The organism is Pseudoalteromonas sp. SR41-4 (assembly GCF_014163985.1).
Taxonomy (GTDB): Bacteria; Pseudomonadota; Gammaproteobacteria; order Enterobacterales; family Alteromonadaceae; genus Pseudoalteromonas; species Pseudoalteromonas rhizosphaerae.
The window spans coordinates 1-115,343 of sequence record NZ_JACJEI010000003.1; the positions used below are offsets into that span (position 1 = coordinate 1).

The window sequence follows — 115,343 nt, forward strand, 5'->3', positions numbered from 1 at the left end:
AGCACTGAGCCTGATGATAATAAAGGCTTCAATTGTGCTTGAATATTTTCTTTTGTATTTCGTTCTAAAACCTTGTGAGATATAGCACCACTACGATCAAGAGCAATGAAAATAGGAACTTTTTCGATTTTTCCACCGCCACGTTTACGTGACTTACGGTTAATAGCCCTCTTACCTTTAAAAGATTCTGGTAAAGATGTTTCATCAGCTTCAATAACACCCGTTAGTACTGAAGGATTAAAGCTGGCAGGGGCTTTAATAAACATATGTCGCCAACGAAATGACGTTCTAAGTGTTATATCCAAAGCTTTAGCTGATTTTCTAAGGGATACGCCTTCCAACATTAATTTGGTATATTCGATCCACTTCTCAGCCTTTTTCATTCGGTAAAGTGGTGAGTCTGCAAGTGCATTAAATGTTTTGTTGCATGATTTGCACTTAAAGCGCTGAATTCCTTGCTTTGTCATTCCCCAACGATTTAGATTATGTGAATCACAATGGGGGCAATGAGATATTGATTCCTCATGGTCGGCAATAGCTTGACCTACTTGGTTAGTGGCAATATTTGATTCAACTTCGTGGCGAAGCTTTTTAAGTTGAGCGTAATTTAAGTTGGTAATGTGATGTAGTATATTTTGAAACTGCTTGGAAGCCATATTGCACCTGCCGTTGTTGGGTTTCAGTACATTAACTATAGTTCACCAACACCGAAAGACAACATAGCCTTTTATATACAGTTTAACAGGAGTTGCTATGTATGACCCGGGCAAGAAAAAAGCTTATTGATTTAGCGTCCACATCTTATTATCACTTAATTTCACGATGCGTTAGGCGAGCGTTTTTGTGTGGTGATGATAAATACACAGGTAAAAACTTTGATCACCGTAGAGTGTGGTTAGTAGAGCGAATTAAGTTACTAAGTAGCGTTTTCGCTATAGAGATAGCTGCCTACGCGATAATGAGCAATCACTACCACCTTGTTGTGAACGTCAATAGACGTCAAGCACTTGATTGGTCTGATGATGAAGTAATTGAACGCTGGTATCAACTTTATAACGGCCATGTTTTAGTTGATCGTTACTTAAATGGTGAGCAGCTAGATAAGGCGAGTGTGCTCTTTTTTGATGAGATCATCGCTAAATGGCGCGCAAGGCTTTATGACATCAGCTGGTATATGAAAAACCTTAATGAGTACATTGCCCGCGAGGCCAATAAGGAAGATAACTGCACGGGCAAGTACTGGGAAGGGCGCTATAAGTCACAGGCATTATTAGATCAAACCGCAGTACTCAGTTGCATGGCCTACGTTGATTTGAATCCTATCAGAGCAAACATAGCCGATACGCTTGAAGACAGTGATTTTACCTCAATTCAAGAGCGTATAGCGCATTTCAAAGCCTTTACCACAGACACGGTCAAAGCAAATAAACCCCTCAAACAAAAAGATACTGTTCAACATGAAAGTCAACCAGCACAGCTAAAGCAATTTGGTGGTAATCATATTAAAGGCACGATCCCCTTTGCCTTACTGGATTACATTGAATTAGTCGACTGGAGTGGCCGCCAGATAGATCCAAAGAAAAAAGGGCATATCAACAAAAGCATACCAAAAGTGCTCCTGACGTTGAATATAGAAGAAGCGCAATGGCTTGAATCAATTCAACGTTTCAGGCAGCAGTACTCAAATTTTGCAGGCAGCAAACAACGGTTAAAGCAGCAAGCCGCCAGCAACGATGTAAAATGGTACAAAGGCGCAGGTTGAACAGTTGCATTTTTATTGGTTTGTTTAAAAAACACGATATTAAATAAAGTGATGACCTAGCTTTGCCTTTATTTGCCTAAAACTCCTTCCAAGCCACTGAATTCTCAGTTTTGTAACTAACAGTGTGCAAAAAAATAATGATACGGTTACCCACAACGGAAGAGGTGCTAAATTTTCTGACACAAAATATGTGTCTGTCCTTTTTATTCTCTTTTTATTCTACTTTTTATTCTAGAAACACTGCAAAACACGATACATTAAGAAAGGGAAGTGCTTATCCACTCAAAGACGTCACTCTAACACCTTGCAAAAAACAATTAAAACATAGCTAAGTCCTCTTTATTTTACGTGAAATAGCAGTAACTGATTGAATCAAAATAGGAACTCAGCTATGGTCGGTACATCAATAAAAATAAATTTAAAACGAGTAATTCTATAGGCTCGTTATATTTTTTATTTAATTTGGTCGTAAACTGAATTTTTTAAATACAAAAAGGGAAGGTAGAATGCATAAAACAATAAAAATAATGATTATAGGGATTACTGCTATATATATTTCAGGTTGTTCTTTCCATGCCTCAAAATATGGCGCATCGTTTGAAAATATAGAGACACTTAAAAATTATAAGGGTGTACAAGTTGCTGTTAAGCCATTTACATCAGTAAAGCCAGGACAAAGTGGCATATCATGTAGAGGAGCTGGCTCAGTTGAGACTCCTAATAAAGAGTCTTTTGAAAGTTACATTCACAGTGCATTTGTTTCAGAGTTGAAAGTTGCAGGTGTATACGAAGAGCAATCGGAGATTATTTTAAATGGACATTTTACTGAAATAGACTTCAACTCCAATATAGGCAATGGGAAATGGATGTTTGAACTTACGGCATCATCAAACAATGATAACGCTGTGAAAATATCGACCAGACATGAGTTTTCAACCAATTGGGTCGCAGATAAAGCCTGTCAACAAGTTGCTCAAGAATTTTCACCTGCTGTTCAGCTTTTGATTCGCGATTTAATTACACACCCTAAATTTAAAGAGTTAATTGCTCCTGTAAAAACAGAGCTAGTCACAAAAATATAGCATATATTGATCTTAACTACTGTCATTAGACATTAGAGTTTTTTTGGCCGTCCTCATACCGTGACGGTCAAATTTAAATCAAGTAATTGGCTTGATATATGCTCTAGCGAATTATGAAACATCTAATCAAACTATATCTTGTTTTGCTCATGATAGGCTGTGCTTCAACCATGAAGCATTAACTACCTGGAGGAAGTTCTCAACTAGAAAGGTTGTGGATTTTAACGAGAAATCTGATGTTCCAAATTGGGCTAGTAAGAATAAGAGTATAATTGAATCACATTTATTTGTTTGCGAAACTTGTTTTGGTCAAAAAGTGCAGGTACATATAAACCTTGAAGATAATGGTTATCTAAATTTTTCTAAGTTGTGTGTTCTACAGGCTAAAAATAGCTAGAAAAAGAAGCGTTAAAAGCTATTTAAGTATAGGAACCGTTTGATATTTCAAATATAAGTAAAGCAGACAAAAAAGTAGTGATAAATATAGTCTTTACCTCCGCTCCAGAAAAGAGCAGATAATCGGTTAGCCTGAGCTTTCTAATCCCTAGCCCAACAACATCTATGATGCGCTTTTAATTAACAGGAAGTGCAGTGGATGGTTCATCTTCCGTAATAAATATTATTCTAAACCTACGGTTAACTTGTTAGATAAAATCATGGTCAAAATAGACTGTCAATGAGGCAATGACAACCTTTTATATTTTACGTAAATCGAAGTAACCGATTGAATCAAAATAGGAACTCGCCTATGGTTAAACTATCAATAAAAATAAATTAAATACGAGTTATTCTACAGATTGATTATGGCTTACTAAAAATAGTTGCAAGGATGGTGAAATGGTTAGGTTTTATCTAGTACTTACTTTATTAGGCATTTTATTGCCCTATGGCGCATTTGTTCCTTGGGTAGTTACAAATGGCTTAGATCTTGGTCTCTTGTTTAATGATGCGGTGACAAATTCTATCAGCGTATTTGCTTGGCTTGATGTTGTAGTGTCTGCCGTTGTTTTGTTGGTTTTTATCATTGTCGATGGTCGCAGAAATAAAGTGACATATCGATATTTTGCTGTGCTGGGCACGTTGTTTGTGGGTGTGTCGTTTGGGCTTCCACTTTATCTTTACCTCAAAGAAAAGCAGTCCCTTGAATCACAGCCCTAACAAATAAGTTATGGCGTTAATAGTTATCTTCAAGTATCTGGCGGTTTTTATATTTTATTACTTATTGGTACTGAATTTAAAATCGCCATAATTTTCCAGATGTAAGCAATGGGACGTAGTTACTGGTGGTAGCCCTATTTTTAGCGCTATTGGTACTTCAATGGTGTTATTTATTTCGATACTAATGCCATTTATAGTGCTTTGTATCATTGATATTAAATGCAAAAAGCGGATAGAACTTTTTTACTTTTATAAATGCCATGCTGCTGGTCGGATCTGTAAAAGGCGTTAATTAAAGTAAAAAGCCTTTTTAAAATCTAAAACATAAGATTACACATTCATGGCTTTTTGTTTCCTAGCGCTATCTATTTTATGCGTTTTTCCATTTTGTAAGATAGTAATTTTACGCCAACCAATTTGGCAATACTTACTGCTGCTAAGTGTTATAACTGCCTATTATCAGGAATATATAAACTTATACGCAGTTATTGTTATTGTGTTTTATTTAGGCTTATTGCACTTTTCGGTATCTGCAACCTCTGCGTTAATACGCAGTATCTTAACGCCTTTATTTGTAATAGCCTCACTTGGTTTAGCCTTACATTGGTTCCCCGGTTTTAATAACCAGCCTATTGTTGTTAATGAACAGCTTACTAGCAATGCGATTACATTTACCCTGTATGCTAATTTCGATAAAGCATTAGCGGGTTTGATGCTGAGCGCTTATTTTTTTACAAAAAATAAAACGCTAAAACCAATAATGGTAGGGCATCCACTTTTGATTATTGCTATCACGATTTTAGCTGCACTCATCACTGCTTTAATATTGGGCCTTATGGAGTTTGCGCCTAAAGTACCCGAATTTTGGTTTTTATTTATAGCAATTAATCTATTTTTTACCTGCGTTGCAGAAGAGGCGTTATTTAGAGGGATAATACAAACTAAGCTTTCGAAAGTGATAATCTCGGCTCGGTTTGCATTACTAGCGCCTGTGGTCACTACTGGTTTATTTTCACTCGCACACTTTTCAGCTGGAGCTAGTTACATGCTAGTGGCAGCTGTTGCAGGTTTTGGCTATGGATACATTTTTTATAAAACTCAGCGTTTAGAGTGGGCTATTTTATGCCATTGGTTCGTTAATGTGTTTCACTTTTTCTTATTTACTTACCCTATGCTTGCAACACCCTCTTATTAAATAACTATATGCTATCAAGTACTGATGGTGTCATTTAGGTTCATGATTTTATGTGAAATAACTAAAGAATTTGTTCTGTGCATCACAGAAAACATTGCTATTTATTACTACGACTACTGCTTATCCGCCTCTGGGCTTACTAAAGGAAATGTCATCTACTTAAAAGCAGATTCACAACATGCCCATGATTTTTAAGGAGAAATTAGTTTCAAAGGCTGTGTTAAATATAGAAGTTAAGTACTGGGTTGAGGTAGAAAACGATCTTAATACAAAATTCGTTAATCTTCCCTGCAGTGAATAATTTACTTGAATTTATTGTGCAAATATTAGTTAGCAATAAGTGATCGAGAGTTAAACTAGCTCCCAATCTTCGCTTACTTGAGGTTATTTGCTCAGCTTTAGAAACTCGATATAGCTCATAAGTAAGAAACGTTTAAATGTCTTTATCATGATAAAAAATAGCCTTATTTGGTAAATATCATTAAAAAAGATCCATCAGCGCGATAATGGACATTAATAAACTGCTTGACATAATATGTCGAGGTGTTTACTTTTAATACATCAAACTGAAAGGGAAGTTTAAATGGAACTTTGGAATTTTTTTACGAACTTTATCGTGCAGTCTATCGCCTTTTTTACTCAAGAAGTCGGGCTAAGCCAAGCTTTAGCTATTATTTTATTTACACTAATTGGTCGCTTAGTTTTAATGCCGATTAACTTGTTAGCGATGGCCAAAACCGTTAGTAACAAAAAGGCGATAGCTGTATTAAAGCCTGAGCTTGATGAAATAAAAAACAAATATAAAGATCAACCCAGTGCAATAGCTAAATCTACAATGGCGCTCTATAAAAAGCACAACATTAAATTTATTGATAAAAAGAGTGTGTTAAATATGGCAGGTCAAGGTTTATTTGGCTTTGGTACGTTTCAAGCTCTTCAACAAATCGTGTTTAATAGTAAGTTTGCGTGGATTGCGAGCATAGCAAAACCCGATATTGCACTTTCATTGTTGGTGGGTGTGATCACTTATTTTTCTATGGCGATGATGCCTGGAACTGCTGAGCAAACCAGTACCTTATTATTTATTATTCCAGCTGTGATTTGTGTTATTACCTTAATAAACTTCCCCTCTGCTATTGGTTTATATTGGGCAACATCAAGTGGTACAAGTTTATTGCAATCTTTATTACTCAATAATTACTTTCAAAATAAAACAGCCGGTAAAACTATTTAGTTTTAACGTATGAAAATAATATTTTTTGGCTGTTTCAATAGCCTAAAAAGTAATTGGACTATTGAAAAGCTTATGAGCAGGGGTTAATAAACGACTGCCTTTACTGTTCATTTTTCAAATTAGCTGGTTCTAATAAACTAAACGTCGGTAAGCGCCATTTGAAGCGTACCGATGCCATGCGTATTAAATACCCTACAACTAGGCTTGTAATAACGCTGATGTTGTCATCAATGTTGTAGTGGTGTAGTGCTAGATATAAACAAGCTACAATCAGTGCTACGCTGGCGTAAAGCTCATGATGTAATACTAGCGGCGCTTGGCGACAAATTAAATCACGTAATAATCCACCAAATACGCCGGTAACAATAGCAGCGACTACACAAATACCATAGTGCAAACCCATATTAAGCCCTACTTGGCAGCCAATAATACTAAATGCGGCAAGCCCAAGGGCATCTAAACGCATAAAAATGCCTTTAAATTTAACCACCCATTTTGCAAGCCAAGTTGTAATAATACCGGCAACGCAGGTGATCAATAAATATTCTGGATGTTTTACCCAAGTTAAAGGGTAATTGCCAAGTAAAATATCGCGTACGCTGCCACCACCAATTGCAGTGGCACTGGCTACTAACATAACCCCAAACCAATCCATGTTTCTGCGCCCAGCACTCAGCGCACCGGTCATGGCTTCGGCTGTAATACCAATAATATAAACAATAGTTAATAGCATAAGATATTCACTTGAATTTTTAAGAGCAAAAATAAAAGTGCGATTGTAGAGAGAAAGTAATAAAAAGACGAGTGAGAAATTACACTAAAAATGCTCAGTTTCAGATAAAAAAAACTAATGTGAAATTAACGTGTGAATTGGCTGTTAATAGCACGTTTACCTAGCGTGTAATTATAAAAAAATAAGGACAAAAGACCGTAAATAATGTAATAAAATATATGTAGTTAGCTGGAACCTCGTGCAATTAATCGTGGCGTTAGTAGGGTGCTTTGCACTTGTTCACCACGAATTAGTTTTAGTAAGTTTTCAACTAACATTTGTCCTGCAATTGTGGTGTTTTGCTCTATGGTTGTGAGTGGCGGGTTTACATAGCTGGCAATCGAAATATTATCAAAACCTATCACGGCTACATCTTTTGGCACGTTAATATTGGCTTCTTTTAAGGCGCGTATTGCACCTATAGCAATCAGATCGCTAGCTGCGAAAAGGGCATTAAAGGTAATATTGTTGGCAATAAGCGAACGTGTGGCATGATAACCAGACTCTTCGGTCGAAATCGCATTCGCTATTTTTCGCTCGCTTAAGGTAATAGCATGTTGTTTTAACTTGTCTTTAAAGCCATTAAAACGGGCAAAAAATTCAGGGCTATGATCAGATGCATCACCAATAAACGCGCAGTCTGTGCGGTTTTGGGAAATTAAATGCGTAGCAGCAAGTTGGCCGCCGCCATAGTTATCACAGCTAATTGTTAAATCGGCACGATTATCTACCGTCGCTCCCCAGCATACAAATTTGGTGTTTTGTTCAAGCAAGGTATTAAACTTAGGCTGAAAATCAATGTAATCGCCATAACCTAATAAAATAATACCATCAGCACGGTGACTGTCTTCGTAGTCCGCTTGCCAATCTGAGCTTGCAGATTGAAACGATACCAATAAGTCATACCCTTCTTTTGCGCAAGCACGCGTTATGCTGCCCAGCATCGCTAAAAAGAACGGATTGATTTGTGATTCATCTGCTGTGGGATCTTCAAACAGTAACAAAGCCAATGTACTACTTTGTTGAGTTCGAAGGTTACTCGCATTTTTATCTACTTTGTAGTTAAGCTGTTTGGCTACCTCAAAAACACGTTTGCGGGTTTCTTCATTAACCAATGGACTGTTGCGCAAGGCGCGCGAGACAGTGGATTGTGATACCCCTGCATAGTGTGCAATGTCAAACGATGTAGCTTTACCTTTCATACACAACCTAACTATTTCAATTAACTAAAGTGCAAATAACTCGTGTCATTCTCGTTTATTTGCTGATTTTTACAAGCTATTTATCAGTAATTTATCAGTAATTTAAAATTTTTATTGATTCAACCCTGACACCGGTGTCATAATGCGGGTGTTTTATCATTTTGTTGTCAAAACGTATTGGCTGCCCATTTAGTTGGGCAGCATTTTTTATACTAGAGTAACTACTTTGAGGTGATAGCTCAAAGTTTATCTCATAGCGATAGCAAGACCATTGAAATTAAAATAATAAGCACGGTTATAGCTAAGTATATAAACCGCTTAGACAAAAGAGAAAACACGATGAACTCCAAGCCAAATTCAGAATTCGATCCTATCTTAGTGGCCGACATCGGCGGCACTAATGCCCGTTTTGCTTTAATTACTGCTTTTAACCTACAAGAAAAACAATTCGTTATTGAGCATAATATCATTTTCCCCAGTGCCAATTTTGGTTCATTGGAAGCGGCAATAACGCATTATTTATCTCAAGTTAGTCATATTCAACCTCGACGCGCGTGTCTAGCCGTGGCTGGACCGATAAAAGCAGGCCAAGTACATTTAACTAATTTAGGTTGGCACTTTAGTGTCGAACAAGTAAAAGCTGAGTTTAATTTAGCTCAACTGGAAGTGATCAACGATTTTGCTGCGTTTGCCTATGCAGCACCTTATTTAGATCCACAACAAAACATTGCAGTTAAAGCAGGACAAGCCGATACTGATGCAAATATTGCAGTCATGGGTCCGGGCACTGGTTTTGGTGCGGCGTGTTTAGTACGTACTAGCCAATCACGTGCTGTTTTGAGTTGTGAAGGTGGGCATATAACGTTGGCGTCAGTGAGTGAATTAGATACTCAGCTGATCATCGAGTTACGTAAGCTATTGCCACATGTATCGGTCGAAACAGTATTTTCAGGGCCGGGTATTGCTCATTTGTATCAAGCCATGGCAGCTGTAAAAGGTGTCGATGCTAAGAATTTAACCGCTGCACAAATTAGCGAATTAGCAAATAGTGGTGAATGTGCAATTTGCGATGCTACGTTAAATCAATTTTGTGATTGGATTGGCAGTGTCGCAGGCGATTTAGCACTGGCATTTGGTGCGTTAGGTGGTGTGTATATTGGTGGCGGTATTTTACCGCGTATGCAAGCTCGTTTACTTGCTAGTCGTTTTGTTGAGCGTTTTGGTGCTAAAGGGATCATGTCGCAGTATGTGAGCCAAATACCAGTGACGTTAGTCACACAAGATAATATTCCACTTATTGGTGCTGCTGCATGTTTGCACGTCAATGAGCAGTCATAATACATCGCTCATAGGGGTGTTATTGGGAAGGTTGGATGAAGAAAGTTACAATAAATAGTGTCGCAAGTTATGCTGGGGTCTCTAAAAAAACCGTGTCTCGGGTTTTAAATAATGAACCTAATGTTAGTGATGCAACCCGTGAAAAAGTTCTTAAGGTTTTTAAAGAGCTAGATTACACTCCTAACCCGATCGCCCGCGGTTTGGCGCAAAATCGTAGTTTTATTATTGGTTGCATTTACGATAACCCGAGTAAAAGTTATATCACCCGAGTGCAAACCGGTGCGCTTGCTGCGTGTCAAGAAAACAACTATAACTTGTTAATCCACCCATGTGATTTACGTGGTGATGCGTTGATCAGTAATATTGAGCATTTACTACAATCTTCTCGTCTTGATGGCTTGGTATTGACGCCGCCATTTTCAGATTTTAAGGTATTAGTCGATTTTCTCAAAAGTAAAAAAATTCCGTATGCACGAGTTGCATCAGCAGTGCTTGAAGACGATTCAATTTCAGTACGCAGTAATGATGAGCAGGGCGCATTTGAGATCACTGAGCACTTAATTAAGCTTGGTCATAAAGCGATCGCGTTTATTAAAGGCCACCCAGATCACAGTGCCACTGAGCAGCGTTTCAAAGGTTATCGCAGAGCACTTAGTACGCACGGCATTGAATTTAATGAACGTTTGGTTGAAGAGGGTAACTTTAGTTATCATTCTGGGGTCGATAGTGCGCGCAGCATTTTAGACTTAACCCCACGTCCAACCGCGGTATTTGCATCAAATGATTACATGGCTGCGGCGGTATTAAAATTGGCAACACAACGTCAATTTAAAGTACCCGATGATATTTCTATCGCGGGGTTTGATAATGCGCCAATCGCTCGTCATATTTGGCCTGGTCTTACTACCATAGCGCAACCGGTTGAAGAAATGACTAAACAAGCGGTTACTAAATTGATTGAGCATATTGGTGATCCGCAAGAGCAACCGTATCAGGTTACGCTTGAAGCGCGATTAATCACACGCGAGTCTACCGCACAAGTTAGATAAAGGCTTTTCACAGTTGCCCGAGTTTGAGTGACGCTTACTCGGGCATTTTTTTGCTTAACAAAGTAGTCTGCATGTTGTTGCTATCTGGGTTTTTTTATCCGCTCATAGGTACTTACGATTGATATCATTTAGATTATAAAAAGATATTATAATCAATAAATTAAAGTAAAAACTCCTCACATTTTCTAGCACTCCAGCAACACAATTTAGCGACCAAGCTAGATCCCCTTATGAAAAATTATTTTCGTTCATTATTTGGTCATTTAAAATATTTAAACTAAATTTATAGGATAGGGTTGACACCGGTGTCACAGTCATGCGTTAATACAGTGACACCGGTGTCAGGTTGATTGTGAGAGACAACCTGCCAACGTATACCTTTGAACGGGTAAATCAAAGATGCTCAGTGCAAGTTCATTCGTGGAGTATGCACTTGCCACTGAGCCTTTATCCTCTAACCTTAGAGATGAGTCGAATTTTATGTTACATCCTCGTATTCAAGAAGTCACCGAACGCGTCATTGAACGCAGTAAAGCTACTCGCCAAGCCTATTTAGAACGCATCAATCATGCAAAAAAACAAACAAGAGTTCGTTCTGGTTTAGGTTGTGGCAATATCGCCCATGTTATGGCTGCGTGTAGCAGTGATGATAAAGCACGTTTAAAAGCTGATGAGCAACCAAACTTAGCGATTATCAATTCATATAACGATATGCTATCTGCGCACGTGCCATACAAAGATTATCCAGATTTAATTAAAGACATTGCTACAAAGTACGATGCCACAGCTCAAGTTGCAGGCGGCGTGCCAGCCATGTGTGATGGCGTAACTCAGGGCCGTGATGGCATGGAGTTATCACTTTTTTCTCGTGATGTAATTGCGATGTCGACAGCTATTTCATTATCACACGATGTGTTTGATGGCGTATTTTGCTTAGGTGTGTGTGACAAAATTGTCCCTGGTCTATTAATTGGTGCTTTATCATTTGGTCATCTACCGGTGTACTTTTTGCCAGCAGGCCCGATGCAGTCAGGCATTCCAAATAAAGAAAAAGCCCGTATTCGTCAAAAGTTTGCTCAAGGCTTAGTAAGCCGTGATGAGCTTTTAGAAGCGGAGAGTGCGTCTTATCACAGCGCGGGTACTTGTACGTTTTACGGTACTGCAAACAGTAACCAAATGTTGATGGAAATTATGGGCTTGCACCTTCCTGGTAGCTCGTTCATCAATCCATATACAGAATTGCGTGATGGTTTAACCGGTAATGCGGTAGAAACCATGCTTAAACAATTGATTCAAAGTAAAGATGCTAATTGCTTAGCGGATGTTGTAACTGAAAAAACCATTATTAATGGTTTAGTTGGTTTGTTAGCAACGGGTGGCTCTACGAATCATGCAATTCACTTAGTGGCAATTGCCAAAGCGGCAGGCGTTGAGCTGACATGGAAAGATATGTCGGATTTATCAGAAGTGGTGCCACTGCTAACACGTATTTATCCAAATGGTTCTGCTGATGTAAATCATTTCCAAGCAGCCGGCGGCATGGGTTTCCTTATGAGAGAACTCGTTGGTGCAGGGTTCTTGCACAATGACGTTAAAACCATTGTTGGCGAAGGTCTCGAGGCGTATACCCAAGAACCACGTTTAGATACTGACAGTAACCTGATCATGACGAGCGCAACAGGCCCAAGCAAAGTTAAATGGGTACCGTGTCCAGAGAATTCATTAGACGAAGATGTGCTTCGTCCAATTGACAACCCATTCAGTAAACAAGGTGGCTTACAGTTACTAACTGGTAACTTAGGTAAAGCCGTGATCAAAGTGTCTGCGGTTGCAGTTGAACATCAAGTTGTTACAGCACCAGCAAAAGTTTTTGCTTCACAAAGTGCATTACAAGAAGCCTATACACGCGGTGAGCTAAACCAAGACTTTATTGCTGTACTGAAAGAGCAAGGTCCAAAAGCCAAAGGCATGCCAGAGCTGCATAAGCTCACGCCAGTAATGGCAACCTTGCAAGATGAAGGTTACAAAGTAGCGATCGTAACTGATGGTCGTATGTCAGGCGCATCAGGTAAAGTGCCAGCGGCAATCCACTTAGCACCAGAGGCTGTTGAAGGCGGCATTATTGCTAAGATTCAGGAAGGTGATTTAATTACTCTTGATGCACCAGCAGGTATCTTAAGAGTACATGTAAGTGATGAAGAATTAGCACAACGTGAATTACAACTTAGCGTACCTAGCTTAACGTTTGGTACGGGCCGAGAGTTGTTCACCGGATTTAGAAATATCGTAAGTAGCGCAGACATGGGCGCTAGCGCCTTTGGAATAGAATAATAATTCGCCAAACTGGGTATGAGGAACACACTATGAGCATAGAAAAAATATTATCATCGGCACCGGTAGTGCCAGTGGTGGTAATTGATAATTTAGAAGATGCAGCGCCACTAGCAAGAGCGCTATATAACGGCGGTCTAAAAGCACTTGAAATTACACTGCGTACACCGATTGCTGCAGAAGCTGTAAAGCTAATGAAAGCCGAAGTACCAGAAGCCTATGTTGGCACCGGGACTGTGGTAGATAAAGCAAGCTTTGATGCATCAGTTGCCGCAGGTGCTGATTTTATGGTGAGCCCAGGCGTAAATGATGAACTTTTAGCACTGGCAAAAGGCACTGATATTCCATTTCTACCGGGCGCCGCAACGCCAAGTGAAGTGATGAAATTAGCCAGTCACGGATTTAAGTTTTTAAAGTTCTTTCCAGCAGAAGCTGCAGGTGGAACAGCAATGCTTAAATCGATTGGTGGGCCATTACCACAAGTAACATTTTGTCCAACCGGTGGCATTAGCCTAGCAACAGCACCAAGTTACTTAGCACTTAGCAATGTTATTTGTGTTGGTGGTACCTGGATGCTAGATAAACAACTAATTGAAAATAAAGACTGGCAAGCCATTGAAGCGCTTGCTCGCCAAGCAAGTGAAGTTAAATAATTTAAGTGGAGTTTTGAAATGATTAATGTAGCAATTAATGGCTATGGCCGTATCGGTCGCAATGTTCTACGCGCGCTTTATGAGTCTGCACAAAATAATGAAATTAAAATTGTCGCAATTAACGACTTAGCACCCGCTAATGTTAATGCACATTTAACACAATATGATTCAGTGCATGGGCAATTTTCTCATAAAGTAACGCTTGCTGATAACACCATGCTGATTGGCGACGACGTTATTACTCTTACCCAAGAACGCGATCCAGCTAACCTACCATGGAAAGCATTAAACGTTGATATCGTTTTAGAATGTACGGGTTTTTTCACTAAGCGTGAAGATGCTGCAAAACATATTACAGCGGGCGCGAAAAAAGTAATCGTTTCAGCCCCTGGTACTGATTTAGATGCAACTGTTGTTCACGGTGTAAACAGTGATGTGATCACTGCAGATAGCAACATTATTTCTAATGCTTCATGTACAACTAACTGTTTAGCACCAATTGCCAAAGCAATTAACGATACAGTCGGTATTGAGCAAGGTAGCATGACGACAATCCATGCTTACACTAATGACCAAAACTTGTCAGACGTTTATCATCCTGATCTGTATCGAGCGCGAAGTGCAACGCAGTCAATGATCCCAACTAAAACTGGTGCTGCTAAAGCGGTTGGTTTAGTGTTACCTGAGCTTGCTGGTAAACTTGATGGTATGTCAGTTCGTGTACCTACAATCAACGTATCATTGGTTGATTTTACGTTTATTACAAAGCGTGAAACAACTGCTACAGAAATCAATGAAATCATGAAAGCAGCATCTGTTGGTTCCATGAAAGATATTTTACAATACAACGATCTACCGCTTGTTTCTATTGACTTTAACCATAACCCAGCGTCGTCAATCTTTGATTCTACGCAAACGAAAGCTGATGGCAAACTAGTTAAAGTGATGGCTTGGTACGATAACGAATGGGGTTTCTCAAACCGTATGTTAGACCAAGTTAAAGCGTTAGGTCAGTACTTGTAATAAGTACTACGTAAAAATTTAGCTTTATCCAACCAAGCCGCGACTATCGCGGCTTTTTTGTGTCTAGCGCTGGGCTGTAGATATGGTATTCTGCGAGCTGTTTTAATACCAATCGACTTAAATATTTAACCATGCTAGCGAGCTAAATAAAGCGCTATCTGCGTTATGATTTTCATGTAGAACAACTACATGTCAAAATTTACGCCTTGTTATCACTGTATTTATCTGTCGCTATAAATGGTTAGTAACTTAACACGATTGGTATAAAAGGAATTACTAATGAAAAATACTCTAAAAACTCACCTGTTCCGTACTAACCACCTACAAATAGGTGAAGGTAATATTAGCGGTTATATCGGCTGCTTTTTAGCGATGCTGTCTTGTTTAGGCGTGCTCGCCTTTCATTTTCCAGAATATTTAACCACACCGGAACTGAGAAAGAGCTACAGTGTAGAATTTTTACGTCAACTGATGTTTGGTGCGCTTATCGTGGCCGGTAGTTTGGGATTACTTAACTTTGTACGTAACAAAAATAAACGTTTAGGTGCAACTGCGTGGTTTTTTATTGTGCTGGCCATTGCGTTTGGCGGCCCTAATGTTGAGGTGAATGATTTTGCTGATAACACACCCTATATAGGCCTAGACTGGTTTATATTAGATTTATTGGGTTCAACCTTAATATTTATTCTCATTGAAAAGCTGTTACCGCACCGCAAAGAACAAAAGATATTACGCAGTGAATGGCGCGGTGATCTAAACCACTTTTTTGTTAACCATTTGATTATTGGGTTTGTGTTCTTAGTGACTAATCACTTTGTGCACTATGGTTTTGGTTGGGCAGTGTCAAGCACTGTGCAGGGCTACATCAGTCAATTACCTTTTATATTGCAAGTCCTGTTAATTATTTTAGTCGCTGATTTGATGCAGTACTTTGTACACCGCGCTTATCATGAAGTGCCTTATTTATGGCGTTTTCATGGTATTCATCACAGTGCAAAAGAAATGGACTGGCTTGCAGGCTCTCGCCAGCACATTTTAGAGATTTTAGTGACGCGCAGTTTAGTACTTACGCCTATTTTCGTGCTGGGTTTTTCGCAACAAGTGATCAGCTTATATGTGATAATCGTGGGTTTTCAGGCGGTATTTAACCATGCCAATGTACGGGTGAAATTTGGTTGGTTGAAATATTTATTGGTTACGCCACAGTTTCATCATTGGCATCACTCTTCAGATAAAGCGGCCATTGACCGTAATTATGCTGCGCACTTTTCATTGTTAGATTATGTTTTTGGCACAGCCGTAAAAGGCCAACAAGAATGGCCAGAAGCTTATGGCGTAGTCGGGGACTATGTACCAACTGGGATGTTAAAACAGCAGCTGTTTCCGTTTAAAAAGCAAAAATAGTCGCGATATGGGAATCCTTTCAATTTAGTGTTTTCGATAGTAGTCATATTTTATCGAGTATTGGTATGGACAGATAATAACCAAAAAATATATTGCTAAAAAAGGTACTAGTAGTAATAATTGATAACTGAAGGAATATGTATTACTAGCGACTTTTTTGAAACTAATTAAACACAAGGATTCTATTTTGCAATTTAAATCATTTTTAGTGAGCTTATCTATTTTAGCCGCAAGTGGATGCGGTGGCTCTTCTGGAGACAGTCAAGACACAAAGCCACCTGCTATTTCAGAGCAAACGTTTACGCTCAAAATAACAGCCAATGGTGTTGCCGCAGGACTTGAAGTGTCATGGATGGATAACAAAGCGAAGCTTACTGCAGACAAGGTTATTGAACTGAGCGCAACGTCAAAAACATTTGTACAACCAACCTTATTAGCTATACCAGAAAGTATCACGTGCGACACACAGCTGAGCAATACAACAACGTTGAATTATAGCCTTGCTGTTAAATGTGTATCTTCTCAGGCGAGTTTTGCACAAACAACCCCTTATTCATACCCTGTAACTATTCGTTATGGCGAGCAAAGTATTCAGTTAAAAGACTCTCCAGTCTCGGTTCCACCACTTACAATGATTGAGCCTGAAATTACAGCGCTTGGCGGGCCACAGATTTGTGAAGTTGATGACTCCTCTAATCTTAAGTTTAAAGTAGCTTGCCGTCCTTATACTGTGGTGTATGAAAAACGTAAATTGTATTTGGTGTTTAGTGAACAAGAAAAGCAATTATTGTTTGATAACCCCGACAAAGAGCGGTTAATTGAATCTGAATATTTATGGTTTGATGAGCAAGTTTGGTTTATTACTGAAGGCGCCTCTACGCAATACAAATTACACTCTGCTTCTTTTGATAATGGCCAATTAGGTAATTATAAAATCCATGATATTAACGCTTCAAGTCTAGCTATTTCAGGCGGTAAACTATTTGCGTTAACGTCTTTTCCTGATGGTGTTTATAGTTGGCAAAGTGGTAAATGGAAAGCAGTATCTAACCTAATCAACGATGGGGTTTTGAAAAGTGAATTTATTGCAAATAATCAAGACCTTTATCTAGCGCTTGAAGATAATAATGAGGTTTCATCAAAATCGTATATACAGATCATAAATGCTCAGATCCGAGGGAGAACTGTATTGAGTAAGCAGATCAGTACATTTAGTCATACACCATTTTTTGAATATGATGACATCACATTTGGTCTAGGTTTTGGTACTGATGAGCAGTTGCTTATAAATGTAATGGACGTTATACCAAGTGCGCGCGATGACGCTGTGTTTTCATTGAATAATGTACGCAATGCTACTATTTGGCAAAATGGTAATAACCAGTTCTTATTTACAAACCAAGACAGTGGCATTGAACAGTTTAAATTCACACGAGAACAAGTAGAGACAAGTACTGCATTCGATTTAACCGCGTTAAGACAAATAACTCCTGATTGGATTGGCGGCGACTTAGATACTTTACTAGCGGGTGATTTTGTTGAGACAGCATCGATAAAATATGCCGTGCTTAAATATTTACGTAAGGCTGGTACAGAGCAGTCAGAATTGCAGTTGCAATCACGGTTAAATACCACTCAACCGATCAGAGTTTATAATGAAACATGGCGCACAATTGCGAGTTATGCACGAAGTAATACTAAAAAAATAACTCCTATTGTGAGTGAACAAGGCTATTTATTGGTTTATGTAGGTGATGCGTCATCTAATCAATCTACGGGGCAACTGTGGGCCCTATCAGCGGATAAAGAGTATTTGATCAAAGCTGATGTGTCATGGGAAAGTTATTCAATGAAAGACTTTCATTTTGAGACTATTTCTGAAAAACACCTTGTGGTGTATAGCGAATTTGCCAACGAAGTCATTACAATAACGCTTGATTAACGCTATTTTATTAACCAACTGAGCTTTGGGTGAATTAGTTTGACCAAAGCTCAGTAAAGTTACTGATATTATAAAAGCATACCAGACACGAAAGCCATATAAGTAGACCAAGGCTTATTTATATTCAGTTTTATTTTATAGCTATGTAGCAAAGCAAGGCGGTAAAGCACAACTCAGAGGTAGAGTCGCGCATAAAAGTTATAGTTTTTCTATTAGTGCTTTAAGAGTTGGTCGTTGGCTCATATCTGCATTCATACATTGTTGAGCAAGTTTTCTTAGCTGTGTTGCATCGCTCGTAACTTCAGAACACACGCTCAGTAAATCATCAATTAAGCAGCCAATCGCTCTGACTTCAATACGCTGCATTTGTTGGCGCTGATAGTCGGTCAGAGAGTCTAAGTTAGTTGCTGCGCCAAAGTCACCAAACAATACTGTGTATTCATCGTTTATCATGGTGTTGTGCGCATATACATCGCCATGACTTACGTTGTTGATATGTAAGTGGGCAAGGGTGCTGACCATTTGCTTAGCTATGTGTTTAATGGCGTGAGCAGTAAACTGTGTATGCTCAAAAAAGGTATCGCGGGTGCAAGTATCAAGTGACGGCGGTAAGCCGAGGTTTTGATAGTCCTTGCTGATAAGCTCCATAACCAGACCAAGTTGCTCTGGGTTATCGATATAGGCGAGAACGTTTATTAGGTTTTTATGTTCGCCCGCTTGCAAGCAACAGTTTACTTCATCAAGTGGATAGCCATCACTGGTGATCGCGCCTTTAAACAGTTTTAACGCCACATTATTGTGCTGCCACTGTGCTAAGTGAATAATCCCAGACGCACCTTCACCAATTTTTTCAACAAGTGAAAACTCGTTTAGTTGTATGGCTGCTAATTGAACTTGTTGTAAACTTTGTGCTTTATTAAAGTCATTGCCTGCAAAAGCCAGCCAACTGAGTTTTGGTAATTCAAACAGCCAGTCATTAACATCAGTTAAGTTATTCGCAGATAAACGCACGAGTTCAAGCGCTTGGCACTGCTGCATGCTGTGTGGCAAAGTCGTTAGTCGATTACCAGCAAGGGCAAGTTTACGCAGTTGCGTAAGTTCACCAAAAGAGTCTGGCAATTGTTCAATATGGTTGTCAGTTAAAATTAACCATTGTGTCGAAAGCGGCAAACTATGCTCGGCAAATTCACTGATTTTATTGCCTTTAAATGCAATCATAATAAGGGAAGGGCATTTTGCCAATACAGCAGGAATATGCTGGAACTGATTGAATGATAAAAACACCCGCTTTAATTTAGTTAAACTAGCAAATTCGTCGGGCAAATCAGATAAGTTATTATTTGATAAATCGAGTACTTCGAGGGTATCTGCAAGGGTAAAAATTTCGTCTGGGAATGTGGTTAGCTCTTCAACTAGCTGTAAACGTTTAGTGCCAGCTAATTTACCACTACGAAGCTGTTCAACGGTATTCAAAATACAAATCCATTTATTTAGGGGTTTAACAATAAGAAAATAAAAAGGCCAATCAAGTTGGCCTTAGTCATAATTTTAGTCAATAAAATTAAAATTGTGCGTTGTGATACACGTTTTGTACGTCGTCACAATCTTCAAGCATCGCTAAAAAGCGTTCCATTACTTCTACGTCTTCGCCTGCAATTGGTGCTTCAACTTGCGGCACAAAAGAGATCAAATCTTCATCAAACTCAGTAACGCCCATTTCTTCAAGTGCGGTACGGGTGTTGTTGTACTCAGTATGCGGAGCAAAAACAGTGACTTTGCCGGCTTCAACTTCTACGTCAGTAACATCAACGTCAGCCATCATTAGTGCTTCAAGCACGGCTTCGTCATCATCGCCATCAAATACAAAAATAGCCAAATGATCAAATAGGTGAGATACCGAGTTTTGTGCACCAATTTTAGCGTTTGCTTTAGTAAAACATACACGTACATCAGCAAAGGTACGTTTGTTGTTGTCAGTTAAGCAATCAACAATGATCATGCAGTTACCAGGGCCATAGCCTTCGTAACGAGTTGCTGAGTAGTCTTCACCGCCGCCGCCTTTGGCTTTATCAATTGCGCGGTCAATTACGTGTGCTGGTACTTGATCTTTTTTAGCGCGTTCAATTAAACGACGTAGCGATAGGTTGCCATCGGGATCAATACCACCATTTTTTGCGCAAATATAAATTTCTTTACCGTACTTTGAGTAAACTTTAGTTTTAGCACCCGCAGTCTTAGCCATTGAATCTTTTTTGTTTTGGTAAGCTCTTCCCATCTGCGTTTCGCCTTAAATATGTTTTTAAAAGTATAAATTTTGTAGTGCCGTATTCTATACCCAACTCGCTTGGAAATACAGAATTCAGTGGGAATTAAAGTTGCTTTGAGTGAGCAAGCAGCACAAAAAATATAACCCGCAGTTGCGGGTTATATTTTCAATCGAAATGTATCGGGTTATTACCAAATACGTACGCGTTGATCTTCTGGTAAATACAAGGCATCACCCGGTTGTACATTGAATGCTTTGTACCAAGCATCGTGGTTACGTGGTGCTTGTGCTCTAAAGCGACCGGGTGCATGTGTGCCACCACGAAGCTGGTTTAACATGCTTTGCTCAGTGCGTTTTTCTTTCCATACTTGTGCCCAGGCTAGGAAGAACCGTTGATCGCCCGTAAGGCCGTCAATAATAGGCGCTTCTTTACCGTTTAGGCTGAGTTTGTAAGCGTGATAAGCCATTGCTAACCCACCCACGTCACCGATGTTTTCACCTAAGCTATTACGACCATTAACGAAGTTACCAGGGATTGGCTCGTATTGACTGTATTGTGCAGCAAGTTGGTCGGCTTTGGCATCAAATGCAGCACGATCGGCATCTGTCCACCAGTTACGTTGTACGCCGTTAGCATCTGATTTAGAGCCTTGATCGTCAAAACCATGGCCCATTTCATGACCAATCACGGCACCAATGCCACCATAGTTTACTGCCGGATCGGCATTAGGATCGAAAAATGGTGGTTGTAGAATTGCTGCAGGGAATACAATTTCGTTAAACGAACTGTTGTAGTATGCGTTAACACGTTGTGGTGTCATGCCCCAGCGGTTACGGTCGGTTTTTTGCAATTCTTTTGCAGCGCTTTCAGCTCGGAAAAACTCGCGGGTATTTTTGATGTTGCCCATCAAATCATTGCTACTTATGCTTAAACCATCAAATGATTGCCATACATCGGGATAGCCAATTTTAGGCACAAACGCAGCGAGTTTAGCGCGGGCATTTACTTTCGTTTCTGCGCCCATCCAGTCTAGGTTGTCAATACGTTCGCCCAGAGCCGTTCGCAGGTTTTCTACCAATGCTGACATTTGTTGTTTTGATGATTCAGGGAAGTAGCGTGCTACATACACTTTACCAATGGCAAAACCTAATGAATCAGTGCTCGACATTTGGCTGATAGCGCGTTTCCAGCGTGGGCGTGGCTCTTGCTGGCCATTTAGCTCTTTTCCGTAAAATGCGAAGTTAGTATTGAATACATCTTCAGACAGTAGCTCTGCATTAGAGCTTAGTGCGTGATAGGTTAAGTAATCTTTCCATACAGTAACATCTTCTTGATTGATCAATGCAATCATTGCTTTGATCGGCTCTGGTTGCGATACATTTAACTGTGGTACTTGGTATCCTGTTTGTTCAAAATACAGATCCCAATTAAAATCAGGGTAGCTAGAGCTCAGCTCGCTGCGTTCGATTTGATTTAGGGTAAGGTCGCGGTTACGACGTTTTTCTCGTGGCCAGTGGCCTTGTGCTATTTTGGTTTCAAGGGCTAAAATTGCCTCAGCACGTTCAGTTGTATTGTCAACACCTGCAAATTTAAGCATGTCGGCGATATGGGCTACATAAGCAGTACGAGTTTTAACAAAACGTTCAGAATCTTCAAGGTAGTAAGAACGATCTGGTAAACCTAAGCCGCCAGCGCCTAATGACATTTCATATTTATTTGGGTCTAAGCGGTTAAACCACATGCCACCACCAATAGGCGAGTTAACGCCCGTTAACCACGATTGGCCAAATAATTTGGTTAGATCATCGGTTGATGAAACGTTACTAATTTCCGTTAGTAGTGGTTTAATTGGCGACACACCAAGCTTATTAAGGGTATCGGTATCCATATACGCGTTATAGAAATCGGCAACTAACTTTTCTTCAGTATTTAAATCTTTACGGGCTGCGATCTCTTCAATAATTGCCTTAACACGCTCTTCGCTACGTTCTGCCAATCCTGCAAATGCACCGTAGCGAGTTTTATCGGCAGGCATAACGTAGTTGTCATACCATGTGCCACTGGCGTACATGAAAAAGTCATCACCTGGTTTTATGGCTTCATTGCGGGCTGTTAAATCTACCCCAAAGCTACCTAATTCAGCTTTTGCTGTCTGGGTTTCGGTACTAGGCTGTTGCGCTTGTGTTGTTTTAGGCTCTGAACAGCCGGTCAGAAATGTGGCAGCAAGTGTTGCTGCAATAAGTGTTTTTTTCATTGGACTTCCCCTGAATGTAATTTAATTATTTTTATTGCACGTTTTCTAACTCAGATTGTTATTGATAACCTAAAAACAGACAAACTTTTGAGGTGAATTACTTCTCAGTTAGGTGAAACAACAAACTACGCGGCATACAGTGTGTATCCCGCGCCGAAGATGAATCTCCATGTTTATGCTGTTTTTTGTTGAAGTTCCCACATGCGCGCATATTCACCATTGAATTTAAGTAACTCATCATGTTTGCCTTGCTCGATCAACTGGCCCTCTTTGAGCACAATAATCGTATCTGCATCTGTTATTGTTGATAAGCGATGGGCAATAACTAAACTGGTATGATTAGAGGCTAGTGCAGACATGGCTTTTAATATTGCTTGCTCGGAATGAGAGTCTAGCGCTGATGTTGCTTCGTCAAAAATGATAATAGGGGAGCGTTTTAAAATGGCTCGGGCTATGGCAATGCGTTGTTTTTCACCGCCTGAAACTTTTAAACCTCGTTCACCAACGAGGGTTTGATCACCTTTATCTAAACTATCAATAAAGCTGCGTAAATGCGCCATATTGATAGCATTATCAATGTCTTGTGCTGTAGCATCTGGACGGCCATAAGCAATGTTGTCGCGAATGCTGGTATTAAATAACACAGTATCTTGTGGCACAATGGCAATCGCTTGTCGCAAGCTGTTGAGTGTGACGCTAGTAAGTTGTTGACCATCAATATGTATTTCACCGCTGTCAATATCATAAAAGCGATACAGTAAACGGGCTAGGGTGCTTTTTCCTGCACCGCTGGCGCCCACCACCGCGACTTTGCTGCCTGCTTTAATAGAAAAACTAAGCTGCTTAATGATAGGTCTTGATGGATGGTAGCCAAAGTTAACGTTTTTAAATTCTATATCAGCGTGTTGTATATTGAGCTGTTGTGCATTTGCTTTATCTGAAATGAGTGGTTTACGGGTTAATAGTCCGAGCATATTTTCAAGGTCGGTTAAAGCGCGGCGAATTTCTCGATAAACAAAGCCTAAAAAATTGAGCGGTAAAAATAATTGGATCATATAGGCGTTGATCATTACCAACTCACCAATAGAGAGTGTGCCTTTAACCACTTCAATACTAGCAAGCCACATTAAAGCGGTGATCGCTGCTGCTATGATCAAGGCTTGACCTGAATTAAGGGCAAGCAACGATAAGCGGTTTTTAAGCCGGGCTTGCTCCCAACTAGCTAAAAAGCCATCATATGTTTGTGCTTCATGCTTTTCATTATTAAAATATTTAACGGTTTCATAATTAAGTAAGCTGTCAATAGCACGGCTGTTACTATTATTATCGGCTTGGTTTGCTTCGCGAATAAAGCGGTTGCGCCACTGTGTTACAACAACCGTGAAGGTAATATATAAAGCCACTGCAAGCAGGGTAACTACGGCAAACCACGGCGAAAATAAAGTTGCAAAAATAATCGCAACTACGGCTATTTCAAATAAAGTTGGCACAATATTGAACATTAAAAAGCGCATTAAGAAGCTTAAGCCACTGGTGCCACGCTCTATATCACGGCTAATGCCGCCAGTTTGCCTATCAAGATGAAACGACAACTCAAGGCTGTGTAGGTGATTAAATACTTTTAGGCCAATATGGCGCATAGCATGTTCAGTTACACGACCAAACAACGCATCACGTACTTCACCAAAAAACACACTCGCAAAACGTAGTCCGCCATACAGTAACAGTAAAGCTATGGGTACGATGACTATATTTTGTAAACTTGGATCAACACTGTCGATTATTTCTTTCAGCGCCCATGGCATCAATAAAGTGGCACCTTTTGCGGCGATCAATGCCAGTGTTGCAAGTGTTACACGGCCTTTAAAAGCAACCAAGTAAGGCCACAAGGTGACAATGCTTTGCTTTAAATTCATCGCATCATGATGTTTTATTGCTTCTTGTTTACCCATTCCGCGCATATTTTCTCTAACTCTATTAAGTCTGCATTAAACTTTTTCTAGTAACCTAGAGTATAAACTTTAACAGTTTGTATCTAGGGCTATACTACTAACAGCACATAGTACAGTTTAGGCAGCTTAAGACAATGTTTTAGAGTGGTTAATTAAACTCAGTTTTTAACATAGAAGGGAAAGCAGATGAAAACTATCGGATACGCAGCACATCAAGCTAATACGCCATTAGAGCCATTTCATTTTGAAAGACGCGATTTGCGCGATGAAGATGTTGCGATTGAAATCTTATATTGCGGGGTGTGCCATTCAGATCTTCATACCGTAAATAATGATTGGGGTGGCACCAGTTACCCAATTTTACCAGGACATGAGATTGTAGGTCGTGTCACTGAGGTTGGCAGCAAAGTGACTAAATACAAAGTTGGCGATAATGTAGCAGTTGGTTGTATGGTTGATAGCTGCCTTGAGTGTGACCAATGCCACAAAGGCGAAGAGCAATTTTGTCGCGAAGGCATGGTCGGAACTTATTCAGGAAAAGATCGTATCACTGGTGAATCAACCAAAGGTGGCTACGCCAAACACATTGTAGTGCGCGAAGAGTTTGTTTTAAACGTTCCAGAATCACTTGATCTTGCTAAGTGTGCGCCAATTTTATGCGCGGGTATTACCACGTATTCGCCGCTACGTACTTTTAATGTCGGGCCTGGTAGCCGAGTTGGCGTTATTGGCTTAGGTGGGTTAGGTCATATGGCAATTAAAATCGCTGCGGCAATGGGTGCCCATGTGACAGCTATTAGTCGATCAGATGATAAAAAACAGCAAGCGTTGGAATATGGCGCTGAAGGTTTACTGGTATCTAAAGACGAACAAGCCATGAAAGCATACGCTAATCAGTTTGATGTGATCATTAATACTATTCCAGTTAAGCATGACTTTACCCCTTATATGCCCCTATTAGATATTGATGGTACTCAAGTATTAGTCGGACAAGTGGGTGAGATGGCTGAATCAAACTCGGTGCCATTATTATTGGGGCGTCGCCGCGTGGCTGGCTCTTTGATTGGTGGTATTGCACAAACTCAAGAAATTCTTAATTTCTGTGCGCTGCATAATATTTTACCGGAAGTAGAGATGATCAATATGGCAGACATTAATCAGGCTTTTGAACGCTTAAAAGAAGGTGACTTGTCTCATCGTTATGTCATTGACATGTCCTCACTTGAAGTCGCTTAATTATCGACTGTGATTTTTGGCCGTAAGTAGTTTTACTTGCGGTTTTTTTTGTTCAATTGCAAATTAGCTATTGAAATAGGGCAATTACTCCCCATTAATAATACCAGCTTACTATTTAGATAATAAAATGATCCGTTTCCGCTTAGTCCTTACTGTATTACTGCTGTTTACTGCACTTTTTAGTGTGCAGGCTAATGCTGTGAGCAACGCTGAGGCTAATGTGAGCCAGCCTACCGCTTTTTTTCAGTCGGCGATGTTATCTGATTTGAGTGCTTTAGAGGTGAAGATATTTGATACTTCAGTATCAGATATCACCCCTTTTACCAAGAAGGTACCAATTGCGGCGGCTGATCAACAAACAGAAGGCGCGGGGTTTGAGTCTTTACAGCCACGCTTTTCAGCGAGTAATTCATCGCTATTTCTGTATCAAAGCCAAGTTGAGCCAAGTTATGTGGCAATATTTGAGTTTTTTGTACCTAGCCTTGCGCGCCAACTTTACTTACAACCCCTTGAACCGCCAATAACATTACCTTGGTTTGTAGCCTACGAAGGTAAAAAATCACGAATTAGTGGTTGGAAAGACGCCAACTTACAATACCGTGCAGTACTTACTTACTACAGTTAACTCTTCCTACTAATTTTTTCGATGTTTTAGTCATTCAACTAAAGCAAATAAATTACTGCGCCTATGAGGCGAGAAACCGATGCTTGCATTGGTTTAAAGGAAGCAATATGTTAAAAAATTCATCAAAAAAACCGCTGCTACAGCGTTTTAAAATAAGCTATATGGCGATGTTTTTGGCGCTGGTATTATTAGCGATCAGTGCCTTACCAAATTTATATCCAGCAAAATCGTGGCTGCATCTGAGTACAACGCAGAGCCAGCAACATCCACAGCAGTTACTAGCGAATACTCCTTCGCAAAAGTCTGTTATTGATTTTTTAAATCAACATGGGTTTCTGGTTGAGCAATCAATTCAAGTGGCGCAAAACAGCCTTTCATTAAATGTGTTACTACAAGAGCCAACCAAAAGTGCCGCAGCGCAACAAGCGTTAAAAAGTGAATTTAAGCCGTTGAATGCAAAAATAGTCACGCATCAAACAAGTCCCGATTGGTTACAAAGCTTAGGATTAGCACCTATAAAATTAGGTCTTGATCTTAATGGTGGTGTGTTATTTGTATTAGATGTTGATTTAGTGAAAGCGCAACAAGAGCAACTTGATAGTGCGTATGAACAAACTAAAACAATTATTCGTGATGAAAAAGCCAGAGGTGTTCGTGTACAAAAAAATGCCCATGGTTTTGAATTACACGCGTTGCCTGCTGCTAAAAGTGACTTAGCCGCAGTACAGGCGAATGTTCTAAAGCGTTTTGAGCGTTTAATGGCAACTGCGCATTCACAGGGGAATCTAACAACGGTTGCATTTAGTTTTAGTGAACAAGGTAGTAATGCGTTTGATAAAGAAGTAATGAGTCAAACCTTAACCACTTTAAGAGGCCGTATTGAAGAATTAGGCATTACTGAAGCAGTTACCCAGCGCCAAGGTAAACAACGTATTCGTATTGAGTTACCCGGTGTACAAGATCCAAGTGAAGCAAAACGTATTATAGGTGCAACAGCATCGCTTGATTTTTATCAGCTTAAAGAAATCGGCGGAAAAACCTTTAACCTGCAAAATGGTGGCTCGATCAATTTAGACCCAATTGCTATTTTTTCAGGACAGCACATCAATAATGCCCATGCAGGGCGCGATGAATGGGGCAAGCCGCTAGTGCAGCTTAGCCTTGACAGCCAAGGTGGCGAGGCGATGTCGGCATTTTCCAAACGTAATATCGGTAAACCAATGGCAACGGTGTATTCTGAATATTATAAAAATGTCAAAGGTGAAGTAGTTAAAAAAAGTGAAGTGATTAATGTTGCCAATATAGCTCAACATTTGAGTAGCCAATTTAGTATTACTAATATGCAAAGCCCACAAGCGGCGCAGGATTTAGCATTGCTATTACGTGCAGGTTCATTAACTGCGCCGGTGACAATCGTACAAGAACAAACCATTGGGCCAAGCTTGGGCGCAGATAACATACATAATGGGCTCGCGGCCTTAATGTTGGGAATGGGTATTACATTAGCCTTTATGGCGCTGTGGTATCGCCGTTTAGGGCTGGTGGCAAATATTGCCTTATTATTGAATTTAACAGCTTTAGTAGGATTAATGTCACTGCTGCCTGGTGTGGTGCTAACTTTACCGGGCATAGCCGGGCTGGTACTGACAATCGGTATGGCTGTTGATACTAATGTTATTATTTTTGAGCGGATCAAAGAAGAGCGCCGTAAAGGCCGAGCACCATATCAAGCGATAGAGCAGGGCTACCAACAAGCATTTGCGACAATTTTTGATGCTAATATTACCACTATGATCACGGCAATTATTTTATATGGTATTGGCTATGGACCAATCAAAGGCTTTGCAATTACGCTGGCGTTAGGGCTAATAACTAGCGTATTTACCGGGGTGTATGTTTCTAAGGCGTTGAGTCAGACTTTGTATTTAAAATTGGCAAATAAGCGAGGAGCTCGCGCATGAGCAATTCAAATGAAAAAATGAGCACCACAACCCGCTTACGTTTATCGGGGTTGGTTTTATCTATCCTACTAGTGCTGCTCTCTGTAATAGGGGTTGCTACAAAAGGATTGAATTTCGGCCTTGATTTTACTGGTGGCTATTTAACGGAGTTTACCACTGCAGTGCCAATTAGTGAGGCTGAGCTGGCGAAAAAAATTAGTTATTATCACCATGATGACTTTGCCTTAAGCGCTCAATCTAGCCAGCACTTTCAGTTAAGAGAGGCAGAGCAAGCCAGTACATCGCCTTGGTTAGCAACGCTTACGCAAGATGAGACATTGGGTGCTGAAGTGTTGTCATCTTCTTACTTAGGCTCTCAAGTTGGCGATGAATTATTTGAACAAGGCTGTTTGGCATTATTTGCGGCAATGGTTGCCGTGATGGTTTATTTAGCGCTACGCTTTGAGTGGCGTTTAGCGTTGGGATCGGTTGTGGCTTTAATGCATGACGTGGTGGTGGTAGTTGGTTTATTTGCATGGTTACAGCTTGATTTTAACTTAACCGTGTTAGCGAGTTTACTGGCAATCATTGGTTATTCATTAAATGATTCAATTATTGTCGGGGACAGGGTACGCGAGCTACTGCGCTTAGATTCCACAACACAACAAGCTAGCGTGAATACGGTGATCAATGAATCAATTAAGAGCACTTTGACCCGTACTTTGATCACCTCAGGCACTACTCTTGCAACAGTGGCGAGTGTGTGGTTATTGGCTGGTGCGCCGTTACAGGGGTTTTCTATCGCACTATTTGTAGGAATTGTTGTGGGAACATTATCGTCAATTTGTATTGCTGCAACGTTACCACAGTTACTTGGTTTAAGGCATGAAAACTATCAAGTTAAGGTCGATGAGCAAAGCCAAGCGTTGATGGATATGCCGTAACTGACTTTATCAACGAAAAACAAAAATGCCGCGATATACGCGGCATTGTTATTCTTTAAGTTAATTTGTTAACTTAAATTAATTGTCACAACATCAGCTGTTTCATCATCGTTAAGTACAGGTTGTTTTGGTATGTCTGGTTTATCAAGCGCAATATCGCCGCCATCAATTACTTCACCGGTTTTTAAGTTGGTGAAATCAAATAACTCATTATCTGCTAGATGCGAAGGCACAACATTTTGCATTGCAGTAAAAATACTCTCAATACGACCAGGGTGCTCAATATCCCACTGTGCAAGCATCGCTTTGGTATGTTTGCGTTGCAGATTTTCTTGTGAGCCACACAGATTACATGGAATGATAGGGTATGCTTGGCTGATAGCATATTGTTCAATATCTGTTTCTTTACAGTAGGCTAATGGACGAATTACCATGTGCTCGCCGTTATCGCTCATTAATTTAGCTGGCATGCTTTTCAGTTTGCCACCATAAAACATATTTAAGAATAGGGTTTCGATCATATCGTCGCGATGATGACCTAAGGCGATTTTAGTGGCCCCCATTTCATTTGCGGTACGATATAAAATGCCGCGACGTAAGCGTGAGCATAGCGAACAGGTTGTTTTACCTTCAGGAATAATATCAGTCACTATACTGTAGGTGTCTTCTTCAACAATTTTGTATTCAATATTCTGAGTGTCTAAATATGCTGGCAATACATGTTCAGGAAAGCCTGGTTGCTTTTGGTCAAGATTAACAACAAACAAATCAAATTTAATAGGTGCAACACGCTGTAAATGCTGCAGCATGTCAAGTAGAGTATAACTGTCTTTTCCACCAGAGAGGCACACCATGATACGGTCGCCTTCTTCAATCATATTGAAGTCCATCACCGCTTGACCGGTTTGACGACGTAAGCGTTTTTGTAACTTAGATAAGCTATGTTGAGCTTTGGCTTGAACAGAATGCGACATTACGCCCCCTTTAGAACTATGGGTAAAATAAAGGGGCGTATTATATGCCTAAAGTTTCAATCAACAAAATTTATTTAATCTTTTGCCAGCGGGCTCACATAGCCGTCGGGTTTTAAGGCTAATACGTCACAATCAAGGCTGTCAATGACATGCTCTGCGGTGTTACCTACTAAGGCTGCACTTAATCCAGTGCGGCCAACCGTACCAATCACCACTAATTCACTATTAAGGCGCTTTGCTACATCAGGGATCACGTCCTCTGGTAAACCTTCTTCTATGACACAGTTTTGCTGGGCGATTTGATGACTAGCTGCTAACTCATGGGTCGATTCTATATGGTGTTTTTTTACCGATTCGTTATAAATACTGGGGTTAAACTCAGGGATTTCAATTGCAATGTTTACCGGTGTCGCAGGATAGGCGTTAACGATACTAAGGCTTGCGTTAGCCAGTTCACATAAAAACTGCGCATCTTGAATAATACGATGGTTTAAATCAAGGTGCTGTTGGTTTTCACTTACAGCGTTAACAGCAGCTAAAATATTACCCTGCGAAGGCCAAGCGTGTTCTTTTACCAATAATACCGGGGCTGGGCATTTACGAATTAAATGCCAATCGGTTGGAGTAAAAATTACTGACTTAAGTGTATCGTGCTGGTGAGTTCCTTTTACAACCAAATCAAACTGTTGGTCTATTACCGTATCGATGATCGCTTCATAAGTGCGATTATGCCAAACCACTTGACTGTTAATATCGACGTCTGGGTAGTGTTGCAAAATTTCATCCAGCCATAACTGACGGTCTTTAACGACGGCATTGCGCATTGCCTCGCGCTCATCGCCAGAGAGCATGGTCGTCATCTCATAGGAAAAATCATAAATGCTCATAAAGGCGGTGATACTGGCCCCGGACTTTTTGGCTAATTCGATAGAGCGAGATAAACCATGCTGAGACTCAGCGGTTGGATCAATAATGGCGAGTATTTGTTTGATGGTGTTCATAAGCTGCTCCTTTAACTACTTTATAGCTAGAGTGTAACGTATAACGTGAGTAGTTAAAGTAACAGCTAACAACTTGTTGCGCTAGATCAAGTTTATTTTGGGTGAATTGCTGCAGCTGCGGATAACCCATCACTATCTAGAATAGTGATAAATTTACCTTCCACTTTTATTAAAGCAGCTTTTTGAAAACGACTCAGTAAACGACTAATCGTTTCAACGGTTAAACCAAGGTAATTACCAATTTCACCCCGGGTCATGGTAAAGCGAAACTCTTTACGAGAAAACCCGCGTTCGCCAAAGCGATTTGACAAGTTGTAGATAAAACTAGCTAAGCGCTCTTCGGCTGATTTTTTATTCAGTGACAAAAACATTTCTTGGTCGTAGTTAATTTCACTGCTCATCAGGCGCATAATCTGCTGGCGTAGTTTTGGTAATTTACCCGCTAGATCATCAAGTGTTTCAAATGGAATTTCGCATACCATTGAGGTTTCGAGCGCTTGAGAAAAGCTTTGGTGTGCCATTTTATTTATTGCATCAAAGCCGATTAAATCTCCTGCGAGGTGAAAGCCAGTAATTTGCTCGTCACCTTGCTCTGAAAGGGTGTAGGACTTAAATGAACCAGAACGAACAGCAAAAATAGCGTTCAGTGGCGCTCCTGATTCAAAAAGAAAATCCCCTTTGTGTAATGGTTTTTTACGCTCAATGATTTCATCAAGTTTATCCATTTCTTGCCCATTGAGGGTAAAAGGCAAGCACAGTTGACTTATGCTGCAGTCATTGCAGCTGATTGTGCAATTATTTTTGGCTTTGTTTTGATATAAATCCATTAGTTCAGTCCATTAAATGTTGTCACATTAATTTGTTAAGATTAATGCAGCAGCTTGTCAGTTGCAATGATAAGTAAATAAATCCCGTACCAAATAAGTACACTGCCCAGTGCTATTCGTGCCCATGGGTGATTTAATACTTTATGTAATACTTGTGCGCCCATGCCGATACTTAACATCGCGGGAAACGTACCAAGCGCGAAAAATAGCATGACTAGAGCGCCATCAAGGGCTGTGTTGCTGGTCATCGCCCAGGTTAGCGCTGAATAAACTAAACCACAGGGTAACCAACCCCATAATGCGCCATAAGCCATTGCTTTAGGTAATGAGTTGATTGGCATTATAAAACGATTTAGTTTTACCAAGTGCTGCCACACCAAGGTTTTCCCTAGCGATTCCAGCCATTGTAAGCTTGCGCCTAACCGCATGATATACAAGCCAACCAAAATCATAAACAGGCCACTTAAAAACGCTAAAATTAACGCGAACCAATGACTTTGGGTGGCAAAATGGCTGCTGATCCCAGCAACGAGCGCCCCTGCGAGCATATAACTGCCGGCACGACCGATGTTATACGCAATGGAGTACTGCAATGGTCGGGTTTTATCTGTGGCTAATTGTAAGGAGCTGGCAATACCACCACACATTGCTATGCAATGTCCGCTGCCAATAAGGCCCATGATAAAAGCGCTGACAAATAAGGGGTCAATCATTACTTTTTTTGTGCTGCTCTTTATCATCTTCAAACAAAATGCTATGGCCTTGTTTGTTTAAATCTGAAAATTGTTCACCGCGAACGGCCCAAAAAAACACTCCAATCGCGATCAGTACAAATAAAATAGCAATTGGAACTAGAATATAAATTATACTCATAATTTTAATAACCTTAGTGAGTTACTGATCACAATGATGGAACTGGCAGACATCCCAATCACAGCCATCCAAGGTGCAACTAGGCCTAATGCCGCAAGCGGTAAGATTGAACCATTATAGAGCAATGAAAGCGCTAAATTTTGCTTTATTATTCGGCGTGTTTTTTTCGATACCGTCAATAAATGCTCTATAGCGGCTAAATCACTATTGAGTAATACCACATCGGCGGTGTTTTTGGAAATATCAGCGCCGGTTTCCATTGCGATAGATAAATGCGCGCTATTAAACACTGGACTGTCGTTGACACCATCTCCTACCATGGCAACAATTTCACCTTGGCTTGACCACAGCTTCACTTCGCTTTGTTTATCCTCTGGTAGACAGCCTACTTTAAAGCTATCAAGTTTGAGCTTCTTAGCAATTTGTTGCCCTGCATTTGAGGCGTCCCCAGTTAGCATGTGGCAGGTTAAGCCTTGCTGTTGTAAAGAGGTAATTAAGTTTGCAGCATTACTTTTTACTTCATCTACAAAGTAAAAATTAGCAACCGGTTGTTGATCAATGTAGAACGTTGCTTGAGCATTACTTTTTTTACTGTTGAACCAACCACTTTTACCAATTGCATAGTTATGATTGTCATCTTCACCGGTGATGCCACAGCCAGGATGAATTTTAATATTCGTTAAGTCGCGCTGTGTGGGTGTGAACTCATTAAATGCAGTCGCAATAGGGTGTTCGGAGTAACTTTCAAGTTGTGCTGCAAGAGCCAAAATCTGTTTTTTAGATAAATAATTTGCTAATAAGTCCACAGCATCTAGGCTAAAACGCCCCTGTGTTAACGTGCCTGTTTTATCAAAAGCAACGCGCGTTAATTGTGGTAGTGTTTCTAGCACATGAGACTGCTTAATGAGTATTCCTTTGCGGGTTAAGGTAGCCACCGCGCAGGTTAAGGCGGTTGGAATTGCTAAACTTAGCGCACATGGGCAAGTTGCAACAAGGACCGCAATGGTGATCCAAAAGGCATGTTCAGGGTCAACTTGATACCAGCCGATGGCGGTAAGTGAGGCAAATACCAGCAAGCAGGCAACAAACCACTGTGCCACTTTGTCGGTGATTTCCACCAGTTTAGGACGGGTGGCAAGCGCACTGTGCTGCAATTTAATTATTTGGTTTAAAAGAGTATTTTGACCAATTTTATTGATAAGAATTTCAATTACACCATCATGATTCACGGTACCGGCAAAAACTTGATGATCAATGTACTTACTAACTGGTAAATGCTCACCTGTCATCATTGCTTCATCAACGGTGGTGCTGCCAGAGCAAATAACACCATCTGCAGGAATTGTTTCTCCGGCTTTAATTAAGACTCGGTCACCGAGTTTTAATTTTTTAGCTGCAATAATATGTTCGTGGCCGTTTTCATCCAAAGTACGGGCTGTAAGTGGTAATAACTTTTGTAAGTTAGCAGTAAACTCACTGGCTTTCAGTCGAGCCCTAAACTCTAAATATTTACCTAGCAATAATAAGAAGGTGAACATACAAATTGATTCAAAATACACTTCGCCCACGGCCATCACTGTGGCGTAACTACTTGCGCCATATGCGCCAAAAATAGCCAGGGATACAGGAAGATCCATGTTTAACTGCTTGGTTTTTAAGCCATTAATTGCATTGGTTAAAAAGGGCATAGCACTGTATAAAATAACCGGTGAAGCGAGTATTAAGCTGATCCATCGAAAATACTGTTCAAAGCTTTCTTCCATGCCAGAAAACATGCCAAAGTACATGGCGAAAGCAAACATCATCACTTGCATTGTCATTAAGCCTGCTACGCCGAGCCTGCGAATGTACGATTTGGCAACTAGCTGCTTTTGACTTGCTTCAATATCGACTTGAAACGGGTAGGCCTTGTAGCCAATTTCTAATAACGATTTGATAATGTCGCTTAGTGGTGTCTGATCTTTATGCCATTGGATCATCGCACGGTTTGTTGATGTATTTACGTCAACGCGTTTGATTGCGGGTATATTTAACAGCTGCCTTTCAATCAACCATGCACAGGCGGCACAAGTGATCCCTTCAACGGTCAATAACACTTCACTGATGTCGTTGGTTTGAGAAATAAACTCGTCTTGAATATCTGGATTATCGTAACTGCTAATAAATGCTAATTGCTCTGGTACTAGCTGTTCGACTTTACCAGCGCGTACGGTTCTGAATTTATAATAATCTGTCATACCTTGAGCAACAATTGTCTCGGCAACGGTTTGACAGCCAATGCAACACATCGGTTGTGCGCTTGCGTCTATAACAACAGTCGCGCTAAAACCAGATGGTACACTTTCAAGGCAATGAAAGCAGTTATTAGACATGATAGCTTTACTACTTATATTCAGGACTTATGGTAATACTTTGCTTACTTGGCAAAGTGATGTTTTCTTTTAACTTCCAACTACCGTCTATTGGCTCAATAAATACAGTATAAGTACCATCACTATATGGATCAATAATTGCTGTAAATTCACCATTTGCATTAGGGGTTAAATGAGTACTAAAATCATGGGCCTGGATTGTACGGTGGTAAAACGATAGCTTTAAAGAATGGATATTACTGGTATCCCCTTTATTGAATTTAAAGCTTACTTTGTCTGTTTCGACGTTTAATTCCCCATGTAAATATAACGCTTTGGCTTTATCAAATTTGCTCAATTCTAAATTAATTGCTTTGCCTTTTTTATAGTAATCATCAACCACCATATCAGGGCCATTGCCGATCGCAGTTATAAAGAGGGAAATACAGCCAATGATGGCAACTAGCGGAAAAAAGATTAAAAACCACGGCCAGAAATTTTTATACCAAGGAGTAGAGGTCATAAATACACTTAATTTGTTTTGCGATAAGGGCATTTTATAGGATTTAAATTGAAAAGACTAAAAAAAAGCCTCCAGATGGAGGCTTTTTTGATCTTAATTAATCTATTGAATTAAAACATTAAAATATAAACAACCCATTAACATTTTAATTATTTATCTTGCGATAAACTATAAACGTATGCAGTTAATAGGTGGATTTTTTCTTCACCTAAAATATCTTTCCATGCAGGCATAACACCGGCACGGCCGTTATTAAGTGTTTCTTCAACAGCACGTTGAGAACCACCATACAGCCAGATGTTATCAGTTAAGTTAGGTGCACCAAACGGTAAGTTATGTGCAACTGAACCTTTACCATCAGCACCATGACACGCGGCACACATTGCAAACTTAGCTGCGCCTGCTGCTGCATCTTTCTGGTTAACGGTACGACCTGATAAGCTTAGTACATGAGCAGTCATTTCTTTAACGCCTTGCTCACCCAATGCAGCACCCCAAGGTGGCATTGCAGCAATACGACCATATAAAAGTGTTTCTTTGATTTTATCTGGCGTGCCGCCATATAACCAATCTTTATCAGTTAGGTTAGGGAAGCCTTGACCACCACGAGCATCAGAACCATGACACTGTGAACAGTTTTGAGCAAATAAACGCTGACCAATTTCCAGTGCTTTTTCATCAGTAACAAGTGTTTCAATATCTTGCTGAGCATAAGCCGCAAAAATAGGACCAAAACGCTCATCTGCAGCGCGATATTCCGCATCAAGCTTTACAAATTCGCCATTCGCTTTAGCTTCTTCAACTGCTTTTTTAGATTCAGCTAAAGAGGTTATACCCTGGTTAGAACTGCTCCACTTAGCAATACCTTCCCAGTTACCTAGGCCAGGATATGCTGCTAAGTAATAAACTGACCATACAAATGTTGCAAAGAACATGTAAGTCCACCACTTAGGTAGTGGATTATTTAGTTCTTCAATACCATCAAATTCGTGCCCGCAGCTTTCACCTTCTTTTACACCAGTGTAGTTTGTTAAATTCCACACTAGTAATCCAAAAATGATAAATAAGCATGCAAGGGTTAATACAATAACCCATATACTCCAAAAGCTAGTCATTTCTCAGACCCCTTTTCCTCGTTAGAGATTGTATCATTATGTTTTTTCTCATCTTCAAAGATGACATTAGCGGCGTCTTTAAAACGTGTTTTACTACGCTTACTATATGCCCACACAACAATGACAATAAATAGTACTAAAATTACCAGAGTTAAAATGCCTCTGTATGTTCCGTAATCCATAATTAATTACTTCAAGTGCGTGCCAAGTTGTTGCAAGTAAGCAATGAGGGCTTGCATTTCTGTTGCACCCTTACCGTCATTCATAGCATCAACTTTAGCAACGTCAGCGATTAGTTCTTCATCACTACCATATCCTAAACCAGGGTGAGCTGGATTTTGTGGATTAATAGCAAATGTATCACGGAAAATTTTAAGCTTTTTCAGAGTAAGGCTAGTATCAACGCGATCCTCTGCTAACCAAGGAAAACCTGGCATGTTTGACTCAGGAACCACAGCACGTGGATTCACTAAGTGAGCATAATGCCAGTCATCCGAGTAACGTTTGCCCACACGTGCTAGGTCTGGACCAGTTCGTTTAGAACCCCATTGAAATGGGTGATCCCAAACTGACTCACCAGCAACCGAGTAGTGACCATAACGTTCAACTTCGTCACGGAAAGGGCGGATCATTTGTGAGTGACAGTTATAACAACCTTCACGTACATAGATATCACGGCCTTCCATTTCAAGCGCGTTTAGTGGGCGTAAACCATCGACTGGCTTTGTTGTATCATCTTGGAACATCAGTGGAGTTATCTCTACTAGTGCGCCGAAGCTGATAGCAAAAACAGTCAAGATAGCCATAAGGCCGATATTTTTTTCGACTATTTCATGTTTGTTTTGTGAATTATTATTGCTCATCATCTCACTCCGTTATGCTAACTGTGCTTGCGCATCTAATTTCAACGAATCATTCTTCGCAGAAATAGTACGGTAAACGTTATAAGCCATAACCAGCATGCCTACCACGATGAACACACCGCCTAGGAAGCGCATAACATAGAATGGATGTGATGCTTGAAGTGACTGCACAAAGCTGTACATTAATGTACCGTCAGCATTTACTGCGCGCCACATTAGACCTTGCATAACCCCTGAAATCCACATTGCTACAATGTATAAAACAACACCTACAGTATGTAACCAAAAGTGTGTGTTAACCAGTTTAATACTATACATACGACCTTGAGAAAATAATGCTGGGATAAGGTGGTAAATAGCACCGATAGAAATCATCGCAACCCAACCAAGTGCACCAGAATGAACATGACCAACAGTCCAATCAGTGTAATGAGAAAGGGCATTTACAGACTTGATCGCCATCATCGGGCCTTCAAAGGTAGACATACCATAGAAAGACAATGAAACAACTAAGAAGCGTAGTACTGGATCAGTACGTAGTTTGTGCCATGCGCCAGATAGCGTCATGATACCGTTGATCATACCACCCCAAGAAGGAACGAATAAGATGATTGACATAACCATACCTAAACTCTGTGTCCAATCAGGAAGTGCAGTGTAGTGTAAGTGGTGAGGGCCTGCCCAAATATAAAGTGATACTAAAGCCCAAAAGTGAACAACAGATAAACGGTAAGAATAAACTGGACGACCTGCTTGTTTTGGTACAAAGTAATACATCATACCTAAGAAACCAGCCGTTAATAAGAAACCTACAGCGTTATGACCGTACCACCACTGAACCATCGCATCTACTGCACCTGCGTAGATTGAGTATGATTTAGTTAACGATACAGGCACAGCCATACTATTTACAATGTGAAGCACTGCAACAGTAATGATAAAGCCAGCATAAAACCAGTTAGCGACATAAATGTGCGATACTTTACGCTTAGCTATGGTGCCCATAAACACAACCGCATAGGTAACCCACACTACAGCAATTAAGATATCGATTGGCCACTCAAGCTCAGCATATTCTTTTGAACTTGTTATACCTAGAGGTAGAGTGATAACCGCAAGTACGATAACTAACTGCCAACCCCAGAAGGTAAAGGCGGCTAATTTGTCTGAGAGAAGGCGCGTCTGGCAAGTACGTTGCACGACATAATATGATGTCGCGAATAGTGCACTTGTACCAAATGCGAAAATAACTGCGTTCGTGTGTAACGGACGTAGTCGAGAGTATGTTAACCATGGTGTATCAAAGTTAAGTGCTGGCCAAGCTAATTGGGCAGCAATCAGAACCCCAATACTCATGCCAACGATGCCCCAAATCACTGTCATAATAGCGAATTGGCGTACAACCTTATAGTTGTACTCAGTTTGTGATGCTACTGTTTGGCTCATTTTCTGGCTTCCGCTGCAATAAATGCGTTTAGAAATGAATTACCCACTATATAAAGTGGGGCCTACTATTATTCTTAAGTATGTTATCAAAAACCCTCAAAGCTTTGACTGCTTCAGAAAACAAACTCGAGAAACCCTTATTTTTGCGGGGAAATGATAAAATTTTTGGCCTAAAAAAGATAGGTCAATTGCATAAAATTATGACATCAATCAATTTTTCACATGCAGTTGGTTATTTTTTGATGCACTTTTGTACATTTGTGTAAGAATTTAGTTCTGTGGTTGTATTTTAACACTGCGCTGATTAGTATCAGCCTTTACTTTATCTAGGGAATATTATGCCAATTAAGCTTTTAGTTGTGTTTTTAAGCGTATTGAACCTGTTAATTGCATGTGGCCCACAATCGCTAAGTATAGAAGAGCAACGCCAAGGTGCAAGCTGTCAGCCAAATCAGTTATGCGAGTATGATAATCAGGTGAAAATTTGGTTGAGTGAGCAACAAATAACGCCAGAAACGCCTTTTGAGATAAATTTATCGTTACCAAGCTCATTGTTAGTTCACAGTGCAAAACTTGAAGGCATCACTATGTATATGGGATATATTCCGGTGTTGTTTGAGCCGCTTGACGATATTTTAGTCGCACAAAGTATGGTTGGTATTTGTTCCGAGCGCAATATGACCTGGAAATTGACACTCGAAGTTAAAAATCCACAGGGTCAACTTAAACATGTATTTTATTACTTTGATGCGACTTATTGATATCAGTTTAATCCATATTAAATCGGAGTGTTGGTTAAGAAAGCTGCTATCCGAAGCTTAGGGCATAGAGTTGCAAATGTCCGTTATCACTTATTCTGCCTATCCAAACACGCTATTTTTGTTACCTTCATTTGCTAAGTATTAGCTGACTTAATGCATTAACAATGCACTGGACCCATTTCTTAATTGATCCTTTAACGGTTCAAAACACTTCAAAGCAATATTTACTGAAATAATACGCTGAATATTAAGTTGAGTATCTATTTGTAAATCAGGGTTTCTAGTTTGAGTCTCGCCTTGAATTTTTATATTTTCAGTTAAATTTATAGAGTGCGCATAAAACCACCTTATTTTGACATTAAGCTGCAATGAACAAAGCTAAACCCCACTATATTGCTATCAAAAAAGTTGCATAGAGCTTAAATACGCAAAATTATTGCATAACTATGGTTAGCAGTTGTTGGTCAGTTTTGCAGTTTTAATAAAATGATGTGATTAACTTGTGAAATTTTCTGATTTAGGTATTTTTATACGTTAATTACATATAATTACAAAGTCCATTAGTTTGATTTCATACATGTTTAAAATGTTTTTCTTCGCACTTAAGTGTTTGAATGTAAGGTGTATTAACTAGTTAACAATGAAACATTCATTAACCAATGTACCTATTGCGGGTTTATCAATAATTGCGAAGGTAATTATTAACCGCTCATTCAGATTTCATTCAGTTAAGTCCGCCTAAGTTGCCCTCGCTGACTCGATATTCTCAAATAAAACGAGCGCTACCTGAGCAAGGTATTTCTCCAACAAGTAGGGTTTCACATGAAAAAATCTATTATCGGTTTAGCTGTAGTTACAGCTATCCCTATGTTTTCAACAATGCAAGCAGTGGCTGCGGAAGATGGCGCCCAATCAATTGAAAAAATCCAAGTTACGGGCTCTCGCATTAAGCGTTCAGATATGGAAAACGCTAGCCCAGTTACATTAATTGGCGCAGATGATATTAAAGCAATGGGTGCCACAAGCATCGATAGCGTATTACAAAAAATGACCGCCACAGGCGGTGCAATGACAAACCCTGGCGTTAACAATGGTTCTGGTGGTAATGCACGTATTGATTTACGTGGACTAGGTTCTAGTAGAACATTAGTACTTGTAAACGGTCGTCGTATGATTGCCTCAGGTACTGGCGCTGCATCAACTGTTGACCTAAACACGATCCCTGTTTCAATGATCAAATCTGTAGAAGTACTTAAAGATGGTGCATCTGCTGTATATGGTACGGATGCGGTTGCAGGTGTTGTGAATATCATCCTAAAAGATGATTTCGAAGGCCTTGATATGAACGTCAACTCGGCAATCACAGGCGAAGGCGATGCAACTGAAAGTTCATTCGATTTTACAGTTGGTTCTTCATTCGATAAAGGTAACATTGTTATCGGTATGCAGTACACTGACCGTGGTAAAGCAAAGCAATCAGATCGTGATTTCTCAAGTTGTCCTATTGCAGAAGGTGCTAACGGTCTAAATTGTAACGGTGGTTCTCCATACAGCCCAGGTGGCCATATTTGGCAAGGTGGTGTAATTGGTGATGTAAATGAAGATGGTTCAACAGTTGATGCTGATGGTAACCCTGTTACTTCAGGTCTTGCCCCAACCGATGATGGTTTAGGCGGCCTTGGTGGACTCCATCCGTATACAGATTCAGACCTTTATAACTTTGCGCCAGATAGCTACTTATACACGCCAATGGAGCGTTTGAACTTAACTGGCCTTGCAAGTTATGAAATTTCAAACGATACACGTGTATTTACGGAATTTACCTACACAAAACGTTGGTCGCAACAGCAAATGGCTGCACAGCCAGTATGGTTTGATTTCAAGTACAATGAAAATATGGGCGATTCATTACTTGGTCAAACTTATGTAGGTAAAGTTGACCGCAATGGCGATGGTCTTGCAGATCGTGATGCAGACGGTAAATATATTACTGACACATTAAACTACGCATATGGTGATGATATCTCTTATGGGCGTCGTATGTCAGACACTGGCCCTCGTTATTTCGAACAGTCAGTAGACACTGTTCGTGCGGTAATTGGTGCAGAAGGTTTTGTAGGTGATTACTCATGGGATGTGTCAGCTAACTTCGGTCGTAACGATTCTGTTGATAAGACAGCCAACCTTCACAATATGGGTGCTATCCAAGAACAAATCACTGAAGGTACATTTAACCCGCTTGATCAAGCTGCATGGACATCTGAAGATTTCCGTAAAAATGTTTACACTGAAGTAAACAATGGTGGTAGTCAGTTATTTATAGTTTCAGCATCTGTATCAGGTGAAATGTTTGAATTACCAGCAGGTTATGCTGCTTTTGCTGCGGGCGTTGAGCACCGTCAAGAGAAAGCATGGTACACACCAGATTCACTAACAGCGCAAGGCCTTGCAAATGACCCTATGGTTGAACCAACCGCTGGCGGCTTTGACGTAAATGAAGCGTATGTTGAATTTGCAATCCCATTACTTGCTGATGCACCATTTGCTCAAAACGTAGAGCTTAGCGCTGCAATCCGTGCGTTTGATTACAGCACATTTGGTTCTGACGAAACATGGAAGCTAGGTTTAACATGGAAAGCAAATGACGAACTAATGTTCCGTAGTGTAGTATCTACAGCATTCCGAGCACCAACCGTTTCTGAGCTTTATTCAGGTAATTCACCTTCTTTTGAACGTGTAACTTTCCCTGGTGCACAAGATCAAGCTGAAGTAACAGTAGGTGGTAACTCATTACTTACTCCTGAAGAAGCGGATACTTTCACAGCAGGTATCGTATACGAGCCAGAGTGGTTTGACGGCTTCAGCATGACAATTGATTATTACAAAATTGAGATTGATAATGCGATTGCATCAGTTAACGAGCAATATATTGTCGATCAATGTTTAGCAACAACTGCAAATGCTGATTCTGTATTATGTCAGTCAGCTAATATCGGCATGGATAGCACAGGTCGAATTAGTTTCAACAATCAGCTGCAAAATGTTGGTGCTGAGGAAACGTCTGGCGTAGATTTAAACTTATCATATAGCTTTGAAGCTGCAGGCCTTAACTGGAAAGCAGGTTTAGACACTACTTACCTAGACGAGTATGTTGTAACTGTTCTTGATGATACTGTTGATTACGCTGGTTTGATAACTTCAAACATTGGTGGCTATGCAGATCTTAAGTCTAACTTTACACTAAATGCAGCTGGCGATAACTGGGATGCACAGTATCAAGCTCGTTACATCTCTGGTATGGATAGTTACTCATGTATCGGTAAAGACACGTGTTATGCGCCGTCTACACCAACTGTTATCTACCATGACATCAGTGGTTCATACATGATCAATGAAACTGTTGCATTATCTGCAGGTGTAAACAACTTATTTGATAAGCAACCTCCTTACTACACAGGTAATAATGATTCAAACACTGACCCGTACACATACGATGTACTGGGTCGTCGTTTCTTCGCTGGTGTGAATGTTAAATTCTAATTAGTAAGAATATTGGATTCTTATGAAGGCCTAGTTTACTAGGCCTTTTTTATTGAACAAATGAAAGTGTGGCAGTAAACTAGATGCATCTTTTTACTTATTAGGAGAGCTGATTGCTAAAACAGGATGAAAACTTATCCTTTATAATTGAACCTGAATTGAGCCCGCGCTCTGAACAGCGCATTGATATGTACTTTTCTATTCCGAATGAAATGGGCATCAATCCGCAAACGTTAACAGAAGAATCGTATTTTAATAACCACTTCAAATCGTATTTAGCGTATAACGCCAATAATATCCATTTACCTTTAGTGCGCAGTCGCTTTGTTAGTAAAAATAAAGGTGAACAACAAGACTATCGGCAAAACCTCAACTTGTATTGTTATCAAGTCCGCCTAGCGATTGATACTGATATCAAAGATACATTAAAGATTGAAGAAGTTGATGAGTTTTATCAGCGCGCTATTGAATTATGTGAACAAAGTCAAAGCTTACTTAAAAAGCTAAGGCGTTACACACCTGATGATGAAAAACTGATCTCGTTTTATACCAATGCAGATAACTATCTGAGTTGGCATATTGAGCAGTCGTTTTTAAAATTACTTGACGAAGGGCCACGTAGCAGTGATTACGCGAAAGAGCGTAATGATCTGATGAATTTTTGTAAAGCCGAGCAAGATTATCGACATGAGCTGCAATATAACTCGGAATCAACCCTTCAGGATGCAAACCGGATCACCAATAAGATGCGTCTTTTACAGCGTTTGATTGAGCATGGTGTGGTGTTAAATCGTAATACTCGTTACCTTAATAGTTATTTAAAACGATTGGTTAAAGGAACCGTTACAGCGATTATAATGGCGCTTGTTATGGTTGTGGTTCTGAATGCGCGGATCTCATTTACCGAAGTGACTGCAACATTAGTGATCATTTTGGGCGCTATTTACGGGATGCGAGAAATTTTTAAAGAAGACATAACACGAGTTATTTGGCGAGCTATTGTGAAAGGGCGCCCAAAATGGCGATTTCAATTTCGAAATAGTGTTACCAAAGATAAAATAGCTACACAATACATCTGGCTTGAATATACACGCTTTAAACATATTCCAGAGGAGGTACGAAAAATATTTTCAAAACGACGTCAACAAAATAAACAAGCAGCGCAATGGTTGCACTTTGCCAGTGAAATACGGGTTAATGCAAAAGAGTTCTTACCTGGTTATGATAGCTTGCAACAGACCTTGCAGTTTAGTTTAGCGGCGTTTGCGCGGAACTTAAAAAAAGGCGAAGGTAAACTGTATCATCTTGATAATAATAAAATATCTAAACAAAGTGTGGAGCGGCGCTATCAACTAAATGTAGTGCTTTCATATCAAAATGACGAAGAGATAAAGTACCAGCGTTATAAAATCACCTTAAATAGAAGTAAAATAGTTAGCATTGAACTGATTTATAGCGAAATGGAATAAATGTTGTCGTCGATTTTCTTATCTATCAGGTATTATCTCCCTCTTTTTACACAGCTTGAGGGGGAGTGATATGCGCTTTCTGATTTCCAGGATGGCCGCAACCAGTCAATGTCCACCACGTAAACCGATGAGTAAAATCATCTGGTCTTTAATTGGGTCATTTTTAGGCATTTATTTAGTTGCAATAATTGGCAAAAGCTTACAGTTTGATCCGTTAACTAATTTATTTTTAATTGGTTCTTTAGGTGCAACTGCTGTGCTTGTTTACGGTGCGCCATTGGCAGAGTTTTCTCAACCGCGTAATCTTATTGGCGGTCATGTTCTCAGTGCGTTGGTGGGTGTTACTGTGGCAAAACTGCTAACTGCCGATTTAATGTTGGCAAGTGCTTTGGCTGTTTCACTATCAGTTGCGGTTATGCACTTAACGCGTACTTTGCATCCACCGGGTGGCGCTACTGCTTTGATTGCGGTTATTGGTGGTAGCGGTATACAACAGCTAGGTTATTACTATGTCGTAAGCCCTGTATTGTTTGGTACGACAATTATGCTGTTAGTTGGGTTGCTAGTTAATAATTTATCACGTAACCCTAAGCGTCATTATCCTGTCTATTGGTGGTAATAACTGTCAGTAGGTGGCAACATCGTTACTACCTACTGCAATGGTTTATTTTTCTAAACCAGTTTTACTATACAAAGATACTTTGTTTGATACCAAGGTTATTTCAATGTTTTTACTGTCATCGCCCCATGTGCAATTTGTGTGTAGGGTTTTTTCTACACAATTATCAGCGCTTCCTAAAATTGCTTCTACTGCAGTTTTGTCCATGCCAATTTCGATTTTCTCGTAATTATCTAAGTTTACTTTTGAGCAAGCTGCTAGGCTTAATGTTGCAGCAATAATTAAAAGTTTTTTCATTCGGTCATCTTCCTTTATTTAGTGGTTAAATTTTCTAATTTGTACAATCATGCCCATTTTTGGATGATCAAAATAATGAATGTCGCCACTTATCACACGTTTGAATTGTGAGAACCGAGCGTGTTGGATTTCACCAGTTACTTGGATTTCATTTACGTCAAAGCTGGCATTAATAAATAAATAATGGCGCAAATAAATATTAAAAGTGCCATCTAATTCCCACTTATCTGCATTTTGCTCAATTGCAGGGGCTATGAACTGATTAGGACTGACTAAACTAATAAAGTCATTATTTGTATACTGTGGCGTTTGCGCAATCACAGGTGCGTGCAATAATTTACCACCAAACAGTTTAATACTTTCAGAACGAGATTGGCTCGCCCCTTCAAAACGCCACCCGGTGTGAAGTATAGGTTTGAGGCCTTTACGCAGTAGTTCTTGTTGCTGTGATGTAAATTGTAGCTGTTCGGGAGCAAGTAAGTAGGTTTGCTCCATATCATCTTTAACAGGCGCTAATGGGCTCAGTGGTAACACTGAATAACTGCGCAGGTAATCGATGTTGTTATCGCACAAATTAGAGCGGTTTACACCAATCACAGAATCGGTTAACGACTGTGAATTAAAGCGAGTGTCGCCGTTGATACATTCCTGCTTAGCTTGTTCAATATAAAGTGGTGTCAGTAAATCAATGCTACGTTTAGCGTTAATTGGTTCTTTAGCTAAGCTAAAGTCTTCTTGCAAATAAGGGGCTGGGCGCTGTTTGAATATCAGTATTTCTACTTCAAACCAACGTTCTGCAAATGCTGTGCTACTAAATACACAGCATAGTAGGATAAGAGATTTTTTAAGCAACATTAATGGCTAACCTTTTTTTCGAAATCCGCAATCATTGCAGTGACCATTTTTAAGCGTTCGCGGGCATTCGCTTCATTGATCGCAAAGCGCAACTTATTTGCACCATCCATTTTATACACCTTAGGTGCACTTTGTATCAAACCTATAATGAAGCTAGGGTTAACCTTAGTATGTTGACTAAACTCAAAATAGCCACCTTTTGGATTTGCTTCAATTTTTTTGATGCCTAATTCGCTGGCTTTGAGTTTCAGTTGCTGCAAACTAAATAGGTTTTTAGTTGCATCAGGCAGCAGACCGAAGCGATCAATCAGCTCAACTTGTAATTCGTCCATATCATCTAGGTTAGCGCAGCTGGCAACCCGTTTGTAAATACCTAGTCGCGCATTTACATCGTGAATATAATCTTCAGGGAGTAAAGCGGCTAATTTTAAGTCCACTTCACTTTGTTGTTGTAGCAAGTTATCAAGGGTAGGCTCTTTGCCTTCACGAAGAGATTTCACAGCTTGCTCAAGCATTTCCATATATAAGCTAAAGCCGATGGTTTGCATTTGTCCTGATTGATCATCACCAAGCAACTCACCAGCACCACGGATCTCTAAATCGTGGGTTGCGAGTGCAAAACCGGCACCTAAATCTTCCAGTGACTCGATGGCTTCAAGGCGTTTTACAGCATCTTTCGACAGCCCTTTAGGATTACCCGTTAATAAGTAAGCATAAGCTTGATGATGGCTGCGACCAACTCGACCCCGTAACTGATGTAACTGCGCTAAGCCTAGTTTATCGGCTCTATCCATAATAATTGTATTGGCTGTGGGGATATCAATTCCCGTTTCAATGATGGTAGTACATACAAGTACGTTGTATTTCTGGTGGTAAAATTCGCTCATCAGTTGTTCTAAATCACGTTCGCGCATTTGGCCATGGGCAGAAGCGACGCTTGCCTCAGGTACCCACTCACTAATTTCTTCTGCCACGCGGTCAATAGTTTCAACGTTATTATGTAAAAAGTATACTTGGCCACCGCGCTTTATTTCCCGCAATACCGCCTCTCTGATCAAATCTGCATCGCGTTGACGAACAAATGTTTTAACCGCTAAGCGTTTTGCAGGAGGGGTCGCGATGATTGAAAGATCACGCATACCACTCATGGCCATATTTAATGTACGTGGGATTGGTGTTGCAGTGAGTGTTAAAATGTCAACATCGGCACGCAGTGATTTTATCTTCTCTTTTTGACGTACCCCAAACCGGTGTTCTTCATCGACAATGAGCAAACCAAGATCTTTAAAGATAATATCGGCTTGGATCAATTTGTGAGTACCAATGACGATGTCCAAGGTACCTTTAGCCATTTTTTCTAGGGTGTCTTTTTGTTCTTTAGGCGAATTAAAGCGAGACAGCACACCGACTTCAATGGGTAAGTCGGCAAATCGATCTTTAAAGTTTTCAAAGTGTTGTTGTGCAAGCAAGGTAGTTGGTACTAAAACCGCTACTTGTTTATTGTCGTTTACAGCAACAAAGGCGGCGCGCATCGCAACTTCAGTTTTGCCAAAACCTACATCACCACAGACTAACCTATCCATTGCTTGTTTACTTTGCATATCACCTAGCACAGCTTCGATAGCGTTACGCTGATCGTCAGTTTCTTCAAATTGAAACCCATCACTAAATACGCGATAAGCAGCACCATCAAGGGCAAATGCATTACCAGCTTTAGCTTGACGCTGGGCGTAAATATCGAGTAATTCAGCGGCCACATCACGTACCTTTTCAGCCGCGCGTTTTTTCGCTTTCTCCCAAGCATCAGATCCCAGTTTATGCAGCGGTGCACTGGCTTCTTCGCCACCAGAATAACGACTGAGCATATGCAGGGCTGACACTGGCACATACAACTTTGCTTCATTGGCATAGGTAATGGTTACAAACTCAGTGATCAGTCCCGCCGCATCAATCGTCTGCAGACCTTGGTAGCGGCCTACACCGTGGTCCAAGTGTACAATCGGTTGGCCAACTTTAAGTTCAGCTAAGTTACGGATGAGCGCATCTTGGCTAGCTTCGTATTTATGTTTACGACGGCGACGCTGGGATACTTTAATGCCAAGTAATTCTTGTTCAGTAACTATGGATAATGCGGGCTTTGTACCAAGTACTACACTTTGTTCTAGTGGGCTGACAATTAAGCCAACATCGCTACTGCTATTTACAAATTCATCGAATGATGAAAACTCTTTAAACTTTAAGCCGCTGGGTTTAAGTATAGCGAGCAGAGATTCACGGCGACCATCGGATTCTACTGACAGTAAGATACGGCCTTTTTGTTTCTTTTGCGCTGCTACATAATTTATAAATGCTTGATAGGGTTCATGTAGTTTATGATCAATGCGTATTGCGGGTAACTCGCTGGTGACTAGATTTTTATTGCCTGCTTTTGTCGCGAGTTTTGCTTGCGATAACCGAATGCGAGCAAAGTTGCCTAAATTTTCAAACAGTTCATTAATGGGTTGATAAAGTGCAACTGGCTCAAGTAACGGGCGCAGTGGATCGACTCGACGGTTTTCATAACGCACATTAATATCATGCCAAAAATGCTCCGCAGCATCTTCTAAATCTCCTAGTTGCATCACTGTTGCAGTATCTGGCAGGTAATCAAAGATAGTGGCTAATTGCTCAAAAAACAGCGGCATATAATATTCGATACCAGCAGGCCAATTGCCTTTGGTCACTTGCATATACACGGAATCTTGCGATGAGCTGGCACCAAATTTTTCACGGTAGTTTATTCTAAATCGTTCAATATCGGCTTCGTTGGTAGGGAACTCATGAGCAGGTAGTAATTCAATTTTATCGACTTTTTCATCCGAGCGTTGGCTTTCAACATCAAATAAACGAATGGTATCAAGTTCGTCATCAAGAAAATCGAGTCTAAATGGATGCGGACTGCCCATTGGATATAAATCAACAATCGAGCCACGAATGGCGTATTCACCATGCTCCATGACTTGTTGCACATGCAAATAGCCTGCTTGCTCTAAGTTACTGCGAAGTTTGTGGGTATCGAGAATATCACCGACTTTAAAATTAATGGTTGAACCATAAATAAACGAAGCAGGGGCGGTACGTAGCATCAAGGTAGACACAGGCACAATTAATACACTTTGTTGTTCTTTCTTTAAAGTATTTAAGGTGGCTAAGCGCGATGAAATTATATCTTGATGGGGTGAGAAATGATCGTAAGGCAACGTTTCCCAATCAGGGAATATCATTACTGGATGCTCGGGTAGCAAGCACTCCAACTCTGTTTCAAGGCGCAGTGCACTGGGTGTATCAGGGGTAACAATAAGCACTAAGCCATCTTGTTGTTTAACCCCTTGTGCAATGGCAATACTTAAACCACTGCCAGTGAGTTGCCCCCATTGAATTTTATCTTTTTGAGATTTTACCCAAGGCAAGGCTGCCCATTGCGCAAACGCCATTTACTACTCCTTTAATGCGCCTCTACTGAGGCGCTAATTTATTCTTAATCGCGATATATTTTGGTTAAATCGTGGTAATGATCTATACGACGGTCGCGTAGGTACGGCCAAATGCGTCTTACATTTTCAGAACGCTTTTGATCAAGTTCAACAAGTAACAGTTGCTCATCAGTGTTGTTGGCTTCTGCTAGCAGTTCACCTTGAGGACCCGCTATAAAAGAGTTACCCCAAAATTGAATACCTTCACTTTGACCACTTGGATCACTTTCATGACCGACACGATTACAACTAATCACGGGTACGCCATTGGCAACCGCATGTGCGCGTTGCGATATTACCCACGCATCTTTTTGACGTGTTTTCTCGCCTTCGTCATCACGTGGATCCCAGCCAATTGCGGTTGGGTAAATTAATAGTTCAGCACCGGCCATTGCCATTAAACGCGCAGCCTCTGGAAACCATTGATCCCAACACACTAAGACACCAAGTTTGCCGACAGAAGTTTGAATTGGTTCGAAACCTAAATCACCCGGAGTGAAATAAAACTTTTCGTAAAAGCCTGGATCGTCAGGGATATGCATTTTACGGTATTTACCCGCAATTGTGCCGTCTTTTTCAAGCACTACCGCAGTATTGTGATAAAGCCCTGTGGCACGTTTTTCAAATAAAGAGGCAACAATAACAATGCTTAATTCTTTTGCAAGCTCAGCTAAAGTGTCGCTACTTGGGCCCGGAATAGTCTCTGCCAAATCAAATACATCAACATCTTCGGTTTGACAAAAGTACAGACTGCGATGTAATTCTTGTAACACCACCAGTTGTGCACCTTGGCTTGCGGCATCGCGAATACCGGCAATTGATTTTGCCATGTTTTGTGCGGCATTATCACTGTTACTTTGCTGCACTAAGGCAACGGTTAAATTTGCAGGGCTGCTCATAATGATGCTCCAGCTAAAAATCCACGGGGTAATTGCATAGTAATGCAGTGTAAACTACCAAATTGATGAATAATTGGTAAGCAGTTTACGCCTATTATTTGATGCTCAGGGTAGGCCGTTTGAATTTGTGCTAAGGCTAATTCGTCATTAGCATCAGCATAAATAGGCACAAGTACAGCTCCATTAATGATTAAATAATTTGCGTAGGTGGCAGGTAACCTGTCGCCATCATCATTAAATACGGCTTTTGGCCATGGTAAATCAATTAAGGTATAAGGTTTACCTGTTGTTGCTTTAAAACCTTGTAACTGCTTTTCCATGGCATCAAGAGCGCTGAAGTGTTGGTCATTTTTATCATCACACTTTACATACACTAAGGTATCATTAGGCGCAAAACGCACTAAAGTGTCGATATGACTGTCGGTATCGTCACCAGCTAAATAGCCATGATCAACCCATAAAAAGTCGGTGGCGCCAAGTTGTTCACGCAAGCACTGTTCAATGTCTTGTTGGGTTAGATCTGGATTACGATTTGGATTAAGCAAACATTCACTGGTGGTCAATAGTACACCGTGTTGATCAATCTCTACACCGCCACCTTCAAGAACCAAATCAAGCGCTTGGTATTGATTGCGCGTATCGGCAAGTTGTTTAACTAGTACCGCATTAATTTTATTATCTAATTCACTGGTAAATTTATTACCCCAGCCATTAAAGATAAAATCAACAATTTTTAGTTGGCTATTATCAGCAACTGCGGCGCAGGTTAATGGGCCATGATCACGTGCCCACGTATCGTTACAGGGAGTAACAACAAAATGCACGCGGCTCAAATCAACAGCGTTGTTGCGCAATAATTGGCTAATGTGTGTTTTTAAGGCTTCATCATGAGCGATGATCACTAATTGCTCTGCATTACAAATATGCTGACATAATTGCACGTATACAGGCTCTACAGCGGTTAAATTGTCGCACCAATCAGTGGCTTGGTGTGGCCAAGTGAGCATAACGGCGTCTTGCTCAGCCCATTCGGGTAAAAGTCTAAAGTTCATGAATTTAATAAACAAACAAAGGTGCTATTAGTTTAGCATTTCAACTATAGCCAAGCCACTTCAAAATGAGGGTTGCTAGTAGCTATATTATTCTGGTTTTGTTGGCTCTGTTGTGTCTTGGGTATCAAAGTTGTCGCTTTCATGTTGCAGCAGCTGACGCTTTTTCAGTTGTCTGGTTTGTGCATGTAAACTAGCACGTACCACAAGTTCTTGATCAGTATCGCGGATGGCTTTAAAAAGTAGGGTGTATTGGTAGTATTCATCGTCAATCTTATTAACTGCAACTACCTCGGTGTAACAATAAATAGCAGAGGCTTCATGCTGTAAAAATAATTTAGTGCGAAATGCTTGGCCAATAGAGTAGACTTTTGTATCGGTTAGTTTGACACCGCCACCGCCGTAGCTATCACAATAAATGGCGTTATCTTCGGGCTGCTCTGAGGCCAATATATGGCTCATGATCAAGTCGATTTTACGCGATTGTGCTTGTAAAAATACGGCAAGCTCTTGTGCCAAATCACCAAGGCTACGCAATGGTCTTAACGAGCTTTGCTCTAATTCACTAACCTCATTGGCCAATTTAAATAACGGTGGGATATCTGCTTCTAGTTGCGCTAAGGTAGTAGGCACTTTGCTATCGTCAACAGCAAATAAATTTACTCGATTACTTTCATCAATCTGAAAGTACTGCTCAAACTCGGTTAATTTTTCACTATTCATCATAAGGCTCCTCGACGCAATAGTTTAATAGTAGCGCCGACAGTATAAAATTGCTAGTTATCAAATTACCATAAAAAAGGGCAAACCACTGTTTGCCCTTATATTTTTGTAGCTGAGCTTAAATCATAAATTACCCTCTTGGGTGTCGACATGTTCACGCTTGTGGTGGCTTGCAATTTCATCGGATAAATCTGCTCGCGAGCGTTTTTCAGTAAGTTTGCGCTCAGTTAACCAATAAAAGAACAGTGGTACAAAGAACACGGCAAGGAAGGTTGCTGCCATCATGCCGCCCATAACGCCAGTACCAACGCTATGACGTGCACCTGCACCGGCGCCTGAGCTCAATACTAATGGCACTACACCTAAAATAAAGGCCATCGAAGTCATGATGATGGGTCTAAATCGAAGACGGGCAGCTTCAAGTGCTGCAGCGCTTGCGCTCCAACCTTGTTGATGTTTCATCAATGCATATTCAACAATCAAAATGGCATTTTTACTGGCTAAACCAAGTAAGGTCACTAAGCCGATTTGGAAGTACACATCGTTAGTCATGCCTACTAACCAGATTGATACCAATGCGCCAAAGGTTCCAAATGGCAATGCTAGCATCACCGAGAGTGGCAATGACCAACGCTCATACAGTGCTGCAAGGATTAAGAAAACCATGATCACCGCAAGGCCTAAAGCAATTCCTGTGGTACCTGAGCTGCGTTTTTCTTGATACGCAGAGCCGGTCCAGTCGTAGGTCATATCAGGTGGTAATACTGCTTTTGCAATACGTTCAACTTCAGCAATTGCTTGGCCAGAGCTGTAACCGGGTGCAGCATTACCGAGCAGTTTTACCGCAGGCAAGTTATTATAACGATTTAGACTTTCTGGTCCGCGACTATATTCAATATTAGTAAACGCAGACATAGGAACCATAGTACCTTGACTATTTTTTACATAAATTCGTCCAATGTCATCAGGCTTCATTCTAAATTCAGCTTCTGCTGACATAAGTACTTGCCAAGCTCGGCCAAACTTATTGAAGTCGTTCACATAATATGTACCCAGTGTGCCGGCAAGGGCTGTAAAGGCATCGTCAATTTCAATGCCCATCGCGCGGGCTTGTTCACGATCTACATCAACTTTAAGTTGCGGTGCATTTGGTCGCCACAACGTTTGTAGGCCACTTAAAATAGGGCTTTTTTGTGCTTCAGCCATCATTAAACCCATGGCTTGTTGCAGTTTTTCTGGGCCACCTGCGCCTTTGTTTTGAATATAAAATTCAAATCCGCCAGTGCTCCCTAAACCAAAAATAGCAGGGGGGTTAAACGCTAAAACAAGTGCTTCGTTGATATGCGCAGTTTTCATAAACAGCTCATTAACCAAACTTTTAGTATCAATCTCTCGTTCATCCCAATGTTTTTGGGTGACGAATAAGGTGGCTGCACTGTTTTTATAACCGCCGCCAATAAAATCAAAGCCTGTAAATGCCACCACATTTTCATTGGCAGGATTAGATTGTACGGCGCTAATAACTTCAGCCACTACTTTTTCTGTACGCTCAAGGGATGAGCCATCAGGTAAGAAAATAGCTGAAATATAGTAGCCTTGGTCCTCATCAGGCACTAATGAACCTGGAGTGCTTTTCCAAAGGCCAATGGTAATTGACACCATACCAATCATCAGCAATAAACCTAATGCGCCACGGCGCACCATAAAACCAACAGCACCCACATACTTACTGGTTATTTTAGTAAATACACGGTTGAACCATAAAAAGAAGCTTGCGGTTTGTTTATGCTCTTGTTTTAAAATAAGCACACATAAAGCAGGGGTCATTGTTAGTGCAACTATGCCAGATAAGCTCACAGCAATTGAAATGGTGATCGCAAACTGACGGAATAGTTCGCCAGTTAAGCCACCTAGAAATGCAATTGGCACAAACACTGAGCAAAGTACTAGAACAATAGCAACAACAGGTCCTGATACTTCTTTCATTGCTTTTATTGCGGCTTCATGGGCGCTCACATGCTCTTCGTGCATGATACGCTCTACGTTTTCAAGTACCACTATGGCGTCATCCACTACGATACCAATAGACAGTACCATACCAAATAAAGTCAATGAGTTAATAGAATAACCAAGCATATACATGCCAGCAAACGTACCAAGTAATGACACCGGTACGGCAAGAGTTGGGATCAGTGTGGCGCGCCAATTTTGTAAAAATAAGAACACCACTAAGAAAACCAGCACCATTGCTTCAAGTAGTGTTTTCACTACTTCGCGGATCGAGACTTCAACAAAACGGGTGGTATCGTACGAATTTAAGTGAGCAAGTCCAGTGGGAAATTGCTGAGTTAACTCTGCTAATACGCCATTAACTTCTGCTGCTACATCAAGTGCATTGGCACCAGGTTGTAGGAAAATACCTAATAGTACTGCTTCTTTGCCGTTGATAGTGCCTCTGAAGTTATAATCTTTTGCACCAAGTTCAACACGGGCAATGTCTTTTAAACGTAAGCTACTGCCATCAAGGTTTGAACGAATAATGATTTCTTCAAATTGTTCAGGCTCTGATAAACGCCCTTGAGCGGTAACACTGTAAACCAGCTCTTGCGCTGATTGTGAAGTGGGGGTTGCACCAATCGAACCTGCTGCATATTGAGAGTTTTGGCTGCGAACTGCCCCTGCGACTTCTTCAACAGTAACACCGAGCTGACTCATTACATCAGGGCGCAGCCAAATACGCATGGCGTAATCTTTCGCGCCAAAAATTTGTACGCTCGTTGTACCAGGAACACGTTTAATACGGTCTAAAATATTCAGGGTGACATAGTTTGAAGTCCATAGACTATCACGAGTGCCGTCCGGTGAATAAAACGCATGAACTTGCAAAAAACTCGATGAACCTTTTTGCACCACCACGCCTTGGCGCCGTGTTTCTTCAGGTAAACGAGCTTCAACTTGCTTTACACGGTTATTGACGTTAACTGCTGCTTGGTCAATATCGGTGCCAATTTCAAACGTTATTTCAATGGTTGTTGCACCAGAGCTTGTCGAGGTTGAAGACATATACATCATGCCTTCAACACCGGTAATCGCATTTTCAATCGGCGCGGCTACGGTTTGTTCGAGTACTTCAGCCGACGCACCCGGATAGGCTGCTGTCACTTGCACAACGGGTGGGGCAATTTCAGGGTATTGTGCGATCGGCAAGCTGCGCATGGCAGCCAGGCCCGCCAGCACAATAACAATTGAGATCACAAACGCAAAAATAGGTCTGTCGATAAAATAACGAGAAAACATAAAACTCCCTGCGCCTATTCTGCGCTTACGTTGTTTGTTGCATTGTTAACGGCCACTGGCATGCCCGGGAAGAAAATCTTTGCAATACCATCGATGATCACTTCATCGCCTTGCTGTATGCCTGATTTAATCAACCAAAAGTTTTTATCACCTTGATTATCTGGCTTTTGGATCCACTCACCTACTTCAACGGGAGCTGGGCGCGCAATCGTGCCGCCTTGTTCATTTTTAGCGACTACATAAACAAATTTACCAGTGCCATTATCAAGTACCGCACGTTGCGGTATTACAAATGCATTTTTGCGTACCGCACCACTTAACATAACTCGCACAAATTGACCTGGGCGAAGTTCAAAATCAGTGTTGGGGATAATTGCTTGTAGTTCGCTGGTGCCGGTATTTGGATTAATACGTACATCAGAGAAGTTAACTTTGCCACTTTTATTGGAGAGTGAACCGTCTTGTAATTTTATGCTCGTGTGCCACTGACCTTTTTCTGGCAGCGTTAAAGAGCCATTTGCAACATCTTGACGCATTTGTAATTGTTCACGCTCAGAAATACCAAATCGTAAACGAATAGGATCAAACTGGGTAATTTGCGTTAATAATAGATCGGGACCTGATACAAAAGTGCCTACCGACACAAATTCACGGCCCACCACCCCAGCGACAGGTGCTTTTACTTGCGCATATTGTAAATTCAGTTGGGCTTCTTTTAATGCAACTTTCGCGGCCTCTAACGTCGTGTTAGCAATATCTTGGGTGGAGCTGGCGTTATCGTAATCTCGTTGTGAGACTGATTTCTCAGCACGTAGTTTGGCTAATCGTTTCACTTCACGTTCGGCTTGCACTAAAGATGCTTTTGCACCATTAAGAGCAGCTTGCGCGCTTTCAACCGCCAATTGGTAAGGGACTAAATCTATAGTGAAAAGTGACTGACTTTGCTTAACTGTCTGGCCTTCATCAAAGTTACGAGATTCTAGGATCCCCGTTACTCTGGCACGTACTTGAACTTCTTTAGAACCTGATAAGGTTGCCGGTAGTTCAATAGTGAATGGGGCATCTTCATAGGTTGCTATAGTTGTTGCAACAGCTGCTGGATGCATTGCTGCTTGCTCAGTTTTAGGTGCTTCACTACAACCTTGTAGAAACAGCGAAGCCGAAGTAAATAAGAATAAAGATAATTTTGATAGTGCGAAAGACAGACGCATGGTTACTCCACAGTTCCAATTGTTAAGTATGAATAATTTATAATGTTTTATAAGCTAAAAGCATGGCTTACGTGGTGCTTAATCCGTATAGCTTAGTTACATACGAGTGTATACCTTAAATTTTTACAGGTACAGGCTCGTGTTTATTTTTCAGTATTTTTTAAAGCACAAAGTAGTTTGATACCTTAGAATTTAGATATTCTGTAAAGCTGTTTATAAAGTAATGAAGTCATTATTTTGTATGACAATAGCTTAATTATGAAGTGCTGTAAGTGCTTTGTTAGCGAAACAGCTTTAATAACCACAAAATTAACAAATTGCCTTGTAATTGGCGCTAAAACTCGTACCCTAGGCGTAATAATAATAGCAAGGGTAAAGTTAATAATGACGCGCAAGCCGACATTATCTACAACATTTATTGATCTGTCTTCACAGTTGCGACGTTTTGTTTCGCGCATTGTACAACCAGATGATGTGGAAGATATAGTACAAGAAACCTTTGTTAAGAGCTATCAAGCTGATTTAAAACAAGATATTAAATATACACGCAGTTATATGCTAAAGACTGCCAAGCATTTGGCGCTTAACCATATTGCTAAATGGGATAATCAGCATTGTGATTCATTAGATACCTCTGATGATTATCAGCAGTCGTTGCGATCTATGCAGCTTGAGGATGAAGTGACCTCAAAAGAGCGCTTTTTACTGTTTTGCCGTGCTACTGAGCAACTAAGCCAGCCAGTACGAAAATGTTTTATTTTAAAGAAAGTATATGGCATGAGCCAAAAAGAAATCGCAGCGCAAATGAAGTTAAGTGAAAGTACGGTTGAAAAACATATTGCCAAAGGTTTGTTACAATCTATGCGCTACATGCAGCAACATGAGCAGTTAGGTGAGCACAGCAGTGCCACTATTGAACCTGCCAGGAGGGTGGGAAAATGAGTAATATTCATCAATTTTCGTCTAAAGGTGCTATTCAAGCAGATGCCAGTAGTTGGATAAGTGCTATGGATAGGGGCTTATCAAAGCAAGAACGTATGCAATTTCAGCACTGGGTGCAACAAAATAAAGCCCATCAAGATGCGGTATTTGAGTTAGCCCAGTTATGGGATGAACTGAGCGTATTAAATGAGTTGAGTAGCTTATTTCCCAATAAAAACAGCATCAATAAGCCTGCCCGCAGAGAAATTAATTTTTCGATTGCGGCAAGTGTCTTTGCCGCATTGCTAGTTGCCAGCTTTATATTTGTTGGTATTGAGCAGTGGCCAACAACACCACAAGAACAAGCCAAGTACAGTAAAATTTACCGTACTAAAGTCGGTGAGCAAGCAACGTTTGTGCTACCAGATAGTACGATTGTGCAATTAAATACCAATAGCTTATTAGAAGTTGCGTATACAAAAAACCGCCGACAATTGATTTTAAGTCGAGGCGAAGGACGTTTTAATGTTGCTAAAGATGCCGCACGTCCATTTACGGTGATGGCAGGCGATAAGTCATTTACCGCACTGGGGACTGTTTTTAATGTGCAACGTAATGCAGCATCGGATCTTGAGCTGGTTGTTACTGAGGGTAAAGTGATGATCACGGATCCTTCGGTTGCCGTAAATGCTGATGATTTTGTACAATTACAAAGTGCTAGTAATGATACAGACAGTGTGAAAAAAATTAATGCTAGTATTGTTATCTCTGGCGAAAAAGCATTAATTAAAGAAAGTATTACCAAGCCAATCAAACGGTTAACACAAGATGATGTACAACGGGATCTGGCATGGCAACAAGGTATGCTAATTTTTAATGGCGAGTCGTTAAGCGAAGCACTGCAAGAAGTGAGTCGCTATACCGCAACGCGTTTTGAACTTGCTGATCCTGCATTAGCTTCTTTAAAAGTGGCTGGGGTGTTTAAAGCCGGTGATATTATCGGTTTACTTGATAGCCTGCGCATCAATTTAGCCATTGAGCATGAACGTTTAGGTGAACATATCGTAAGCCTAAAACACGGTGATCACAGCTAAGCTTTATGCTTGCTCTTTGATTTAAAGTGTCAGAAGTTACAATGGTAAATATAAAAAGTAAAAAAATAATTAATAAAAAAATAGGATTGTATAGCGGATTATTCTTTCTCAACTGTTTGTATAAGTTGCGCAGTAACCAAACGTATCCAATTTGTGGGTTAATTGTATTAGCACCTTTAGTATTTAGCCTAAAAGTTCAGGCTGAGGCTGCAAATCCACAGATGGTACAATTTGATATAAAAGCGCAGCGAGCAGATCAAGCATTGATAGAGTTTGCAAAACAAACAGAACAAACCGTGGTTTTTTCGTTTGATTTAGCAAAACAATACCAAGCTCAATCAGTGTATGGTTATTACACTCAGTTAGAAGCGCTTAGTACAATGCTGAAAAATACTGAACTCGATGCGGTTGTTGATCAAAATGGTTTACTGAGTATAAAACTCAAACAAATCAATAGGAATGATAACAACATGAGAAAGCTTTCAGGGGTCAGTGCTGCTGTAATACCACTTTTAATGGCAACCAATAGCCAAGTTGCTAATGCACAAGAACAAGCCGCTCAAGAAAATATTGAAAAAATCGCCATCGTTGGTAGCCGTGTAGCAGGGCGTTCGGTCGAAGACTTACCCGTACCTGTTGATATTTTAAGTGCTGAAGCGCTAGAAAATACCGGACAAACAGAAGTCGGCCGTATGTTACAAGCTATCGCACCGTCTTTTAACTTTTCAAGTTCATCGATCAGTGACGGTACTGATGCACTACGACCTGCTACTTTACGTGGCTTAGGGCCAGATCAAACATTAGTACTTATCAATGGTAAACGTCGTCACCAAGCCAGCATTATCCATATTAATACATCTGTAGGTCGTGGTACCGCAGGTACAGATATGAATGCGATCCCAGCTGCTGCAATTAAACGTATCGAAGTATTACGTGATGGTGCGGCTGCGCAATATGGTTCAGATGCGATTGCGGGTGTTATCAACATCGTATTTAAAGATGCTGATGAAGGCGGTAAAGCCGCGGTTAACTATGGCCAGTATTCTGAAGGTGATGGCGAAACCGTTACGGTTGATTTTAATAAAGGCTTTGCTTTAGGCGATGATGGTTATTTAAATACCACTATCAACTACCGCGACCGTGCACCTACAAATCGTGCCGGTTTACATGGCTCTTGCCAGTTTTATGGTTGCACAGAGCTTGATGATGGCACGCTGTTAGCGGGCGATCCTCGTGAGCTGACTGCACCACGTGATACGTTTAGAATTGGTGATGCAGACTCGCAACAATTTGCTTTAACGGTGAATACCGGTTATGAACTTGCTGGTGGTGAGCTCTATGGCTTTATTACTTATTCAACCCGAGATAACGAATCAGCGGCGTTCTTCCGTCATAATGCCAATGCTGATGGCAACCCAGTTTTACAAGATGGTGATGCGGTGATCCCGATGGGCTTTTTGCCAATGATCAACACCACCATTGATGATATCTCGTATAACTTTGGCTTTAAAAAAGAGTTTGATAATAGCTCTAGTCTTGACCTGTCATACACCTATGGTGAAAACAGCATCGATTATACCACTAGTGACACTATCAATGGTTCATACGCTAATTTATTACGTTATGATCAAGGTTTAAGTGCTGATGATATTCGTGCCACTATTCCTCGCCAAGCGTATGCGTATGGCATGGAGTTATCACTGCAAACAATCAATCTTGATTTTACACAAGACTATGATAATTTTTCACTGGCAATGGGTGCCGAGCTTCGCACCGATGAATATCGTATTTTAGAAGGCAGTGAATACGCTTACCGTGATTATGATACTAATAATGGTGTTAATATTTACGATGGTATGAGCGGTGGTATTGGCAGCGAAAATGCAGCAGGTGGTACACAAGGTTTTGGTGGTTCATCGCCGGAATCTTCTGTGGATGAATCACGTGATGTGATTTCGTTTTACCTTGATGCTGAAACTTACATTATTGATGATGTAATTATCTCTGGCGCACTGCGTTACGATAACTACAAAGGCTTTGGTGATACGGTTAACTTTAAGTTAGCGGGTAACTGGTCGGTGACTGATGACGTTTCACTGCGCGGTGCGGTGAGTACTGGTTTTAGAGCACCATCAATGCAGCAATTGTATTTCAATAATATCAGTACCCAGTTTGTAGTTGGTCCTAATGGCGATCTAATTGCAGAAGAAGTTGGTACTTTTAGAAACGACAGCACGCTTGCACAGAGTATTGGTATTCCAAAACTTAAAGAAGAAAAGTCACAAAACATGAGCTTAGGTATTGTGTATAACGTGACGGATAATATTAATGTTACCGTTGATTATTATTCAATTGATATTGACGACCGTATTGTGATCAGTAACCGTTTAGGTAAAGAGTTGTCATCAACGCTAGATGCTGCATTGGTTAGTTCTGGCGCAGGTGCAGGGCAGTTTTTCTTAAATGGTGCAGATACCGAAACGCAAGGTGTGGATTTTGTTGCGACATGGAACACGGAAGGCTTAGGCGGTACCCTAGATTTTACATTAGCGGCTAACTTTACTGAAACCGATGTGGTTGATTTATTTACTCCTGCGGGCAGTGGTTTGGAAACGATCCCTGTCGAAGATGTATTTTCTTCGCAAGAAACCTCAATCATCGAAGAATGGCAACCACAAGACAGAGTAAACTTAAGTGCATTATATCGCCTTGAAGATTGGACGGTAAACTTATCGCTCAATCGTTATGGCGAATACACGGTTGAAGATGGCGGTCGCCAGACTTACGGCGCTGAAATTCTTACCGATGTAAAAGTAAACTATTTTGTAACAGATAACTTGTCACTAAATATTGGTGCAAACAATTTATTTGACGTTTACCCTGATAAAAATACCATAGGTAATTCTCGCTCAGGCACAATTGTTGATGCTTCTGGTAATACTATTATCAGTTCAACCGGTGTATTTGAGTACTCACGCCGTTCAGCACCATTTGGTTTTAACGGTGCTTACTACTATGTAGGTGCTGAATACCGATTCTAAAATAACTTCTCCTACGTTATTTAGTTTTGAAGGGCCGTCTGGCCCTTTTTTTGCTTTTAGTGTGATGTGAGTGCAATGGGGTAGTTATCATACTCTTTGATATTATTCATTACTGTCATTAAAGTTTGATGCGTACTGTTTTCGTCAGCGGCTATTTGTACTGTGGCGATATTATACTTCGCAGCAAACATCGCAAGGTTAGTGGCAACTTGGTTTAAGTCAATTAATCGCCCCGCAAAATACACCGCATTGCTTTGGTCAATACTAAAATGAGCACTTTTAGTTTGTTTATCAATACTGGGTTTATCTACAGGCCGTTGCAGCTCTATTGCCACAGGTTTTACAAATGAAGTTGTAACAATAAAAAATATTAAAAGTATAAATACAATATCAAGCATCGGCGTCATATCAACGTCAGCGTTTTGTGGGTTTACATGTTGTTTATTTCTCATAATGGAACCTTGTTATTTTTGATAAAATGCTGCGGCGCCACAGCGGGATAGTAGGTACCTATTAATAAGCCTAGACGATTAAAATCATGCTGTGGTTAAATAAATATGCTATTTTTATTAATTATTTGCATTGTTTTGTTATAAAAATCATTTAACTATAATTATGAGCATAAAAAAGCCCAGCGCGTGGCTGGGCTTTCATTTAAGCATTGTGGTTAATGCTTCTGCATACGGCTCATTTCCGTATGACAGCTTTGCATGGTCAGTAATACTTTAGCGAGGGCGGCTTCACAATCGTGCGGTTGTGGTTTTTTCATGGCAGCTTTAATTTCTTCAAGTGTTTTATCTTCCACTTCTTCAAGCTCTTTGACATAAATTTGATCGTTGTTGGCACTAAATTTTGTGATCAGTGCGGTATATGCTCGGCGAGCTTCAACAGCAAAAGACGAACCATCTTCTCGTTCACCTTGCTGATTAATAGCGTAAGGCTGTAGGTTTTCAACGCTGACTTTACGTGCGTCTATCATACGCTGAAATAGCGCACCAATGGCTGGATCTTGTACTTTTTCCTGCGCCTTTTCATAAAAGTCGATGCCGCTGTTCATTACTTGGATAATGTCAGTGATATGATTTACTTCGTTTCCTTGCTGGGCATTCATAATATTGACCTCTTTAAGTTAAATGAATATTAAAGTTCAAGTAACTTAAAGCAATTGCCATTCCATTTTTAAATTATTTTAACATCATGATTATTAATACTTTTAAATTGATTTTTGCTTACTTGAAAATACCAGTAAGCAAATTTTACAGGGCTTTTGTAAGAGCGTTACTTTAATTCATCTGCAACTTCGGCTACTTTTTGGCGTAACCAAATATGACTGGCATCTCTGTGAAGTAATGGGCTCCAAATCATATCTAACTCAAATGGTGGTATAGGGAAGGGAGGCTCCAGAATTTGCAAACCGGGATCATCTAAATAAATATTAGCGGCTTTTGAAGGGAGTGTCGCAATCAGGTTCTTCTCTTTCGCTAGATGTATTGCAACGTGGTAATTACGGGTGAATGTGGCAATATTTCGGTGTTTACCAAAGTGGGCGAGCGCTTCATCAACCCAGCCAAGTTTTTGTACGTCTTTAGGATCCATACCAACCCCGACACCAAAACCTGTTTTACTTACCCAAATATGCCGAGCTTTTAAATAACTATCGAGGCTAAAATTTTCAATGATCGGGTTGTCAGCTTTTACTAAACAACAAAAGCTATCTTTCCAAATACGTTTGTGATGAAACGACTGCGGTAGGTTTTCGAAACGATTTATTGCCATATCAACTTTACCGTTTTCTACATCATGAAAAGTAACATCACTTGGAGTGAGAATATCGAGTGTGGTATCCGGCGCTTCATCGTGTAATTTACTCAGTAGCTTAGGTGCTAAGGTGCTGGCAGCATAGTCACTGGCCATAATCCTAAATACCCGTTTGCTTTGGCTGGCCTCAAATTCACGGTTTGGTGCAAGCGTTTCTTCTAATGTCATTAAGATGCCACGGATCACCGGCTGCAATTCAATAGCTCGTTCAGTGGGCACCATACCATCACTGGTGCGTACTAAGATCGGATCGTTAAACAGGTTACGTAAACGTTTTAAACCATTACTCATTGCCGGCTGTGTAATGCTAAGCTGGTTTGCGGCGCGAGTAACATTACATTCGCGTAATAAGGTGTCGAGATAAACGAGTAAGTTTAAATCTATTTTACTGATATTCATTGTGTGTCCTTTCGTCTACCATTGATGGATAAAACGCTGCGCTGCTGGATAAGGGTAGATGTGGCTAACGACCCCTGCTTTTATATTTCGTTGCGCTTGCTGCCAAAATGCGACGTCTAATAGTTCTGGATGTGTTTGGCTGAAAACTGCTTTGTATTGCGGGTTTGGCATTACAAAAGTGCATAACTGCTCTGGAAATACATCTTGTGGTGCCACAGAGTAACTTTGCTCATTGGTTAAGTAGTCATCATAACTTTTTGCTTTAGGCAATGCCCTAAAGTTCATGTCTGTTAAATATTGCACTTCATCATAATCATAAAAAATAATGCGTTTGTGTTTACTGACACCAAAGTTTTTAAGTAACATATCGCCTGGGAAAATATTAACGGCGATCATTTCCTTGAGTGCTTGGCCATATTCTGCAATGGCAACAGCGGCATCTTCAGTATTAGCTTTTTCTAAATATAAATTCAGTGGCGTCATGCGTCGCTCAATATACATATGTTTGATGATCAGTAAGTCGCCTTCGATGATCATTGATGAACCAATAGTTTGTTTAAGCTGTGCAAGCAATGTAGCGTTAAAACGCGCAACAGGGAATACGACGTTAGAATACTCTATGGTATCTGCCATACGACCAACCCGATCATGGCTTTTAACTAATTGGTAGCGTTTGAGAACGGTATCGCGGCCAAATGGTTTACTTTCACCAAATTTGTCTTTAATTATTTTAAATACATAATCAAATGAAGGTAGGGTAAATACCATCATCACCATGCCCGGTGTGCCAGGGGCAATCACAAAATCATCACTGGAGCGTTGTAAATGGGTTAAAAACTCGCGATAGAACTCGGTTTTACCTTGTTTATGAAAGCCAATGGCATTGTAAAGCTCTGCTAAGGTTTTGTTGGGCATTAGTTGGTTTAAAAACCGAACTAATGCGGAAGGAGCGTGGGTTTCAACCATAAAATAAGCGCGAGCAAAGCCAAAAATAACCCGCATTTGCGATGAGTTAGTCAGTAAAGCATCGAGATACAGACCTTGCTCTTGATGATGTAACACCGCAATAATAAATGGCTGCACACCACTTTGTGATACCACACGGCCGACAATATAGGCTGCTTTGTTGCGATAAAACGGCGTTTGTAATATGTCAAAGCGCATTTGCCACGCACGGTGATGGGTGTCGGGTGCTTGTTTATAAAACGCCTTTACTAAAAGTCGTATATCGCGCTCTAAATTAACAAAATCGGCTTTAAAATCAAATTGATTAATTATTTTACGGATAGTGGGCTTTAAGCCGTCTACAACAGGAAAGTAGCTGCGGTATTCTGCTTCTACAGGAAGCGCAGGGGCATCTGCTAAGGTGGCTTTTACAAAAATAAAATCATTATTAAAATAACGTCGATGAAATAAGCGGCAAAACACAGAGTTATAAAATGTTTCGGCTAATTCTGCTTGTGGATGAAACGTTAAAAAGTGCTGGTAGATTTGTTTTGTTTGCAGCCAGAGTGATTCATCCAGTTGATTGGCTAATTGCTGATTTTGTAGTTGCTGGGTGGTTTCGTTAACCCGATCATCGTAATAAGTGATCCGCAAGCGACTAATGTCGTGCATTTTTGTCCAGTTTTTATTTGCAAATGCCAGAGGTGCTTGTGCGGTGATCTGCTGAAATAATTTATAATGCTTTTTAAAGCCATTTAAAATTAGCTCGGCAATGTTTTGTGGTTGCATGAACGGGTACTCCAAAATGACCTGTAGAGTATATGCTCTACACATGTTAAGAGTATGCTAAATATTGGTAAAACCCAATAGTTTATTCATAACGTTTCAGTTTTTTTTCGAGTGCGGAGAGCTGTTTGTTGGTCGTTTTGGTGTTTTTGGCAAACGTTTTATTGATCACTTTTAGCTGCTTTTTTATCTCTTTACTAAGCTTTTTTTTATCATCATCACTCATTAAACGATTAAGCCGTTGCAGTTGCTCGTATTCAGCGCGATCACGGTCACGACTCAAAATGGCGAGTTTATATTTAACGCTGCGTATCTCAGCGTTGAGATTACGAATAATTTGTTCACGCTCAAGAGAATTAAGCGCTTTGACATGATTTACATTGGCCGGAGTGACGTTGGGCGACACTGCTATTTTATGTTGCGTTGCCTGCCCGCCACAGGGAAATTGGCTAAAAGTAGTACCTCTGTCGGTTACGCACTTGTAATATTGATCTGCGGAAGCCGCCTGATCAGCAACAAATAGCAAACTAATAAAAATAACGAAAAGAGTACACAGTTTCATTACGCTAGCCTTCCCTAGTTAGGGCATAATCATATACAAAAACTATAACCTAACTTGGGTAAATTGCCAGTGGCAGTTATTCGGTAAAGGTTTTTAGCTTTTTAATGCTTTGTGCTAAAAACGGAATATCTAAACCTTGCTCTATTGAAAAGCCTTGAGCAGCAGAGATATTTTTATAATTACCATCAGAATCAATTAATGTAATACGGTCTTTCTTATAGGCAATAAATACGCCTTGCGAATAATTAACGCCCATATCGCCTTTTTTGTTATACAGATTAACGCCTAGCATGCTTTGCTTTGCGATATCAGCACAATTTAAATATTGGCCAACGCTTGTGGCAATTAAATCGCTTGGCTGGATCAAGCCTTCAGTGCGGGTTACTTTTCTATCCGTGCTGTATAAAGATGAAGCACTCACAATACCGTGATCAACATCGGCTAAACTAAATGCAAATACTTGATTGACTCCCTCTCGAAGCGCAGTGTTTTCATCGGCTTTAATGATACGAATTGCTGCATCACCCGCTGTTGTATTATTGATATAGTTAAAATCATCAAAGCCACTGACACTAATACTACGACGATTACTTTGCCACACCGGCAATGTTTGCTCTGTCATTAAGGCTGGCTTGTAGTATGCAGGTAAACCGTAAATCAAGCTAAATAGTACATCTTGATGGTGAACGGGTTGTAAAAACTGCTCTGTTTTATTTAAATTTTTGTGCTGTTTAGCAAAATTAGTTAACGCAGGTGCAGAGCTAAACACTAAAATATCGACTGTCGCAGCAGTAAAGTCTTCACAGCGAGCAATTGGTGTTGGAGCCGTGTAATCTACATTTTGTGTATTAACCTTTACGTTATGTGCTTGCTCGTAACTTTCAATATCAAGTAAATCATTTTTTGCCAATAAACTTTTTGCTGTCGTTGGGTAGGACAAGGGTAAAACATTATCTTGCTTAGTAATGTCAAACTTCAAATTTGCATCAGCCCAAATATGAATACTGTGGCTCATCGCAAAACATACCAATAACAATGAGCCGGCGTAGCGAGCAAATTTATATTGTTTTAAGCGAGCTAAATGGTGCCATGTATAGTTACTTGCTAATAACTGAAATGCAAAAATAAGCATTACAATTCCCCCAGCGAGCAGGGTTGTCAGCGCTGGAGAGCTAGTTAAACGATGCCACAATAAGGTAATAATCTCAGGTAACGCAGAGCTACTTAAATGGTAGCCTAAGTTAAAATACACATAGGCATCAAGCGTCAGTAGTGATGCACCACAAGTGGCAAGTATTGCAGCCATACCGCGGATATGACGTGGATAAGGAAATATTAAACTTAGCGGAAATATCGTCAGTACAAAGGCAATAAAGGTAATAAAACTAGTGTGACTAAGCCATGTCACTAGCATATAAAGAATACCCATAAAGCTGGTAGGTGGAGAGTCAGCAAATAAGTAACTTAAACTTATGAGCAACACTAAGCCGATATTGGCAAAAGTAAACAAATGCCCCCAACTTAATAATTGACTCGCTTTAGACGAAAACTGATTGTGCTGCGATAAATTCATAAAGTCTATTTAACCGATTGCGCAAGTGCTTTGGCAAAATTGTCTGCAACCGCTTGTCTTTTCCCTGTTGGTACATGCTCTTTTAAGATATGCGTGATAGAATTTCCTAAACACATAAGACTTAAATCAACCGGCGCATTGTGCTTAGTTAACACATCAATGAGCTGATCGACGATTTGTTCTACTTCATCATTAGAATATTTTGATAAGATTGGCATCAGTTGGTTCAATAAAAGAGTTATATTCTCACATTTTAACACCAGAGGCGTGAAAAACAAAGATGGCAATAGATGTTAAAAAGTTAGTCGTTCATTATGTAGACAAAAAAGACGACGATACGCAAATTCATTTGCGCAATGACGAAATGGCAGTGAATGATAAAGTCGCTGTATTCATCGAGCAACTTCATCACGCATACAACGGCAAACCAGGTAAAGGGTACTGTGCTTTTAGTGGTGATAAAAACTCTGTAGTTGCATCAGCCATGCAAAGTTACCGCAACAGCGAGCTTGGCTTTTGGCACATGACAGAGCAAGCTTCAGCTGTACTTAAAGAGGAACTTGATAAGTACGCGTTTAACGAAACTGGCTATTTAGTATTTTGTCATTATCAATACGTAGCAACCGATTATATGCTGATTGCAATGATCAACATCAAAGAGCATTACTCTATTACCTCTGAGCTTGATTTAGCCTCGTCACGCCATTTAGATATTTCCCGCATGCAACTAGCTGCACGCATCGATTTAACTGCGTGGGACACCCAAGCAGAAGACAATCGTTATATCTCATTTATTAAAGGCCGAGCAGGGCGCAAAGTCGCCGACTTCTTCTTAGACTTTTTAGGTTGCGAAGAAGGCATCGATCCAAAACAGCAAAGCCAAGTAATGCTCAATGCAGTTGAAGATTATTTATCAGAGCAACAATTTGATAAATCTGAAAAAGACGACCTGCGTAAACAAGTATTTGATTACTGTAATGACTGCGTTACTACTGGTGAAGATGCTAACGTCAGCGAGTTATCAGCAACGCTCACCAAAGGTGACGACAACCCATTTGAAAGCTTTTGCAAAGAGCAAAGCTATGACCTAGAAGAGTCATTCCCGGTCGATAAAAAAACCGTTACCAGTATGGTTAAATTCTCTGGCCTTGGCGGCGGCGTGAGCATCAGTTTTGAGCGCAAACACTTAGGCGAACGGGTAATGTACAACGAGGCCACTGATACGTTAGTTATTAAAGGCATACCGCCGAACCTTAAAGACCAATTGCAACGGTTTATGGAAAGTGAAGACTAGAGCTTTAAGCCATAAGCCATAAGCAGATTTGAATTAGTTGAAAGCGTGGTGTTTACACCGCGCTTTCTTGTTTTTGCTGTGTGCCGAAGCATAGTTACAGTCGATACTAAATTAATTAAGTTGTATGAAAAAACCACCGCGAATAAGATTATTACTCTAGCTTTTAATACAAAAAATAATTTAACCAAAATAGTAACTTGGCTATGGTTTATTAATAAAAGTGAATTATAAAATGAGTTAATCCACAGGCTTGCTAGTCTTTAAGGAGAAAAAGTGAAATTTGGATTAATGTTTTGCTGTTTTTTGTTACGGCAAGTGTGTTTGCCAAGCCTAATTTTATTAAGGTTAATGGCTATGATATTGAGTACGAAATCGCGTGGAGTGGCAAGCATACTCTATTTTTAGAGGCTGGTGGCTCTGCGGGGTTATTTGATTGGGAGCCGGTTTTTGAAAAGCTTGCAAAGGAAGCCCGCATCATTCGTTATTTAAAAATTGGTAACGGCGGTTCTACGCAATTGAGAAAAAACTACAGCTCGGAAGAGTATGCAAACGAAGCTCTCATGCTACTTGAAGCGTTACACGTTGAAAAACCAATCGTCTATATTGCTCATTCATATGGTGCTTATATCGCAAGACGATTCGCTGCAACTTACCCTGAGTGGGTTTCAGCCCTCATGCTGATTGAGCCTGCTTCGGAGCATGATGTTGATATCATGCGCCAAATTGATCTTGCAAAAGCTGAGAAAGAAATAGCACAAGTGAAATTAGGCGATATGGCTAATGGTATGTCCAACCAGTATCTGGACTTTTGGGGGAAAAGACCATTGCCAGATTATCCACAGATCCCAGATATTCCAGTAACCGTTATTGCATCCGTGAAAAAGTATAAAAATCCGCCATTACTCTTTTTTACCGATGAAGGCCGAAAAATGTGGGGCGAATTGCATTCAACTTCGGCTGAGTCTTTTCCACAAGGTAAAGCTGTATTAACAGATAAGAGCTATCATTATCCTCAAAATGATGAACCAGATAGGGTGGTGCAAGAAGTAATTGAATTATTGAAAAGAATTAAAGACTAATAAATGCAGGGAATTGATTTACATGATTTGCCGCTGCAGTAAGCGATGAGACGGTATAGTTAGCTATGTGCTTACAAATAATTTAACCAAAATAGTAACTAGGCTGTGTTTGGTTTACAAATGAAAATAAATCAAATCGAGCCATTTTTTAGACTTGTAGATAAGCCGATATAGCTGTGATGATTTAAGGACTGATATGAGTAATAAAAAGGAAGGTAAATCAGCAAATAAAACCTTAGGTGTATATATGGCAATAGGGTGTGGAGTTGGCTCTGCTATCGGTGTGGTTATTGGTGTAATATTTAACATATTACATTTTAGTTTAGCTATTGGCATTGCTGTTGGCGCTGGCATTGGTCTTTCAGTTGGCACCGCAATACAAGAAAAGAAAAAATAACAAACATCCCTAATAATATGAGCCTTCGACTTGCCATCGTTTTAGATAATCAATTAGTTACTGTATAATTTAACGAGTCTAGGTGTTTATGAGCAAAGCTAAATTGTTTTTACACTTTTCATATTTCTTGCTCATGATTTTTGTGCACAAAAGCACTTGGCCAAAATCAAAGTTCAAGTATTTGAATGCTAACGTTGGGTGCTGAATTTAAATATGAAAATTATACTGCTTCCTGGCCTTGATGGTACTGGCCGTCTGTTTGCTAAATTGACAAAAAACTTGCCTGAAAATATAAATACTGAAGTGATCTCATATGAATCACTTGAAGGCGTAACTTATGCTAAACAAGCGGCAGAAATAGCAAAGCGTTTTAAAGATACTGATATTTATATTGTCGCGGAGTCTTATTCTGGGCCGGTGGCTTGTGAGCTTTATAAGCTACTTGGCAGTCGTGTGAAAGGCATCGTATTTTTGGCCAGCTTTATCTCAGCGCCTTCTTTGTTATCTAAGTTGGCAGGCTTTTTACCTGTTAGCTTACTGTCAGCAAATTATTTAAGTAAAAAGCTACTTTATCTGTTTGGTTTTAGTTTAACGGGTGGGCAAACGTTGGTTTATCCCGTATTTGTTTCGCTGCAAACAGCGAATAAACGTAAACTCAAATTAAGATTAGGCAACATAGCTGGCCTTTCAAAACAACAGTGCGAGTTAGATTGCCCAGTGACTTATATTCGCCCTAGTAGAGATTTACTGGTAAGCGCGAGTGCGGTGAAGTACTTAGCGTCAATGTGTTCCAGCTTCAGCCAAGTTGAGATTGAAGGCGGACATTTTATAGCGCAATCAAACCCTGTAGCATGTGCTAAGGTTATTTGTGATACATTCAACGTAGCATCGGCGTTGATAAAATTGAACTTAAAGGAAGATTATAATGGACAGTACATCTCATAAAACAAAAGGCCATTGTCGTTGTGGACAGGTAAAGTTTGAAGTTAGCGCAAAGCCAATGATCACTATGGCTTGTCATTGCACTGGCTGTCAGAAAATGACGTCTAGCGCATTTAGCTTAAGCTCATTATTTCAACGAGCTGCCTTTTCTATTACATCTGGAGCGCCTGTTATTGGCGGGCTGCATGACAGTAGTACGCAGCACTTTTTTTGTGGACATTGTATGAGCTGGTTATTTACCCACCTAGAAGGTTTGGATGATTTTGTAAATGTTCGCTCAACAATGCTAGATGACTCTCGCACCTACAAACCATTCATTGAAACTTACACTGATGAAAAACTTGAGTGGGCGAGTACGGGGGCAGAGCACAGTTTTTGTAAGTTTTCACCGCAAGAAAAGTTTCCTGAATTGCTGCATGAGTATATGCTAAAACAAGGATAAATATAGCATTACCCTTCATGCGCTTTTTATAAATAACAAGTGCAATGTGCTGTTTGTTTTTCCATCACTATTTATCTAATATCTCTGCTTAGGCTAGTTTGCTTTAGCTAGAGCCTAGTAAATCGTTCTCTTTAACCTTAAAACTGCTATTAAAAAAGCCGCGTTAATTTTCATTTACGCGGCTTTTTAGTGTGCTTTTAAGCTAAACCAAAAGTGTTAGTCAACACTCATGGTTTTAGTCATTGCAGCATTCGCGCGACCAGCTGGTTTGATAGAACCGGCACGTAAGCCGCTATCTGGAATAGCGTCACGTTTGTCGTGTGCCATCGCTTTTGGCGTATGGGCGACTTCGCTATCTGCAACAGCAGTAGGTTGTGCCATTGGCGCACTTGCTTTACCTGAAGTGATCACTGTTTTAGTGTGTGCTACAGGTTTTGCAGTAGGCTTAGTCTCTGCCATTGGTGCTTCCTCAACAACTACTTCTGAAGCAGGTTCCGCAGCAACTGGCGCTTGTTCAACCACTTCTTCAGTTGGTTCAGCAGCAACAGGCGGTTGTTCAACCACTTCTGGAGTAGGTTCTACAGCAACAGGCGCTTGTTCAACCACTTCTGGAGTTGGTTCTACAGCAACAGGCGCTTGTTCAACCACTTCTTCAGTAGGTTCTACAGCAACAGGCGCTTGTTCAACCACTTCTTCAGTAGGTTCAGCAGCAACAGGCGCTTGTTCAACCACTTCTTCAGTAGGTTCAGCAGCAACTGGTGCTTGTTCAACCACTTCTTCAGTTGCTTCAGCAGCAACAGGTGCTTGTTCAACCACTTCTTCAGTTGCTTCAGCAGCAACAGGTGCTTGTTCAACCACTTCTTCAGTTGCTTTAGCAGCAACAGGTGCTTGTTCAACCACTTCTTCAGTAGGTTCAGCAGCAACAGGTGCTTGTTCAACCGCTTCTGGAGTCGGTTCAGCAGCAACAGGTGCTTGTTTAACCACTTCCGGAGCTGATTCAGCAACGGCAGGTTTTTCTTCAACTACTTCTGCAGCTTGCTTATTTTGCTTGGCTTTTAACTCAGCTTCATATTCAGCAGCGGCTTGATCTGCAACTGGAATAAATGCTGGTGGTTGTGTACCTTGCGTTGGCGTAGCTTCTTCACCCTCAGGACGACGACGGCGTTGCCCAGCAGCACGTAAATGACGTGGAGAACGGCGTGAACGCGTACGCGTTTGGCCTTGCTCTTCATCAGTCGATGTTACTGTCTCTTGCTCGTTTGGTGCCGTCTGTTCAGCTTTTTGCTCAGGCGCTTCAACAGCCGTTGTTTCAACAGCAGTAGTCTCAACAGGTGCTTTAACTTCTTCAGTTTGAGTTACAACTGGCTTAGTTGGCTTGTCATCAACAACTGGCGTAGCTTGTTGCTCTGCGTCATTGTTGGTTGTAGCCGGTTGTGCATTTTCATCTTGTAGGCGAACTTTTTTACGTAAGTTACGGCGCTGACGACGAACCTTAGGTTTTTGATCCGTTGCTTCAACAACGACATCTTGGCTTGGTGCAACGTCTTTTACGTCAGCTTTTGCTTCGGTTTTTTCTGCTACTACTTTGCTGTCATCGTTACGGTTATCGTTACGCTTACGTGAGTTAGGATTGCGACGACGTTTGTTACGGTTATCGTTTCTTTCCTGTTGCTCGTTGTTTTGCGTGTTTTCAACTGCTGGCGTTTCTTCAGCTACGCTTTCTGTACGCTCGCTTTGCGGTTTAGTGCGTGAATTATTGTTACGACGACGTTGGTTATTACGACGACGTGTATCACCGTCATTGTTACGACGTGGATTATTACGAGATTCACTCGCTGTTTTTTGCTGCTGTTGCTCTTTACTTTCTGTTTGCTCAGCAGGCGTTGCAAATAAAGCCTTAAACCAATTGCTGATGGTAGTAAATAAACTTACCTGCGGCTGGGCTGCAACACTTTGTGGTGCCGCTGCTGGGGCTGCTTGAGCCTGAGCTTGTGGTGCTGGTGTCGATGGCATAACTACGCCTTTTAACACCGGCTCTTCACGTACCGCGACCGTTGGTGTTTTTGATGTTTCATACACTTCTTGTTCAGGTAATGTGATTTGCTCGTAGCTTGCTGCTTCAATTGTTTCATCTTTACGCAAACGCATTACTTCATAATGTGGTGTATCCATATGTTGATTTGGAATGATCACCACATCACAGTTATGACGTTTTTCGATGCGATGCACGCTACGGCGTTGCTCATTTAACAGATATGAGGCAACCGCTACAGGTACTTGGGCATTAACTTGTGAGGTATTGTCTTTAATCGCTTCTTCTTCGATTAAACGTAGGATTGACAATGCAATCGACTCGTTTGAACGAATAGTACCTTGACCACTACAACGTGGACATGGGCCTTGGCTCGCTTCACCTAATGAAGGGCGTAGGCGCTGACGCGACATTTCAAGTAAGCCAAAACGCGAAATTTTACCAATTTGTACACGGGCACGATCTGGACGAACAGCATCTTTTAAGCGATTTTCTACTTCACGTTGATGGCGCGGTGGTGTCATATCAATGAAGTCGATAACGATTAAGCCACCTAAGTCGCGTAAACGTAATTGGCGAGCAATTTCGTCTGCAGCTTCTAAGTTGGTATTAAGCGCAGTTTCTTCGATATCGCCGCCTTTAGTGGCTTTAGATGAGTTGATATCGATAGAAGTAAGTGCTTCAGTTGGGTCAATAACAATTGAACCACCAGAAGGTAAGCGTACTTCACGTTGAAACGCAGACTCAATTTGGCTTTCGATTTGATAATGAGTAAAAAGAGGCACTTCACCTTGATAAAGTTTTACACGGCTCATGAAGTCAGGGCGAAAACGCTCAATGTGCGCTTTAGCTTCTTCAAATACACGGGCTTTATCAATTAGGATCTCACCTATGTCACGGCGTAAATAATCGCGAATCGCACGGAAAATCACGTTGCTTTCTTGATGAATTAAGAACGGTGCTTTACCGCCATCAGAGGCTTGCTGAATCGCATCCCAATGAACAAGCAGCGCTTTTAAATCGTAGTTTAGTTCTTCAAACGATTTACCAACACCGGCAGTACGCACGATTAAACCCATGCCTTTAGGCAGTTCTAAACGACTTAAAGCTTCTTTAAGTTCAGTGCGTTCATCACCTTCGATGCGACGAGAAATACCGCCAGCACGAGGATTATTAGGCATTAAGACTAAGTAGCTACCTGCAACACTAATAAAAGTGGTGAGGGCTGCGCCTTTTTGGCCGCGTTCTTCTTTGTCTACTTGGACAATAACTTCTTGACCTTCTTTGATCACGTCACGAATATTCGGACGACCATGGAAAGTATAACCTTGTGGGAAGTAAGTACGGGCTATTTCTTTTAAAGGAAGGAATCCGTGACGATCAGCGCCGTAATCAACAAAGGCGGCTTCTAATGACGGTTCTATACGAGTGATTTTGCCTTTATAAATATTGGCTTTTTTTTGTTCGTGACCCGGGCTTTCGATATCTAAATCATACAGGCGCTGGCCATCAACCAGTGCTACGCGCATTTCTTCTTGCTGCGTCGCATTGATTAGCATACGTTTCATATTGTTACTCTACTGTGTTATGTCTCTGACATGACGAAACTTTTCGCCTGTTCAGTTGCTCCCATCGCTTCTTTTTGTACAATCTCACGACTGGGTCTGTGGGGGAGCTTGGTACTGTATCCGTACTCTAAGTATCTTTATGGTGCTGGCTGACAATAACGTGTTGTCACGTTATTAAATTCTATTATGGTGCCAAAACTATCGGCTGTTTTTTTACAGTGACGTATTCGAGTTCTGTCCAGAGTCGACCATTAATTAAATTAACTTGTACGGTTACAACACATCTGCTGAACGGCGTATTGTACGCCGTCACGATCAGACAAATTATCTGTTCAAATTGCTTTTTTCATCAACATTAAATAACACTTCATGCTCAAACTTAACTGGCGATATATTACACGCATCGGAGTTAATTGAAGGCACGTGTAAACTGGGTATGTATAAAAGCTTTGGAAAACTTATCTCGGATCTGTATGATCAATTACCCAGAATGTGCATCACGAATGTTTTAATGTGTTAAAAAGCACCGTTGTTATTTGCAAATATATATTTGCGACGGTGATTATCCCATTATTATAACTGTGTTAGCAACTAAAATTATTTTACTTAAATCAGTGATTAGGCAATGTCAGAAAAAAACGGCTTACAAGTATCTTTCGTCACGATTACCGAAGACCATTTAGGTCAACGGATTGATAACTTTCTTATTACTCATTTAAAAGGGGTGCCTAAAAGCGCTGTGTATCGAATTCTTCGCAAAGGGGAAGTGCGGGTTAATAAAAAACGCATCAAACCTGTGTATAAATTACAACTCGATGACATCGTTCGTATTCCACCAATACAAATAGCTGAACGTGAAGAGTTTGTGCCTAAAAATCTTGATGTAGTGACCAAACTTGAAGAGGCTATTTTATTTGAAGATAAATACCTTATCGTCATTAACAAACCATCAGGCATGGCTGTGCATGGCGGCAGTGGGCTCAGTTATGGTTTAATTGAAGCATTGCGCGTATTGCGCCCAGATGAGCGCAATTTAGAGCTTGTACATCGTTTAGACCGTGATACATCAGGCTGTTTGTTAATCTCGAAACGTCGTTCAGTGTTGACCAGCTTGCATGAACAGTTACGTGAAAAAACCATGGAAAAGAATTACTGGGCATTGGTTGATGGGCAATGGGATTCTAAAACTAAAAATGTCACCGAAGGGCTGCGTAAAAACACCCTACAATCAGGTGAACGAGTAGTACGTGTGGATAACGTTGAAGGTAAACCTTCACATACTCGTTTTAAAGTACTGGAGCGCTTTGCTGAATGTTCGTTAGTGCAGGCATCACCAGTAACCGGTCGTACTCACCAAATTCGTGTGCATACACAATGTAAAGGTCATGCAATTGCTTGTGATGATAAATATGGCAACCAAGCATTTGATGCGGCGATGCGTAAAGTGGGATTAGGGCGATTATTTTTACATGCGCACGATTTGAGTTTTTATCATCCAAAAAATGAAACTACTATGCGAGTAGAAGCGCCGCTTGATAAAGCGCTGGCTAATTGTATTAAAACGTTACGTGCCGCAAAACCGTGAAACCCTATAAATTAGTTATATTTGATTGGGATGGCACGGTGATGGATTCAGTGGCTAAAATAGTTAACTGTATGCATCAATCCGCGAGAGTCTGTGGTGTAGTTTGCCCCACTGACGAGGCGGTTAAAAATATCATTGGTTTATCACTTGAGCAGGCCGTGACGGTGTTATTTCCTCAGCAGAGCCACTTACACGCTGATTTAATCGCCGGTTATAAGCATCAGTATAAACATCTTGATAACACGCCTACGCCTTTATTTGCTGATGTAGAACAGACTTTAGCGGCATTAAAAAACCGTGGCGTATTGTTAGCTGTTGCTACCGGCAAAAGCCGAGTCGGCCTTGAACGCTTGCTGGATGAAACACAGTTACGGGATTACTTTGTAGCGACCCGCACCAGTGATGATGCATTGTCAAAACCAGCTCCTGATATGTTGTTGCAACTGCTGGATGAACTTAATATTAGCCATGATGATGCGCTGATGATTGGCGACACTAAAATAGATATGGCGATGGCAAAAGCGGCCAATATTGACCGTTTAGGTGTAACTATGGGGGTGCATAACGCCCAGCAGCTAAACGAGTTTACACCGATTGCGACAGTTGATTCGTATCAGCAACTAGCTGCGCGTTTAGTTTAAGTCGTAGCGAATAAATAGTTAGTCTTGATTACTTAACACATCCATACCAAACTCAGTCAATAATTGGCTGAGTTTGATAAGTGGTAAACCAATCAAGCTATTAGGGTCATCACCGCTAAGCTTTTCAAATAAACAAATACCTAAGCCTTCGCTTTTAAAGCTGCCTGCACAATTGTAGGGTTGCTCTGCGTCGCAGTAAGCAGATATTTGTGCTTGTGCCAGTGTTCTAAATGTAACATTAAAGGGTTCAACTAGGGTTTTTGTTTTATTGCTTTGAATATCATAAACACATAAGCCCGTTAGAAATGTGACTGTATTACCGCTAAATAAACTCAGTTGTTTAATGGCATTTTCTTTGTTGTGTGGTTTACCTAAGATTTGTTGCTCAAATACGGCAACTTGATCAGAGCCAATTACTAAGCCTTGTTTAAAAAGGGCAGTGGCTGCGCGTGCTTTGAGTTCACTTAAGCGTTTTACAAGTTCAACAGGGGCTTCATTGGGTAGTGCTGATTCGTCAATATCAGGTGAAAAACTGTCGAACGGCAGATTAAATTTTTGCAATAAAGACTGACGAAAGGGTGAACTTGAGGCTAAAATAAGCGGGTGCTGCATGGATTGTTTTCCTAATGAAAATTAGATTGAGTTAGGATAAATCAGATCCGTTGGCAAAACAAAGAAATGAATCGCGAAAAACCAGCTAAAATTGGTTTTTTACTTTGACTAACCAAGTAACTATCTATATGATGCAGCCCCTATGCAAAAGGTGAAAATTCCCATCACTCTTCATCCAGGCAAGGCAGCGCAACACCGTTTAAAGTATGACGGCATTGTACCGCTTGAAAAACTTACCCGTTTACGGGAAGTTGTGCAGGAAGAAGTAGGTGAAATAGCGGTAAAAATTCATTGCAAAAACGATGATCAAGGTTTCGCTGTGATTAGAGGCAATTTGTCCACACATGTTACTGTCACTTGTCAACGTTGTAATGGTGATTTAGGGTTGGATTTGGTTCAAGACTTTGTTTATTCACCAGTCGGTGAGGATACAGAGTTAGAGATTTTTCCAGAAGACTACGATGAAGTAGCGCTTGATGAAAATGGTGAAGTTAACGTTTTTGATTTAATCGAAGACGAACTAATTTTAGCAGTGCCATTAGTTGCTACCCACAACGAAGCTTCATGCAGTTATTCAGCAAAGCCTGCCAGCTTTGGTGTTTTAAAAGCGGAAGATGATAAACCAAATCCATTTGATATTTTGAAACAACTTAAGAAAGATTCTTAGGAGAAGACTATGGCTGTACAAAAAAGCAAAAAGTCTCGTGCAAGACGCGGCATGCGCCGTTCACACGATGCGATCAGTGGTCCAACTTTAACTGTAGACCAAACATCTGGTGAGACTCATCGTCGTCACCATGTGACTGCAGATGGTTACTACAAAGGCGTTCAAGTAATTTCTAAATAAGAGATTGCTTTTATGCTGACCAATCTAACAATTGCGTTAGATATGATGGGGGGCGATTATGGCCCCCGTTCATCTATCCCCGCAGCCGTTAACGCGGTAAATGCAAATGCCAACCTAAGATTGATCTTATGTGGCAACGAACAAGTAATATCTAAAGAACTCGAGTCTCTCGATTCTCTATCTCATCCTCGTTTAATAATTCGTCATTGTAGTCAAGTAGTCACCAATAGCTGTGAACCGTCTTCTGCTGTGCGATCTAAAAAAGATTCCTCAATGCGCGTTGCCCTTGATTTAGTTAAATCAGGTGAGGCACAAGCGTGCGTTAGTGCCGGAAATACCGGTGCATTATTATTTATGGCTCACTATGTGCTGAAAATGTTGCCAGGCGTAAAACGTCCTGCATTGATCTCGGCTGTGCCAACTGAGCGAAAAAATCCGGTTTACTTACTTGATTTAGGTGCGAACGTGCATTGTGATGCACAAACCTTATATCAATTTGGCATTATGGGCTCGGTTGTCGCAGGGCAAGCACTGGGCTGTGATAGTCCAAAAGTGAGTTTATTAAATATTGGCTCCGAAGACATTAAGGGCCATGAAGATATCAAACAAGCTGCACAACTGATGCAACAATGTAGCTACCTTAATTATACTGGTTACAGCGAAGGTAGTGATATTTTTACTGGTAAATCAGATGTGATCGTCTGTGAAGGTTTTGTGGGCAATGTGGCTTTGAAAACCTGTGAAGGGATTGCCAAGCTGATTATGTTTAAGCTTACCAAAGCACTGCAAAAGCACTTTTTCTATAAATGTTTAGCATTTATGTTACAGCCAGTAATAAAAAAACTCTATAAACGGGTGAACCCCGACCAGTATAACGGCGCTTCTCTGGTAGGATTGCGAGGTATTGTCGTAAAAAGCCATGGAAATGCCTCAGCTAAAGCATTTCATGCTGCTATCGACGAAGCTGCTAGAGAGGTGGAACGTCAACTTCCTGAAAAAATTGCAGCTATCTTCGAGCAAACACATTCAACTAAAAAAGTCGCAACTGACGATTAATTACTATGTCAGGTGCGTACTTAAAAATTTATTTATTTGTTTAATTAAAAGAGCAAAGTATGGCACAAAAAATTGCACTTGTTTTTCCGGGTCAAGGCTCACAATCTGTGGGTATGTTAAGTGAACTATTAGAGCAATCTGATATTGTTAAAGCGACGTTCGCGCAAGCATCAGCGGCACTTGGTTATGATTTGGCTGCATTAGTACTTAATGGTCCAGAACAAGAATTAAATCAAACCCATCGTACGCAACCGGCATTATTAACAGCATCGGTGGCAATTTACCGCCAATGGCTTGCTGCAAATCTAGATGCAGACGTAACGATGGCAGGTCACAGTTTAGGTGAATACTCAGCGCTGGTATGTGCTGATGTGTTGAGCTTAGGCGAAGCTGTAAAATTGGTTGAAAACCGTGGTTTATATATGCAAGAAGCTGTGCCAGCAGGCGTGGGTTCAATGGCTGCGATCATTGGTTTAGGTGATGACGAAATTAAAGCCGCGTGCTTGGCATCAGCACAAGGTGAAGTGGTTGCACCAGTAAACTATAACTCACCGGGTCAAGTTGTGATTGCAGGTCATAAAGCCGCAGTAGACAGAGCATCAGAAGCGTGTAAAGAAGCCGGTGCAAAACGTGCATTGCCTTTATCGGTAAGCGTACCTTCACATTGTGAACTAATGAAACCAGCGGCAGAAAAATTAGCAAAAGATTTAGCTGCTTTAACATTTAATACACCTAAGTGTGATGTAATTAATAATGTTGATGTAACAGCTGCAAGTTCAGCGGACGCTATTAAAGATGCATTAGTGCGTCAACTATACAGTCCAGTACGATGGACAGAAACAGTACAAGCATTGGTAGCGCAGGGCATTACCCAAAGCTACGAGTTTGGCCCTGGGAAGGTGTTAACGGGTCTTGCTAAACGCATTGATAAAGCAATGGTATGTGGTTCGGTGAATAGCCAAACCGCCATTGACGAAGCAAAATAAGAGTAGGAAAAAATGGCAAATTTATTTTCGTTAGAGGGCAAAGTTGTCCTAATCACAGGCGCTAGTCGTGGTATTGGTAAAGCAATCGCCACTACATTAGTAGCACAAGGTGCTAAAGTTGCTGGTACTGCAACCAGCGAGTCCGGTGCTGCAAATATCAGCGAATACTTAGGCGAGAATGGTAAAGGTTATGCGTTAAACGTAACTGATCCTGCGTCGATCGAGGCGACACTTGCTGCGATAAAAGCAGATTTAGGCGATATCGACGTATTAGTAAATAATGCCGGTATTACTCGCGATAACTTACTTATGCGTATGAAAGATGCAGAGTGGGACGATATCATTGATACTAACTTGAGCTCAGTTTTTCGTTTATCTAAAGCAGTGTTACGCCCGATGATGAAAAAGAAAAACGGTCGAATTATCAATATAGGTTCAGTTGTTGGTACAATGGGTAATGCAGGGCAAGCTAACTACGCAGCAGCTAAAGCGGGTGTAATTGGTTTTTCTAAGTCGTTAGCGCGTGAAGTTGCTTCTCGTGGTATTACAGTCAACGTAGTTGCTCCTGGTTTTATTCAAACAGATATGACCTACAGCTTAACTGACGAGCAAAAAGCAGCTACGCTTGCTAATGTTCCTGCTGGGCGTTTAGGCCAACCGGATGAAATTGCCGCCGCAGTATGTTACTTAGCATCTGATGCAGCAGCGTATGTTTCAGGCGAAACTTTGCACGTAAATGGTGCGATGTACATGGTGTAAGGAACTTTGTTCCTATTTTGTTTTGAGGCGGCTTGTCGAAAAATGTTGAATTTTTTGTTAACTTGCTTTAAACATACTTGAATTCGTGCTGAAAATAAGCGATAAAAGACACAAATAACCGTCAAGAGGTTTGACCAGATAAAAAATTATCAGCAAATCCTTGAATCACAGAATTATGCGCCGTAAACTACGCCGCAATCTGAAAATAACGCATTGGCGTTTTTAATAAAGGAAAGAAGAATGAGCGACATCCAAGAACGCGTAAAGAAAATCATCATTGAGCAACTAGGTGTTAAAGAAGAAGAAGTAAAGCATGAAGCTTCTTTCGTTGATGACTTAGGCGCAGATTCACTTGATACTGTTGAATTAGTAATGGCTCTTGAAGAAGAGTTCGATACTGAGATCCCAGATGAAGAAGCTGAAAAGATCACTACAGTACAAGCTGCAATCGATTACGTAACGGCTCACGCTGAGTAATCAATCGCATATTAAGGGCAGCGTTCGCTGCCCTTAATCTATCTATACCCTGTATTTCCACGCATTTGGGTATTAATACCCACCAGAAAAATAATAATTCCCTTATTGGAGGCAAACCGTGGCTAAACGTCGAGTCGTCGTAACTGGCTTAGGAATGTTGACGCCGCTAGGTAATGATGTTGAATCAACCTGGCAAGGCTTGTTAAATGGCAAAAGTGGTATCCAAACTATCACTCATTTTGATACATCTAGTTTTGGCACCAAGTTCGCTGGTTTGCTGAATGATTTTGATGCGTCAGCCTATATGCCGGCAAAAGATGCTAAAAAAATGGATTTGTTCATCCAGTATGGCATTGCAGCAGGTGTACAAGCACTACAAGATTCTGGCCTTGAGATCACAGAGCAAAACGCAGCCCGCGTTGGTGTTGCTGTGGGTTCGGGCATTGGTGGTTTAACACTTATTGAAGAAAACCACATAAAGTTATTAAACAGTGGCCCACGTAAGCTTTCTCCTTTTTACGTGCCGTCGACCATTATCAATATGATCTCTGGTCATTTATCGATTATGCACGGTCTACGTGGTCCAAATATCTCTATCGTGACAGCCTGTACAACAGGTTTACACAACATTGGTCACGCTGCGCGCATGATTGCTTATGGCGATGCTGATGCGATGGTTGCCGGTGGTGCAGAGAAAGCCTCAACGCCAATTGGTATGGGTGGTTTTAACGCTGCACGTGCGTTATCAACCCGAAACGATGATCCGCAAGCTGCATCACGTCCATGGGACAAAGACCGTGATGGCTTTGTACTTGCTGATGGTGCTGGTGTTATCGTACTTGAAGAATACGAGCATGCGAAAGCCCGAGGTGCAAAAATCTACTCTGAGTTGGTTGGTTTTGGTATGAGCGGTGACGCTTATCACATGACGTCGCCACCAGAAGATGGTGCCGGTGCAGCCTTGGCGATGGAAAATGCTTTAAACGATGCGCAAATCAATGCAGATCAAGTGGGTTATATTAATGCTCACGGTACATCGACTAACGCTGGCGATAAAGCAGAAACTTCTGCAGTTAAGTCAATTTTTGGTAATGCTGCCAAAGATGTGATGGTGAGTTCATCAAAATCTATGATGGGTCATTTACTCGGTGCAGCAGGCTCTGTTGAATCAATTATCACTATTTTGTCGTTACAAGATCAAAAAGTAACACCAACAATTAATCTTGATAACCCTGATGAAGGCTGTGATCTGGACTACGTTCCACACACGGCTCGTGATGCGAAACTTGATTACGCATTATGTAACTCATTTGGTTTTGGTGGTACTAATGGCTCGTTGGTATTTAAAAAGGTATAATCTTTTTTAACAACGAGACAAAATAAGAGCCCAGTTGTTACTGGGCTTTTTTATATGCAAAATATGCCAAAACAAAAAACTCACATAGCGCAAACAATAAAATTAGTCACGCCACAGCAAGGCGTTAGCATAAGTAGCAATGATCGCGGCTTTAATTATGGCGATGGCTTTTTTACAACTGCAAAAATAGTTGATGCTCAAGTAGAGCATTGGCCACTTCACAGTGCACGATTAGTTGAATGCGCGCAGCGACTTAGTTTTGGTGAGCTGGATTTATCGGCGCTGCAGCAAGCAATCGCTGAGTATATTAAGACGGTTTCGCTGGGCGTATTAAAAATAGTGGTTACACGTGGTGAAGGAGGGCGTGGTTATGGCCTTCCTGAACAAAGCAATTTATTGATTGTACTGTCGCTATTACCGTTTCCTTCACACTACGCTCAATTAGCACAACAAGGTATTAAACTCGCTATTAGCCCTGTGCAACTTGCATCGCAACCATTGCTTGCTGGTTTGAAAACGTTAAATCGTTTAGAGCAAGTAATGATCAAACGCGCCATGCAAGGGCAAGATTGTGATGATGTACTGGTGTGTGATTATCACAATAATGTGATTGAAACCTCTGCGGCAAATATTTTTGCTATTAAAAATGGTCGAGTTTTTAGTCCAAGTTTGCAAAACTGTGGCATTCAAGGGGTTTATCTGCAATCACTGTGTGATAAGTTAACCATTGAATTTGCTGATATTAAGCTAGAACAATTGCTGCAAATGGAGGCAGTATTTAGTTGTAATAGCTTAATGGGAATTGTGCCTGTTACTGCGATTGATGGTATGCAATTTGAGTTAGCAAATAGTTTAGTATTATTGCATGGTTTATTTACCAAGGAGTATGCGTGTTAAGAGTGATTATATCGATTGTGTTGCTAGCATTATTGGTAACTGGAGTTGGTTATCAACAGTTGCAAGCTACTATTAACAGTAGTTTAAAAGCGTCAGCGAATACGTTGTTTGAAGTTAAAAAAGGCACGGGGTTTAATCAACTCTGCCAACAGTGGCAAGCAAAAAAATGGTTAGATGGGTGCTTACGTTATCAGATACTCGCGAAACTCGATCCGACACTGACGGATTTAAAAGCTGGTTTATATCAACTTAATAACGCCACGGTGCTTGATAACATTCGGCAAATCAATCAAGGTAAACAAGTAAGCTTTAGTTTTACAATTATTGAAGGTCAGTCACTTCGTGACGTGTTAGCGGCAATAAGTAAAGCCCAGTATCTTCGTCAAGATTTAAGTCTTGGTGAGTTATCTCAGCAAATAGTCGGCTCTGAGCAGCATTTAGAAGGGTGGTTATTTCCTGATACCTATTATTATCATGCTAATGATACGACAAGCTCAGTGCTCAAACGAGCGCATAAAATAATGCAAAATGTACTTGATGAGGCTTGGCAAAACAGGGCTGCTGATTTACCGTTTAAAACGGCCTACGAAGCATTGATTATGGCCTCAATTATTGAAAAAGAAACAGGCCTTGCCAGCGAACGGCCATTAATAGCCTCTGTATTTACTAATAGACTAAATACAAAAATGCGCTTGCAAACTGATCCAACCGTGATTTATGGCATTGGTGCTGACTTTGATGGTGATATAAAACGTAAAGATTTAACTAATCATACTCCGTATAATACATATAAAATTAATGGCTTACCGCCTACGCCGATTGCTATGCCGTCAAAAGCGGCAATACTTGCAGCAGTCAATCCACCTGAGTCTGAGTACCTTTATTTTGTTGCCAAAGGCGATGGTAGCCATCAATTTTCTAAAACCTTAAAAGAACATAACAAAGCAGTACAAGATTACTTACGTTATCAAAAACAGTTAAGCAAATCAGAGTAAAGAATATAAAACGAGAAAGCCGATTAATGCTTTTTCAAACTAAAAAGAGAGATCATGACAGCAGCAAAATTTATTGTGATTGAAGGCTTAGAAGGGGCCGGTAAATCGACAGCTATAGCAATTTGCCAACAGTTTTTAGAGCAGCACAAAGTTGATTTTATTAATGTACGCGAGCCCGGCGGCACACCCATCGCTGAAGCACTGCGCACTATTGTAAAAGATCACCATGACGAACAGATTGCCAGCGAAACAGAATTACTGCTGATGTATGCAGCCCGTTCGCAACTGCTACATAATGTTATTCGTCCAGCACTTGCTAAAGGACAATGGGTATTAGGCGATCGTCACGATCTATCATCGCAGGCTTACCAAGGCGGCGGACGTGAAATTGCCGCTACTACGTTAGATTCTCTCGCCAATATTGTATTAAAAGGTTTAAAACCAGATCTGACCATTTATTTGGACATTGAACCTGCGGTGGGCCTTGCCCGTGCGAAAGGACGCGGTGAACTGGATCGTATAGAACAACAAGCATTGAGTTTTTTTGAACGTACCCGCGCACGCTATTTAGAACTCGCAAATAGTGATGACACTATTAAAACAGTTAATGCAGGTCAAAGTATGCAATTAGTACATCAAGATATTATTACCGTGCTTGAACAATTTATGAAAAGTAACAATTAACATGATTTATCCTTGGCTTAGCAATGTTGAGCAGCAATTAGCAGCCAGTTTTAATGCTGGGCGTTTTCACCATGGACAATTATTTAATGGTCAACAAGGTGTTGGTAAGCGCGCCTTAGTGGAGCAGCTGGCTAATGCATTATTGTGCTTGTCTGCAACTAACTTAGTCCCTTGTGGGCATTGTAAGAGCTGCCATTTAAATCAAGCGGTTACTCATCCTGACAAATATGTAGTGCAAGCTGATGGACAAAGCATTGGTGTGGATGATATTCGCAGTGTCAGCGATTTCATGCATCAATCAGCGGCGCAAAATGCCAATAAAGTGGTGGTGATCAATGATTGCCATAAAATGACCACCGCGGCGGCCAATGCCTTACTTAAAACGTTAGAAGAGCCTAGCCCGCAGCGATTTTTGTTACTAACAACGAGTGCGACAACGCAATTACCGGCCACTATTTTAAGTCGCTGCGCGCTTACACAAGTAAAAGTGAATGACGCCAATGTTGCTATGAATTGGATTTCCCAACTGCACGTTCCTGCATATCCATGGTTAAAAATGTTTACTCAGCAGCCATTATTGATTGCCCGTTGGCAACAAGATGAGCAGCTGGAGGTCATCGATGAATTGTATAAGTTTGCAACTGAGCTAAAACAAGGCCATAATTTCAGTGCGTTAGTTGATATTATCAGTAAAGATACAGAGCGTGTTCGCATCTTTTGTTTATTTTTAAGCGAACAATTAAAACAACAACTCATTGCTGGAATGGATTTTGATTCATATCAGAGTGCGCAAAATGCATTGGCCGAATTTGTGCAAAACAGTACACAGATATTAGGATTGAACTTGCCGTTGGCAGTGTCTCGTTTAGCGTATCGTTTACGTAAAAGCTATAAGTAGGATTATTGTGCAAGAATTATTAGTCGATTTAGATGATCTAGATGAATTATACCGCTGCTATATGCCGTATTTAAAAAATGGTGGACTATTTGTGCGCACTAATATGCGTTATGAGATGGGTCATTCATTGGCATTAAAAGTGACATTACCGGATGCGCTTGAAGATGATGTAATAACCGGAAAAGTTACATGGATCACGCCACAAGGCGCGCAAAGTTCTAACCCACCGGGCATTGGTATTAGTTTTATCGATGATAAAACTAACCTAAATGTGAAGATCGAAAAACTACTAGGGACTATGTTAAACTCTGGTAATCCAACTTATACCATGTAGTAAGCAGTAACATGATTGTAGATTCTCATTGCCATTTAGACCGACTCGATTTTGATAAACTCGATTTAAACTTAGACCAAGTACTTGATAGTGCACGGGCTAAACAAGTTGAACACTTTTTATGTGTGAGTGTCACACTTGATCAATTCCCTAGTATGCTAGAAAAAATTCAAGGCTATAGTGATGTCTCTGCCTCGTGTGGTGTTCACCCGCTTGATCAAAAAGACGCACTTGATAAACAACGCTTAATTGATTTAGCAAGCCACGATAAAGTAGTAGCAATTGGCGAAACAGGGCTTGATTACTATTATTCGAAAGACACCCATGCCGTGCAACAAGCAAGTTTTGTGGGTCATATTGAAGTGGCGAACGAGTTACAAAAACCACTTATAATTCATACTCGCGATGCGCGCGACGACACCATAAACTTAATGCGTGAACATAACGCACAAAAGTGTGGTGGTGTATTGCATTGCTTTACTGAAGATTGGGATATGGCTAAAAAAGCCATCGACTTAGGCTTTTATATTTCTATCTCTGGCATTGTGACCTTTAAAAATGCCGCAGAGCTTAAAGATGTTGTTAAACAAATCCCTCTTGATAGATTATTAATCGAAACAGACTCGCCTTATCTAGCGCCAGTACCGTATCGTGGGAAAACTAATCAGCCCGCTTATGTGCAAGATGTTGCTTATTACATTGCTGATTTAAAAGGTATTAGCTACAAAGAGCTAGCCAAAGCGACTACGGAAAACTTCTACTCATTGTTCAACTTAGTGAACAAAGGTTAATTAGCATATGAGCACAGCATCACTCCCTCTATTAATAATGGGGCCGATGGTGCGCCGAGCTGATGCTGCAGAGGTTTGCATACAGTTTGCAACGTCGGTAGCATCACAATTTAGTATTGAATTTGATGATATAGACGTTTTTAGTGAGCAACAGAGCATTGCTTTAGGTACTCATCTTTACTTGCACTTTGTGATCGTAAAACCGATTGCCGCAACATTGCCTGTTAATCAGCTGATCAGCTACCGCCTATTAAACAGCAACTTAGACGTTGATTTAAGTGATTTTTGTTATCAAGGAAAAGCCACCCCTGAATTTGTGATCCCGCAAAAACTTGAGCAGATTTTACATGGCTCATGCCGTAACCCACATCATCCTGCAAAAGATAGCTTAGTGGCTGCGAATGATTTTCAACAGCAAAATCGCAGTGTAAATCAAACCGGGGCGGATGTTTTACTGCTCTCTGGTGATCAAGTGTATGCCGATGATGTTGCTGGTGCGATGTTATTAGCAATTGAACGACTGATCAGCGTATTAGGAATATACCAAGAGCAACCACTGGCAATTGATTTACCTGCACAGTTAAGTGAACAACTTTATCAGCGCCACTTATATTTACCGACGGTCCCTTGGCAAAAACGCAATAAAATAGGGGTTGGCTATTGGCTAAAAAAAGATGAGCCACATTTTTCAAGCTTAAAAGCTGCAAATCACTTGATCTTTTTTGAAGAGTTTATAGCCCTTTATTTACTCAATTTTAGCCCGTTACTGTGGGACTTAATTGACTTTGATAGTATTAGCTATCAAGCAAGCTCGCCCAAATGCCAGCAAGTTTTTGATAATGAAAAAGCAGCTTTAACGGATTTTAAAAATGGCTTAGTACACGTTCAGGTGCTACTGGCAAATATTTCAACGTTAATGATGTTTGACGATCATGATGTTACCGATGATTGGAACTTGACGGCTGGTTGGGAGCAGGTTATTTACCAACATCCAGTTAGCCGCCGTATTGTTAATAATGGCTTGATCAGTTATTGGCTGATGCAAGGCTTTGGCAATGATGCAGGTCATAAAACAGCCGCTTTACTTGATGCGTTTAAGACGAGTTTTTCTGAGCAAAAACAATGGCAATTTAAAGCGTTTGATAAAACCATTCTCGAGTTTAATCATTGGCATTATGAGGTGAATACTGTGCCTAAAGTGGTCGTGCTGGATACCCGCACTCATCGTTGGCGTAATGAGCAAAACTTTAATGAGCCCTCTGGTCTACTTGATTGGGAGCGTCTCACTGAGCTCGAAGACAGTTTAGTGACTCATGAACAAGTGATCATTGTCTCACCCGCACCGGTGTTTGGCGTTAAATCAATTGAAGCTATTCAGTCATTGTTTAATATTTGCGGACAGCCATTATTAGTTGATGTTGAAAACTGGATGGCCCACGAAGGCTCAGCTAAAAAGTTACTGGATACCTTTCGCCGTGACGATACCCCTAAAGAAACGCTTATTTTATCGGGTGATGTACATTACTCATTCTGTTTTTCCGTACAGAAACGCTTTGGTAAGCACCCCAATAGAATTTGGCAACTTACTGCCAGTGGTATTAAAAATGAGTTTCCGCGTAAATTAATTAACGTGCTGGATAAGTTAGACTCGATTTTATACGCGCCGAAAAGCCCGTTAAACTTTTTTACAAAGCGTTGGCAGATGGAAGTCGATAAACATCAAACCATCGGGGAGGGGCAAAAATACTTGGTGAGTGATTCAGCGATTAGTTTGATTGAATTACAACAAGGAAAGCTGGCGCGTTATCAGTTACTCCATCCCGATAATCGCACCACAGAGTTTGATTTAAGCAATGATTAATTTAATGGTTTGCGCTGTTGTCTTACATAGTCGCTAACGTTACTTACTGTATCTAACCAATAACCGTTAGCAGGATCTTTCAGATAAACAAGCAATTGCTCGAGTACTTTTGCGTCAGTAGTATATTGATCTCCGTTACCAATTTCATGGCCCGCTAAAATCAACCAAGCATTATTTTCCCGTAATTGATCCAGCATGGTAATGATTTCATCAAAACTCATTCCGTCGATCCTAAGTCCTGTTAGCTGTGCAAAATCAGTAAAATTAGGATTATTAGCTGACTCATCTAACCAAGTTCGGCCGCTGTCAAAATGTTTAGCGATTAAAGGCACGTAGCTCTTAGTATCAATGCCCCGGCCAACAAATGTATTGCCGCACGGATAAGCAAAGGCGCGAGGGGTCACTCCTAAATGATCTTTTAGGTATTGCTGCGCTGATAAAATATCATTTTCAAGCCACTTGAGTGTAGTGTGTTCAAGTGATAAGTCTTGTGCTCTTAACCATTCAAAATTCCCTGTACATACGTGGCTGCTGGTATGATTTGCAATTTCATGGCCCGATTTTACCGCGTCTTGCCACTGAGTTAGGCGCTGCTTGACGTTAAAAGGGGAAACATAAAAAGTTGCTTTGACTTGGTGCCTGTTCAAAATCGCAGCGCCAACATCGACTTGGCTGTGACGGGCATCATCAAACGTGATACTCACAGCATTTTGCGCTTTATGCGGGTAATTAAAACCAAGGTATTTTTGCGACTCAGGATTGGCAATAACAGAGAATGACAGTACTGAAATAGTCATGATCAATGAAGATATTTTTAACATGGTAGTCCTTACACTTTCTTAGTCTATATATAGAAACAAGTTATGTGTAATAAAGCAATGATTACCTATGTGACTGAGACTGAATAAATTTCAAGACGATAGCTTATTTATAGACAAAAAAACGCCCAGAACGAATCCGCATTGTTCTGGGCTTAGGGGATGGCTCTAATGAGCCTGCGCTAACTTTAAAAACACCTTCTAAGTTCATTAAGGGAGAAGTAGAAAGTAATATTAAGTGTAGTTAACATATGTAAAAAAACCCAATAAATGATGATTTTTTATACTGCTTATAAAACAACTGTTTGTCTTAAAACGAAGCGCAAAGCTTAAATTTTATACATTGGTTGTTGCCAACTTATCCACACCTTATTATTATCACCAGCTGATCAGTTGAGTGTTTTGTACTAAATCTCGAGGTAAGGAGTTTTTAATTTTATTTTTTTGCCATTTTCCAAGCCCTATCGGACAGCCACAAAGGGTTAAAACCACTTCGCCAAGTGCGTTGCTAGGTTCGCTTAAACGAATATCTTTACCTTGAAAGTAGTCATTGGCCTGCTCGTTACTTAGTGCAATTACATTAGCCTTACATTGGCCACCAAATACGGTGGCAAATTCGTGGTTAAGACGCACCCCATTTTTGTGGATCATGCCGAGGTGGATACCAAGTCGCGCGTATTTTATTTTGTTTTCAATGGCGGCAAACTGCTCAGGGAATAGCCACAGTTCTTTATCGCGCTGCATTAGTGAGCCGCTGAGTGATGTCAGGTCAAATTGTTTTTTTAGCTCAGTGTAAAATGCTTGGCTGGATTTTTTGTCAAACGGCTGAAAAGGGAATGCACCTTTTTTTACTTTTTGATTTGGATTATCGCAGCTAGCAAGCTTTTTAAACTTAGCAATAAAAAAGCCTTCGCTGTCGAATGTTTGCGGCCAGACATGCAAATAGCCTTCGCTGGTTGTGGCTCGCTCTGCACCTGCAAACAAATGATCTAATGGTTGTATTTCAAGATGCTCTGCAAACTCAGTGAGAAGATATTCGCACACTTGCTGATTTTCGAGCGGGGTTAAAGTACAGGTTGAATAGACTAATGTACCGCCTGGTTTTAATGCATAGAAAGCGCTTTTTATTAAGTTTTTTTGCACTTTGGCAATATCAATGTTTGACTCAATTGACCAATTCTTTAAGGCATCAGCATCTTTTCGAACCGTACCTTCGCCAGAGCATGGGGCATCGAGTAAAATACTGTCAAAGCATTCATACATATAATCGCCAAAAATAACCCCATCAAAATGCGACAATGCACAATTGCCAACTCCCATACGCTTTAAGGTTGCGCTGAGTACTTTTAAACGAGATGACGACAGTTCATTGGCAACCAATACCCCGTGATTATTCATTAATGCTGCTAATTGAGAAGTTTTAGAGCCAGGAGCGGATGCCATGTCGAGCACATGAGTTGCATCAGTTAATGCGTCTTTAAGTGCTATTGGTGGCAGCATCGAACTGGCTTCTTGTACATACATAGCGCCACTTAAATGTAGATCCGTGTTACCCAGTGCCAGAGCTTGCTCTTCATGTTCACTGCGCTCTAACCAAAAACCTTCGCTACACCATGGGATTGGGCTTAATGTCCAGCCTCTATAAAGGGCATACTGCTGAAAATCCTCAACCGACATTTTAAGCGTATTGACACGTACAGATTTACGAAGCGGTCTGCGACAGGCATTGAGAAAGTCATCCAATGTTAGGTGTGCTGGTAAATAGGTCTTTACGTCATCTATAAAATGCTGGGGAATATAGGTATTGGCGTCCAAGGCAGTGCTCACAGAGAATTTTAAAGTTGTATTCTAGCATTATTAGTGGCTCAGAGCAGTGCCTTAAATAATCTTTTAAAGTATACAAACCTGTCGACACTTGGTGCATAAATGTGTGTTTTAAGTGTTTTTAAACATTATTTATTATACTTATGTCGACAATAGCCGTTTTTAAACGCAGTTTTTACTGATTTAGGGTTGACACATTTACAGCTAAAGACCATAGTGTATCCGTAAATTGTCGACAATCTTAGAAGGTGAACAATGACGCAAGATGCTTTTAGTGAAACACCTATTACTACCGCCTCAGATCAGGTATTTGTGGATATGCGTCGAGAAATTGTCGAAGGCAGTATTGTTCAAGGTAGCAAGATATCCGAGCCAGAACTGGCAAAGCGTTATGGTGTAAGCCGTGCAACGCTTCGTGAAGCGCTTAACCGCCTTGAAAGTTGTTATTTAGTTGAGCGTAAAGCGAATGTGGGTTGTCGTGTTGTGGCACTTACAGCTGAACGTTTAATAGAAGTATATCAAGTTCGCAGTGCGCTTGAAGGTTTAGCGTGTCGTTTAGCTGCCGACAATATGGCACCGGATGAAGTACAAAGTTTAAAGCAATTACTTAATCAGCATCTGAAAACACAACGTGTAAAAGAGGGTGAGTCTTACTATCAAGAAGCCGGCGATCTGGATTTTCATTATCGCATTATTAAAGGCAGTAAAAACGACCACCTTATTCACTTATTGAGTAACGGACTTTATCAGTTAATTCGTATGTATCGTGTGCAAATGGGCATGGTTGGGCCTCGCGTATCAAAAGCGTTTGATGAGCACTTAGCCATTATTAATGCGATTGAAAACCATGATGGGGAATTAGCTGAGTTATTGATGAAGCGCCATATCAGTGCATCGCAAGCCAATATACAAACGAAGTTTAATTTACATGCCGCGCAAAATGAGCGCGCGGAGCAGTAAAAACGTCATATTAAACCATTAAAAAATATAAGTTGTCATAAAGCAACCCCGTTCAAAGTTAGGAGAATGTAATGTCAGCAGGATTAAAATTTAAACAGGCGATTGCCAATAATCATCCATTACAAGTCGTCGGCACAATCAACGCTTACACGGCGATGATGGCTGAAAAAATGGGTCATCAAGCAATTTACCTTTCAGGTGCAGGTGTCGCGAATGCTTCATTTGGTATGCCTGATTTGGGGATGACCAGTCTTGATAATGTTTTGGAAGATATTCGCCGCATCACAGGTGCCAGCGATTTACCATTACTTGTTGATGCCGATACTGGTTGGGGTGGAGCATTTAATATTGCTCGCACAGTCAAAGAGATGACCAAAGCCGGCGCGGCGGGGTTTCATATTGAAGATCAAGTAGCGCAAAAGCGGTGCGGCCATCGCCCGAACAAAGAAATTGTCTCGCAAAGCGAGATGGTTGACCGTATTAAAGCGGCTGTTGATGCTAAAACTGACAGTGACTTTTACATTATGGCGCGTACTGATGCGTTTCAAAAAGAAGGCTTAAATGCCGCGATTGAACGTGCAGCAGCCTGTGTTGAAGCTGGCGCCGATGCGATTTTTGCAGAAGCCGTACACGATCTTGCCGACTATCAAGCCTTTACCAAAGCGATTAATGTGCCTATTTTGGCCAACATTACTGAGTTTGGCCAAACGCCAATTTATACTAAAGAGCAACTAAGTGATGTAGGCGTAGAAATGGTGCTTTACCCACTCAGCGCGTTCAGAGCAATGAATAAAGCGGCACTTAACGTCTATTCAGCAATTTTAAATGAAGGGTCTCAACAGAGCCAAATTGAAAATATGCAAACACGTGCTGAGCTTTATGACTTTTTAGATTATCACTCGTATGAAAATACACTCGATAACCTTTTTTCAGCAAAATCTGATAAATAATAATAAATTCAACAGGAGACACATCATGGTAGATAAAGCATTAGGCGGCGCAGGACTTCGCGGACAAGTAGCAGGCCAAACAGCACTTTGTACAGTAGGGCAAACCGGTTCAGGCTTAACGTATTGTGGTTACGACATTGCAGAGCTTGCTGAAAAAGCGCAGTTTGAAGAAGTATCTTTCCTGCTTTCGCGCGGTGAATTACCGACCTCTGCAGAGCTTAGCGAATACAAAGCTAAACTAAAAAGTTTACGTGGTTTACCACCGGCACTGAAAACTGTACTTGAAAACATTCCAAAAGACGCGCACCCAATGGATGTTATGCGTACAGGTTGCTCTATGCTAGGTAACCTTGAAATGGAGCATGATTTTAGTCAGGCTAATGATGCCATTGACCGTATGGTTGCGGTATTCCCAAGCATTATTTGTTACTGGTATCGTTTTACTCACGACGGTGTGCGTATTGAAACACAAACTGATGATGACTCAGTTGGCGCGCATTTCTTAACGCTACTACATGATAAAGCGCCATCAGAGTTATTTGCTCAAGTGATGAATGTATCGTTGATTTTATATGCAGAGCATGAATTTAATGCCTCAACCTTTACTGGTCGCGTTTGTGCATCGACATTATCTGACATTCACTCTTGTGTAACAGGTGCTATTGGTACGTTACGTGGCCCATTACATGGCGGCGCGAATGAAGCGGCAATGGATATGATTGAAGGCTTTAAAGATGCAGACCATGCAGAGCAAGAAATCATGGGCATGCTGGAGCGTAAAGATAAAATTATGGGCTTTGGTCACGCAATCTATCGCGAATCAGATCCACGTAATGTGATCATTAAAAAGTGGTCTGAAAAACTCGCTGCAGAGCTAGGTGACGAGGTACTTTATCCAGTATCAGTGCGCTGCGAAGAAATTATGTGGCGTGAGAAGAAGTTATTTTGTAACGCAGACTTTTTCCATGCATCGGCGTATCACTTTATGGGCATTCCAACTAAGTTATTCACCCCTATTTTTGTTATGAGCCGTGTAACAGGCTGGACCGCACACGTAAAAGAGCAACGCGCTAATAACCGTATTATTCGCCCAAGTGCAGATTACACTGGGCCAGAAGCGCGTAGTTATACGCCAATCGAATCACGTTAAGACTATTAAAGGTGGGCGAAAATACGCTCACCTTTTATTTTTTTGCACATTGCCACTAGCGCATAGTTTTTAAGGCCTCTTTTTTCATACATCCCTTAAACACGCTATACGTGTGCGACCACCGTCACCAAATTAGCGAGTCTTGTAATGACTATCATAAACAATACTAAATACAGAAAACCCTTACCTAACTCTAATGTCGATTATTTTGACACCCAAGCTGCAATTGATGAAATTAAGGCTGGTGCGTACGCAGCCTTACCCTATACATCACGTGTTTTAGCAGAGAATTTAGTACGCCGCTGCGAGCCGCAAATGCTAACCGCAGCTCTGTCGCAGCTTATCGAACGCAAACAAGATTTAGATTTCCCTTGGTATCCCGCGCGCGTAGTCTGTCACGATATTTTGGGACAAACAGCACTGGTTGATTTAGCTGGCTTGCGTGATGCCATTGCAGCCAAAGGCGGCGATCCAGCTAAAGTTAACCCAGTAGTACCAACACAGTTGATTGTTGATCACTCATTAGCCGTTGAATACGCAGGGTTTGATCCTGATGCATTTGAAAAAAACCGCGCTATTGAAGATAGACGCAACGATGACCGTTTCCACTTTATTAATTGGACCAAAACTGCGTTTAAAAATATTGATGTGATCCCACCTGGTAACGGCATTATGCATCAAATCAACCTTGAGAAAATGTCGCCGGTGATCCAAAGCCGCGATGGGATTGCTTTTCCTGATACCTTAGTCGGTACTGATAGCCACACACCGCATGTTGATGCGTTAGGTGTCATTGCAGTAGGTGTTGGCGGCCTTGAAGCTGAAAGCGTGATGCTTGGCCGCGCCTCTTATATGCGTTTGCCTGATATTATTGGTGTTGAACTCAGTGGCAAACGTCAACCGGGTATTACAGCAACGGATATCGTGCTTGCGATCACTGAGTTTTTACGTGGCCAGCGTGTCGTATCAAGCTATTTAGAGTTTTATGGTGAAGGCGCAGATGCATTGACATTAGGCGATCGCGCTACTATCTCAAATATGACACCAGAATTTGGTGCCACCGCAGCGATGTTTTATATCGACCAGATGACCATTGATTACTTACGCCTAACAGGACGTGAAGAAGAGCAAATTGCCTTAGTTGAAAATTACGCAAAAACTACCGGTCTGTGGAGCGACAGCCTAAAAACAGCGCAGTACGATCGGGTATTAAAATTTGATCTATCAAGCGTTGGCCGCAATATTGCTGGACCGTCAAATCCGCATCGCCGTGTTTCAACCAGTGATTTGGCAGCGCAGGGGATCTCTGGGGTTGTTGAAAATGAAGACGGTTTAATGCCGGACGGTGCCTGTATTATTGCTGCTATCACTAGTTGTACGAATACCAGTAATCCACGTAACGTCATAGCAGCTGGTCTTATTGCGCGTAATGCAAATGCGAAGGGCTTAACTCGCAAGCCATGGGTTAAAACCTCATTAGCACCGGGTTCAAAAACAGTGCAATCGTATCTTGAAGATGCAAAATTACTGTCAGAATTAGAGCAACTTGGTTTTGGTATTGTTGGCTTTGCGTGCACTACGTGCAACGGTATGAGTGGTGCGCTTGATCCCGTTATTCAACAAGAAGTGATTGATCGCGACCTATACGCCACGGCTGTGCTCTCTGGTAATCGTAATTTTGATGGCCGTATTCACCCATACGCTAAGCAAGCATTTTTAGCGTCTCCGCCATTAGTAGTTGCCTATGCTATTGCAGGAACTATTCGTTTTGATATTGAAAAAGACGTACTCGGACAAGACCAGCAGGGCAATGATGTAACCTTAAAAGATATTTGGCCATCAGATGAAGAGATTGACGCAGTGATTAAACAAAGCGTAAAACCTGAGCAGTATAAGAAGGTTTACGAGCCGATGTTTAATTTAACCGTTGATTACGGTGAAGATAACGACCCACTTTACGATTGGCGCCCACAAAGTACTTATATTCGCCGCCCGCCATATTGGGAAGGCGCACTCGCTGGTGAGCGTACCATGAAAGGTATGCGCGCATTAGCGGTACTTGGCGATAACATCACAACTGATCATTTATCACCGTCAAATGCAATTATGGCCAGTAGTGCAGCAGGTGAGTACTTAACGCATATGGGTGTGCCAGAAGAAGACTTTAACTCGTACGCAACGCACCGCGGCGACCATTTAACTGCGCAACGTGCAACCTTTGCTAATCCTAAATTACTTAATGAAATGGTGATTGAAAATGGCGAAGTGAAACAAGGCTCATATGCCCGTATTGAGCCTGAGGGCACAGTTACTCGGATGTGGGAAGCAATCGAAACCTATATGCAGCGCAAACAACCATTAATTATTGTTGCAGGAGCTGACTATGGCCAAGGTTCTTCTCGTGATTGGGCAGCCAAAGGCGTGCGTTTAGCAGGCGTTGAAGTTATTGCTGCAGAAGGTTTTGAGCGTATACACCGTACTAACTTAATTGGTATGGGTGTATTACCACTGGAATTTAAAGCGGGCACCACCCGTAAAACGCTTAAGCTAGATGGTAGTGAAAGTTACGATGTAACTGGTGAATTAACACCAGGTGCGAGCGTTAATTTAACGATTACCCGCACTGATGGTGAAGTATTAAATGTGCCAACAAAGTGCCGTATTGATACTCAAGAAGAACTATCCATTTATGCTGCAGGTGGCGTATTACAACGCTTTGCTCAAGACTTTTTAGAAGCCACGCAAAGTGTATAAGGAAAACAGTCATGACATTTAAACCACAAATTAAAGTACCTGCCACCTACATGCGCGGTGGCACTAGTAAAGGGGTATTCTTTAATCTCAGCGATTTACCAGAGGCTGCACAAGTGGCAGGTTCTGGGCGAGATAATTTATTGCTGCGAGTGATTGGTAGCCCAGATCCATATGGCAAACAAACCGATGGTATGGGGGGGGCTACTTCTAGTACCAGTAAAACCGTTATTTTAAGTAAAAGTGAGCAAGCTGATCACGATGTTGATTACTTATTTGGCCAAGTTGCTATTGATAAAGCGTTTGTTGATTGGAGCGGGAACTGCGGCAATTTAACCTCTGCAGTTGGCGCATTTGCAATTAGTAATGGTCTTGTTGATGCTAGCCGTATTCCAGAAAACGGTATGGCTATAGTGCGAGTTTGGCAAGCTAATATTAAAAAAAGCATTTTAGTGCATGTGCCAATGACTAACGGTGAAGTACAAGAAACGGGTGACTTTGAACTCGACGGGGTGACATTTCCCGCCGCTGAGGTGAAATTAGAGTTCATTGATCCAGCGGATGGCGATGGTGCGCTATTTCCAACAGGCAATGTGGTAGATGAACTAGCAGTCCCTGAGTTTGGTGTACTTAGAGCCACTATGATCAACGCGGGTATCCCTACTATTTTTGTTAATGCAGCAGATATCGGCTATACCGGCACTGAACTTCAAGATGATATAAATAATGACGAACAAGCATTAGCTAAGCTTGAGTCTATTAGAGCGCATGGGGCAGTTAAAATGGGCTTGATCGCTCATATTAGTGAGGCGGCAGCGCGTCAACATACACCAAAAGTGGCATTTATTAATAAACCGATGACATATCTAGCTTCAAGCGGTAAAGAAATTCACAGTGATAATATCAACCTACTGGTACGTGCCATGTCGATGGGGAAACTTCATCATGCCATGATGGGTACTGCCGCTGTTGCAATCGGCACCGCAGCTGCGATAGCAGGATCGCTCGTTAATCTTGCAGCTGGTGGCGGTCAGTTGAGCGAAGTTAACTTTGGTCATCCGTCAGGTACATTAACTGTAGGCGCGCAAGCGATACTTCAAAACGGTAAGTGGCAGGTTACCAAGGCCAGTATGAGTCGCAGTGCTCGTGTGCTAATGGAAGGCGTTGTCCGAGTACCTGAGGTCAATTAATTAGTGAAATAAAACTAAAAGTGGCAGTCAGGCCACTTTTACATCCATATTTATGTGAAAAAATGTAAACAGCATTGCGTCAAATTGTATTCTTTGGTTGATATTTCCCCTAAAGTTAGTCCCTCAATGAGTTTCAAAAAAAAACAGTGTTTTTTTAATTCTTTGTTTTTAAATGTTTTTTATTTTATTTCTTTTAACTTGTGTTAAAAATGGCAGTGCTAGTTAGATGCATATTTACAGGTGTAATTAAAATTACATTTTTTTATAAATTGTCATATATTGGTGGTAAGTTGATAACATGTAATAATAATGTGGTTAATTACGTTAATTTGATACGGTTTTATACATAATTTTAACTTAAATGACTGTTGATATTAATATAGGCTACGATTTCAGTAATGCTATTTGCTAACAAGCACCCTAGGAGATTTTCATGGCGAAAAGAATAATTAAATTTACCCCAATTGCAGCCTCGGTTGCATTGACTCTCGGCCTGACCGGTTGTGGCTCAGAAAATGATAATAACTATAACAAGCCTGAACCAGTTACAGTATACAAAGGCGAAGTCAGCACTAATTTTAATACCCAAGTATCGGGGAAAGCTGTAAAAGGCGCGTTAAAAAATGCCAAAGTGACAGTATCTACTGTTGATGATGCGGGGGAATCTGTCCCAGTAGCTTATCGTTTAGAGGCTGCATCTGATGCAAGCTATACTGCAGAATCGACAACTTCACAAGCAGACGCTGATGCCAAAGCATTGGCATTGGTTGCGGCAGCTAATCCAACAGAGACAATGACGTCAACCAGTGGTGCCTATAATATTTATCTAGAAGACGGCTTTTCGGGTCCGCTTTATATTACGGTGAGTACGTCGAAAGAAGATGACAGCATGGTCAAGTGTGATTCATTTACCGGTTGTGGCAGCTATGATGAAACCCCAGCAGCATCTGAAGTCGCTGGGATGATCAATAATGGCGATGCCGCGATTGATTTTGGCGAATGGTACAAAGATGATCTTGAATTACAAGTTGTTAAGTTTATTAAAGCTTCACCAGCACCAGCAAGTGCTCGTGGTATTAATTTCGCGGAGGGTGATGGTACTGGTGTGCAGCAGTACTTTGCTAATGTGACTTTATATACGAGTATCGCAGCAAAAATGTTGTTAGACGGTGCTAAAGATGGTTCAGCAGTCTCAGATGAAGCAGTTGCAGCGGCAAGTTTAAAAACATTAATTCAAGTATTAGGGCCTGATACAGCAATTAAAGCCGCTTCTTTACTTGGTGATATTTCTCTTGGTGGTGCGGTTGATTTCAGTGATATTGGCGAAGGTGATTCACTGGATGCAGGTACTTTGGCGTTAGTTCAAACTGCCGTTTCATTGCAGTCTGTCGCGGGGGCGGGTGCCAATGGCTCATTAAAAGACCTGATTGCAAGTCTATCTGCAGCTGTTAAAGAAGGCAAAGTAAGCAACAGTGACAATGAAATTGTCCAGAAGATTGCAGCTGAGTTACAAAAAGCAGTTGAGAATACCAGCCTTATTTTTGCCGCAGTAGTTACAGGTGAAGGTATTGATGAAGCATTTGCTAAAGTTGCTGAAAACTTAGGTATTACCGATCCTGATGAAATTGCAAAACTCAAAAATAAAGCCACCAAAGCTGTTGAAGATGTGCAAGCAAAAGCAAAAGATAAAGGGCTTGATAAAGATTTAAAAGAAACCGCAAAAGAAGTTAAAAAAGCATTAGAGAAAATTGGCTGTGAAGATAACTGTGATGCTGGTGATGATCTAACAGCTAAAGTAGCGGCTGAGTTAGAATTACAAGTTACTGCAACAACTGCTACATTAACTATGTCTACCGACTCAATCGCTGTTGGTACTGCTGAATTGACAAAAGTGAAAACGTTGGGTGATGCTGGTTTAGAAACAACCGAGCAGGTTTTGGCTTACAGTGCTGATGTGTTTACGTTATCAGGGAGCAAGGCGGAATATAGCCAGTTACAAGTAGAGCTTTCTGCTGCACTTGCTTCAACACAAGGGATTGCAACAACCGCCGCAAGTTTAGGCGAGCAATATCAACAATTAGTTGATAAAGCAAACTCGTTAAGTAGCGCTGTTGCAACCCAACTCGCAGCGGTTTCAACTTTAATTACGGGGATTGATGCTGAGGTGGTTCGCTCTAATGAGGCTGTGACTGCATTAGGCATCGATATCGACGTTGCAAAAAGCAATGTGACTATCGCAAGCAATAACCTAGATGCTGCTGATTCTGCGGCAATGATTGCGCAAAGTGATTTAGCAACAGCTATGATTGCAGTTGCCGCTGCAGCGATTGACAACAAAGCTAATGCAGAACTTGCTTTGTCATCCGCTCAAGCTGCAATTACCGTGGCTACAGCGACTAGTGCAAAAGCAGCCGAACTCGCTAATGCGGCAGTACAAGCTGAGGTTGCTGCTGCTGCATTAATGGATATTGCCGCTGAAGCGAGTGATAAAGAGATTGCTACAAATTTATCTGCAGAAGCTAAACTCAGTGCTACATTAGCCACAAGCGTTAGCAACGAAGCAGATACTGCTTTGAGCAGTGCAACCTCACTTGAATCTGATGCCCAAGCAGCAATTGCAACATTTACAGTATTAGTTGATGTTAAAGCAGGCACTGAGAGTATTCGAAATGCAACTTTGGTAACGAAAACAGGCGGTCGGGCATTATTTGATACTGCCGAAGTTATTTATGATGTGCTAACAGAAGCTTGGGACTTAGGAGATGAAGCCACTGGTGTTGTTTCTACACGATATCCTAATTGGACGTATAGCTTTGATAAAGATGCATTAGAGCTAAATCTTGTTAATAGTGAAAATGGCGATAAGATCAACGTTAATGGTTCTATCAATAATAAAGCAATTGTATTTGCGTTTGGCGGTATGATTGAAACAGTTGATGGTGCAAAAGTTAGTATTGAAACACTTGATGATATGGGTGAGGCTTTACAGAATTGTATCGACGCTAACAGTGGGACTATTCCTAAAGATCTATCAGATTCTTGTTTAGTAATTAACTTTGAAGAGGAAGTTTCAAGCGATACGGCTGTTGATGGAAATGTGTTATCAGTAGATGGCTGGAGTCGTGTTGAAATAGTTGACGGTGATTCAGGATTTATTGGTACATTAAGCATATCTGGCGCAGATGTAACAGAGCTTGGCATGATCAGCGCAACAGGTGTTACAGGTGATATTGATTTCACTGCGATGTTATCTGTTGATTGGGCAAATGAAAATGATAATTATGCCGTTGATATCGAGTTACATAATAGTATTGGCTATACACTATCTTTGATGGCAGAAGAGGGTGAGGACTTTATGGGTAGCGTAAATGCTAACTTCGCAGGTGCGATGATGAAGTTTGGTACAGTAACAGAGATCACAAATGGTATTTCTGTAGAGTATATTGATGGTGAAGTTATCGATTACACTGATATTAGTTTTTTAGATTCATCGAAGTAACGTAAAAATAAGAGGGAGAGTCGTTCTCCCTCTTAAATAATAACAAGTGAAATAAGTATGAAAAAAAAAATTCTCACGTTAGGATTTTCCGCTTTTTTAATTACCCCTATTAGTTACGCTGCAGAGCAGTTTCAAGTCTTTACCACATTCGATTCAGAAGTGTATACAGAAGCACAACCTGTCACTGCCTTTATTGACGACTTTGATGCTCCACTTACATCAGGTGATAGCGCATTTACTTATAATGTGTTTGAGTTTGGCGTTGGTTATGGAAATTTTAAAGTCGGTTATCAAAGTCGTTTTGATTATGTTTTAAGTTTTGATCCGGATACTGCTGTTTACTTTCATACCGAAAAAAATGACCTTCCTTTTGAAGATAGAAATTATGTTTATTACCTAGACGGTAAGCAATCAACCACCAATGGATTGTTTGTTTCATATGATTTCAAATTTTTAGACTCTGACGCATTAACAATAACGCCTAAATTAACGGTTTTTGCTAGTACGCATTTTCAAGATATAAATGTAGAAGGTACAGTTTATAGTGATGAGATCCAAGGCGCATTAACAGTTGACTCTTATTTTTCGAAAGATATTTTATTTAAGCGATTTACTCCTGATGAGAACCCATCCGGCTTAGGGTACAGCGTTGATTTAGCAGTTAATTGGAAAATAAATCAAGACTTAACCATCGGCCTTCTCGCACAAGACTTACTGTATGAAACCGAGTATAAAAAAAGTGGTTTTGCAAATGGTTATACAACAGAGCTCCCGTTTAATGAAAACGATGATGGCGATATTGCTACTGAGCCTACAATACGCTTAGCAACGTCAGAGTATGGTAATGAAGTTACACATAAATTTGATATGCCGGTGCGCGTTAAGGTTTATGCGGATTATCGTATTAATGATTTGTTTTCTTCAGAGCTGATGGTTAAACAATTTGATCAAGATACGTTTTCTCAATTAAAAGCACGCATGCACTTTTGGGATCATTGGGCAGTTATTGGTGGTTATGAAATAAAAAGTAAAGCATTTTTGCTGGGTATTGAGAACGATTATTTTGGTTTTAATATACAGACCGATAATCTCGATATTGATAAAGCGTATTATGCCAATGTAAATTGGTACCTGAAGTTAGCGTTTTAAGGACTTGTGATGTTTAAAAAACTTATATCAGTTAGTTTACTTATGTCATTAGTTGGTTGTGGTGACTCATCAGATAATGGCACAACAAACACTTTGCCTGTCATGCTGACGTCCTCCTCGGTAAGCTTTTATATTGCGCCTTGGCAATCCACTGCGGGTACGTTAACACTCATTAATGATAACACGGGCTCTATAGAAAATATTGACGTTGCAAATATTAATGATGTGACTTTACCAACCACAACTTTAAATTTTCATCATGTTGAATTTACCTCAAATGCAACGACGTTAACATGTCCAAGTTTTGCAGGTTGTGGTCGCACAGTGAGAAACAACCCGAATGATCAGAATTCTAATCGTCGCATTGATTATCAAGAAGTGATGGATATGACATTAAGTTACCGTGCTGATTTTTTTGCAGCCCCGGGCGAAAATAAGGTTTATTTATCGCCGATCAGCTCAGTGATTAGCGACAATAACTTAGACATAAGCATAACCACACAAAGCTTGAGTGCGACACCTTTTTATCACCTCACTCATAGTCAGTTGAATGACAGCCTTGAAGCTGAGTTGCTTACTAATGCACTGACTTTTGGTGTGATCTTAAAAAGAGCTGCGGATATCGAGGCGAGTTTAAATACAGCCAATAATACGGTGGTAGAACAACAGGCCCAGTTAGCAAGTTTGCCACTTTATCGTACTTTTGCAGATCGCTATGTGTCAGAGAATTTACTTAATGAAGATGGTAATCAATTATTGCAATCCGTCGTTGGAGAGGTCAAACAAAAGCTAGTTATGATTGGGAATGCTAGCAATATTTCGCCACTAGAACGAGATGAAGAACAATTACACTCTCGTGAGTTACTCGAAGATGTGCGTAATATAATAGGTGTGGCACGCTTACAAGAGCAAACGTACAGTGATGAGCTCAAACAAAAGCTAACTGAATTTGAAACAATATTAGGCGAAGACTCGCAACAAACTATTATCGTTTTAGCGAATGTGCTTTATGACGTGCTCTATAACTTTTCGCCATTAAATAATACCGACGCAGGAGTTTATAATTTACAGGGACTGACAATAAACTACCAACAATCCCCTTATTCTTGGGCTATTAGTGGCCAGTATGATGAGCATGACGTACAGCTAGATTTAAATATTCCACAATGGCAAGTAAGTGGACTGCTGGGTAATAAAGTATCCGGTATTATTAGTGCGAAAGTGATAGGCAAAGATGCTCAACTAAACGCCGATGTGAGTGATTTAGTGTTGTCATTTGATGGAACTGACGATCCATTTTCAAATGATCAAAGTGAAACAACCGGGCAGCTGAATATAGAGACAAAGGTTTCATTAGAAAGTGCCAATAGCGGCGTCTTAACCGGTGATATAAAGCTAAACGCTGATCGCTTCGTTACTCCTTTTGAAGAGCTTGTGACAGTGGTATCTGGCTTTGACTTTAAAGGTCAGCTTGTTAGTGAAAATCAAACGACACAGTTTAACCTACAAGCAATAGAAGCAACGCCATTTATAAATGAAGCTACACAGAATCTTGCATTTGCTGTGCAATTGATAACGCCATTAAATGGCGCACCGGATTTTCAGTTTGCTTATGTTGGTCGTTTGAATCGTTTAGCTGATATTAGCAATGCAGAGATTGCCTTACGGCTAAAGGATAGAGCACTTGAAATTAACTTACGTACTGTTGGCAATAATATTAATGCAGTGATCCACGGTGCTCAAGGTCGCTGGTTAGATGTTAAGCAAAAAGGTCGAAACTACAGTGGTGGATTATATTTTGGCGATACACAAATCGCAGATGTAACAGCGGTAAGAGGGGTTCCTGGTATATTATTTCCTGATGGGACATTTGAGTCGTTGTTTTAATAATATATAGGCGCTTATTTGCTAACATTTAAGCGCCTTATTTTTAGCTGCTACATTGTTTTTTTTCTTCAATATAGCTTGAAAGTGCTCCTTGCTCTTTCATTTTTTTTATCTCGTTATTGAGATCGGCTAAAATTTCCTGCCAATATGGGGTTGCTTTACTTACTGTGTAATAGAGGGGTTTGTAACCTAAAGGTGGGGACAAAACCATTAGAGCAGTTTTCATTTGCTGTTTTTCTTTTTCGGAGGCAGCAGACTTTTCAATGCTGGCAATCAACACGTCAAAATCAGCTACAATTAGGTCTACCCGTAGGCCCATAAGTAAATGAATTTGCTGAAACTCATTATTGGCAACAATGGTATTAATTTGTTTTGAGTCAATTAGTTTATCGAGTTCTGGGGTGTTTTTATATGCTCGGACAACACCAATAATTTGATCTTTTATAGACTCTACACTGCCGTCATAGTTTGAGTGGCTGCCATTTAGTGCGACTAGTGACAAGTTTCCACCTGGAATAGCCGAGGATAAAGCCATTAAATCATTGCGCGTTTTATTTGGCTTATTCTCTGACATAACATTATTATCAATAAAATACTCAGGAAATAAAATATCTGCATGACCTAATTCGGCCGCTCTTAGTGCTCGGGCCCATGGGAGAAACTCTATATGCACTCCATAACCTTTTTGTAGTAGTAGTTTAACGGTTAGTTGAAATAGCCAACCGTTGTTACAAAGTGATTCATCAATATAAGGGGGCCAATTTAAAGTGACTAGTTTTAAAAGTTTCTTTGCTTCAATATTGTAAGCATAGCCATATTCATATCGTACTGCTGGAGCAACGATTGTTTGATCACCGACTTGGTAAGAAACAGGGGTCATAGTCGCTTTCGCGAATCCACTAAACAACAATAGAAAGACTAAGTACTTTTTCATTTATTTGATAAGTTTTTGTAATTATTCTTAAAGTTTAGTCGCATATATGTATTTAACAACTTAAAAAGACGATAACTAAAATGTATTTACAATGTTTATCGTTGCAGCCGTTTGAGAAGGAACGGGTAAATGATGGCATGTTTTTTTATGTGTTTTTATTGGCAAGGTAAGGAGTGACAGCAGCTGTCAGCGCCTACACAAAAGTTACTTGGCTTGCTTAAAAATACGTTAGATGCAAGAATAAAGACGACAATTTATTCATTCTACATAAGGAACAATGTTTTGCGTTTAACGCCGCCCTAAGTTATTCCTCCTCTAAATCACCGCTGCGTGATACCTATATACCAAACATTGGTAGGCGCTTATGTGCCGTTTTAATAAATAAAAAAACATTAATGAAAATGCGGTTGTCATCGTTTAGTAAAAGCATTGTCGGTGTTTTATTGACTGCTGTATGGGCGTTAATGTTAACTACATGACAAGGTTTTTTATGTTAGAAAAAATAAAACGAGATTGGCTTTTTAACATCCGAGGGGACTTACTAGCAGGTACTGTGGTGGCGCTTGCGCTAATACCAGAAGCGATTGCTTTTTCTATTATAGCGGGCGTGGATCCTAAAGTCGGTTTGTATGCTTCATTTTGTATTGCCGTGGTTATTTCGATAGTGGGTGGACGACCAGGGATGATTTCTGCCGCTACTGGCGCTATGGCTTTACTGATGGTTACCTTAGTTAAAGAGCATGGTTTAGAATACCTTTTGGCGGCGACATTACTCACCGGTGTGATACAAATTATTGCAGGCTATTTAAAACTGGGGAGTTTAATGCGCTTTGTGTCTCGCTCCGTGGTTACAGGCTTTGTAAATGCGTTGGCAATTCTTATTTTTATGGCACAGCTGCCGGAGCTGACGAATGTAACATGGCATGTATATGCGATGACGGCTGCGGGTCTTGGGATCATTTATTTATTCCCTTACTTACCGGTGATAGGCAGAACAATTCCATCACCACTAGTGTGTATCGTGGTTTTAACTTTGGTTGCAATGTTGGTAGGACTTGAGATTCGAACTGTTGGCGATATGGGCCAGTTACCAGATACCTTACCAATATTTTTATGGCCTGATGTGCCTTTTAACCTCGACACACTGCTAATAATTCTTCCTTATTCATTTGGCCTTGCTGTCGTTGGTTTATTGGAGTCGATGATGACAGCGACAATTGTTGACGACTTAACCGATACCGCTAGTGATAAAAATCGTGAATGTAAAGGTCAAGGGATCGCGAACATAGGTTCAGGTTTAATGGGAGGAATGGCCGGCTGCGCGATGATTGGCCAGTCGATCATTAATGTAAAATCAGGGGGACGTGGCCGCTTATCAAGTTTTACCGCGGGTACTTTTCTGCTACTTATGGTGGTGTTTTTAGATGAATGGCTAAAGCAAATTCCAATGGCGGCACTGGTTGCCGTGATGATAATGGTGTCGATTGGCACCTTTTCTTGGAATTCACTGCGAGATTTAAAGAAAAACCCATTATCAAGTAGCATCGTAATGGTTGCTACGGTCGTTGTTGTTGTCGCAACGCATAATTTGGCCATGGGAGTATTGGTCGGTGTGCTATTGGCGACACTATTCTTCGCCAATAAAATTGGTCGTTTTATGGTTGTAAAGCCAGCGCAATCATCGGCTGATGAACGAGTATACCAGGTTGTTGGACAGGTGTTTTTTGCATCCTCAGAGCAGTTTATTGAGTCGTTTGACTTTAAAGAGGTCGTTGCTAAAGTAGTGATTGACTTAACTCATTCGCATTTTTGGGATATTACGGCAGTGTCGTCGCTTGATAAAGTTGTGATTAAATTTAGACGCGAAGGTGCAGAGGTCGAGATTATTGGTATGAGCGACGCGACAGCAACGATTGTTGACAAATTTGGCGTTCACAATGACCCTGAAGAAGTTGAAAAACTCATGACAGGCCATTAAGGAGAGCACAATGAATAAAATTATTACTTGTATAGATGGCTCAGTTTACACAGATGATGTGTGTAAGGCGGGGATTTGGGCGGCCAAGAAACTTAATAAATCGATGCTATTTTTGCATGCCATAGAAAAACAAAACGCTGCTGTGATTGACGACTTAAGTGGCATAATTGGTTTTGGTGCAACTACATCATTATTATCAGAGATGTCGACACTGGATGAGCAACGCAGTACATTAGCATTGCAAATAGGCAAAGAAATGTTAGATCACGCGAGTGTATTTGCTAGCCAACAAGGGTGTAAGTCAATTGAAAGTAAGCAGCGCCATAGCGGTATTGTTGAGGCAATTTGCGACCTTGAAGATGCAGCGCGACTGATTGTTATTGGCCGAAGCGGTAAAACTCACGAACAGAATTTTAAAGCTATTGGGTCGCATATTGAGCAGGTTATTCGCCATGTTCATACACCTATTTTAATTGCCAATCGTCACTTCAGTGAGCCGAACAACTTTATGCTTGCTTATGATGGACGAGAAACAGCAGATAAAATGGTTAAACAGATTATTGCTGGTGGTTTGTTGCATCATTTAACGTGTCATTTGGTGACTGTAGAAAATGGCAAACATGATTTGTTGGAAAAATTTAAACGCACCGAAGCGTTGCTTATTGAAAGTGGTTTTGAAGTCAAATCAAGTATTTTAGAGGGTAATATTTTTAGTTCTTTAATGGCATATAAAACTAAAAATAAAATAGCAATGCTGGTAATGGGGGCCTTTTCGCATTCAAAAATAGCACATGCTTTTTTGGGCAATAACACCCTAAAAATGATAGAAAACACGCTATTGCCGTTAGTTATTTTACGCTAAACTACCATCTAATCGAGATGTAAAAAGATACTTATAGCTAAATAAACGTTTTAGAAGCTTCCGATAGAGCTCTAGATAGATGCTGTAAATTCGCTTAATATCGTATCTCATAATGTGGACCTTAACATAAAGTAATGAAAACATTATGAGAAATACCGGCCAACTAGCCCATTTTGACTAGTTCTATTGCCATATAGTAATCTAGCATAAATTACTGCGTTCACTTTAATAAATTCGTAAGTGCAGTATCTAATGTCTTATAACGAAAGCAATAGCTGCTTTCAAGAGCTTTAGTTGGTTGTACATATTGTCCGTAAAGCAGCAAATCTGCCATTTCACCCATTACTAATTTTAGAACCCATGCAGGCATAGTTATTTTTGCTGGTCGATTTAATACTTTACCTAAGCTTTGACTAAATTCGCTATTTGATACAGGTGTTGGGGCGGTCATATTAATTGCGCCACTGAGTTGCACATTATTGATAATGTGTATAATTAAATTAATCATATCCTCGATATGTATCCATGACATGCCTTGCTGGCCATCAGCAATAGGACCACCTAGTGCTAATTTAAATGGCGGTAACATTTTGGCTAATGCACCACCATTGTTAGCTAAAACGATACCTGTACGTAATAAACATACTCGAGTATTGATTGATTCTGCTTGCAGGGCGGCTTGTTCCCAATCATGGCATAGCTGATGACTAAATTCAGGGGTCACATCAACAAAGCTTTCGTCAATTACGGTGGTTGATTGGCGACCGTAAAATCCGACCGCACTGCCTGATATAAAAGTATGCGGCGGTGTATCGCATTGGTTAATTGCAGCGCTAATTTGTTGAGTGATCGTAATACGGCTGTCTCGCAGTATTTGTTTTTGTTTTTCACTCCAGCGTTTATTTACTATGGGTTCACCGGCTAAATTGATAACGCAATCGAGATTGTTAAAATCAACCTCTTCAAGGGAGTCAGTCGCATTAATGTTCTCACCTAACAGTTTTGTCGCATTTGCAGGATTGCGGGTGAGCACTGTCAATTGATGTTCTTTGTTTAGCTCAGGGCACAAATGACGACCGATCAGGCCTGTTGCGCCGGTTATTAAGATATGCATAGCAATAAAACTCTTTTAGTAATTATGTAATCGTTATACGTAGAGTAGGCTGCTTTGATCACTTTGCAAATATTTCATTTTACAGACTTTTCACATACACTAGCTGCAGTTTATATTTTAAAGGATTGTAGTTTGGCTAGTTTAACTGGGGTAAACAAAAGTTTAGTTATCTTTGCAGCGTTGGTGATTGCTTTAGCTGGTATTAAAGCGGCAAGTATAATTGTCATTCCGTTTGTACTTGCAGCATTTATTGCCATTATTTGTAGTCCTTTATTAAGTTTTTTTGGTCGTTACAAAATACCTAAAGGCATCGCGATCATGCTAGTGATGTTGATGGTGGTTGGCTTAGGGGTTAGCCTTGCCAGCTTAGTCGGGCAATCATTGACTGACTTTTCACAGCATTTACCTGAATATAAAAGTAAGTTACAGGATGAGTTTATTTGGCTGGTTGATGTTGCTGCCAAGTACAATATTTTGCTCAATAAAGAGCAAGTTATATCAATGTTCGACCCGGGAAAAATGATTGATGTTGCCACCGGTATGCTGACTGGCTTAGGTGGCGTGATGGCAAATTTGTTCTTAATTATTTTAACTGTGGTATTTATGCTTTTTGAAGGGCCTATGCTTAGTCATAAAATTCATATGGCATTAGACGATCCTGATATGAAAATGCAGCAAATAGACCGTTTTTTAAATTCTATTAACTCTTATTTAGCGATCAAAACAGTGGTAAGCGTTGGTACAGGCATATTAGCTGGGCTACTACTGTGGATCTTAAATGTTGACTACTTCGTGTTATGGGGGGTAATGGCATTTATGTTTAATTACATTCCTAATATTGGCTCTATTATTGCTGCTATCCCAGCAGTTTTATTAGCTTTGATCACGCAAGGACCATTGGTCGCAGGGATTGTAGCAGTAGGGTATTTAACTATTAATACCGTGATGGGTAATATAGTTGAACCAAAGTACATGGGTAAAGGTTTAGGACTGTCGACCTTAGTGGTATTTTTATCACTCATCTTTTGGGGGTGGCTGATTGGCACGGTAGGTATGTTGTTATCGGTGCCATTGACGATGATTGTTAAAATAGCCTTAGAAGCCAGCGACGAAGGGCGCTGGTTAGCGACTCTGTTAGGTAATGGTGAAGAAATCGAGTCACCTTCTAAATAACCACCGTGGTGGTCAGATAGGTTGTTTTAATACAGTAATGTGCTGCTCTAATATACGCAATTCACAGCGCTTATATACAATTGCAGCCTGGGTGGCGTTGGGTACTTTGTGTAAATAACGCCATTTACAGCTGTCTTCCAGGTATTTTTGGTAATTGATAATGCTACGTTTAAAAATTGGTAGCAACTGAGTGTTACCGGTATCTTCTTGGATCTTATTTAAATCTAAAGTGATTTTATTTATCCAGGTTTGTTGAATACGGGTTAAGGTCTCTATCTGTTTATCTAAACATTGAATATATTTTTTAGCTTCATCAGGTGTTGCTTGCTCAACGACTGTACATTGCTCTTCTGCTGCAAACGTTGTTGTACTCAGTGCTAAAAGCAGCCCAGATACAGCTATTAACCAGTTATTTTTTATCATTATAATTAAACTCTAAAATAAATTTCGCGCCGCCTAAGGTATCAGCATCTAAAATAGTCAGGGTACCGTGATACGACTTTACTAAATCTGACACAATCGCCATACCGACACCGTGTCCGCTTTCGTAGGTGTCCAAGCGGGTACCACGAGTAAGCAGGGATTCGCGTTTATCAACCGGCACACCGGGTCCATCATCACTAATAGCGATAGTGAGGTTGCGTTTTTGAATGACTTGGATATCGACTTGTGAGCGACAAGCTTTACAGGCGTTATCAATTAAGTTACCGAGTAGTTCGAGTAAATCAGTTTTGTCACCTAAAAAGTAATCTTTGTCTTTAACCGCATGGGTAAAAATAATATCTTTATCGCGGTAAACTTTACTCATTGCATTGAGGATTGAATCTAGCACCGGCTTAATGGCTGTTTGTTTTTTCCATGTATCAGCTGCACCCGTTGCAGCGCGTTTTAATTGGTGTTCGATCATCACATTTATACGGTCAAGCTGCTCTTGGGCATCGGCATCGTTGGCAAGCGGGCTCGATTTTAATACTGCCAGTGGCGTTTTAAGTGCGTGAGCTAAGTCGCTTAAAGACGCACGATAGCGCTCTTTTTGGCGTTGCTGAGTTTCGAGTAGTAAATTTAAATCGGCTTTTATAGTTTGCAGCTCAACAGGATAAAGTCCTTTAATTTCTTGAATATCACCTGACTCAATGGCTTTTATTTCTTTATCCAGTCGTTGCAACGGCCGCGCGCTCCACACAAAGCCCACAGCCATTAATGCTGCAATGGCTACACCCATGACGTACATCCAGTTTACAAGGGTTTGCTTAAAACCATCCATTAACCGCAGTAGAGCATCGTTGCGTTTTAATAAAATAAAGCGAGCATGCTCTGACTGGTCAATGTTATTTAAAATAACGGTTAGGCTAAGTTGCCAATACACTGTATTTTTATATTCCACACGACGAAAGTCGGCAGCGCCTGCTTTGGTTTCTAGTTCGTCAGGCACAAAGTTAACATTTACCGCCGACTCAGAGTGCCATACAGGCTGTTCTTCACGATAGATCATCGCATAAGTATCAGAATTTAAACGATTCAATTCAGGAGCTAAAATAGTGCTGGGCATGATAATGCCGCGCTCAGTAAAATCGACTTCTGAAATTAAAGAATATAAATGGGCTTCGAGGGTTTTTTCGGTGGCTTCGACTAACGAAGCATAGTATGCCTTACCAATAGAGAAGAATAAAATGGGTAAAGCGACTAATAAAACAAAGACAAGGATAAATCCTTGCCTTACTTTTAACGGTATTTGCGATGCTACCACTGACTTTTAAGCCTGTAACCGCGTCCGCGTAGTGTTTCTACTGGGTTTAAAGTACCATCAGGGTCAAGCTTTTTACGTAAGCGCAGTACGAATACTTCGATTACATTTGAATCTAA

Annotated in this window: 97 protein-coding genes (1 of these 97 running past the window's edge); 55 read left to right on the top strand and 42 right to left on the bottom strand. The window is 40.7% G+C overall.

Going from position 1 to position 115,343, the window contains the following annotated elements; all coding sequences use genetic code 11:
* The coding region (locus H5180_RS03070; RefSeq protein WP_182757649.1) for an IS1595 family transposase at window positions 1-656 on the bottom strand (656 nt) is incomplete at its 3' end.
* A 101-nt stretch (window positions 657-757) separates the two neighbouring features.
* Between H5180_RS03070 and H5180_RS03075 the strand changes: the two genes are divergently transcribed.
* The 5 genes from H5180_RS03075 (at window position 758) to H5180_RS03095 (ending at window position 6,431) form a co-directional block, all read left to right on the top strand.
* A complete protein-coding gene (locus H5180_RS03075; protein WP_259399528.1) occupies window positions 758-1,762 on the top strand; it encodes a transposase in 1,005 nt (334 codons plus the stop codon).
* A gap of 506 nt (window positions 1,763-2,268) precedes the next feature.
* Complete coding sequence (locus H5180_RS03080) at window positions 2,269-2,844, top strand: hypothetical protein (protein WP_182735207.1); 576 nt, start codon at window positions 2,269-2,271, stop codon at window positions 2,842-2,844.
* Between the two features lie 837 nt (window positions 2,845-3,681).
* A complete protein-coding gene (locus H5180_RS03085; RefSeq protein WP_145233452.1) occupies window positions 3,682-4,002 on the top strand; it encodes a DUF2834 domain-containing protein in 321 nt (106 codons plus the stop codon).
* A 340-nt stretch (window positions 4,003-4,342) separates the two neighbouring features.
* On the top strand, window positions 4,343-5,197 hold the full coding sequence (locus H5180_RS03090; protein ID WP_182757650.1) for a CPBP family intramembrane glutamic endopeptidase: 855 nt from the start codon (window positions 4,343-4,345) through the stop codon (window positions 5,195-5,197).
* A 583-nt stretch (window positions 5,198-5,780) separates the two neighbouring features.
* Window positions 5,781-6,431, top strand: coding sequence for a membrane protein insertase YidC (locus tag H5180_RS03095; protein ID WP_182735209.1), 651 nt, complete (start codon window positions 5,781-5,783; stop codon window positions 6,429-6,431).
* A gap of 100 nt (window positions 6,432-6,531) precedes the next feature.
* Here H5180_RS03095 and H5180_RS03100 read toward each other — a convergent pair whose 3' ends face one another.
* Complete coding sequence (locus tag H5180_RS03100; RefSeq protein WP_145233460.1) at window positions 6,532-7,164, bottom strand: trimeric intracellular cation channel family protein; 633 nt, start codon at window positions 7,162-7,164, stop codon at window positions 6,532-6,534.
* A 224-nt stretch (window positions 7,165-7,388) separates the two neighbouring features.
* Window positions 7,389-8,405 carry a LacI family DNA-binding transcriptional regulator gene (locus tag H5180_RS03105; RefSeq protein ID WP_182757651.1) on the bottom strand — a complete coding sequence of 339 codons (1,017 nt, stop codon included), beginning with the start codon at window positions 8,403-8,405 and terminating at the stop codon, window positions 7,389-7,391.
* A 339-nt stretch (window positions 8,406-8,744) separates the two neighbouring features.
* On the opposite strand from H5180_RS03105, the gene glk reads away from it, so the two are divergent.
* From glk to H5180_RS03140, 7 genes are all read left to right on the top strand, one after another.
* Window positions 8,745-9,743, top strand: a complete 999-nt coding sequence (glk, locus tag H5180_RS03110) for a glucokinase (protein WP_145233464.1) — start codon at window positions 8,745-8,747, stop codon at window positions 9,741-9,743.
* Window positions 9,744-9,778: 35 nt separating this feature from the next.
* Window positions 9,779-10,792 (top strand): LacI family DNA-binding transcriptional regulator, encoded by a 1,014-nt coding sequence (locus H5180_RS03115; protein WP_145233466.1) that lies wholly within the window; start codon window positions 9,779-9,781, stop codon window positions 10,790-10,792.
* A gap of 480 nt (window positions 10,793-11,272) precedes the next feature.
* Entirely contained in the window at window positions 11,273-13,123 is a 1,851-nt protein-coding gene (gene edd, locus H5180_RS03120; protein WP_182757652.1) for a phosphogluconate dehydratase, read from the top strand.
* Window positions 13,124-13,155: 32 nt separating this feature from the next.
* Window positions 13,156-13,776 (top strand): bifunctional 4-hydroxy-2-oxoglutarate aldolase/2-dehydro-3-deoxy-phosphogluconate aldolase, encoded by a 621-nt coding sequence (gene eda / locus H5180_RS03125; protein WP_145233470.1) that lies wholly within the window; start codon window positions 13,156-13,158, stop codon window positions 13,774-13,776.
* 18 nt (window positions 13,777-13,794) lie between these two features.
* Window positions 13,795-14,799 carry a type I glyceraldehyde-3-phosphate dehydrogenase gene (gene gap, locus H5180_RS03130; protein ID WP_182757653.1) on the top strand — a complete coding sequence of 335 codons (1,005 nt, stop codon included), beginning with the start codon at window positions 13,795-13,797 and terminating at the stop codon, window positions 14,797-14,799.
* A 279-nt stretch (window positions 14,800-15,078) separates the two neighbouring features.
* The gene (locus H5180_RS03135; RefSeq protein WP_182757654.1) at window positions 15,079-16,203 is read left to right on the top strand and encodes a sterol desaturase family protein; all 1,125 of its coding nucleotides are present in this window, start codon (window positions 15,079-15,081) and stop codon (window positions 16,201-16,203) included.
* A 187-nt stretch (window positions 16,204-16,390) separates the two neighbouring features.
* Window positions 16,391-18,145: a hypothetical protein gene (locus tag H5180_RS03140; protein ID WP_182757655.1), complete on the top strand. Its 1,755-nt coding sequence runs from the start codon at window positions 16,391-16,393 to the stop codon at window positions 18,143-18,145.
* Window positions 18,146-18,343: 198 nt separating this feature from the next.
* On the opposite strand, the gene H5180_RS03145 is transcribed toward H5180_RS03140, so the two are convergent.
* The 4 genes from H5180_RS03145 to H5180_RS03160 form a co-directional block, all read right to left on the bottom strand.
* Window positions 18,344-19,618: a leucine-rich repeat-containing protein kinase family protein gene (locus H5180_RS03145; RefSeq protein ID WP_182757656.1), complete on the bottom strand. Its 1,275-nt coding sequence runs from the start codon at window positions 19,616-19,618 to the stop codon at window positions 18,344-18,346.
* Between the two features lie 88 nt (window positions 19,619-19,706).
* The gene (locus H5180_RS03150) at window positions 19,707-20,420 is read right to left on the bottom strand and encodes a YebC/PmpR family DNA-binding transcriptional regulator (protein ID WP_145233481.1); all 714 of its coding nucleotides are present in this window, start codon (window positions 20,418-20,420) and stop codon (window positions 19,707-19,709) included.
* A gap of 179 nt (window positions 20,421-20,599) precedes the next feature.
* Window positions 20,600-22,666 (bottom strand): M13 family metallopeptidase, encoded by a 2,067-nt coding sequence (locus tag H5180_RS03155; protein WP_182757657.1) that lies wholly within the window; start codon window positions 22,664-22,666, stop codon window positions 20,600-20,602.
* A gap of 173 nt (window positions 22,667-22,839) precedes the next feature.
* Window positions 22,840-24,582 (bottom strand): ABC transporter ATP-binding protein/permease, encoded by a 1,743-nt coding sequence (locus H5180_RS03160; protein WP_145234073.1) that lies wholly within the window; start codon window positions 24,580-24,582, stop codon window positions 22,840-22,842.
* Between the two features lie 222 nt (window positions 24,583-24,804).
* On the opposite strand from H5180_RS03160, the gene H5180_RS03165 reads away from it, so the two are divergent.
* From H5180_RS03165 to secF, 4 genes are all read left to right on the top strand, one after another.
* A complete protein-coding gene (locus tag H5180_RS03165; RefSeq protein WP_145233486.1) occupies window positions 24,805-25,854 on the top strand; it encodes an NAD(P)-dependent alcohol dehydrogenase in 1,050 nt (349 codons plus the stop codon).
* A gap of 127 nt (window positions 25,855-25,981) precedes the next feature.
* A complete protein-coding gene (locus H5180_RS03170) occupies window positions 25,982-26,479 on the top strand; it encodes a hypothetical protein (RefSeq protein ID WP_182757658.1) in 498 nt (165 codons plus the stop codon).
* 107 nt (window positions 26,480-26,586) lie between these two features.
* Complete coding sequence (gene secD, locus H5180_RS03175; protein ID WP_182757659.1) at window positions 26,587-28,440, top strand: protein translocase subunit SecD; 1,854 nt, start codon at window positions 26,587-26,589, stop codon at window positions 28,438-28,440.
* Window positions 28,437-29,363: a protein translocase subunit SecF gene (gene secF / locus H5180_RS03180; RefSeq protein ID WP_182735216.1), complete on the top strand. Its 927-nt coding sequence runs from the start codon at window positions 28,437-28,439 to the stop codon at window positions 29,361-29,363. Before secD ends, secF begins: the two co-directional genes overlap by 4 nt.
* 68 nt (window positions 29,364-29,431) lie before the next feature.
* On the opposite strand, the gene ttcA is transcribed toward secF, so the two are convergent.
* The 11 genes from ttcA to ccoN form a co-directional block, all read right to left on the bottom strand.
* Window positions 29,432-30,337 (bottom strand): tRNA 2-thiocytidine(32) synthetase TtcA, encoded by a 906-nt coding sequence (gene ttcA, locus H5180_RS03185; protein WP_145233494.1) that lies wholly within the window; start codon window positions 30,335-30,337, stop codon window positions 29,432-29,434.
* Window positions 30,338-30,411: 74 nt separating this feature from the next.
* The gene (uspE, locus tag H5180_RS03190) at window positions 30,412-31,338 is read right to left on the bottom strand and encodes a universal stress protein UspE (protein ID WP_182731414.1); all 927 of its coding nucleotides are present in this window, start codon (window positions 31,336-31,338) and stop codon (window positions 30,412-30,414) included.
* A gap of 92 nt (window positions 31,339-31,430) precedes the next feature.
* A complete protein-coding gene (locus tag H5180_RS03195) occupies window positions 31,431-32,165 on the bottom strand; it encodes an FNR family transcription factor (protein WP_145233499.1) in 735 nt (244 codons plus the stop codon).
* 41 nt (window positions 32,166-32,206) lie between these two features.
* A complete protein-coding gene (locus tag H5180_RS03200) occupies window positions 32,207-32,878 on the bottom strand; it encodes a sulfite exporter TauE/SafE family protein (protein WP_182731415.1) in 672 nt (223 codons plus the stop codon).
* Window positions 32,871-33,038 (bottom strand): cbb3-type cytochrome oxidase assembly protein CcoS, encoded by a 168-nt coding sequence (gene ccoS / locus H5180_RS03205; RefSeq protein ID WP_145233504.1) that lies wholly within the window; start codon window positions 33,036-33,038, stop codon window positions 32,871-32,873. Before ccoS ends, H5180_RS03200 begins: the two co-directional genes overlap by 8 nt.
* Window positions 33,035-35,410 (bottom strand): heavy metal translocating P-type ATPase, encoded by a 2,376-nt coding sequence (locus H5180_RS03210; RefSeq protein ID WP_182757660.1) that lies wholly within the window; start codon window positions 35,408-35,410, stop codon window positions 33,035-33,037. Before H5180_RS03210 ends, ccoS begins: the two co-directional genes overlap by 4 nt.
* A gap of 10 nt (window positions 35,411-35,420) precedes the next feature.
* Window positions 35,421-35,912 carry a FixH family protein gene (locus tag H5180_RS03215; RefSeq protein WP_145233509.1) on the bottom strand — a complete coding sequence of 164 codons (492 nt, stop codon included), beginning with the start codon at window positions 35,910-35,912 and terminating at the stop codon, window positions 35,421-35,423.
* A gap of 149 nt (window positions 35,913-36,061) precedes the next feature.
* A complete protein-coding gene (gene ccoP, locus H5180_RS03220) occupies window positions 36,062-37,027 on the bottom strand; it encodes a cytochrome-c oxidase, cbb3-type subunit III (RefSeq protein ID WP_145233511.1) in 966 nt (321 codons plus the stop codon).
* Window positions 37,024-37,209 carry a cbb3-type cytochrome c oxidase subunit 3 gene (locus tag H5180_RS03225; protein WP_064667100.1) on the bottom strand — a complete coding sequence of 62 codons (186 nt, stop codon included), beginning with the start codon at window positions 37,207-37,209 and terminating at the stop codon, window positions 37,024-37,026. Before H5180_RS03225 ends, ccoP begins: the two co-directional genes overlap by 4 nt.
* 6 nt (window positions 37,210-37,215) lie before the next feature.
* Window positions 37,216-37,890: a cytochrome-c oxidase, cbb3-type subunit II gene (gene ccoO / locus H5180_RS03230; RefSeq protein WP_145234075.1), complete on the bottom strand. Its 675-nt coding sequence runs from the start codon at window positions 37,888-37,890 to the stop codon at window positions 37,216-37,218.
* A 12-nt stretch (window positions 37,891-37,902) separates the two neighbouring features.
* A complete protein-coding gene (gene ccoN, locus H5180_RS03235; RefSeq protein WP_145233514.1) occupies window positions 37,903-39,336 on the bottom strand; it encodes a cytochrome-c oxidase, cbb3-type subunit I in 1,434 nt (477 codons plus the stop codon).
* 338 nt (window positions 39,337-39,674) lie between these two features.
* Between ccoN and H5180_RS03240 the strand changes: the two genes are divergently transcribed.
* The 4 genes from H5180_RS03240 (at window position 39,675) to H5180_RS03255 (ending at window position 45,725) form a co-directional block, all read left to right on the top strand.
* Window positions 39,675-40,097 carry a hypothetical protein gene (locus tag H5180_RS03240; protein ID WP_145233516.1) on the top strand — a complete coding sequence of 141 codons (423 nt, stop codon included), beginning with the start codon at window positions 39,675-39,677 and terminating at the stop codon, window positions 40,095-40,097.
* Window positions 40,098-40,919: 822 nt separating this feature from the next.
* Window positions 40,920-43,637, top strand: coding sequence for a TonB-dependent siderophore receptor (locus H5180_RS03245; RefSeq protein WP_145233519.1), 2,718 nt, complete (start codon window positions 40,920-40,922; stop codon window positions 43,635-43,637).
* Between the two features lie 113 nt (window positions 43,638-43,750).
* Window positions 43,751-45,106 (top strand): hypothetical protein, encoded by a 1,356-nt coding sequence (locus tag H5180_RS03250; protein ID WP_182757661.1) that lies wholly within the window; start codon window positions 43,751-43,753, stop codon window positions 45,104-45,106.
* A 70-nt stretch (window positions 45,107-45,176) separates the two neighbouring features.
* A complete protein-coding gene (locus H5180_RS03255) occupies window positions 45,177-45,725 on the top strand; it encodes an HPP family protein (RefSeq protein ID WP_145233523.1) in 549 nt (182 codons plus the stop codon).
* Window positions 45,726-45,770: 45 nt separating this feature from the next.
* Here the strand turns inward: H5180_RS03255 and H5180_RS03260 are convergent, their stop codons facing one another.
* From H5180_RS03260 to H5180_RS03295, 8 genes are all read right to left on the bottom strand, one after another.
* Complete coding sequence (locus H5180_RS03260; RefSeq protein WP_145233537.1) at window positions 45,771-46,022, bottom strand: DUF3862 domain-containing protein; 252 nt, start codon at window positions 46,020-46,022, stop codon at window positions 45,771-45,773.
* Between the two features lie 18 nt (window positions 46,023-46,040).
* Window positions 46,041-46,877, bottom strand: coding sequence for a peptidoglycan binding protein CsiV (locus H5180_RS03265; protein WP_145233539.1), 837 nt, complete (start codon window positions 46,875-46,877; stop codon window positions 46,041-46,043).
* On the bottom strand, window positions 46,877-50,350 hold the full coding sequence (gene mfd, locus H5180_RS03270) for a transcription-repair coupling factor (RefSeq protein ID WP_182757662.1): 3,474 nt from the start codon (window positions 50,348-50,350) through the stop codon (window positions 46,877-46,879). The genes H5180_RS03265 and mfd overlap by 1 nt, the downstream gene beginning before the upstream one ends.
* 44 nt (window positions 50,351-50,394) lie before the next feature.
* The gene (locus H5180_RS03275) at window positions 50,395-51,288 is read right to left on the bottom strand and encodes a carbon-nitrogen hydrolase (RefSeq protein ID WP_145233544.1); all 894 of its coding nucleotides are present in this window, start codon (window positions 51,286-51,288) and stop codon (window positions 50,395-50,397) included.
* Window positions 51,285-52,340, bottom strand: a complete 1,056-nt coding sequence (locus tag H5180_RS03280; protein WP_145233546.1) for an agmatine/peptidylarginine deiminase — start codon at window positions 52,338-52,340, stop codon at window positions 51,285-51,287. Before H5180_RS03280 ends, H5180_RS03275 begins: the two co-directional genes overlap by 4 nt.
* Before the next feature lie 87 nt (window positions 52,341-52,427).
* On the bottom strand, window positions 52,428-53,060 hold the full coding sequence (locus H5180_RS03285; protein ID WP_145234077.1) for a PilZ domain-containing protein: 633 nt from the start codon (window positions 53,058-53,060) through the stop codon (window positions 52,428-52,430).
* Window positions 53,061-53,183: 123 nt separating this feature from the next.
* The gene (locus H5180_RS03290) at window positions 53,184-56,357 is read right to left on the bottom strand and encodes an efflux RND transporter permease subunit (RefSeq protein ID WP_182757663.1); all 3,174 of its coding nucleotides are present in this window, start codon (window positions 56,355-56,357) and stop codon (window positions 53,184-53,186) included.
* A gap of 14 nt (window positions 56,358-56,371) precedes the next feature.
* A complete protein-coding gene (locus H5180_RS03295) occupies window positions 56,372-57,568 on the bottom strand; it encodes an efflux RND transporter periplasmic adaptor subunit (RefSeq protein WP_182757664.1) in 1,197 nt (398 codons plus the stop codon).
* A gap of 384 nt (window positions 57,569-57,952) precedes the next feature.
* Here H5180_RS03295 and H5180_RS03300 point away from each other — a divergent pair, with 384 nt between their 5' ends.
* From H5180_RS03300 to H5180_RS03310, 3 genes are read left to right on the top strand one after another with little or no spacing between them, the layout of a single operon-like run.
* Window positions 57,953-58,510, top strand: coding sequence for an RNA polymerase sigma factor (locus H5180_RS03300; protein ID WP_145233553.1), 558 nt, complete (start codon window positions 57,953-57,955; stop codon window positions 58,508-58,510).
* Complete coding sequence (locus H5180_RS03305) at window positions 58,507-59,583, top strand: FecR family protein (RefSeq protein ID WP_182757665.1); 1,077 nt, start codon at window positions 58,507-58,509, stop codon at window positions 59,581-59,583. The genes H5180_RS03300 and H5180_RS03305 overlap by 4 nt, the downstream gene beginning before the upstream one ends.
* A 41-nt stretch (window positions 59,584-59,624) precedes the next feature.
* Complete coding sequence (locus H5180_RS03310) at window positions 59,625-62,624, top strand: TonB-dependent receptor plug domain-containing protein (RefSeq protein WP_404936327.1); 3,000 nt, start codon at window positions 59,625-59,627, stop codon at window positions 62,622-62,624.
* Between the two features lie 56 nt (window positions 62,625-62,680).
* On the opposite strand, the gene H5180_RS03315 is transcribed toward H5180_RS03310, so the two are convergent.
* The 7 genes from H5180_RS03315 to H5180_RS03345 all read right to left on the bottom strand — a co-directional run bounded on the left by H5180_RS03315 (window position 62,681) and on the right by H5180_RS03345 (window position 68,925).
* Window positions 62,681-63,076, bottom strand: coding sequence for a biopolymer transporter ExbD (locus H5180_RS03315; protein ID WP_145233557.1), 396 nt, complete (start codon window positions 63,074-63,076; stop codon window positions 62,681-62,683).
* Window positions 63,077-63,291: 215 nt separating this feature from the next.
* Window positions 63,292-63,735, bottom strand: a complete 444-nt coding sequence (locus H5180_RS03320; protein ID WP_145233559.1) for a PA2169 family four-helix-bundle protein — start codon at window positions 63,733-63,735, stop codon at window positions 63,292-63,294.
* A 167-nt stretch (window positions 63,736-63,902) separates the two neighbouring features.
* A complete protein-coding gene (locus H5180_RS03325) occupies window positions 63,903-64,841 on the bottom strand; it encodes a LysR family transcriptional regulator (RefSeq protein WP_145233562.1) in 939 nt (312 codons plus the stop codon).
* Between the two features lie 15 nt (window positions 64,842-64,856).
* The gene (gene aceK, locus H5180_RS03330; protein WP_145233564.1) at window positions 64,857-66,575 is read right to left on the bottom strand and encodes a bifunctional isocitrate dehydrogenase kinase/phosphatase; all 1,719 of its coding nucleotides are present in this window, start codon (window positions 66,573-66,575) and stop codon (window positions 64,857-64,859) included.
* A gap of 82 nt (window positions 66,576-66,657) precedes the next feature.
* Window positions 66,658-67,134: a DUF4124 domain-containing protein gene (locus H5180_RS03335; RefSeq protein WP_145233567.1), complete on the bottom strand. Its 477-nt coding sequence runs from the start codon at window positions 67,132-67,134 to the stop codon at window positions 66,658-66,660.
* Between the two features lie 76 nt (window positions 67,135-67,210).
* A complete protein-coding gene (locus H5180_RS03340; RefSeq protein WP_145233569.1) occupies window positions 67,211-68,707 on the bottom strand; it encodes a DUF3413 domain-containing protein in 1,497 nt (498 codons plus the stop codon).
* A gap of 5 nt (window positions 68,708-68,712) precedes the next feature.
* Window positions 68,713-68,925 carry a DUF1414 domain-containing protein gene (locus tag H5180_RS03345; protein WP_016707302.1) on the bottom strand — a complete coding sequence of 71 codons (213 nt, stop codon included), beginning with the start codon at window positions 68,923-68,925 and terminating at the stop codon, window positions 68,713-68,715.
* Between the two features lie 62 nt (window positions 68,926-68,987).
* On the opposite strand from H5180_RS03345, the gene yejK reads away from it, so the two are divergent.
* The 5 genes from yejK to H5180_RS03370 all read left to right on the top strand — a co-directional run bounded on the left by yejK (window position 68,988) and on the right by H5180_RS03370 (window position 72,861).
* On the top strand, window positions 68,988-70,001 hold the full coding sequence (yejK, locus tag H5180_RS03350) for a nucleoid-associated protein YejK (RefSeq protein ID WP_149982371.1): 1,014 nt from the start codon (window positions 68,988-68,990) through the stop codon (window positions 69,999-70,001).
* A gap of 293 nt (window positions 70,002-70,294) precedes the next feature.
* Complete coding sequence (locus H5180_RS03355) at window positions 70,295-71,080, top strand: alpha/beta fold hydrolase (RefSeq protein WP_220493030.1); 786 nt, start codon at window positions 70,295-70,297, stop codon at window positions 71,078-71,080.
* Between the two features lie 196 nt (window positions 71,081-71,276).
* A complete protein-coding gene (locus H5180_RS03360) occupies window positions 71,277-71,477 on the top strand; it encodes a hypothetical protein (RefSeq protein WP_182757732.1) in 201 nt (66 codons plus the stop codon).
* Between the two features lie 213 nt (window positions 71,478-71,690).
* Window positions 71,691-72,422, top strand: coding sequence for an alpha/beta fold hydrolase (locus H5180_RS03365; RefSeq protein WP_182757666.1), 732 nt, complete (start codon window positions 71,691-71,693; stop codon window positions 72,420-72,422).
* Window positions 72,403-72,861: a GFA family protein gene (locus H5180_RS03370; protein ID WP_182757667.1), complete on the top strand. Its 459-nt coding sequence runs from the start codon at window positions 72,403-72,405 to the stop codon at window positions 72,859-72,861. Before H5180_RS03365 ends, H5180_RS03370 begins: the two co-directional genes overlap by 20 nt.
* A gap of 216 nt (window positions 72,862-73,077) precedes the next feature.
* On the opposite strand, the gene rne is transcribed toward H5180_RS03370, so the two are convergent.
* Window positions 73,078-76,461: a ribonuclease E gene (rne, locus tag H5180_RS03375; RefSeq protein WP_182757668.1), complete on the bottom strand. Its 3,384-nt coding sequence runs from the start codon at window positions 76,459-76,461 to the stop codon at window positions 73,078-73,080.
* Between the two features lie 625 nt (window positions 76,462-77,086).
* Between rne and rluC the strand changes: the two genes are divergently transcribed.
* Both rluC and H5180_RS03385 read left to right on the top strand, forming a co-directional pair.
* Window positions 77,087-78,046 (top strand): 23S rRNA pseudouridine(955/2504/2580) synthase RluC, encoded by a 960-nt coding sequence (gene rluC / locus H5180_RS03380; RefSeq protein WP_182757669.1) that lies wholly within the window; start codon window positions 77,087-77,089, stop codon window positions 78,044-78,046.
* Window positions 78,043-78,687 carry an HAD-IA family hydrolase gene (locus tag H5180_RS03385; protein WP_145233582.1) on the top strand — a complete coding sequence of 215 codons (645 nt, stop codon included), beginning with the start codon at window positions 78,043-78,045 and terminating at the stop codon, window positions 78,685-78,687. The genes rluC and H5180_RS03385 overlap by 4 nt, the downstream gene beginning before the upstream one ends.
* 18 nt (window positions 78,688-78,705) lie before the next feature.
* Here the strand turns inward: H5180_RS03385 and H5180_RS03390 are convergent, their stop codons facing one another.
* Entirely contained in the window at window positions 78,706-79,299 is a 594-nt protein-coding gene (locus tag H5180_RS03390; RefSeq protein WP_182757670.1) for a nucleoside triphosphate pyrophosphatase, read from the bottom strand.
* A 142-nt stretch (window positions 79,300-79,441) separates the two neighbouring features.
* On the opposite strand from H5180_RS03390, the gene yceD reads away from it, so the two are divergent.
* From yceD to H5180_RS03460, 14 genes are all read left to right on the top strand, one after another.
* Window positions 79,442-79,966 (top strand): 23S rRNA accumulation protein YceD, encoded by a 525-nt coding sequence (gene yceD, locus H5180_RS03395; RefSeq protein ID WP_145233584.1) that lies wholly within the window; start codon window positions 79,442-79,444, stop codon window positions 79,964-79,966.
* 9 nt (window positions 79,967-79,975) lie between these two features.
* Window positions 79,976-80,146 (top strand): 50S ribosomal protein L32, encoded by a 171-nt coding sequence (gene rpmF / locus H5180_RS03400; protein WP_002962381.1) that lies wholly within the window; start codon window positions 79,976-79,978, stop codon window positions 80,144-80,146.
* Between the two features lie 12 nt (window positions 80,147-80,158).
* Window positions 80,159-81,202, top strand: coding sequence for a phosphate acyltransferase PlsX (gene plsX / locus H5180_RS03405; protein ID WP_145233585.1), 1,044 nt, complete (start codon window positions 80,159-80,161; stop codon window positions 81,200-81,202).
* Window positions 81,203-81,261: 59 nt separating this feature from the next.
* On the top strand, window positions 81,262-82,188 hold the full coding sequence (fabD, locus tag H5180_RS03410; RefSeq protein WP_182757671.1) for an ACP S-malonyltransferase: 927 nt from the start codon (window positions 81,262-81,264) through the stop codon (window positions 82,186-82,188).
* A gap of 12 nt (window positions 82,189-82,200) precedes the next feature.
* Window positions 82,201-82,947, top strand: a complete 747-nt coding sequence (fabG, locus tag H5180_RS03415; protein ID WP_182757672.1) for a 3-oxoacyl-ACP reductase FabG — start codon at window positions 82,201-82,203, stop codon at window positions 82,945-82,947.
* A 240-nt stretch (window positions 82,948-83,187) separates the two neighbouring features.
* A complete protein-coding gene (acpP, locus tag H5180_RS03420; RefSeq protein ID WP_016707440.1) occupies window positions 83,188-83,424 on the top strand; it encodes an acyl carrier protein in 237 nt (78 codons plus the stop codon).
* A gap of 118 nt (window positions 83,425-83,542) precedes the next feature.
* A complete protein-coding gene (fabF, locus tag H5180_RS03425; RefSeq protein WP_149982366.1) occupies window positions 83,543-84,781 on the top strand; it encodes a beta-ketoacyl-ACP synthase II in 1,239 nt (412 codons plus the stop codon).
* Between the two features lie 54 nt (window positions 84,782-84,835).
* Window positions 84,836-85,678 carry an aminodeoxychorismate lyase gene (pabC, locus tag H5180_RS03430; RefSeq protein ID WP_259399529.1) on the top strand — a complete coding sequence of 281 codons (843 nt, stop codon included), beginning with the start codon at window positions 84,836-84,838 and terminating at the stop codon, window positions 85,676-85,678.
* The gene (gene mltG / locus H5180_RS03435) at window positions 85,672-86,673 is read left to right on the top strand and encodes an endolytic transglycosylase MltG (RefSeq protein ID WP_182757673.1); all 1,002 of its coding nucleotides are present in this window, start codon (window positions 85,672-85,674) and stop codon (window positions 86,671-86,673) included. The genes pabC and mltG overlap by 7 nt, the downstream gene beginning before the upstream one ends.
* A gap of 54 nt (window positions 86,674-86,727) precedes the next feature.
* A complete protein-coding gene (gene tmk / locus H5180_RS03440; protein ID WP_182757674.1) occupies window positions 86,728-87,357 on the top strand; it encodes a dTMP kinase in 630 nt (209 codons plus the stop codon).
* A gap of 1 nt (window position 87,358) precedes the next feature.
* Window positions 87,359-88,255 carry a DNA polymerase III subunit delta' gene (holB, locus tag H5180_RS03445; protein WP_182757675.1) on the top strand — a complete coding sequence of 299 codons (897 nt, stop codon included), beginning with the start codon at window positions 87,359-87,361 and terminating at the stop codon, window positions 88,253-88,255.
* Between the two features lie 7 nt (window positions 88,256-88,262).
* Window positions 88,263-88,589, top strand: coding sequence for a PilZ domain-containing protein (locus tag H5180_RS03450; protein ID WP_145233592.1), 327 nt, complete (start codon window positions 88,263-88,265; stop codon window positions 88,587-88,589).
* An 11-nt stretch (window positions 88,590-88,600) separates the two neighbouring features.
* On the top strand, window positions 88,601-89,380 hold the full coding sequence (locus H5180_RS03455; protein ID WP_182757676.1) for a TatD family hydrolase: 780 nt from the start codon (window positions 88,601-88,603) through the stop codon (window positions 89,378-89,380).
* Between the two features lie 7 nt (window positions 89,381-89,387).
* The gene (locus tag H5180_RS03460; RefSeq protein WP_182757677.1) at window positions 89,388-91,241 is read left to right on the top strand and encodes a metallophosphatase; all 1,854 of its coding nucleotides are present in this window, start codon (window positions 89,388-89,390) and stop codon (window positions 91,239-91,241) included.
* Here H5180_RS03460 and H5180_RS03465 read toward each other — a convergent pair.
* Together H5180_RS03465 and rsmF are read right to left on the bottom strand one after the other, a co-directional pair.
* Window positions 91,238-92,062, bottom strand: a complete 825-nt coding sequence (locus H5180_RS03465; protein ID WP_182731435.1) for a polysaccharide deacetylase family protein — start codon at window positions 92,060-92,062, stop codon at window positions 91,238-91,240. The genes H5180_RS03460 and H5180_RS03465 overlap by 4 nt on opposite strands.
* Window positions 92,063-92,437: 375 nt before the next feature.
* The gene (rsmF, locus tag H5180_RS03470) at window positions 92,438-93,874 is read right to left on the bottom strand and encodes a 16S rRNA (cytosine(1407)-C(5))-methyltransferase RsmF (RefSeq protein WP_182757729.1); all 1,437 of its coding nucleotides are present in this window, start codon (window positions 93,872-93,874) and stop codon (window positions 92,438-92,440) included.
* A gap of 264 nt (window positions 93,875-94,138) precedes the next feature.
* On the opposite strand from rsmF, the gene H5180_RS03475 reads away from it, so the two are divergent.
* The 8 genes from H5180_RS03475 (at window position 94,139) to H5180_RS03510 (ending at window position 107,419) form a co-directional block, all read left to right on the top strand.
* The gene (locus H5180_RS03475; RefSeq protein WP_145233596.1) at window positions 94,139-94,843 is read left to right on the top strand and encodes a GntR family transcriptional regulator; all 705 of its coding nucleotides are present in this window, start codon (window positions 94,139-94,141) and stop codon (window positions 94,841-94,843) included.
* A gap of 71 nt (window positions 94,844-94,914) precedes the next feature.
* The gene (gene prpB / locus H5180_RS03480) at window positions 94,915-95,793 is read left to right on the top strand and encodes a methylisocitrate lyase (RefSeq protein ID WP_145233598.1); all 879 of its coding nucleotides are present in this window, start codon (window positions 94,915-94,917) and stop codon (window positions 95,791-95,793) included.
* A gap of 25 nt (window positions 95,794-95,818) precedes the next feature.
* Window positions 95,819-96,943, top strand: coding sequence for a 2-methylcitrate synthase (prpC, locus tag H5180_RS03485; RefSeq protein ID WP_145233600.1), 1,125 nt, complete (start codon window positions 95,819-95,821; stop codon window positions 96,941-96,943).
* 147 nt (window positions 96,944-97,090) lie between these two features.
* The gene (gene acnD / locus H5180_RS03490; protein ID WP_182734856.1) at window positions 97,091-99,697 is read left to right on the top strand and encodes a Fe/S-dependent 2-methylisocitrate dehydratase AcnD; all 2,607 of its coding nucleotides are present in this window, start codon (window positions 97,091-97,093) and stop codon (window positions 99,695-99,697) included.
* A gap of 11 nt (window positions 99,698-99,708) precedes the next feature.
* The gene (prpF, locus tag H5180_RS03495) at window positions 99,709-100,884 is read left to right on the top strand and encodes a 2-methylaconitate cis-trans isomerase PrpF (RefSeq protein ID WP_145233606.1); all 1,176 of its coding nucleotides are present in this window, start codon (window positions 99,709-99,711) and stop codon (window positions 100,882-100,884) included.
* 433 nt (window positions 100,885-101,317) lie between these two features.
* Window positions 101,318-104,383 (top strand): hypothetical protein, encoded by a 3,066-nt coding sequence (locus H5180_RS03500; RefSeq protein ID WP_145233607.1) that lies wholly within the window; start codon window positions 101,318-101,320, stop codon window positions 104,381-104,383.
* Between the two features lie 57 nt (window positions 104,384-104,440).
* Window positions 104,441-105,532, top strand: a complete 1,092-nt coding sequence (locus H5180_RS03505; RefSeq protein ID WP_182757678.1) for a hypothetical protein — start codon at window positions 104,441-104,443, stop codon at window positions 105,530-105,532.
* A gap of 9 nt (window positions 105,533-105,541) precedes the next feature.
* Window positions 105,542-107,419: a hypothetical protein gene (locus H5180_RS03510; protein ID WP_145233610.1), complete on the top strand. Its 1,878-nt coding sequence runs from the start codon at window positions 105,542-105,544 to the stop codon at window positions 107,417-107,419.
* Between the two features lie 43 nt (window positions 107,420-107,462).
* Here the strand turns inward: H5180_RS03510 and H5180_RS03515 are convergent, their stop codons facing one another.
* The gene (locus tag H5180_RS03515; protein WP_259399530.1) at window positions 107,463-108,299 is read right to left on the bottom strand and encodes an ABC transporter substrate-binding protein; all 837 of its coding nucleotides are present in this window, start codon (window positions 108,297-108,299) and stop codon (window positions 107,463-107,465) included.
* 544 nt (window positions 108,300-108,843) lie between these two features.
* On the opposite strand from H5180_RS03515, the gene H5180_RS03520 reads away from it, so the two are divergent.
* Window positions 108,844-110,331 carry a SulP family inorganic anion transporter gene (locus H5180_RS03520; protein ID WP_182734848.1) on the top strand — a complete coding sequence of 496 codons (1,488 nt, stop codon included), beginning with the start codon at window positions 108,844-108,846 and terminating at the stop codon, window positions 110,329-110,331.
* A 10-nt stretch (window positions 110,332-110,341) separates the two neighbouring features.
* Window positions 110,342-111,193 carry a universal stress protein gene (locus H5180_RS03525; protein WP_182757680.1) on the top strand — a complete coding sequence of 284 codons (852 nt, stop codon included), beginning with the start codon at window positions 110,342-110,344 and terminating at the stop codon, window positions 111,191-111,193.
* Window positions 111,194-111,413: 220 nt separating this feature from the next.
* Here the strand turns inward: H5180_RS03525 and H5180_RS03530 are convergent, their stop codons facing one another.
* Window positions 111,414-112,307, bottom strand: coding sequence for a TIGR01777 family oxidoreductase (locus H5180_RS03530; protein WP_145233619.1), 894 nt, complete (start codon window positions 112,305-112,307; stop codon window positions 111,414-111,416).
* Window positions 112,308-112,439: 132 nt separating this feature from the next.
* Between H5180_RS03530 and H5180_RS03535 the strand changes: the two genes are divergently transcribed.
* Window positions 112,440-113,480 carry an AI-2E family transporter gene (locus tag H5180_RS03535; RefSeq protein ID WP_182757681.1) on the top strand — a complete coding sequence of 347 codons (1,041 nt, stop codon included), beginning with the start codon at window positions 112,440-112,442 and terminating at the stop codon, window positions 113,478-113,480.
* A gap of 12 nt (window positions 113,481-113,492) precedes the next feature.
* Here the strand turns inward: H5180_RS03535 and H5180_RS03540 are convergent, their stop codons facing one another.
* The 3 genes in view from H5180_RS03540 to H5180_RS03550 are tightly spaced (each overlapping or abutting the next) and all read right to left on the bottom strand, a layout consistent with a single transcriptional unit that may run on beyond the window.
* The gene (locus tag H5180_RS03540; protein WP_182757682.1) at window positions 113,493-113,903 is read right to left on the bottom strand and encodes a hypothetical protein; all 411 of its coding nucleotides are present in this window, start codon (window positions 113,901-113,903) and stop codon (window positions 113,493-113,495) included.
* Window positions 113,890-115,227 (bottom strand): ATP-binding protein, encoded by a 1,338-nt coding sequence (locus H5180_RS03545; RefSeq protein WP_145233628.1) that lies wholly within the window; start codon window positions 115,225-115,227, stop codon window positions 113,890-113,892. The genes H5180_RS03540 and H5180_RS03545 overlap by 14 nt, the downstream gene beginning before the upstream one ends.
* A protein-coding gene (locus tag H5180_RS03550) for a response regulator transcription factor (protein ID WP_016709350.1) crosses the window boundary here: on the bottom strand, window positions 115,221-115,343 show its 3' portion. 552 nt of this gene lie beyond the right edge of the window; 123 of the gene's 675 nt are visible here — the last part of the coding sequence; its start codon lies beyond the right edge, outside the window — the gene reads right to left on this strand; the stop codon is at window positions 115,221-115,223. The genes H5180_RS03545 and H5180_RS03550 overlap by 7 nt, the downstream gene beginning before the upstream one ends.

What these genes read in the sequence shown, in the direction of transcription:
- H5180_RS03075 (WP_259399528.1), top strand. Translation starts at nt 758, where the DNA reads ATGACCCGGGCAAGAAAAAAGCTTATTGATTTAGCGTCCACATCTTAT.
- H5180_RS03080 (WP_182735207.1), top strand. Translation starts at nt 2,269, where the DNA reads ATGCATAAAACAATAAAAATAATGATTATAGGGATTACTGCTATATAT.
- H5180_RS03085 (WP_145233452.1), top strand. Translation starts at nt 3,682, where the DNA reads ATGGTTAGGTTTTATCTAGTACTTACTTTATTAGGCATTTTATTGCCC.
- H5180_RS03090 (WP_182757650.1), top strand. Translation starts at nt 4,343, where the DNA reads ATGGCTTTTTGTTTCCTAGCGCTATCTATTTTATGCGTTTTTCCATTT.
- H5180_RS03095 (WP_182735209.1), top strand. Translation starts at nt 5,781, where the DNA reads ATGGAACTTTGGAATTTTTTTACGAACTTTATCGTGCAGTCTATCGCC.
- H5180_RS03100 (WP_145233460.1), bottom strand. Translation starts at nt 7,164, where the DNA reads ATGCTATTAACTATTGTTTATATTATTGGTATTACAGCCGAAGCCATG.
- H5180_RS03105 (WP_182757651.1), bottom strand. Translation starts at nt 8,405, where the DNA reads ATGAAAGGTAAAGCTACATCGTTTGACATTGCACACTATGCAGGGGTA.
- glk (WP_145233464.1), top strand. Translation starts at nt 8,745, where the DNA reads ATGAACTCCAAGCCAAATTCAGAATTCGATCCTATCTTAGTGGCCGAC.
- H5180_RS03115 (WP_145233466.1), top strand. Translation starts at nt 9,779, where the DNA reads ATGAAGAAAGTTACAATAAATAGTGTCGCAAGTTATGCTGGGGTCTCT.
- edd (WP_182757652.1), top strand. Translation starts at nt 11,273, where the DNA reads ATGTTACATCCTCGTATTCAAGAAGTCACCGAACGCGTCATTGAACGC.
- eda (WP_145233470.1), top strand. Translation starts at nt 13,156, where the DNA reads ATGAGCATAGAAAAAATATTATCATCGGCACCGGTAGTGCCAGTGGTG.
- gap (WP_182757653.1), top strand. Translation starts at nt 13,795, where the DNA reads ATGATTAATGTAGCAATTAATGGCTATGGCCGTATCGGTCGCAATGTT.
- H5180_RS03135 (WP_182757654.1), top strand. Translation starts at nt 15,079, where the DNA reads ATGAAAAATACTCTAAAAACTCACCTGTTCCGTACTAACCACCTACAA.
- H5180_RS03150 (WP_145233481.1), bottom strand. Translation starts at nt 20,420, where the DNA reads ATGGGAAGAGCTTACCAAAACAAAAAAGATTCAATGGCTAAGACTGCG.
- H5180_RS03155 (WP_182757657.1), bottom strand. Translation starts at nt 22,666, where the DNA reads ATGAAAAAAACACTTATTGCAGCAACACTTGCTGCCACATTTCTGACC.
- H5180_RS03160 (WP_145234073.1), bottom strand. Translation starts at nt 24,582, where the DNA reads ATGAATTTAAAGCAAAGCATTGTCACCTTGTGGCCTTACTTGGTTGCT.
- H5180_RS03165 (WP_145233486.1), top strand. Translation starts at nt 24,805, where the DNA reads ATGAAAACTATCGGATACGCAGCACATCAAGCTAATACGCCATTAGAG.
- H5180_RS03170 (WP_182757658.1), top strand. Translation starts at nt 25,982, where the DNA reads ATGATCCGTTTCCGCTTAGTCCTTACTGTATTACTGCTGTTTACTGCA.
- secD (WP_182757659.1), top strand. Translation starts at nt 26,587, where the DNA reads ATGTTAAAAAATTCATCAAAAAAACCGCTGCTACAGCGTTTTAAAATA.
- secF (WP_182735216.1), top strand. Translation starts at nt 28,437, where the DNA reads ATGAGCAATTCAAATGAAAAAATGAGCACCACAACCCGCTTACGTTTA.
- ttcA (WP_145233494.1), bottom strand. Translation starts at nt 30,337, where the DNA reads ATGTCGCATTCTGTTCAAGCCAAAGCTCAACATAGCTTATCTAAGTTA.
- uspE (WP_182731414.1), bottom strand. Translation starts at nt 31,338, where the DNA reads ATGAACACCATCAAACAAATACTCGCCATTATTGATCCAACCGCTGAG.
- H5180_RS03195 (WP_145233499.1), bottom strand. Translation starts at nt 32,165, where the DNA reads ATGGATTTATATCAAAACAAAGCCAAAAATAATTGCACAATCAGCTGC.
- H5180_RS03200 (WP_182731415.1), bottom strand. Translation starts at nt 32,878, where the DNA reads ATGATTGACCCCTTATTTGTCAGCGCTTTTATCATGGGCCTTATTGGC.
- ccoS (WP_145233504.1), bottom strand. Translation starts at nt 33,038, where the DNA reads ATGAGTATAATTTATATTCTAGTTCCAATTGCTATTTTATTTGTACTG.
- H5180_RS03210 (WP_182757660.1), bottom strand. Translation starts at nt 35,410, where the DNA reads ATGTCTAATAACTGCTTTCATTGCCTTGAAAGTGTACCATCTGGTTTT.
- H5180_RS03215 (WP_145233509.1), bottom strand. Translation starts at nt 35,912, where the DNA reads ATGACCTCTACTCCTTGGTATAAAAATTTCTGGCCGTGGTTTTTAATC.
- ccoP (WP_145233511.1), bottom strand. Translation starts at nt 37,027, where the DNA reads ATGACTAGCTTTTGGAGTATATGGGTTATTGTATTAACCCTTGCATGC.
- H5180_RS03225 (WP_064667100.1), bottom strand. Translation starts at nt 37,209, where the DNA reads ATGGATTACGGAACATACAGAGGCATTTTAACTCTGGTAATTTTAGTA.
- ccoO (WP_145234075.1), bottom strand. Translation starts at nt 37,890, where the DNA reads ATGAGCAATAATAATTCACAAAACAAACATGAAATAGTCGAAAAAAAT.
- ccoN (WP_145233514.1), bottom strand. Translation starts at nt 39,336, where the DNA reads ATGAGCCAAACAGTAGCATCACAAACTGAGTACAACTATAAGGTTGTA.
- H5180_RS03240 (WP_145233516.1), top strand. Translation starts at nt 39,675, where the DNA reads ATGCCAATTAAGCTTTTAGTTGTGTTTTTAAGCGTATTGAACCTGTTA.
- H5180_RS03245 (WP_145233519.1), top strand. Translation starts at nt 40,920, where the DNA reads ATGAAAAAATCTATTATCGGTTTAGCTGTAGTTACAGCTATCCCTATG.
- H5180_RS03255 (WP_145233523.1), top strand. Translation starts at nt 45,177, where the DNA reads ATGCGCTTTCTGATTTCCAGGATGGCCGCAACCAGTCAATGTCCACCA.
- H5180_RS03260 (WP_145233537.1), bottom strand. Translation starts at nt 46,022, where the DNA reads ATGAAAAAACTTTTAATTATTGCTGCAACATTAAGCCTAGCAGCTTGC.
- H5180_RS03265 (WP_145233539.1), bottom strand. Translation starts at nt 46,877, where the DNA reads ATGTTGCTTAAAAAATCTCTTATCCTACTATGCTGTGTATTTAGTAGC.
- mfd (WP_182757662.1), bottom strand. Translation starts at nt 50,350, where the DNA reads ATGGCGTTTGCGCAATGGGCAGCCTTGCCTTGGGTAAAATCTCAAAAA.
- H5180_RS03275 (WP_145233544.1), bottom strand. Translation starts at nt 51,288, where the DNA reads ATGAGCAGCCCTGCAAATTTAACCGTTGCCTTAGTGCAGCAAAGTAAC.
- H5180_RS03280 (WP_145233546.1), bottom strand. Translation starts at nt 52,340, where the DNA reads ATGAACTTTAGACTTTTACCCGAATGGGCTGAGCAAGACGCCGTTATG.
- H5180_RS03285 (WP_145234077.1), bottom strand. Translation starts at nt 53,060, where the DNA reads ATGAATAGTGAAAAATTAACCGAGTTTGAGCAGTACTTTCAGATTGAT.
- H5180_RS03290 (WP_182757663.1), bottom strand. Translation starts at nt 56,357, where the DNA reads ATGTTTTCTCGTTATTTTATCGACAGACCTATTTTTGCGTTTGTGATC.
- H5180_RS03295 (WP_182757664.1), bottom strand. Translation starts at nt 57,568, where the DNA reads ATGCGTCTGTCTTTCGCACTATCAAAATTATCTTTATTCTTATTTACT.
- H5180_RS03300 (WP_145233553.1), top strand. Translation starts at nt 57,953, where the DNA reads ATGACGCGCAAGCCGACATTATCTACAACATTTATTGATCTGTCTTCA.
- H5180_RS03305 (WP_182757665.1), top strand. Translation starts at nt 58,507, where the DNA reads ATGAGTAATATTCATCAATTTTCGTCTAAAGGTGCTATTCAAGCAGAT.
- H5180_RS03310 (WP_404936327.1), top strand. Translation starts at nt 59,625, where the DNA reads ATGGTAAATATAAAAAGTAAAAAAATAATTAATAAAAAAATAGGATTG.
- H5180_RS03315 (WP_145233557.1), bottom strand. Translation starts at nt 63,076, where the DNA reads ATGAGAAATAAACAACATGTAAACCCACAAAACGCTGACGTTGATATG.
- H5180_RS03320 (WP_145233559.1), bottom strand. Translation starts at nt 63,735, where the DNA reads ATGAATGCCCAGCAAGGAAACGAAGTAAATCATATCACTGACATTATC.
- H5180_RS03325 (WP_145233562.1), bottom strand. Translation starts at nt 64,841, where the DNA reads ATGAATATCAGTAAAATAGATTTAAACTTACTCGTTTATCTCGACACC.
- aceK (WP_145233564.1), bottom strand. Translation starts at nt 66,575, where the DNA reads ATGCAACCACAAAACATTGCCGAGCTAATTTTAAATGGCTTTAAAAAG.
- H5180_RS03335 (WP_145233567.1), bottom strand. Translation starts at nt 67,134, where the DNA reads ATGAAACTGTGTACTCTTTTCGTTATTTTTATTAGTTTGCTATTTGTT.
- H5180_RS03340 (WP_145233569.1), bottom strand. Translation starts at nt 68,707, where the DNA reads ATGAATTTATCGCAGCACAATCAGTTTTCGTCTAAAGCGAGTCAATTA.
- H5180_RS03345 (WP_016707302.1), bottom strand. Translation starts at nt 68,925, where the DNA reads ATGCCAATCTTATCAAAATATTCTAATGATGAAGTAGAACAAATCGTC.
- yejK (WP_149982371.1), top strand. Translation starts at nt 68,988, where the DNA reads ATGGCAATAGATGTTAAAAAGTTAGTCGTTCATTATGTAGACAAAAAA.
- H5180_RS03360 (WP_182757732.1), top strand. Translation starts at nt 71,277, where the DNA reads ATGAGTAATAAAAAGGAAGGTAAATCAGCAAATAAAACCTTAGGTGTA.
- H5180_RS03365 (WP_182757666.1), top strand. Translation starts at nt 71,691, where the DNA reads ATGAAAATTATACTGCTTCCTGGCCTTGATGGTACTGGCCGTCTGTTT.
- H5180_RS03370 (WP_182757667.1), top strand. Translation starts at nt 72,403, where the DNA reads ATGGACAGTACATCTCATAAAACAAAAGGCCATTGTCGTTGTGGACAG.
- rne (WP_182757668.1), bottom strand. Translation starts at nt 76,461, where the DNA reads ATGAAACGTATGCTAATCAATGCGACGCAGCAAGAAGAAATGCGCGTA.
- rluC (WP_182757669.1), top strand. Translation starts at nt 77,087, where the DNA reads ATGTCAGAAAAAAACGGCTTACAAGTATCTTTCGTCACGATTACCGAA.
- H5180_RS03390 (WP_182757670.1), bottom strand. Translation starts at nt 79,299, where the DNA reads ATGCAGCACCCGCTTATTTTAGCCTCAAGTTCACCCTTTCGTCAGTCT.
- yceD (WP_145233584.1), top strand. Translation starts at nt 79,442, where the DNA reads ATGCAAAAGGTGAAAATTCCCATCACTCTTCATCCAGGCAAGGCAGCG.
- rpmF (WP_002962381.1), top strand. Translation starts at nt 79,976, where the DNA reads ATGGCTGTACAAAAAAGCAAAAAGTCTCGTGCAAGACGCGGCATGCGC.
- plsX (WP_145233585.1), top strand. Translation starts at nt 80,159, where the DNA reads ATGCTGACCAATCTAACAATTGCGTTAGATATGATGGGGGGCGATTAT.
- fabD (WP_182757671.1), top strand. Translation starts at nt 81,262, where the DNA reads ATGGCACAAAAAATTGCACTTGTTTTTCCGGGTCAAGGCTCACAATCT.
- fabG (WP_182757672.1), top strand. Translation starts at nt 82,201, where the DNA reads ATGGCAAATTTATTTTCGTTAGAGGGCAAAGTTGTCCTAATCACAGGC.
- acpP (WP_016707440.1), top strand. Translation starts at nt 83,188, where the DNA reads ATGAGCGACATCCAAGAACGCGTAAAGAAAATCATCATTGAGCAACTA.
- pabC (WP_259399529.1), top strand. Translation starts at nt 84,836, where the DNA reads ATGCAAAATATGCCAAAACAAAAAACTCACATAGCGCAAACAATAAAA.
- tmk (WP_182757674.1), top strand. Translation starts at nt 86,728, where the DNA reads ATGACAGCAGCAAAATTTATTGTGATTGAAGGCTTAGAAGGGGCCGGT.
- holB (WP_182757675.1), top strand. Translation starts at nt 87,359, where the DNA reads ATGATTTATCCTTGGCTTAGCAATGTTGAGCAGCAATTAGCAGCCAGT.
- H5180_RS03455 (WP_182757676.1), top strand. Translation starts at nt 88,601, where the DNA reads ATGATTGTAGATTCTCATTGCCATTTAGACCGACTCGATTTTGATAAA.
- H5180_RS03460 (WP_182757677.1), top strand. Translation starts at nt 89,388, where the DNA reads ATGAGCACAGCATCACTCCCTCTATTAATAATGGGGCCGATGGTGCGC.
- H5180_RS03465 (WP_182731435.1), bottom strand. Translation starts at nt 92,062, where the DNA reads ATGTTAAAAATATCTTCATTGATCATGACTATTTCAGTACTGTCATTC.
- H5180_RS03475 (WP_145233596.1), top strand. Translation starts at nt 94,139, where the DNA reads ATGACGCAAGATGCTTTTAGTGAAACACCTATTACTACCGCCTCAGAT.
- prpB (WP_145233598.1), top strand. Translation starts at nt 94,915, where the DNA reads ATGTCAGCAGGATTAAAATTTAAACAGGCGATTGCCAATAATCATCCA.
- prpC (WP_145233600.1), top strand. Translation starts at nt 95,819, where the DNA reads ATGGTAGATAAAGCATTAGGCGGCGCAGGACTTCGCGGACAAGTAGCA.
- acnD (WP_182734856.1), top strand. Translation starts at nt 97,091, where the DNA reads ATGACTATCATAAACAATACTAAATACAGAAAACCCTTACCTAACTCT.
- prpF (WP_145233606.1), top strand. Translation starts at nt 99,709, where the DNA reads ATGACATTTAAACCACAAATTAAAGTACCTGCCACCTACATGCGCGGT.
- H5180_RS03500 (WP_145233607.1), top strand. Translation starts at nt 101,318, where the DNA reads ATGGCGAAAAGAATAATTAAATTTACCCCAATTGCAGCCTCGGTTGCA.
- H5180_RS03505 (WP_182757678.1), top strand. Translation starts at nt 104,441, where the DNA reads ATGAAAAAAAAAATTCTCACGTTAGGATTTTCCGCTTTTTTAATTACC.
- H5180_RS03510 (WP_145233610.1), top strand. Translation starts at nt 105,542, where the DNA reads ATGTTTAAAAAACTTATATCAGTTAGTTTACTTATGTCATTAGTTGGT.
- H5180_RS03515 (WP_259399530.1), bottom strand. Translation starts at nt 108,299, where the DNA reads ATGACCCCTGTTTCTTACCAAGTCGGTGATCAAACAATCGTTGCTCCA.
- H5180_RS03520 (WP_182734848.1), top strand. Translation starts at nt 108,844, where the DNA reads ATGTTAGAAAAAATAAAACGAGATTGGCTTTTTAACATCCGAGGGGAC.
- H5180_RS03525 (WP_182757680.1), top strand. Translation starts at nt 110,342, where the DNA reads ATGAATAAAATTATTACTTGTATAGATGGCTCAGTTTACACAGATGAT.
- H5180_RS03530 (WP_145233619.1), bottom strand. Translation starts at nt 112,307, where the DNA reads ATGCATATCTTAATAACCGGCGCAACAGGCCTGATCGGTCGTCATTTG.
- H5180_RS03540 (WP_182757682.1), bottom strand. Translation starts at nt 113,903, where the DNA reads ATGATAAAAAATAACTGGTTAATAGCTGTATCTGGGCTGCTTTTAGCA.